Consider the following 115343-nt stretch of genomic DNA (forward strand, 5'->3'; position numbering starts at 1 on the left):
TGAAGTGCATTTGGATTTCCAATTATTTCTTCAGCGGTATAACCTGTTACAATTTCACATTCTCGATTCCATAAAACAAAATCTCCATTATAATCAAGCGCATCGACCATAACAGGCATATTTTGTAAAATTGTATGTAGTTCCTCCTCTTTCTGAGAAAGCAACGTTGTATTTTTACTTTGAATTACTTTTATTGCACCATCTAAAATTAAACTCGAGAGCATTTCAAAGTATTTTTGACAACTGAAAATTTCGCTTTTTTTGGACCATACGACAAAAGATCCTAAATGTTGATTGGATAAGAAGATGGGGATTTCAATCTTTGGAAGTTTACTTCTTTTTATTTCTTTCATTCCAAATGAAAAAATACACTCTTTGTCAGCATCAAGGAGTTGATGTGATATGTTAGTTAATTTATAAAAGTGTTCTGCCATGGTTTCTATTGTACTCACATCAATAAGTTCCATTAGCCGCGAATTCATTCCTTTTTCACCTCAATATGTAAAATTCATACTTCTTCATTATACGAAGAAAGCTAGTATAGGTATATAGCTGCAGAATAATTATTTGAATAAATTTTATTTTTCAATTAAATACAAAAAAGAATGAGTATATTAAATGTCCCTTTAATTAATAGGGGTGTTCATCACTTATTGATTGTTTAGGTAACTGAAATTCCTCTTTATATCCACCGAATTTTGTCTTGAAAATTAAATACGCTACTAATAAACGTATAAAAATACAAAGTTCATAAAAAATTCACAATTTTTATGAAAAATATAAACATTTATTCCAATAAATTCTATATAATAAATTGTAATAAGGCTTCTATGAATCTCATAGAATACCTTACCCCTAATAAAAAGAAAAAAAGAATCCAATTGTTTTATTAAAAGGACAGATGATTAGTAAGTCCTATAATAAACAAGGGATTCAATAAAATGTTACACATTTTATTAAGGAAAGTACATCACTATTGAATAGTGGTGTATTTTTCTTTTAAAAGACCTCTACATGACCTCATTTACTACTACAACATTTGAGTTTTATCATAAATAATTTTATTGTAAAGTGACGAAAAAGTTGCTTGATTTACAATAAAGTCGTTTAAAAAATAATAAAGTTGCTAAAAAAATGAGAGTCATTTTAAGCTATATGTGATAAAATATACAAATCAAATTTAGGAGGAGTTATTTATGAAGTGCAATAAATATAATTGGGTACATTTAAAGAGGGAAAGCGTATCAATGACCCTATAAACTACGTCTACCCTCATTATTTATTGGAGGGTTAAATGTGAATACATCTCATTCACAGTCAAATTCACGTCATAATCAAGTTTTATTATGGCTTTGTGTTCTTTCTTTTTTCAGCGTTTTAAATGAAATGGTTTTAAATGTTTCATTACCTGATATTGCTAGCGATTTTAATAAGGAACCAGCAAGTGTAAACTGGGTAAACACAGCGTTCATATTAACTTTTTCCATAGGAACAGCTATATATGGAAAGCTATCGGATCAGCTAGGCATCAAAAAGCTACTCCTATTTGGAATTATAGTGAACTGCATCGGATCAGTTATCGGATTTGTTGGGCATTCGTTCTTTTCTGTAATTATTTTGGCTCGGCTTATCCAGGGCGCGGGTGCAGCTGCATTTCCAGCACTTGTGATGGTTGTTGTGGCGCGCTATATCCCAAAAGAAGATAGGGGTAAAGCATTTGGACTTATTGGGTCCATTGTAGCAATGGGAGAAGGTGTAGGACCATTTATTGGTGGAGTGATTGCTGAATATATCCATTGGTCTTATTTACTGCTTTTACCACTTGTGACGATTATCACTGTTCCATTCCTTGCAAAATTAATGAAACAGGAAGACGTAATAAAAGGCTCTTTTGATACTGTAGGGATAATATTCATGTCCGTAGGTATTGTATTTTTTATGATGTTTACGACATCTTATAGAATTTCCTTTCTAATCGTTAGCATTATATGTTTCCTGATATTTGTTAAACATATTAGGAAAGTATCTAATCCTTTTGTTGATCCTGCGCTAGGAAGAAATGTCCCATTTATGATTGGAATCATTTGTGGAGGACTTATATTTGGAACTGTAGCAGGATTTCTTTCTATGGTTCCTTATATGATGAAAGATGTGTATCAATTAAGTACTGCTGCAATTGGAAGTGGGATTATTTTCCCTGGTGCAATGAGTGTTATTGTTTTTGGTTATATTGGTGGAGTTCTTGTTGATAAGAAAGGCTCTTTATTTGTGTTAACAACTGGAGTTGCATTTCTTTCTATCAGCTTTTTAGTAGCTGCCCTTTTTATAGAAACAACACCATGGCTCATGACAAGTATATTAATTTTTGTTTTTGGAGGGCTTTCTTTTACGAAAACAGTTATCTCCACCATTGTTTCAAGTAGTTTGGAACAAAAGGAAGCTGGTGCTGGAATGAGTTTGCTTAATTTTACAAGCTTTTTATCAGAAGGAATGGGTATTGCAATTGTAGGTGGATTATTATCGATAGGTTTGCTAGATCGAAAATTGTTACCTATAAATGCTGATCCATCCACTCATTTGTACAGTAATATGCTATTTCTTTTTGCGGGGATCATCGTCATTAGCTGGTTGGTTACTATGAATATGTATAAGCGTTCAAGAAGAAATAGCTGAACTTGACTGGGCCGCTATTGTTGAATAAAACTTAGATTTTCAAATGACTTTATCGTTATTTTTTTTAGTGTAGTGAAATATCTTACATCAAAAATTAAACAACTTTAAGTATAACCCCGTCCTAAATTTAGAACGGGGTTATATTTATTTGAGCTTTTAAAATTTAATAACTTTATTGTTATTTTACATTTATACAATGAAAAAAATTCCGAGAAGTTATTCTTCATTAAATAACTAATTATTTAAACATTTCAAAATGACCTGTAACCCACTTTTGATGATTACGAGCAAGGTATTGTTCCGTCTGAATAAGTTTATCTACAAGTTCTTCTTTAGATAATTTCATATATTTACTTCTTACTTTTAAAATATTGCGACTAGGTGAAATGTTTCTTATAGTCGATTCATCAAATGTGGTTTGTGGTGCAGTCTTTTTCTTGTTTTGTTTTATTTTAAAAGTCTTACTATATTGTTTGTAATAAGAATACAGTTCCTCATTTCTTTTTATTGTATTAGAATGGATACCTTTTCCTGTTACATCAAGTTCTTTTGATTTCTCATGAATGTTTTTGTATGTTACAGGAATTCCATTTGAAATGAGAGTATCAATTGTCAACATACCTAATTGAATAGAACGATTTTTTCTTTGTTCGTGAACAGACCTCAACCAAGAACGACTACCAGAAGGTGTTAGATTTGATAACTGGTTCATATCTCTGTTCCTCTCTATATTTTTTGATTAAATCAATTTCTTTTAATTCAATTTTAGCTTGTTTCCGCATTTCTTTTGCTTTTCTTACTTCAATTTCGAGCCCAATTTTTTTGAAACGTTTTTCCATGTCCTCTGCAACCTTAATAGCTTCTAATAGTTCATGTTCTTGTTCTGGTTGTGGGATTTTTGCTTTGCACCCTAAACATGCCATCTTCGTCGGACATACATAATCTGTCACACAAGTGCCGCCTAAAACGTTATTAAAAACTCCAACTTTTTCACTATACTCTGTAAGTTCTTTTTGAAGTTCTACTGGACTTCGTAGTAAAGCATCATCTATGTCAATATAGCTAGAAATTACATCTTGAAGTTCACCGACCGATTCAGCAATTTGACTTGGAGTTGGAGCCGAATAGTATTCAGTTACCACTAAGTCTCGTTGATGCAGAATTTTCGCCAAAATATCAATAGGCATCTTTTGACGTTGTACAGCTTCTGTTGCAAATGCATGCCGTAACAAATGTGTTTTTACAATTACAGGAGAGCCCTCTTGTGTTTCAAATCTTAACCCGTGTAGTAGAAATCGAATACAGGCATACACTGCATGAATCTTAAAAGCTTTATGATTATATTGAAAATAATAAGGCTTTTCTCCTGGAAACAAGTGCTTTCTATCATGACGATATTCAACACTGGGAATTTTTCCTCCATAATGATCCTTTAGCATTCGTGAAACAGTTTGGATAATTTGCATTGTTTGTTTACTCACATAAAATTCTTCTACAATATCTCTTCCTTTTGGAATCGCATAAAATGAATAATGAAGTTTTTCTTTTACCAATTTAGTTTGTATACATTCTTTCGTGTTGCTAATTTGTAATAGTTCATTTATTCTTGCTCCTGTTGTTGTAAGAATATCTATCGCCAATAAACCAAATGTACATCCAGCATAAAAAGGTTCTACATCAAAAAAAACACCTTTTACATTATTCCTATAACGACCTAAAAAAGCAGAAAAACTAATTATATCTTTATGACCACTAGCAAACGGAGGGGATTTACTTTCAGAATTCTTATCCATATACCCCCACAATTTTAGAAAGTCTTGTTTTTGTTTTATTTCTTCTTTGTTGGCCCTTTGAAATAAATTTCCTAGAACATCATTTTCAATTAAATCAGTAAACCATAATCCATCTACTTCGTCATCTTCATCTAAAGGTTCAGATTTTACAAATTCTAAAAAGTGGTGATTATTATTTTTCGAATAGGTTGATTTACGTTCTTGTGCTTGTTTAACTACTGTTTTGGGGAAGTATTCTTCGTGGTGTAATACAAATGACTGCTTATCCCATAAACGAAAATAAAAACGTTCTCCAATTCGTGTCGGTTCTTCGTAATGAAATTCCAGTGGAAGAGATAAGTTTTGTTCCTCAACACGTTCTATTGTTTTTTGAAAACTTTCCCTTATACGTTTTATTTGATTCCAGCGGAAATGGGCTTCCGATCGGATTTTGGGTAGAAAAGGAACTATAGCATCTGTTTCATCTTTCCGACTATTTTGTGCCTGTTCCGTCGCTAATTTTTCAAATAGAAAATCATTTGAGTTAAATAAAGGTATAGGAAAAAGAAATTGCTCAAAATATTCTTGTTGTTCGATTGATAATTTATGAGTTAACCACTTTTTCATTTGAGAGGAAAGTGCTCTATAATTTTTAAAAAAACTCATTCTCATAGAATTGGAATGTTCGGGATAAATTGTTCCTTTAAAATATTTATACAAATGTTCCATAACATCAAATTCTGACATCGTATTCAAGTTAAATGCTAAAAAAATATCTTGGAATCTTGGATTAGCATTTATTAATGTATTTCTAATTGTATGCGAATCTAGATTTTTATCCGCACTAGTAAGTATCCCTAATAAGAGATGATTTGCCCAAGGTTTATTAACACAAGCACTCAAGAAATACTTTAAGTTTCTTTCATCTAATTTATCTAAAAGAAAAATACCTCTTGAGTCTTTTAAGTGAAGAATTTTTCCGTCCACTTTTTCCTTTAACTTATCATACCATTCATTATTTGGTACATCTCTAATTATTGTTGACATACTTACTCCAACCCTTCTAACAGTTCTTGTAAATCATGATCTATTTCTTTTTGGACTTCAATTGTTGTATGTTGGAATTCGATGTTTTTCTTCATTTTTTTACTTTGTTCATATTCGATTTCATTTTTTTGCATATTTTCAAACATTTGGTCATGTGATTCTCGATGTTTTTCCTCATCGAAATAATGCTCATACACTCTAATGGTATCTGGATTTTTCCATTTCATATACTTAATAAGTTCATTCTTTCGTTGGTGGATTTCGGAATCATATTTAGAAATGTTATGAATCTCTCTAAGTCTAGTTGTGACAAACCAATGCCTTGCTTTATGTGGATTCAACTTAATATCGCCATTTGTCATTGCTTTGTTCCAATGATAGTACCAAGCATGATACGTTAAAGGTGTACCAAACTCTGAAAGGAATATAGGAGCTTCATCAGATAGTTGTTCATAATTAAAATGGTTTATATCATATTTCATTCTTTCGGTATTAATATATTGAAAAAGGCGTTTTACAGTGTCTTTGCTAAATCGAAGAAACTTTACCTTTCTTCCATAGCTACCTTTACTGAATGTAATGACTTCTTGATGACTTTTTCTTGAACGATAATCTCCAATTGTTAATTCAATGATTTCAGAAGCCCTAGCTCCAGTTTCAAAAAGCATTCGTGATATAACCGTTTCTCTTTGAGACCAATTTATATTTTTCCCCGCTTGATAGACTTGAAAGGGTAAGTGGGGATCGTCAATAATCTTAGGTTGCCATTCATCATTGATAATTTTGAAATAAGAATCCGTTAATCTACGATGTTCTAAAGGTTCTTCTGTTCCGCTAATAGCGGGCATGCGTGGTTTGTCCTTTCTAACACCTTCAACATGACTACGATAGTCATTGAGAATTGCTTCGGAATCTATTAATGGATTAGGATGATTATACTCGTCTAAACGAATAAGCGATTTATAGAATGATTTAATCGCAGATAAAAAAAGATTTACGGTATTGGGGCTTTTGTTTGTTAGATTAACAAAGCAAAAACTATCCTTTTCACGAACTCTACATTCCATTTCGCTTTTTAAATAATCTTCAATGGCTATTCGTATAATTTCTGGTGAATCATCCCATTTCACATGTCTTTCTTGATAGTTGCTATGCTGTTCTAACCAATAAAAAAAAGGTAACAGACATTGTAAATAAGATAAAGCTGAACTTTTCGATATTCTTCCTATACTATCTTGGTAAAAGTCCGTTAAAGGCAAAAATGGTTCATTATTACTATTAAAAACTAGCAATTCATATCGACTCTCAACATCCTTCGGACAATATGCATAATAATATCCTTGGCCCATTGTGCAAATCACCTTCCAGCAACTTTAAATAAAATTAATCTTCTAACCAGTTGTAGAGTGCAATCTTTGATTGGTATGTGTTTTCTGCTTTGTTTTGCATCGCATCGTAGTCTTGCTGTGTAAGATCAGATAAGTGTTTGTTTTGTTTTTTAGGTATTTTAACGAGAAGAGTAGTTGGACTCCAATTTTCACGAATCGCTTTTTTAATAAATCCATCAGGGTTTTTCACTTTTGTAGTAGACTGCTGCATAATAAGTAGTATTTCTAAAGTACGTTTAATTCCAACAATAGATAAGACTGAATGAATTTCTTTCGTAGGTGAGGTAAGTGTAACAGCTTCGTATGCTAATTTTATTAGCGTAGCTTCTTCATTTTCAAATGACTTTATGTGGGATTCTTGATGGGGTTCTTCTTTTGTGGGAACGATCTCTGTAATATGAAGCAAATCACTTTCAAGTATCCGCCATCCTTCTTTATCACTATTGCGATATGAATTAGGCAGCTTACCAGAACGTATCCACCTTTTAATCGTTTCTTCATGCTTCCCTATGAGGGAGGACACTTCTTTGACTGTGTATATTTTCATAAACACACCTCATTAAAAGTTTTTGTTTCCAGAATATTCTATTTTAATTATACAAAAATTGAATGCTGTAGTAAATCTATTTTTTTGTTGTGGTAGCAAATGAGGTCATAAAGAGGTCTTCTAAAAGAAAAATACACCACTAGAAATTAGTGATGTATTTCCGTTAATAAAATGTGCAACATTTTATTAACATAAAGGCTTATAAAAGCTTTGTGTGTTAGAACCTACTTTAATATTACATAGTAGATTCTTTTTTTCTTTTTATGTTACATTACATATTTATATAAAGCATGTGCAACACCATGTTCTTCATTAGATAATGTTTCATATTTACACATCACTTTTATTTCTTCAACAGCATTTCCCATTGCAATTGAAATGTTCGCTTTTTCCATCATAGAAACATCGTTTAGCCCATCACCTATCGCAACAGTATTTTCAACTGGAATATTAAGATATTCAGCTAAAGTGTATAATCCATTCCCTTTTTGAGCATCTCGATGATTAATCTCTAAATTGTGCCAATATGAAGATGTAATTGCTAAATCTGAATTATGAAGAAATGTTTCTTTTAGTTTTTTTAATTTCTCTATATCATAAGAAAATGGCAACAATTTATGCACGTGTATTTCTGTTTCTACAATTGACTTGCAACTTTCCGTACTATGAAATGCTGTATGCTCAAGGTATAATGCTGCAATTGTTTCTAATTCTTGTATATCCACATTTGTTTTTGAATTTTTCAAATCCTCAATTTCCCTGCGTACACTTTCCACTCCATATTCTGGAACATATACGCCTTTATCTGTATAAAGTTGATAATATAAACCATTCTCTTCAAGATATTCTACTATTTTAAGTGCCTGCATATTTTGAATTGGATATCTTTTCATCATTTTTTTATCTTTATATATAAGTGCACCATTTTCTGCAATGATCGGACACTCTAAATCAGCTTCTAACAATAATCGTTCAATATCGACAATAGAACGTCCTGTACAAATCGCTACAACATGGCCCGCTTCTTGACATGCTCGAATTGCTTTTGCATTCTCTGTACTAATCATTTTATTCCCTGAAAGAAGGGTTCCATCTAAATCAATTGCTATTAATTTCATTATTTCTTCACCACTTTCTAAAATACACGAGTTCTACCTATATTCAAGGTATCGTTTTCACACTGGTCTCGTGAGGTTCTCTTTAGTTATAATTTATGAAAAGCGTTTCAGGTCAAGAAATAATTAAAAATAAAATCAGAAGCTTTTCTTTTTAAAGAAAAGCTTCTGATTTTAAACTATGAACTATAACGAATATATTTCGTCTCACACATGTACACATTCTTATCTTCAGTTGGGACATATATTTTAAACTTTTCTAAACGTTTTCCGTAAACATGAATAGTGACAACGCTTTCATTTTCTGCTATTTCAAGAATATGACAATCAGCTGGTGGAATGACTTTATCTGTTTCTCCTTCTCCCAAATAAAGATTTCCTGTATGAGTTAAATAAACAAGTGAATTTTCAAACTGCTTCGTTTGTATAAAGTTCTGCACCATTATTCTTCCTGTAAATACGCCTTCTACTCCCCATGTGCCATCATGATCATGCAAAGGAGTCGATTGTCCATCTTTCCATACAAGAGCTAATACTTCAAAACGATTTAAAGGATCTTCATAAAGCAAGTGTCGTGCATATTGAGCCGAATTCGCCTTCTGTTTTTCTAACGGAAGCCATGTTTTCTTTTCTAAAAGTTCTTCTAATAATTTTTCAATGCCACAAACAATTTGATCTTCTAACAAATTACTATTTATTAAATCCGTTACAGCTTTAATAAATGTTTGGAACGTCTTACTTCCATTACACGTTAACATAAGCATCCTCCTCTACTCTTATTCACACACTTCCATACTAAATAACCAACTAAAATTTTACAATTAAGAAATAAAAAAACAAGGTACAGTAAATTTGTACCTTGCTGAACAGTTTATTGAGTTTTAAGCGAATAGGTAAGAATTTTGAATTAAATCATAATATGCTTTATCCTTCTCTTCGACGTTTTGAGAATATGGGGGCTATAACGAAAAAGGTACATACACAAGTCGGAAAACCAAACCGAAATATGTATGAAATTACTGAAACAGGAGAAGAAATTCTTCTGAAATGTTGCGCGAGTTTCCCGAAAAACTCGCGACAAACAATATAGAATTTCTTGTTCGTATCGCGCTATTTGAAAAACTTGATTATGAAGCTAGAAAAGAAATTTTAACAATACGCCAAGACATACTACATAAACAACTTACTGCTATTCAATCTCTAGATGCTAACTCATCTTTTATTACAGAAGTCATTGAATTTAGTAAATCACGTATCGAACATGAATTGCTCTGGATTACATCACTTATGAAGAAAATATGAAAAAATAAAAGAAAAGTTAAAAACAATGAATGAAAATGAGATTTATTATCAATACTATAATTAATAAAAGGGCAACCACGATTTGGCTACCCTTCAAAAATTTATACTTCCGGATCGAAAGTTTTGCAATCTGTTTCTTCTGTAGTCGATGCTTGTTTTCCTTTATGACTTACTACATAAATTGCGTCTGCGCTACATTTATTACCGTTAGCCCAAAATTTACAGTTGTTTACTTCACATAAAACGTCTTGTGCCATAGTATCACACCTCCTTGTTCTATTATCATTAACAAAATTCGGAGGTATGATACTTTTTGTTATGCATTTTTTATTACCTTTTTAGCTTTCTTAATGGCTCTATATCTCCTTGTACAATAGCACCTATATTTTCAGTTATTTTTTCAATATCAAAATGCCACCATTGAATTTGCAATAACTCCTCTATTATTGTATTTGTAAATCGTTCCTTTATTTTATTTGCAGGGTTTCCACCAACAATTGTATATGGTGCAACGTCTCTAGTCACAACCGATTTAGCTGCTATTATTGCACCATCCCCTATTTTTATTCCAGGCATAATTGTTGTATCCATACCGATCCAAACGTCATTTCCTATAACTGTATCACCTTTGTAAGGTAAATCAGACAAATTAGGTGTATACTTCTCCCACCCATTTCCAAATATATTAAATGGATATGCCGAAAATCCATCCATCCGATGATTCGCTCCATTCATAATAAAGGTAACTCCATTTGCAATACAACAAAACTTTCCAATGATAAGGCGATCTCCAAGAAATTCATAATGATGTAATACTCGATCTTCAAATGTTTCTCCATCTTTCGCATCATAATATGAATAGTCTCCGGCGAGTATATTAGCTTTCGTTATTGTATTTTTTATAAAGTGAACATTTTTATTTCCTTCAATAGGGTATTTAACATTTGGATTAGGATTCATGTTGCACAGCACTTCCTTTCCTATTCATTTCACTCTCTACTGCTATAACTGGCTTTAAATTGTATATAGGTAAAATAAATAATAATCCAATTATAAATAGTAAAGCTGTGCCTTCGTACATCGTACTTAATGAGAACATTTCTTTTAATGAACCAGCAATACTCATTGTTACTACCATTGAACCGGTGAATAGCGGACTTAAAATGCCATTTACACGACCAATAAAATCAGTATCACTATTTTGAATAATGAGCGTATTAATACCTATTTGAATACAAGGAAGAGCTAAACCGCTAAAAAGTTGTGCTATGAGTGTTACCCATAAATTGGTGGAATAACCTATAATACCGATGCCAATTGCCTGACCAAGCATACCGATAATTAACATCTTTTGCGGCGCAACATTTTTTGCAAACACCATCGCTAAAGCACCGCCAACAATCATTCCTGCACCATTTACTGTTAGTAACCATTGTAAACTCTCTTTTGATAATCCTAACTGCTCAGTCACAATAAAAATACCTAACGGCTGAATTAAACCAATTCCTAGTCCTGCTGCCATAAAACAAAGCCCTAGCAAAGTTAATGCTTTTTTCTTTTTCACATATTTAATACCATCAAGCATTTCCTGTAATATAGTGATTTCTTTCTTCTCATTATCATTCTCAAGATCTTTCGGAAGAAATAACAACACAACTGCTGCAAGTAAAAAAGCGATACCTGTAATAATGATTGAAATATAAATTCCAAAACTATGAAAAATAAATGTTCCAAGAATCGGTCCTAACACCATAAATATCGCAAATATTGTTTGATAAATAGACATTGCTAATTGAATTTGTTCTGCCGATAAATGCTGTTTAAACAATTTCATGCCAGATGGCTGAGAAAATTGCGAAAGGATTGCAGAAATAAGTGTGACAAAAAACACGATTTTCCACGTTCCAAACATTAGAGTAATTAATACTGCAAATACTGATAAAGAACTTAAAGTCTCACACCATATCATAGTCCTCTTCGGCTTCCACCTATCAGCAAACGTTCCACCAATAAAGGAAAAGATGAAAATTGGAGCAAACTCCGCCACTGAAATCATCGAAATAGCAAAAGCATCACCCTTTGTCATTTCCATTACATATAGTAATACCGCAAAGTTCCGAACCCATATTCCAATTTGTAAAAATAATGCTGATGCTAGAATCCCCTGTACAAACCGGTTTTTTAATACTTGTGATACCCCATTATTTTGTTTCGTTTCTACATTTGTCGACATAAAAAAGCCCCCAATTTCATGTTCTGAACAGGAGGCAGCACAAATCATATGAAAAGACTATATTTTCGCAGAGCGAAATACATCCCTTTTCTATAAATGTACAGACTAATCCTATTCAGAAGAATATTTCGTTTTTTAACGAAGATCTCTTACAAATAGAATTAGTTGATCATTGGGATGTTTTCACCCTTCCGTTTCGAATTTAAATTACACATACATACTCTATGTAAATCATTTTCTATGTATGCATGTCTTACAATAAATATTCTAGAATGTTAATGGTAATTCCTCTAAAGAACGCATTAAATAATTACCTTGCCATTTAATGTCTTCACGATTCCCTTTTATTTGTAGTTTTGGCATTCTCTCAAACAAAGTAGTAATAGCAATTTTTGCTTCCAACCTAGCAAGTGGAGCACCTAGGCAGAAATGGCTACCATGACCAAAGGCAATATGACGATTGTTCTCGCGAGTAATATCGAATACTTCTGGATTCTCAAATACTGTTTCATCACGGTTTGCAGAAGCTAAGGCAATGACAACCATATCTCCTTTTTCAATTGTTTGATCGTGAATTTGAAAAGGTTCATCTGCCCATCTTGAAGTTGTAACCTCAACCGGAGAATAATATCGTAATCCTTCCTCAATTGCTGCATCAATTAACTTTGGATTTTCTTTTAATAACTGTAATTGATCCGGATTTTCAAGAAGTGCTAATACCGTATTTGTTATTAAATTTACCGTTGTCTCATGCCCTGCAACAATTAGTAACATTATCATTGAATATAGTTCCCGAGCGTTAAGTTTATGTCCTTCACTTTCTGCAAGTATTAAAGCACTAACCAAGTCCTCTTTCGGTTCTTTTCGTTTCATATCAACTAAATATTGAAGGTATGTAATAAACTCAGATAGTTGCTTTTCAGTTTCTTTTATTTCTTCTGGTGTTTCTGGATAAGCAATGACAGCATGCGACCAAATTCTAAATTTCGCTTGATCTTCTTTTGGAATGCCGAGCATTTCACTTATTACAATGATTGGTAAAGGAAATGAATAATCATCCACAAGGTTTAATGAACCTTTCCGCTCAACTTCGTTCAATAAATCATCTGCAATATCCTGAATTCTTCCTTCCAGTTGTGCAATCATCTTCGGTGTGAAAACTTTTTGCACAAGTGATCGCAGACGATTGTGGTTAGGTGGATCTGAATTTAACATGTGCGTCGTTAAATGATCACTATTGTCAACAGTAAGAAACACATTTAATGTATCTTGAGAAAATACATTGGCCGGATCTTTTTTTAAGCGACTGTCTTTTAAAAGCGGCAAAGCATCTTCATATCTTGTAATAAGCCACTCTGCACCTAATTCAGTTTTATTCACAAATAAGATAGGTTGCATTTTACGAGATTCTTTATAAATTTCATATGCATCTTCTTTAAACTGAGCTGAAGCTAAATTGATGCCATCCTCTATTCTTAGCCCAACTTTATTTTTCATTGACATTGTATTCCCTCACTCTCATTTGTTTTAAAAAAACAACCAACATATGCATTATACGCTAATAAAAACGTGAAAATTGTAACTTTTTAATCAAAACCTTACTTCGTATATTGAAAAATAAAAAAGTGAGGGAGTAAAATCTTTCTACTCTCTCACTTTTCTTTATGCGAAGCACATGAAATTACTAATTTGTTGATAGCGATAACTTATTTTACGACGACGACCACCTTGCCACGTGTAACCTGATACTCCATTTCTTCTCACTTCGGTCGGGAAGAACCATAAATCCCTTCCGAAAGGACCAGGACGATGTAAGCGTAAATAGCCCCATCTTCCTAGACAGTTACACATCCAAGATTTCATATTACCTGGTTGTGCAGGAGAAGCAAATGTAGACGGTAACGCCGGCGCTTGTGACGGAGGTGGTGACGTTGGAGCATCTTCCGCATCATCTGGTCTGTAATCTTCTTGTTCAATATCTCTCACTTCATTTGTAGGTTCATACCCGTAGTTTTGTGGATTATAATACATCGCTTGATCATATGGATAATTTTGTTGGTTATACATATTAATAAATCACCTTCTTTTCATTACCTTTACCATTCATATGTGATATGCCCTCTCTGGGAAGCTTATGTATAGCCTAAATTCAACAAAAAATAAAGCTCGTATTTTAAAAATATGAGCTTCTTCATAAACGGAATAGATGTATTATTTTCTTAATTTCACACTATAGAAACGCATTTCATCTAATGAACCTTCAAATTCAAATACTTCTTGTTTAATTAATTCCTTTAAGCGATATTCTAAAAACGTATCGCCAACTGATTGCTCTACAAGACCAAGTGCTTCACCAATTACTCTAGGAGCTTTTAGGAATTCTTGATCAGCACCTATACTTTTCGCACATTCAATAATAAATTGATCAAAATAATTTTCTTGTACAGAACGCACTTCATTGTCTGTCCAAACTCTTAAAAATCCCGTACTTTTCGAGAGACTATCCCACTCATGTTCAAACTGCAGACGATTCTCTACAGTTAAATACGGCAATTTTACAAAACTTTTTTGAATTAGAGCTAAACTTTCAGGTGGTAACTCTCCTGTTCCACGAATCACATACTCTAGTTTTAATATTTCTTTACTTGCTTCAGATGTATTCATAACGCGAATATTTTTCTTATCTTTTAATTGCGCTATTACAAAACATAGACCTACATGTTCATGTGCGTTATCGGCTTTCCAAATTGTAATAGGCGTTTCACTAGGAATAGCGTATAGTTCTTCCATAGTTTCTAAAAACCTTGGTAAATACTCTTCTTCAAAATAATTTTCATAAGCATTTAAGTTGTTTACTAACCATTCCTGTCTTGCTAGTTGCCCTTCATTCATATGTAACTTATTTATCGGCCCAATTGAAAAGAATTCAGAAAAAGCAACAACCATCTCTTCCAATCGTTCTTCTTGACCAAGCATATGCTTTAAACATCCAGCTTTTGAATCATCAAATGCAATATGTACGTGTGAGACTTCTTTTACATTTCTTTTATAAGATGTATTACTCGTTAGTTGCTTAGGAATATCCATCAAATTTTTAATAGTATCTTCACTATAGTTTTCTTTTAATAAATTTAATTGGATTAGAATACTTTGAAGTAAATGTTTTGCTTCATCTTCGTGCATATCCTCTACAGCATTTTTAATTTTATCTATCATGTAAACCCCTCTATTCATTTCAAAAATAACGTAGATTATAGTGTATCATTTAAGTGTTACTCTTTAAAAGTTTTTTAGTCAAATCATGTATTAGAAAGATTGCTAAATAACCTTTTGTAAATCCTTTTATTTAAATGTATAATTATATAGAAAATAAAAAATGTAGGAGCTATGTTTATGGAGAAAGTATTTCCTAATTATAAACATTATCTAAAAAATTGGAGATTTATATTTATTTGTATATTACCTACTATCGCCTTTTTATTTGCTTTTGATGTCATCTTTGAATTAATATTTCATCAAGATTTCTATTTATCTAACTTAATTTTTGCTATTATTTTATTTTTAATATTTATGAGCATCAAAGATATGTTTAAAATTAAAAGTTAAAGATCCGGATAAAGTGGGATAAAAAAAAGAGCACCCTGCAATCAGATGCTCTCATGTGATAGAGGTTTTTCTGAGTATTAAGTAGGACACGAAGGTCTTGTCCCACTATCTAATATATGCTTGTACTTATTTTTTGTGCATGTACGAAGTATCACTATAAATTCTCCTCATAAATCCCTTGTACAATTAACATATTTATACATAAAAAAAAACATCCCCCGTGGATGTTTTTTTATGTACCGATTTTTAAGCTTCCATAAACTTAGCCGGTACACCAATTTTTTCAACTACAGAAGATATATTAGTAGGATTAATCATTACATTTTCAATACTAACTAATTTATTTTCTAATAGTCCATTCTCTGTTGTAATAAGTTCTTCAAACCGTTCTAAAGTCATCGAGAATTTATGTTCACTTCCGCCATTCATACTGACTTTTACATACTTCATCGTGCACCCGCCTTTCATAATAATCTATAATTCGATAAAAAGGCGCTTACATCCTTCTTATTAATACTAGATTTTACACTTGCCAATTTACGTTTATATTTAATATGAAAAAAGCTGATACTATTTTTTATTCACATTATAATTGCGAGTAAAAATGATAAAAATAGAAATGCACAAAGTGGTATAAATAAAACAGTATCCATTCTAGCAAAACGCGTATCTTTTTTTCGTTTGAAGATACCAAAATAATGAAATTCACCTATTACTCTTATAAAAAAAACAACCATACAAACCCAGGATCCCATTTGAACAATAATATTAGGAAATGCGAAATGAACAATATTTGTTTGTTGTAATAAAATTATTGCGGCCATACTTAGTAATAACGCAATGAACAAAGTCATCCCTGTACCTGGTGTAAATGCCTTTTCTCCAGCTTTTGTTGGAATGACACTATTTGTCGCCCACTTACCTCCAAAAGCCCAATAAACATTTGACACTCCCACGGCTAAAGCCGCAAGCTGACTAACGTCAGTGGGATTCTTGCTACCAAAGGCGAAGTCTATTTCTAGTATCGCTGACGTGCAAGATTGCGGTGTGCCATCACCACTCCATATCCAGTGCATCTAGCAGATACGGCACTCGTTCTATTACCAAACGAGTCAGATTGTGAGTTCTCAAATGTGTTTTAGCGTCTTGTACTTGACGACTCAATACATTTTACGGAGCAGAAGAATTTGTTACTCCAACCTCATATGTATTCTGTTTTCAGAGAACAAGATTGTTTTAGAGACTTTCACTTGTCTGTTATGAAAATTATACCATTTCAAATACTCGATGTACAGAACATACTTTCGGTATTTTATCTATACATCGCATTTGACCTCACTATCATCCCACCCCTAAAGGGGGCACTATCGCACCGTAGTGGGCTTTCCTATTCGGAAAATCTGTAATAATAAACATTTTGTCCTCCTATTATTTTATTTAAGCCCTCAACTTTAGAGTATGCTATAAATTTCACCTTAGCAATCTATTTTTAATAACATAAAACCCCTTAATGATTTTTCTTAAAATTGATTAATCATTAAGGGGTTTTTAACTTCATTATGCATTATACCGATTTCTACGACGTTCCATTCTCGTTTGTCCTTGAGCAGTCTCTTCTTTATATTGAGGTATTTGCTCTGCCATTTCATATGTTGCAACTGCAGTTGGTTCTTCGTAATTATGCTCACGTATTTCTTCAGGCGTTTTTTGTTTCGGTACTTTTCCACCAAACTTAAATAATTTTAACTTAAATTTCGGCAATCTTGGGATCGGAATCTTAAATGATTGCTTTTTACGTTTCTTTTTTTGTTGAAATAAAGTTATATTTTCTTTATAATCCTCTTCTTTACGGTGTAATAACATAGCAATTAATCCACCTAATATAAGTCCACCAACTAAAAGCATAAGATATTTGAAATTACTTGTCATTAAACTCGACATACGTTCAAGTATGACTAACGATTGCACTTCTTTCATATCCCATAGTAAAGCGGCCCATAATGCGAATAAACCGAAAGTAAGCCCATATGTACGAAAACGGAATAAACATGGGATTAAAGCGATACAAGCAGCGATTTTCGCATTCGCTATGATTGAACTTGTTGAAATATCTTGATGCCAAATAACTAACAATAGTGTAATAAATGGCGCATATGCTATCCAGCTACATATACGTGAATATATTTTTTTCGCAAAATAACTACCGAAACTAGTAAAAAATAAAAGGCCTCCAATATATAAAGATTGTTCTAGTGGGATTTGCTTTAAAATTCCTGCAACTGGAAAGAGGCCGCTCAATAGCATGAATAGCACATCTAATTTCTTCACAATTCCTCATTCCTTTCCAATTTCTTTTGAATTCATTCATATTGCTTTTCCACATGGTGTAGTTTTTCATTTCTAAAAAACATCTTAATCCTGTATGGAAATAAAGTAAATATATAAAAGAGAAGATACATGACAAAAGATATCCTTATTTACATGAAAAAATGACAAATCCTGATCGATATAATGAGCAGGATTTGTCTATTATTATTTAAATCCGAATAACCGATTCTTTCTTTTCTATCTTTATAATATCTACATCCAATTCATCATCAAACTCTTTAAACTCTCTTGCATCTATATCCGTCATATAACTTTTTATTACTTTCGCCATATGCATAGAATATGGCATGTGTATATTCTTTTCCAAAAGCATACTTGAATTACAGCACATGTAATGTACCATTTTGGCAATATAGTTCCTTTCAACAGCTTTTACACCTAGAGGTAATATTTCAAGTATATATCGATGCAATGTTTCACTATCATTACACAGATACTCACCAGTGCTATAATACATTCCCTTTTGATCTATATATAGACTCGTACTATCTAATACGTCATCACATTCTATCACACCGTATTTGGGTACATCAAAAGATGTATTTATTCTTACAGCATTTAAGTTTGGAACCTTTAGCACATCTGGAACAATGTCAGGGAAAGTATCTATATCAATTTTTTCATTTTGTAACTCTTTTATCCAATTTTTTCTTACATTCGCATCTATAATGAAGTATACTTGCTCATTTTGCTCTTTTGCAGGTTGTAAAATTTCCGCTAATGTTTCAGAGACAAATTGTTTAAATTGAATGCCCATATCATTTCTTTTTGAAGGCTGCGGCAAAAAGATGTTATGTTTATCTACATTTAATAATAAACGATCAATCGTTTGCCACTCTATATTCCCATATAATTTATATGAAATTTCTTTTCCTTTTATTTTTGAAAAAATGGGTAAGAAATCAAATTTCGAGATTCGTTCAATTGATAAATTAACATATGTACAAGGTAAATTTATCTTATTCCAACTACGTTTTAAAAATCCTTTTTGTTCTAATAAACTCAAAATACCATTTATAATCGTTTTACGAGACACACTTTGGCCTATAAATAAATTAATAAATGCTGAAATACGGTTTGTTCGTGCAAATCCTTCTCTAACAATTTGCTTTGGATCAATTTTTTCACGTCCATCACAATTTTTCATTGCAATTAACGCCAATGTCGCATCATTACGCTTACCTGCAGTAGCATAAACCGCTTTCATAACATCCTCTACTAAATTCGTTTTATACTTCTGGCAATATTGCATCTTATATGGATTTTGCAATACTTTTTCAATATTACATCTTACTATTTTTAACAACACTGGAGAATCTGCATTTAATATATATGATGACTCACTGATTTGAGCTAACACCATTTCACTTTCAAATAATGCTTGTTCTACTTCCAGCGATATTTTTTCAGACCATATTTCTAGCGTTATAGTCTCTAATCCTTTTGGTGCAATTAAAGGGAATACTTCTTTCCTATTGCCTGTTTCAATCTTTTTACATTCTGGTAGTAATGTGAAATAAGAAAATTTTTGCTGAAACCCTTTAAATAGATACTCTCTTTCTTTTGCTTTTATACCAGATCTTATTTTAGTACCTTGAACTTTATATATTCTCTCATTGTATGGAAGAAGTACCCTAAGATTTGCTCCTAGCATATAATCTTTCGGATATTGAAGAATATGATCTAATTCAACTTCTCCACCTATACGAAAATCATCTTTTAAATTTCTAAATATCTTAATCCATTTGATGCCGTTTGTAGCCTGCTGAACTTTTAGTTTTACAAATCGTAATTTCTTATTATTCAATGCAAGTTCTGGAGTAGAAATTAATATCATGCCCCGTTTTCGTCTTAATAGCAAAGGAATGTCTGGATGGTTATATTCTTGATAAAATCTCCGAATTCCTATTGAAACATTTAATAATGGAATGTTCTCTCCTCCGCGCGTTATATATTCGAACCGAAATACATAGGCGAAATAGTCTTGTGTTTTTTCATCTTTAATAGGCTCTGACATCGCCTCACAAATATTTTGTGATCTAAGAGGAGAAAAATATATATCTTCTTCATTTATATTTTCTAATTGTACAGGACGTTCACAAAAAATATGTGAAATTAAAGCGGGCACCCACTTAGAATATACTTCTTTATCATGTAGTACTGTTAAATTAGCAATCAAATCGTAATGCCATTCATATTTTGGCGATTCTATTAATTTATTAGGTTTCCAATCATGAATAATCTCATACCAACTTTGAAAAATATAATCGAGTTGTTCTTTTCTAATAGGCTCTTTACATACAATCCATGGTGTATTTTCGTTTAATACATATGGATTATGCTGAATAAATAATATATCAGAAAACATATCATACAATCTTTCATTTAATCGTTTCAACTTACTCGTTAATAAAAATGTCTTATAATGTATCTCTACAATATCAAGCCATTCAATAGGAAAATATATAAATGATACGCTTTCGTTTAAAAGGGGTTCTATTATATTTTCAAATGTTAACAACTTTAATTTTTCCATAAAATGATTACTTCCTTTCTTCATTTTTCTTGATCACAAAAAACTAGAAAAATAATTACTTAATCTAATCAATTTAAACCAATTTCTTTTCCAAAATATTATTCATTTATTATAATAATTAGATTTAAATAGTCCACTAATGAAAGTAACATTTACTTATCTTCTGGCTTTTATTAAACAAAGCATATGCATCACATCCCTCACACTATTAATACTTTACATTCGAATTATACGATATAAATATATGTATTGTATTTACGATTTACGAAAATTTTACAAAAAAATATCTGATTCATTAAAATCAACATAACTAATGGTTCTCATGACTGGTTTTCCATCTTCATCTTTTACAGGTCCAAGCGGTCCCATAACTTCTATATCTTTCTGACTAAAGGTTACGTAATTTGCAACATCAGCAAAAGTAATCTTGATATACTCATTCAACACATCCATCGGTTCAATAAAGATATTTTCAATCATTCCACCTTTAATTTCTCGAATGTATGATACTACACGTTCTCTTCCAAGTAACTGGCAACTCGTAACATGCGCGCTACTCTTGGCGCAACCGGCTTTCAATGCAGCTGCGTACCGTTAAAATACTTCACATAATACAAACAAAAGTGCCGTTCTTGTTCCGTTAGTTCTTCATCATCTAGCATCTTTTTTAACTTGGCTTTTGTCTTGGGATTTTTAACATTAGTAACGTTACCTTTCAATTGTTCATCCCATTTGTCTTGTGATTTCCACTTTCTGATTTGAGATGGCTTTAAGTTCAATTCCTTCGCAATCTCAACAAGCGGCTTCATACCATTGCTTGCTTTATATATTTCAAATGCTTTATCTCTGTCTGGGCTACGTTGTCTCGCCATCTACATTTCACCTGCCACCTCTCGTTCGAGTTTTTTCTGCAAATGAAAAAGCACCTATTTTTAGGTGCTCTTTCTACTTACATTCCTTTTTCTTATCGATGCATAAATCTATTAACTTGCTAAAGAAAATTATTTTACCATGTTTCTTTTTCCCTTTTCGCATCACACGTTTTATGAATGAAATGACTACAAATCCCCAAAGGAGTATAAAGCATAATGCGCTTGTAATCATAGAAGTTACCGATCCGTCAACCATCTTTTGATTAAAGTAATATCCAGTTCCAAGTACAGATACTAATATAGAGGTAGCTGGTAAAAATATTGCATCCATCTTTACTGGATCATTATATTCTACTAAGCTTTCCAATCTTATTTTCACATACTCTAATTCTTCTTTCTCTAACAACATTAAATTTTCTAAATTTCTCACAACATTTACGCTATTAGTGATTTCATGAGTATGTTCATAACTTTGCACGACAAAATTAATAAATTCTTCATCGTTAGCATTAATTAATTTTGTCTTTAATGTATCTAGACCCAATTCTCTTATTGCTGGCACTTTGTACCATCCCCCAGTTCTACATATAAAATTAATACTCTTTATATTTATATTTTAAAATAATCACCAACATAAGAAAAGAACATTCATTTCAATAAAGATAACATATGAACTAATAACTCAAATTTAACTTCCTTCTCTCCTTATGCTAAAAGCTTGTACAAAAATAAAAAGCACCCAAATAGGTGCCGATGGCTATTTCTTTATTAAATATTTTTCTAAATCGTAAGTATGCTCTAGCATAAATTCAATGATTGCAATACCTTTTTTCAAAACTGCGCGTGACGGAGATGTAGCCTCATGTACAACTTCATTCCCTAAATCCTTTAAACTATGTATCACTTCAGCTTGTTTCAGAAGAATTATTTTCCTAGCAACTAATTCTTCAATTTTCCAATGCAACGTTTTACTAGTAATCGGTTTTCCATTTTCTTTTAATTTAGGGTTACCATCTTCATCTCGTACATTAACCTCTTTTATGCCAAGATCCAGACATATCCCTTCTATCATAGTACGTAATCCTATTCCCGCTAGAATATACGATTGACTATTATACGCATTGATTATTTGACTATATAAATCAAGTAAACCATCTGGTACCTTGTAAAATTCCTTCTTCTCAACTTGTAAGTGGTTCGAGCGATTTTTTTCAATCTCTGGAGGAAATACTTTAACATCCTCATCAGGATACATTTCACCATCTGAATCATAACTGAACATTTCCGAATCAGTGTACACTTGTATAAATCCAATTTCATCGCATCCTGCACATTGAACAATGTAACTTTTTTCACTCCAATCAAAAAACGCATTACCATATTCATCAACTTCTTCACCCACATTCGGATGGCAGTAAACTATGTAATGATTAGTATTTCTATCACATGATTTACAATATGTTTTATCCTGGAACTTTTCCAATACAATCACTCCTGTCTCCTAAAATACAATAATATATTTGCTATTATTTTAAAACAAAACCTGCATACTGTATATCATAGTTACTTCTCCTTTTAGTCACTTAACTTTGTTTTATACGATTACACAATGAGCTTTATTTAATAACTGAGAAGATAGTAAACCAAAATAAAAAGAACAATCATGCACTAGTTACACTTTCGTAAATTTCTTATGCTATTAATATAATTACGGTAAATGAAGTTTTATTCTTCTTCCAACCACCTTATGTTGTTTACATTTATCTACGCCAACATTATTAAGTAACTGGAAGAAGAGCAAATGCTCTCCTTAATAACGGTAACATTCAATCAGTACCATCTGCTAGTTTTGGATTTTATGTGCCGTCATTACAAACCGTTTAGAAATGTAGAAACAACATAGTGAGTTGTGTTTTCCGCCACTTCTCACAATAAAAATATATCACGTTGATTCCAAAACAACCGGCACATTTACTGCCAAAAAGCGGTCACGACTCTGCCACTTATTTTCACATCATTTATTCTTCAATTACCCCTAGTAACTTTCTAAACTCTTTTTCCAGATTACGTTGTAATTTTGGAATTTCACTTAAAATAATCTCGGGTATCACCTTTACCTTTTCTTCCCAACCGTCTGTTTCTTGAACCCATTTATGTTCATAACCTGAAAGAATAAGTAATATAGGATACATTTTCCCTAATATTTTCTCAAGCAGTTCACAAATATCTTCTGAGAAGTAAATCTGATTATCATAAAAATACTCTTTTAATTCACTAGCATCTTGATACGTTTTAGCCACAACATTTTGCATTTCCAAAGGATTCATCGACTTACCAATTGAACGATCAAGTATTCCATCATATCCTAGTAACTCCATAGAACTATCTTGTAACTTGACTAATTTGGTATATAAATGTCGTATTGTTTCAGCTCTATCTACATGCAGTTTACTAAATGTAATATTATGTTTATTATTCATTCTTTGTAATTCTGCTTTATACTGCTCTGTTTGTTCATTCAATAATGTTTTATGTTCGTCTAACTGTTTACTTAATACATGTGAAAATACAGTTTTAAAAAGATAACCTACGATTCCTGTCACCGTTACCGTCCCTAGGGTAAATACCCCTAAGCTCCCTATCCATTTAATACCCGTTTCTGCCCAAGACCAATCCATTTTTCACACCCCATAATCATTACTTGTAATTTAAATATTAAACTATGAGCATTTATTATTCTACCACTAGTTATCCATATCTTATATTTGGTGTAACTAAGCCACATGCTCTATCATGTTCTGAACTACGTTGTCTCGCAATCTACATTTCACTTGTTATCTCATGTTTGACTTTATTTTGTGTTAAAGAAAAAGCATCTATTACAGATGCTTAGCAAATATTTTTTTATACTTTACTTTGTCAATTTCTTTAGCTACATCTATGAAGATTCTTTTGGTCTCCTCTTCATTTAATTGCTTACCTATTTCCGTTTCATTTTTTATTCTTTTCCATTCTGATTTTAATATCACTTGCTGAATATATATCACTTCATTTTTACATATACTATATTTCTCCAGTATTGGAGAGTCTAATAAGATGATATCAATCATTTCATCTAAGTAAGTAACAAGTGTATCAGAAAATATTTCTCGAGGGTTTAACAAAAGTACAATTCTATTTTTGACCTCTTCTATATTTTTAAGATCCTTTAATAAATCACTCTCAGACTCCCTTTTTGTCGTAGATACATCAGGATAATACATTATCGCATTTACCAATGTATTAAATTGTACAAATTCATTCCTAATAGTATTAATCCATTCAATCCTTTGTGCACTAATAGTATTAATAAATCGTTGTTCTCTTGCAACCTCATTATTTTTTATTCGATCGCACACTCATTGACGCTGCAATAATAGTTGCACTTGCAGTTGCAATGTAGAATAAAAATTTGTAATCCATACAAAAAACTCCTTATACCCTTAGTTAAATTCTTCCTACTGTTTCAATGCATATACTACATCAAATGCAAAATTAATTATTGGCTTTGTCCAAGCAGAAATTGTAATCAATACAATTAATCCAGCAAAAAATGCACCTACTGTCATAATTTCAAACACCCCCTATTTATATAGATTACAACAGAAATGATTAAAAATCTTATAATCTCATTATATTAATATTAATTTTTCATTTCTTTACAATTAATAATCCCTAATCTCATTTCAAATCAATGCCAATTGCTTGTGCAATTTAAAAAGCACCCATTCAGGTGCTTCATTAACATAATTAACATTAAATTCATTCAGCAAAATCAATATCATCAATCTCTTCCTCATTAAAAACACAAGAATGACCATCGATTTTAAAACTATACCCTATAGATTTCGGATTATGTTCTACAACCCCTTCATAAATTCCGTAGATTTCTTCCTCATTACCATCTACATCAGTTATTTCAATGCAATATTTTTTACCTATTTCTAAATAATCAAATCTCATAGTACCACTCCTAATTCTTTAGTAATGTTTTTTTAATTATATTACAAAAAAGTAATACTAAACAATTAGTTTGAACTAATGGCTATGACACCTCGCGTTCGAGTTTGTTTTGTGCAAAGGGAAGAGCACAACAATTATCAATTGCTGTGCTCTTTTTTATATTTATAATATTTACTTTCAAGCTCATTTTTACTTTCTAATAATAACCCAAATATTGATTGGATTTTTTCAATACACGCATCTTTTTCTTCTTCGTTTATTTCAGTTTTTCTAATAAGTGGACTTAATGTTTTTTGATAAAAAGTAATAAGGTGCACTTTATCATACTCTAAATTTTTGTAGATCATTTCTTTGTTAGCCTTTAATTCCTTATCAAACGACGCAGCCTCTCTTTTTATATGTATACATTTAAGTTCTAAATCTAATGGTTCATTCTGATAGTAAAAAATATCATTAAAAGATCCTTTTAGGCACTCGATTAGTCGCTCCACAGCTAGTAATTTTTCTGTAGCACTAAGTAAGAACACTTCTCTATCTCGATGCTTAAGTGTCGCCTTCACACCAGCTAACGTAATTATCCCTCCTAATATCGAACCTAAAAAAGTAATTATCCCTACAATAAGTTCTTTTTGTAAAACTTTTAATGCGTCCATAACTGCATAAAAAATAATTAAATCTAGTATAACAACTGAAATAAGTACAAAATAAGGTAAATATTTATTTATATTCTTCATAACACCCTCCTCATTCTAATTATAGAAGAAAGTAGTAAATTAATTAAAGATAAAATTTATATATTAAGTTAAATTATCAACAAAAGAATCTCACGCTCCTTATGCTAATCGCTTGTACAAAATAAAAAAGCACCTAGTTAGGTGCTTCTACTTTATCTTCTTTAATAAATTTTCTATATGCTTTTTCATCTAGCTTTTTAGCAATTTCATTGTAAATTTCATGCATTTTTTCTTCACTAAGCTCGGCGCCGTTTTTATTCTCTTCTTTTATTCTTTTCCATTCCGATCTGATTATAACATGGTATAAATAGCCTATATCTTCGACTTTCACTTTCACTTGCTCAAAATTAAATTTAAGAATATTATTATTTCTTAAATCATCAGCTACCTCATTTTGTAACACGACTAAATAGTAACTAAAAATATCATTTGGATTTAATAATAAATTTATCTGGTTACATACACCATCAATCTCAGAAGAACGCTCTATCTGCGCATCTTGATTTATCCCACTAATATCTACTTTATTCTCAATAGCATCTTTAAACTTAAGCAAGTCAGTCGCTTGTAAATTAGCCACTTTAAGAAACTCACTAGATTTCTCTCTAAACTCATTTATCCACTTTACCCTCTCAGCATCTATATACCTTCTTTGCTCTAAAGCATTAAGGTTTTTCTCGCCTAAATCTTTTGCAATTTTATTAGTCTTATTCACATTCCAAACCGTTATAAAAGCAGTTAATATAACGCCGCTAAATGAAATAATACCGACCACTACTCTAACATCAGTTTTACTAACAATCTCTAGACTTTTACTAACAACCTCTAAACTAGATTGCAAGTCCATATTATCTCCCACCCTCATTCGTTTTTGATACACATAATCATAATACATTATGGAATCATTATATGATATTAAATAATTATGAAAGGAGAGTATTTATAATTATTATTGAACCACCTATAAATATACCAAGCTCAATAAGAAACACAAAAGCCACGATACAAACGCACCGTGGCTGAATATATAAAATTAATTGGTCTTTTCATTCTCCGTCCATTCCGACCGAGTAACGTTTTGATAAAGGGGCTACGCTATCCCCACACTATTCTTCTTTCAAAGAACTGTATAGGTATAGCGTAATATGGATTCTGCTTTGAAAAATCCCCGGAAATGTCCCCTTTTTTGTCGCTCATAAAACACAAATTACATTTTAATAGCTTATTACAAACTAACGCATGCTTTAAACTATTACCTTTATTCAGCAGGAGATGGAAATCTAGCTGCACCAAATTGCACTCGATTATTTTGTGGGAAATTCCCCTCTACTGTAGCTATAGCCCTAACTTCAACTTTATCTCCTGCTTTTAATTGAAATATATTATTTGATTCTACAGCAACTTCTCTAATCGCATTTACTCCAGTAAATTCAGATTCGAATCCTTCCTCTGTATCATTAACTGAAAAGAAAACTACTACAGTAAAATTCACATTAGGTATTGCAGGATTAAATATTATAGTAGTGGTGAATGAATATACACCATCAGTCTGCGGTACAAAGTTAAATGTATCTGTATTATACTCATTAGCTAAATCAAATTTTTCGAGAGGAAAAATCATTTTAATTTCTGTGAACGCCGGAACCTGAGGGGTAATTAAACTCGGATCCCCGACAGCTTTAAAAGCCGATTGTCTAACAGAAGGGTCTGCCTTCGCTTGGCCACAACATTCAACATTTATGTTCACCGTTTGGGCTTTATGGTGATAACCTTCTTTACAATCATTAGATTTCTCACTTTGTTTACAACAATCATGATATTTCTTTTTGTAATCCTTACAATAATCACAGTAGTAATAAGACATACTAACTTCCCCTTTCAAATTTATTACTACATACTATGTAAGATAGATTAAAAAGTTTGGACGAGCTGTTACTATTTTTAATAGAATTAAAAAAGCCCTACCACTTGGCAGGACACGGTGACAATATTACACGTAAAGTAGAACAACTACATCATATCTCTTCAATATCAATAGCACAAAATGCTAGAATTCCCTTTTCAACACCACAAAATAAAATTTATATAATCCCCAAAGCTGTAGCTATCAACTAAATAGCGCTTTTTTTCTTCTGATAAAACGGATCGCGCTTTATCATTAATTCGTTGTACACATACGAATCTTTCACCTTTCGATTCCCCAAGTACTTCATCTCAATTATCCTACGTTCATCTTCATCAAGAGCATGTTTTAACGTCCGTTCAATTTGTTTAAAACGTATCTCATGATTCTTATCGTCACCTTTCATTTTAGGAAAAAGAATAAATACACCCCGCTTGAGCCTGTTCTTCTTGATTCTTCATCCGGACGCACAATGCTTTGTAGTTTTTCAGCTCCTTCACCACAAGTCTTCGCATCTCCTTTTCATCGATGTCCTCAAAAATGACAATTGATTCATACGATACGGTTCCCCTCCGTTCATCTAACCATCATTTCTATATTCTCTTTATACCAATTTGAAAAATCTTCGTGGGGTTCCAGCGAAAAGAAATCTACATATGCTTTTAATGCTCCTATCCCAAAACTTCTTGTTGTTAATAAAATTGAATAGTAGTCTTCATTACTTCTCAAATCTCTTAGCCCTACTAATCCATCACCAATTTCATCGATTTGTCGAAATGCATTCATTGAGTGCACTTGACTTGAATATGACCTATATAAAATGTGGTATATCGGTTCCATCCCACACTCTACAGAAAGATCCTTTATAGTTTTAGGACCCTTAAATAAACTATGCTATTTAGGATACTCCTTTTTTCTATCTAAACGGTCCCATTCGTTTTTTATATTCCGAAAACACGTTTTATTCATAGTCTGTCGTAATTGTTTTTTTTGCTGTTCAATTCTTCCCATCGGAAGATCTTTATTTAAATAACTTCTGATGCCTTTCCCTTTTTGGCTATTTGAGGAAATAAGAATTGCAAACGATAGTTTATCCTTTAAATAAGAATAATGATATGAAAGAGCTCTTCTTCTAAAATGCTTTTCATTTAAAATAAATTTTAAATATAATACATTTTCAAACAAATATCGAACGATAGATTCAGCTGACTTTACAGACCCATTGTCTACTAATATAAATATTGCATCCAATTTTTCTATTACTTTTCTAAATAAAAGCATGGCCACTGCATGTTCGTTTGGTAATACTGAAAATTCTTGTGCAAATCTTTCATTAGATAAGTCGAAAGCTTCTTCTCCCTTTTGAATAACAGATCCTAGTTCATTTAATTTTCTTTCCAAACTCACGATGTATCCCCCTCATCAAAATATCTAGTTATTTCTACTTTAACTTAATTGTAATTATATCACTCAATTACCATTTGATGATGTAATCTGGTATTTTCGGATTAGGAGCATTATTTGTTTTGACTATGAGTCTACAAAATGAAATTTTTGTATAAAACTACACCTATCTAAGAAACACACATACAATATGATGTGAACCTTTTTTCAAAAAAAGACTTGGTTATAAAGCACCTTCCTCCCAAAGCGCTCTTTTTATTTGTAAATAAACATTTTGCTCAAATATACTCAAGACATATGTATTTACTAGGATAAGCATTATACTAGAGCAAGGATTATTTTATCCATGTTTATAAGGAGGGGTTTTTATTAAGACAACTTTAATTTCCCATTTTTACAATGAAGAGTATCTACTCCCATGGTGGCTAATGCACCACACAAAACTATTTGATCACGGTATTCTTATTAATCGAGAATCTACTGATCGTTCAGTAGAAATATGTAAATTATTTGCGCCTCATTGGGAAATCCGAGATTCAAAAGTATTAGAGTTTGATGCTATATTAGTTGATAAAGAGATAATGGAAATAGAAAAAGAAATTAAGGGGTGGAAAATGGTTTTAAATACCACTGAATTTCTTTGCTGTTTTGATAAGGAAACCTTTTTCTCATCTCTTGTTACTTTAAGGAAAAACATGTATGCTATTAGGACTATTCTGATGGTAGATGACCCTACTCATGGTTATTCCAATCCGAGATACGGAATTCCCCTTGTCAAACAGCGTTATCACGGGAGAATACTCCATCCTACTCCACCTTCCCCTTACCACGGAGGTAGACTAATCCACAATTATTCGCATGGTAACTATATAGCCGGAAGGCATTGGTCAAATCATTCATTTATCGTTTACATGTACCCTGCTTTCGTTTTAAAATTCTTTTACAGTCCATGGAACACAGCTATGAAAAATCGAAAATTACAAATTGGTCCAACCCTTTCTAAAAATAGCATACAGAAGGGATTAGGTACGCATCACCTAGTTACACTAGCTGAATTAGAAACAAAATATAAATTCTTTGCAAGTACAACTATTGACCTTCGATTAATCCCAGAATATCAAGTGTTATTCCCAGATTTATGTTTCCCTAACCATTAATACATCTAAAAAGAACATTTTGGAACTCCCTATGCAATCCTTGCTTTTGAGTGAGAACCAACTCTTATTAAAATAGAGTTTTTGTTAAAATTGACTCACCGCTCTCAGAATCTCTACACATTTGGAACTTTATAGAAATATACTCTTTACTTTCAATTTAATTATATTAATATATTAAATGAAGGGTGTGATCAATTAATGGAACAACTTAACTTTAGTGCTTTAGAACAACCACTATTTCTATTAGCACTTCAATTAATTGCATTTGTTTTAATCATTTGTATCGTATATGGAATCTTATACAACACCATATTAAAATTAAATATACCTAAATGGACCGCCCATGCGGTAGCTACGATATTTTCCCTCAGCAGCGCCTATCAAACTTTTATGAATTTCATTTAAAAACATTTTTTTATTTCTCTCTTTTGTTGAGAAATCTATCATTTACCATCCAAGAACGTAGCAGGCAACTTAATTGGTTGCCTGACGTTTTTACGGTTATTTACTTTCAAATAGCGTTTTTATTGAAAAATCAATTTGATTCATTTTCTCTATGGTATAATCTGTATTATTTACTTTTCGAGAAGGGATAACGTAATGAGAGAATACTTTGGTTTCATTTCAATATTTTTAACTGCATTCTTATTTTTCAATCTGTATTTTGCCGGTCCTCCTTTAATTTTGATACCTATCTCAATTGTTTTGGCTATTTTGGCTCCGAAAGGTACAGCCAAAACATTTGCTTTTATTAGTTTAATAATTCTAGGAATTGTCTTCGCTTGCATATACATTCTCCTTTCTATGATTGGTTCGGGATTAGCTGAAACTCATCTCAGATAATCCCTTTCTCTCAAATAACGATTTTGTACTAATTTTGCTTAATATTTCCTGATTTAGTTTCAATAAAAGTATCTTCATCAACCTCAATGCTTACCATATCCATTTCACTATCAAAACCTAAAACTCTTTCAGAAGCCCCTGTTAACGCTCCTTTAATAATTGTTGCTTGAATATTAACTGTTACTGTATTCATTTCTTCCTCTCGCTTTCTTTAAAATAAAGATTTTGTTACAAACTTACATGTACATGTATTTCGTAATATAATTAAGTTATCAATATATTAGGAGTGTAAATTATATCAGGAACAATAATGATTTTTATATATGTTTGTTTCGGAATGAGTGCAGTTTTTAGCTTGGTAAAGGAACTTCGAAAGCCACAGAAAAATCAGTTCTTAATCTTAGTGGATTCTCTAATTCTGCTAGGAGCTTTATTCCTAGTAGGTAGTATCTTCATCTAAATTACATAACAAGACTACATTAGGGAGCAAAGCAGTCTAGCGAAAGCTAACTGCTTTTTATTAATTTAACTATTTTATTAAACTTTTAAGTATCCGCCATCCCTTTCACATCAACTATTTCTACCATTCGCTCTACCCTTTTTATTTCTCTCATATCAGTTGGACCTTTCCAAATCCCCACTCGTTTCCAATGTTTTTTCTTTTTTCCGACATATGAGGGGCTAGGATCATACATAATACCAATATCCTTATCTGGTATTCCTTGTATATTTAAATTCCTGACAACCTCAGGTGTTAAACTACTTGATTTTTCTACTCTCGGTCCACTATTCTTTTTAGGCTGTGTATCCAAATATGTGCCCAACCGACGTAATTCATCACCAGTCGGGCATACTTTACATTCATTAATACTAAAACTCTCGTTGGATGAGCGATTATAATGACAACGTCTACATTTCTGTTCGATAATTTCGCCAATCTGGTATGTAGCTCTTTTCGTACTCCTTTTGTCAGTTTATTCATACCATTCAACACAAAACTGCCTTGAGCGCTATAACGAGCGCTTGTGATCGACTTTGTAACTTCAAGCCGGTGTGCACGTTTTTTCGCGGTTGTTCTTCTGCAACACGTACATTGACATGCATAAAGGTCATTCTTTAATTCATGATTCTTTTCCATAATTGCTTTAAATTCATTAAATAATGTATTGTAATCCTCATCACGATATTGAAACTGAGCTTGCATGAGTTTGAGTGCACTTCCGCCTCCAAGCATAACTTTGTTTCTGCCATACTTCTCTCAATTCTTTTTGAAGTGAATCTTTTTCATCAACAACGCCAAAACCTTTATAAAAATTAAAAGTAATTACAATATAAAGGAGTGTTTTATTTGTGATTTTTACAATGATTTTATAAAAACCTAAAAAGAGGTATTGTCCATACATACGTATAGCAATACCTCTTCTCTTTATCCCATTACGTTTTTCTCTTCTGTACTTATCGGCCACTTTTCTAATGTATAAGCCATTTCCCAAAATGAATATTCATATTGACTGCTAATAATAAAATGTTGTTTCATTCGATTTCGGTCTGCCTCTGTTACTTTTTCAGCTATTGCATCTAATCGTGTAATTTGCTCTTCAACTAGTGTTCGGAACCAATCTGATCCATAAGCAGAAATCCATTCGTTATAAATTGGCTCTTCTGGCTTACACTCTTTTAAACGCTCACCTATTTCATAATACAGCCAATAGCAAGGTAAAATTGCTGCAATAATATCGCCTAAATGTCCTTCATACGCAGCACGGTACATATGTGAAGTATATGCATATGCAGTTGGAGCAGGGATAAAATTATCTTTTTCTTCTTGTGTTATCCCTAATTTCTTCGCAAAATTCTCATGTAAAGATAATTCCGCTTCATATGTATTTTGAGCATGGTGTGCCATACGAGCTGTCGTTTCTAATTCTAGTGCTTTTGCAGCTCCTAAAGTTTGTACTCTAGCAAAGTGACTTAAATAATACGAATCTTGAAGCACATAATAGCGAAAACTAGCTAAATCTAACGTTCCTTCACCAAGTTTTTTTACAAAAGGATGATGAAAACTAGCTTCCCAAATTGAGTCTACTTCTTTACGTAATGATTGTGAAAAAGTCATGTAAATCCCTCCAATTATGTATGAAATTTAAGTATTTACCCACCATTATTAAATCTGTAAAACAAAAAACTTTCTTTACAGACGTAAAGAAAGTGAAATTGACAGTATTTATACATGAAACAGCAATGTCTTTCCCACTTCCCTACGCTGGCATTAACCAGATCAGGTACTAAGAGTCTCAAATTCCAATTTGATCTCAGCCTATAATAGGCCCCCCTAGTGGATAAAATATTTAATTTTCGTATTGTATTCATCATAACATACTTCATGTAACTGTCAAAAGTTATTCATGATACCACTACTTAAAATCCTTCGTCTTTTCTTACTCTTAATGAAGTTTCAATAATCATATCTAATAGTTTACTATATTCAATTCCCGCTGCAGCTGCACTTTTTGGCAGTAAACTCGCTTGCGTCATCCCTGGTAATGTATTAATCTCCATTACATATGGAATACCATCCTTCACCATCATATCCACCCTTGCATAAACGCTGCATTTTAATGCTTTATAGCAAGCCAGTGACGCTTTGTTTACACGCTCCTTAAGTTCAGCTGGAAGTTCGATAACTTCTTCAATAGTACCTGCATCATCATATTTCGCATTGTAATCAAAGAACTCAGCTGCATGTCGAATTGAAATGATAGGTAACTGTTTTCCATCAAAAATGGAACATGTAATCTCATCACCTTTAATATACTTTTCTATTACTACTTCAGAATCCCATTCGAACACAGTTTCCAGGATTGAAATTAATTCGTCTTTATCATAGACAATCTTTACCCCAACACTTGAACCACCAGAGTTTGGTTTTACCACTAATGGAAATCCTAACTTATCTAATTCATCAACATTTAGATCCTCCATTTTTGTAAGTTCAATCCAATCAGGTGTTTCTATTCCTTCATAACGTAAAATCTTTTTTGACATGTTTTTGTCCATACATATACCACTAGATAACATATTACTTCCGCTATAAGGAATACCTAAACTTTCAAGCGTTCCTTGAACAGTTCCATCTTCTCCGTATTTTCCGTGTAATGCGAGCAATGCAAAATCAATGTCTTTCGCTTTTTCGATTAAATCCATTTTTTCATTTAATGTAATTGGGACAATTTCATATTTATTTTTATCTAAATTTGCAATCATTTCATTTCCAGTCATAATGGATACTTGTTTTTCAGAGGATACTCCTCCCATAATAACGCCGATTCTCATTTCCTCAACTCCAAATTTCGTTTTTTATCCCGCATTAACGGGCAGTAAGACCCCCACCTCAAAATTCAGCGGAAGCAATGCAGTTAGGTGGGGGATCAACTGCCCGTAAAAGCCCGATTGGTGAGGGCTAATAATCAGTGGGGGATGAACCCCCCCACTGATTAAAGTTTCACTTTATTGTATCACCGATTATTTTAATTCCCCGAACTATTTCTTCTTCTTTCAAACGTGAAAATCCTAATCGAAACGTGTTCGCTCCTCCTCCATCAGAATAAAACACATCTCCAGGAGAAAAAGTAACCCCTTGCTCATAACACTTTTGCAAAAGTGTGCGGGCATGAATTTTTTCTTCTAACTCTATAAATAAATGAAGTCCACCATCACCGGTCATTCTTTGAAACGGAATGTACTCGTTACACGCCCCAACAGCTAACTCATATTTTTTCTTATAAACAGATCTTGCCTTTTTTAAATATTTTTCAAAATATCCTTCATGTAAATATTGAAAAAGAACAGCTTGATCTAAAGTAGATGTGTGAATAGTTCTTGCTCTTTTCACACTTTCTAAATAATGAATTAGTTCTTTATCTGCAATGATCCAGCCTACACGTAAGCCAGGGAAAAGTACCTTTGAAAAGCTACTAATATAAATCACATTATTACCAGCACCAGCAAAAGTTAATAATGGTGCTAAATGTGAACCTGAATAACGTAACTCTTCATTAAATCCATCTTCTATAATAGGAATCTTATATTTTGAAAATAATCTCATCAGTTCCGTTCTTTTCTCTGAACTCGTCACAATGCCGGTTGGATTATGATAGGAAGGAATTAAATACGCAAAATCAAACTCTTTTTCACGCAAGCTTTTTTCAACTTGATTCGTATCAATACCATCTTCATTCATATCAATACCATGAACTTCAAGGCCATGTAAGCGGAATAGCTTCAGCGCAGCATGGTGAGTTGGATTCTCACAAATAACTCGACCTGATTTCTTTGACAACGAGGATATTACAATGTCTAATCCTTCTGTAAATCCATTTGTAATTAAAATATCTTTGTTCGAAATATCTACACCTTTCATTTCCATATAATGAAGTAGATATTTCATTAACGGTCTATAGCCTTTTGCGTATCCGTAATTTAATACGACATCACCTTCAATGGACATACGAGTAAGAAAAGCTCTTTTGAAATTTTCCACATCAAATAGCTTTTCGTCCGGAGCAATACTGTTAAAAACAATCATTCCTTTTTCCCAACGAACACCATGTTTCATTAAATCTAATTCATCCGCTAATAAAGTAACTGTATTAAGTTTATTTTTCCAATCTATTTCAACAGACGAAGTGTTCGATATATCAACCTTCGCAACAAAATTTCCTTTTCCTTTAACTGCATAAATGAGCCCTTCTTGCTCTAAATCTGCATAAGCAGCGAGTACAGTGTTTCTGCTTACACTAAGTAATTCACTTAGTTCCCTTGTTGAAGGAATTTTTTGATCCCCGAGCAAATGCCCTTTCATAATCATCTTCTTTAAATAATCTTTTAATTGAATATAAACGGGACGATCTTTCACAACTTTAAAATCTTTAAACAAATTCTTACCCCCTGCAATTATTTTTGCATATTTATTTCATTCTCAAAAGGTCCACTACATATGTATTTTTTATAAAGGGCGGTACGGTTTTATAAAATACAACTTTAATCAATTAGTAACTTTACTCCCCGTTAATACGTGACAAATCTTTACGATATAAATTAATTATATCTTTTAAAGCTGCTGCTGCGGCTCCGCGTGGATTTGATGCACCACCAATTGTAGTAACTTGGCCCATCGTATCTGTAAAGAACGTAATCCCTTTTTCTGTCCCATTTACATTTGCTAGCGGATGATCTTTATCTATTTCGCACGGTTCAACATTTAAATTCACATTGCCATCCTCATCTTTATATGCTGATGCAATTAATTTAATAAATTTATTTTGTTCCTTAGCATTTCGAATTTGTTGTTTTGTAACATGTTCAATTCCTTTTATATGTATATCTGTAAGCATATGCTCTGTTCCCATTAAACTGTTTGTCAAAAGTAACAATTTACACGCACTATCAGAACCACTTACATCTAGTATTGGGTTCGTTTCAGCAATTCCTTTACGTTGCGCTTCTTTCAGTGCTTCTTCAAACGTAATATTTTCCTCATTCATTTTCGTAAGAATATAATTTGTTGTCCCGTTTAGTATTCCTTCTATTTTTTCAACATGGCAACCAGCTAAACTAAATTGACCAATATCAAGTGTCGGTAATGCGGCCGCAGTTGCACCACTATATCGAATTCGTACATTTGCGATTTTTGCAGCTTCATTTATTTCTCTCCAGTTTGTAACTAGCGCACCTTTTGAAATTGCTACTATATCCATCTGCTTCTCAATCGCTTGTTTCATATATTGTTTCCCTGGATTTCCATCTTTAAGATTTGTAACCGTTGATTCTACCAATACAGTACCACTTATGCTAGTTGTTGCACGTTCTTTCGGATGATACTCTAAATATTTTTCAATTGCAGCAGTACCGCCACCATACATCAATAAATGATGAAGAGATAATCCGTCTTCATTATGTATTGCAATATTTCTCCCTAATACGCCACTTACAACTAATTGAATCCCATATGTTTCATATATATATGAATATTTTTCATTTAATAATTTTATAAACTCTCTTCCTACTGTTCCGTATCCTGATAATACAACTTTAATTTTCATAATATCCCCCCATATTTTTCTACCAAATCCCTCTTTCAATATAATATAAAGCGCCCCCGAATTCCATCGAGAGCGCTTTATTATTACCTATTTCGGTAAACGTGATAGCTTTTCAGCAATTGTTCTATAAAACTCTTGAATGTTAGAAAAACCTAACGTGTCTGAAATACTTAATCCCACCATGTCGAGATGGTCCCAATTTGCTTTCATTTCGATATGATTCCATTTTCCAATCTGTAATGACTCATTATTATTTACAGTTGCATTAGATGATGGTGCAATCATAGAATTTGTATTTACTACACCATCATTTTGCCACCAAGAAGTATTAATTAATGGGCGGTTTTCTTCATATCTCGCATAAGAGCCTAAGAAAAATGCATTCCCCATTAACACTTTATTCATCGTTATATGAGGCAAATGTAAACCTGTTATAGGTGCCGCTTGTGATGCATGTCCACTATAGGATAAGTAATACACATTCGGTTGCGTCTTTACCCAAGTATTTAACTCCTTTGCACCATCAGTACTTAAATCCCATTGACTTATATCTTTTGTATTTTTCCAAATTGAACTATTTAAAATACGATCAGTATATTGTAAAGATGACTCTCCAGCATTCTTCTTTAACCCCCATTGATCCAATTTGAAATCATATAATGATAAATTACTGTTTCCTCCTAAACTTGCAGCTGTAATGAGTAAATCTTTAACGAACGGTAGTAGAAGACTACCATCCGCAAGTGTTGTACCGTTGTGAGGGGTTGCTAATGTTGTAACACTATGAACATATGATTTCTCACCCTCAAATAGTGGTGATATTTTGTTGTTTGGGTGATTTTTCACATAATTTTTTTCTTCAAAACTGCCTTCTTTTAATAGCTGTACCAATGTTCTAATTGTTTGTCCACCCATGCTATGTCCGACTAAATGTACTTTATTTATTTCACTCCAACTCGGCATGAAACCACTATAAGTTCTTCCAAAACGATTATGTCCATGTTTCTCAGCATGTGCGGCACCGTAGTCTACTGTTCCACCGTTAATTTGGGCATATAATTCACATGCACGATCCCAGTTACTAGAAACTGGTCCAACGGCTGCGGTATGAACTGTATAACCATTGCGTTTCAAATCTTCCTGTATATCATGAACACCACCCCAATATTTAACCCCTAGCATTTCCTCTCTACCCCATCCGGCAAACCCGTTTACTAAAATGATCGGATAATTATTTTGTTGACTCTCTTCAGCGTATATTACTTTCGTGGCGAATGAACATACAGTCATCAATGCAAAAAAACATATTTTTAAAAATAACTTCCCCATACTTCCTCCCCCTAATAAAACGTTTACATTTTTAAATTTACAGCATGCTTTAATAACTTAAACATAATGTAAAGTATTTTATATACGTTGTATATATAGAAAACATATACAAATGTTGATAAATATTTGCTTTTTACAATACAACTTGTAAATCTATTTATTTGAATTTATAATTAGATATAGTTTCCTCATGTTAAAAAGATTTAAAAACCATAAGAAAACTAATCTCATTGCTTCAAAAGGAGGAAAAATCATGCAAATCGGATCAAATATTCATACATTGTCTCAACCTACTAAAATAACTCCATCTAATCTTGAGCATAATACTATCTCTTCTACTAAACTTGAAAGTAAGAAAGTAAATGATCCCATCAAGTTCGATATTCGTTCATCCGAAAAAGAAATGAAACAGCCAGAGCATAAATTTAATGAATTAGATTTATGGAAGATGCTAAAAGATAAAGGTGTTCCTTTATGGATCATCCTTGAAATGCTACAAAAAGTTCGTAAAGAAAAAGAAGCTCAAAATAATTCGACTCAAAATACTAATGCGATTGAGGAAACAAACGAGACTCGATTAAATGAAGTAATGTAATCTTTTTTATATAAATAGTCTATAAACTAAAAAGAGTTCAAGCTTGATAAAGTTTCTATCAAGCTCGAACTCTTTTTTAAGATTTTTCTCCAATCGTTACAAACTGAAAAGATACTTCTCCTTCCAAACCTTTAATTAGCTTTTTTACTTTGACATTTTCATTAATCATTGTATTATCTGTCGACATTTTAGGTTTTTCGTCACCTATAGATTTTTTAAATTGAAGAAGATGCATTTTTGTTTCATTTGCTTTTATTTCCTTATATACGCTATTTTTTGCTACAATCACATACCATTGTGTTGGATAAATACGCTTGTTACCTATCCAAGCGTCACTATTGTATATGACAGGAATCTCTTTCCCTTCTAGTTTAATACTTTTCAAAGTCTTTTCGTCGTCTTGCGCAAACAGTAGCGAACCCTCTTTTGGGAATTTCGGTAACGTATTTACAGGTATATAATTAGAGCCATTGTCTCGTTCACGAAAAACTTTAGCTTTAATCAATGCTTGTGCTGTAGACTCATTTAAAATTAATACCTGTCCGTTTCCAACTTTACCTTTTTTTACAGAAAACACTTCATTTTCTTTCGTAATTTCCTGATAACGATTAATAATTGGTGAAATTTTATTTTCATCTCCAATGATTAATATACCGTTTGCAGGAAATAGATTCTCCTTTTTAGAACATGCACTAAAACTTATTAATAGTAGTATCGTTAACATAAAAATAGTTAGAGTTCTTTTCATCGCGTTTCCTTTCATTATACAGTTGATTTTTCACATACTTTCATATAGTCTTACAAGCTAATAAACTCTATTGTTCCATAACCTTATAAAGCTTTTGTAGGTAACGCCAACGGGTTATAAAGAAATATAAAACTTGTATACAAATAAATGAAATTAAAATTACGATAGAACTATTCATAATAGAAAAATCGAGTAATTGTTGTAATGCCATATAAGCGACTACGGTATGTATCACTGCAATGATAATCGGTAAGAAGAACATTAATAATAACTGTCTCGTTACAACTTTCTTTAGCTCGCGTTTACCTAATCCCATTTTCGAAATCATTTTATATTGCTGTTGATCACGATCCAAATCCGTATATAATCGGAAATAGATAAAACTAGCAGCGAATGTAAAGAAGACGATTCCGACTAAAACACTTGCCATAAGTAATAGTCCATTCGTTTGCTTCGCACTTAACAAATCTAGAGTTAAAGCTCGAAATTGAAAACTACCTTCTTCTTTCGCGAATGTACTAATTAATTCGTTTGAAATTCTCTTCGTTTTTATCCAATCGTCTACAACAAATCCGTAAGTACGATATGGAATATGAATATTATTTGGATCACTAGTAATAGGTATTTCATCATATACTTGATCCTGAACAGCGATATATATTTTTCTAGTATCATGTGGTAAAACTAAATTTTCTACAGCTTTTTCCACTTGAAATGTCTTTGTCCATTCACCTTGAATGACTTCTATACTTTTTTTATAGTCGCCATTTTTAAATTCGTGTTTTTGTGATACGACTCCAGGAATTAATAAAATTTTACCTTCATTTTCAATTGTTTCTTGTTGATATCCAAGTGCTTTAGCAAGATCGTTATATTCGCTTAACTTCATTACAATTACATTACTTTCTGTGTATATATATGAAGCTGAAGCCATTCGATATGGAATATTAGCATCAGCAAGATGTTTTTTTATAATAGAAAGATTTTTATTTAATGCTTTATTGTTTTCAAAATCCTCATATAAAAATGTATACGGATTTGTCATCCTTACTCAATCTTTACTTCCAATTGCAGCTGTTGTACCAATCGCTGTAAATGCAACTGCTGAAACAATAGAAACTATAAAAAACATTGTTGCATTATCTTTCATACGGTAAATTAATTCAGAAATCGTTAATATATTTGTTCTCTTTAAAAAGAAAGATTCTCTCCTTTTAGCAAGATGTAATATATACACGCTACACTGTGTATATAAAAAGTACGTTCCTATAATTACTAGTAGGACACCCATTCCGAGCGTAGTAAAACTGGAACTTGAAATGAAACGAAATACTAAGAAATATCCATATCCTATACTAATTAAAGAAAGTAGTGATAATAAAATTGAAGATTTCGGTTCAGGTTTTGGTTTTTCCTCTGCTCGAATAAGTTCCACAAGTTCCGTTATTTTTACCATTTTAAATGTAAATAGTGAAACAATGAAAAATAAGAAAAGAAAAGTGATAATCGTTAATAATACAGCCTTCACTGGTGTATAAAAAGGCAAACCATTATTAATCATTAATACACTTGCGCTTATCAATAAGACTAGTTTAGAAAATATGAGTCCAATGAAAATCCCTATACAAATTGAACCAAATCCAATCAACATATTTTCAATTAATAATAATTTCTTAAATTGTCTCATTGACATACCTTGCATCATTAATATGCCAAATTCTTTCTTACGAGTTTTTAAAAACGAACTAACTGAATATAAAATAAAGAAAAATGAAAATACAAATATCAACCCTTGTGAAACTTTAAATCCTAATGTACCAAATGCACTGATTGTTGTACTTGTCGATTTCAACTCCCCTTGTAGATCAGGATGAAATAATAAAAGTGCATACGTAAAGAAAATCATAATTGAAAATGCACTACTTAAAAAATGACCTGCATATGTACGCTTATTACGAAAAATATTATTAAATGCGAACTGACGAAAAGTCATGCCTTTTCCCTCCTAACAAAGAAAGGACATCCATAATCTTTTGATAAAACGCTTGCCTGCTTTCACCGCAATAAATTTCGTTATATAGTTGACCATCTTTAATAAAGATTACTCGGCTGCAAAAACTCGCTGCATACGGATCATGAGTAACTAACATCATCGTAGCTTTTTCTTGTTTATTTAGAGTATCAAGCATCTCCATTACATCATTTGAAGATTTAGAGTCTAAATTCCCTGTAGGTTCATCTGCGAGTAATAATTGCGGCTTATGAACGATTGCGCGAGCGATTGCTGTTCTTTGAGCTTGTCCTCCTGATATTTCAAACGTTCTTTTACTTAATATTTCTGTAATGTTTAATTTCTCTGCAATTTCTTCCACTCGTTTGTTCATTTCTTTCACAGAAACACCATCTAAAGTCATTGGCAATACGATGTTTTCTTTTACAGTAAGTGTGCTAAGAAGATTAAATGATTGAAAAACAAATCCTAATTGTTTTCTGCGGAATAACGCTAAATCTTCTGATGATAATTGGAAAGGATTTGTGCCATTTATTAAAATTTCTCCCGATGATGGAGAATCAATAGTAGATACCATATTTAATAACGTTGTTTTCCCACTACCAGATGGCCCCATGATCCCTATAAATTCACCTTCTTGAATTGATAAATCAATATCTACTAATGCCTTATAAGGTACTTTCCCTTTATATACTTTACTAATACTTTTTGCATGTAAAATTTCCATGTATATTCTCCCTTCATTTGCACGTCTCATAACAGAGTGTAAATGAATTGTCTTACAGTTCATATTGATTCGTCTTTCATTTATCTTACACGCTTGTAAGATTTCTAAAAAAACTGATAATAAAACTAGTTTCATACTATAATCGATGTATAACTATTTTATAATATTTGCATAGTGGTTTGAAATACAATACTATTTTCTAATCTTTATAATAATAATAAAAGACCGATTGCTTTATCGGCCTTTTTACTTTCAAATATTATATTTTTAACTATTGTATTTAGTTGAAGCATATTTTAGGTACAAATAAAATACTATTTCACTTGATAATAGCCATTGCAAAAAACAGCGTTCTTCGGTTTAATTGCAATTAATATTGAATTGTAAATATCTGAAGCCGAAATGAATGTGTTTAACCAACATATCACTGTTTTGGCGAAAAGCAATTCCATCGATAAGTCATCTCAATTGTAGCTTTCATATGTTAACAGCTATAAAATGAATGTAAAAAAGCTTAGAGTTAAAACTCTAAGCTTTTTTATAATTTCGTTTCAATTCCTTTTACAGAGCACTATTTTTTATCCATTCGGATTTACTCAATACATAATGGTTATAAATTTGATTTTCTATCGTCTGTTGACCCAAATAAGTAAATCTACATTTTTCAATAACTTTATTTGATGCTACATTGTTAATTAAAGCAATTGCGTTAAGGAGATCTACATTCGTTTTTTCAAACAAATAGTTAATCAGTCCTTTCGTTGCTTTCGTTGCATAACCATTATTATGATATTCACTTGAAACTGCATACATAATTTCTCTGTTTGGTGAAGGGAGTTCTTCTTTAATACTCGTACAGCACCATCCAATAAGCTCATTTGTACCTTGCATAAATATCCCTAAATGTAAGGAGCGGACATCTATGTTAGATGTATTTTTCACGGCATCCAGAAATGCTTTATTTGCTGGTATTTCATCATTGATAATCCAATGAATTCTCTGTTCTTTCGTTGATTTCCAGTCTGGCAAAAACTTTTCTATTTCCGGTTGATTGGATATGTTATAAATACTCTCTGCATCTGTAATCGTAAACTCTTGCAGATATATATCTCCACAATCTATTCTAAATAACTTAGGCAAACTCTCTTTTCCCATGTTAATCCCCCTTACTTACATTAAAGCTCCTTAATCTGCTTCGTAAGTTCCATAAACCGTTCATCCAGTGCTTTATATTCTTTGTCTTTAGAAGTTAAAAAGCTTAATTTACCTAATACTTCTTGCCTCTCTGTTTCTAGTGTTAAACGTAGCTCTTCGATTTCGTCTCTTGTTTTCGTAGGTTCTTCGAGCTGCTTTTGTATTGTATTGTTTACAAACACAAGCTTTGTATTAGTTGTTTTCTCCAGAAAATATCGATCGTGAGAAACGATAACGAGCGTTCCGTTATACTCAGCTAATGTATTTTCAAGCTGTTCACGTGAAGGAAGATCAAGGTGATTCGTAGGTTCATCTAAAATAAGTACATCTTTTTCATCTAAAATATAAGCCATTAGCTTACATTTTACTCGTTCACCCATACTCATATATCGAATCGGCTCTTTCCATTGGGAAGATTCAAACCCTAAATGTTTCATTAAATTTTGGACTTTTCCTCTTTCTTCAAACGTCTCTTTGAAAAATAAATCTTCTGGTGTTTTTTCCAGCGGTAAATCAAATACTTCTTGTGTTAAATAACCGATGTTTGCTGAAGGTGAAATCCATACTTCTCCTTCAGCAGTTTCGTTTCCCATAATCATCTTCAGTAAAGTTGTTTTCCCGCTACCGTTTGGTCCAACAATCGCAATCTTCTCACCGTGTTGAATTGTAAAATTAACGTTTTCAAATAATATTCGATTATTAAATTCTTTCCGCAATTGTTTTACTTCTAAGAAACGTTTCCCTACTTTTTTACTCGCTTGAATAGAAAATTCAACCGAATAATCTTCTTTCACACGTTCAACTTTCGTTTTCTCAAGCTCTTTTTCAAGACGTTTTCGTTTCGATTTTACTTGCGCATCCATTCGCTTCGCCTTTACACGATAAAACTCTTTCACACCTTCTTGTTTTGTGGACTGCGCATGTGCCTTTTGTGACCATGAGCTTAATTCTTTTATATGAGTTTCTACTTGTTCTATCTTTTTTTGTTGTTTTTCATATTCACGCTGCTGCGCCATTCTTTTATGTTCACGCGCTTTCATATAACTCGTATAATTCCCGCTATGATCAATTAATTTCTTATCCTCAATTGACCATATTCTAGTCGCGACAACATCTAAAAAATATCGATCATGCGATACGACGATAACTGTACCTTTCATATTTTTTATTTGTTTAATAAGAAATTCCGTACTCATCTCATCTAGATGATTTGTCGGTTCGTCTAATATTAAGACATTAGGATTTTCAGCAAATCCTTTTGCTAATCGAACTTTTAGCTTTTCACCACCACTTAAAGTAAGAAAATCATTCGTTGGCACGCCCCATTTCGCAAGAAGTTCTGCTTCTTTTGCAATTATATCCTTACTAACAAAAGATTCTTTTTCTTGTTCAACATATGCTGTTGTCATGTTCATTTGCATCCATTCAACAGTACCTTTTGAAGGCTCAATCTTCCCATTTATTAATTGAAGTAACGTTGATTTACCGGCACCATTTTTACCAATTAATCCGATAACATCCCCTTGTTTTACTGTCACATTCATTTTCTCTAACAACATATTTTCTTTTATTTCAACATAAACATCATTTAATTTTAATAGTTCTTTCATAAATACCGATCCCTTTCATTAAGGGAGAATAAAAAAAATCCTCCCAAATAAATTTGGCAGGATTAGTCGTAAAAATATTTATACCCAAATAAGCTATCGCGCAATATAAATAGCAATACCGTTGTATGGAAATTGGGCAGACTAATCCTATTTTTTAGAAATTGAAATGTATTGAATTTCAACATTTAAAAATAAGATTAGTTAATCATCGTCCACCCATCATTCCTTTCCGTCGTTAATAACCATATTGTACCATACTAGTACTGTATGAGTAAATGTAATTATATGTGCTGTTAAAAAGATTGCTTTCTTTTAGATTTATTTATCATTTCTTAACCTCATATTGAATAAGCACAAATTACATTGATTGTAATACGTCCTTTAGATTTCCCCTGTAAAAAACTTCTAAACACTATATTATATAAAAAAATTTTTATTCGTTATCCAATAATAACTTATTGTTTTTCAATAAATTATTATTGATTACTCCCCTTTAATAAGCTATTATATAGTTGCAGAAAATATTAATGTAAGGATTGAATTTATGGACAGGACATTAAAAATTACAAAGTTCAATATGTTTTTAAGGATTTTCCTCATCCCGATTATAGTAGGGATTATTGTTGGTATACTAACTAAATTAGGTCAAGGTATACTTCCAGGAAATTGGCATTCATTAGCTAACTTAGGAAGCGTTTGGTTAGTTCCATCCTTTTTCGTGGCTAGCCTTAGTTATTCTAAGCGTACAGCTATGCTTTCTGGTACCCTTGCACTACTCGGTATGGTATTAGGCTACTATGGTTATGCAATAGTTATTAAAAATGTAGCTCACTCTATTTATTTTATATCTGTATGGATTGTATGTGCATGTATAGGAGGAACGATCTTTGGAATTGCAGGTTTTCTATGGAAAGATACTACAAACCCACTTCATAAATTCGGAAGCGCACTTTTAAGTGGAGTTTTTGTAACGGACGGACTTCACATTCTATTAAACTTTGAAGATTACAGTCACATGTTACCTGTTGGATATACGGAAGTAATAGTCGGAATTATCTTGATTCTTGTATTAGAACGCTCTAATGCTTGTCGTGTGTCTTCTTTCTTAATGATGATTCCTATCACTATTTTGGGATTAATTGGGTATAAATTATTAAGTTTGTTTACTTAATTACAATACTGTATCATGAAAAAACAAAAGACTAATTGTATTATAGTCCACAAAACATATCACGTATTCGAACATTATATTTATACATAGGATAGGATCCATGAAGCTATCTCTTTCAAAGGGGTGGCTTTTTTCTTCCAAAAATATTTATCAGCTTTTTATTAAATCCTTCAAATTTAACAATCGTATTTATTAGTGTGTCATTATACATACTAATATAACGTTTTACCATTTCATATAACCGCTATAAAAAAAGGCTAAAAAACTTATTTCCAAAGCTCTTTAGCCTAGATCACTTATTTATACATTATAAAATTTAATTCGTACAACCGTACCTTTACCAACTTCTGAATGAATTTCTACACTATGTCCTAATTGCTTCGTAATTTCATATACGAGATATAGCCCCATTCCAGTTGATTCTTTAAAATCTCTACCATTTTCTCCTGTAAAGAAAGGTTTAAACACTCTTGGCAAATCTTGCTTCGGTATGCCTACACCGTTATCAGCAATTTCAAGTATAACATTATTACCTTCCTTACAAGCTTTCACTTTAATCTTCTCTCGACTACCAGATGAATATTTAATCGCATTTGATAGTATTTGTCCAATTAAAAATTGTAACCATTTCGCATCACTTTCTACTGTAATGTCCTTATCAATTTTAAGCTCTGGATATACAAAATTCCGGATAAAGAAGCGTTTATGTTCATGCACAGAATCATTCACTATTTTATGTAATTGTACTCTTTCCACATAAAAATCTTGTGTAAATGCTTCTAAACGTGCGACATACAGTGCCATCTCTAGCCCCTTTTTCAACCTATCTGTTTCCTCATTTATACTTTCAAAACGTGGATCCACTTCATCCTGTGTAATTAATTCTATTACGGATAAAGGTGTTTTCATTTGATGAATCCACTGATTCATAAAAGTTAAATGATCATTATTTTTTCTCTCTTGTATGTGGAGTTGATTTTGATAATGGCGATATTGTACCTCAAGCAAGTCTTGAAGCGCAGCAGATATAGCTGCAAAATCAGATTTTTGAACAGATTCATCTAAAGATTGCATCGGGTTTGCTAATCGTTCATAGAAAGTACGATGAGTAAAGTAACGAAGTACTAAATAGCCTACCATAAAAAAGGCACCTAAAAACATTGCATACAATGCCGTCGCGATATGCTTATGCCCATCAAACCAATATACGAGAAATATGGATAATAGTTGGATGACTGTAAAACAAATAAGAGGTATATGATCACGTATAAACAGCCTTATCATTTTTCCATACCAGTATCCCAAGTAATATGTAGTCTATATCCAACACTACGAATCGTTTCAATCGCATCCTCAATCTGTAACGTTTTCAACTTTTTTCGCACACGTGTTGTATTTACACTCAATGTATTATCATCAACATAGGATTCGCTATCCCATAATTTATTTAATAGTACTTCTCTACTCACAACACGCGGATAATTTTTCATTAACATTTCTAATAAAATAGCTTCATTTCTCGTTACATCAATTTCTTGATTCTTAAGCTTCAATACAAGCCTTTCAGGATATAAACAAAGACCATGTTGCTCAACCATCCGTTCTTCTATTTTCGGTGCATAATCTCCGTAAGCACGCCTTAAATGACTTCGAATTTTAGCCATTACAACTTCGTAATGGAATGGCTTTGAAATGAAATCATCGCCACCGTTTTCTAGCGCCATAACTTGATCCATCGTACCTTCACGAGCTGAAATAAATAATATCGGACATGTAGAAACTCCGCGAATTTGACGACACCAATAGTAACCATCAAAACTCGGTAAATTAATATCTAATAAAACTAACTCTGGTTGTTCTTCTAAAAAAATATTTAATACATTATGAAAATCCGATACAATAATCCCTTCATACCCATATTTCGCAACATGTGTTGATAATAGTTCTGCAATTTTCATATCGTCTTCTACAATCATAATTTTAACCATGTGTTTACTCCTTTTTCGATCCACAATCTTATATTCAATTATATAAAATAAATACTACCTTTTTTTATATAATCCGTAAATCAAAAAAGATACTTTTATACAAAATCATCCTTCTTCTATCATTTCTTATTTAATATGGAATTCACTCATAGTAAACCCCAATTTCTCCACATAATTCATCCCTAATTCCATTCGAGCAGTCTTCAGCGGGTCAACCACTTGACAAACTTTTAAATTGCCGGCAGCTGATAATAAAAGCGTGGCATCAGCTTTAGACATTTGTAATTCTTCATGTAAAAATGTCACCATATTACGTACAGCACGATTCGCTGCATCATCTAGCAATTTTTCTGAAGCTATCGTCATTACTTTTTCTTTTTGAATAGCCATTGGTAGAGGCCATTTTTTCCCTTTTATAATTTGGACTGTTACGGTTACCTCACCAGCAACCTCTACTCCACTAACCCCAATTTCACCATCGCCCATCGCTGCGTGTAAATCACCTAATGCTAATAGAGCACCAGGAACATTTACAGGTAATAATAATGTTGTCCCTTCTTTTATCTCTTTACAGTCCATATTCCCGCCGTGATCATGCGGTGTGCCACATGAAATACTCTCTTCTTTCGGCGCTGTTCCAATTACACCGATCATTGGATTAATTGGGATTTGTAGTTCATTTGAAAACAAAACATGTTCATTATGTACTGAGACAATTTTCACTGTATTTTCATGTAGCTCTTCACCCATTACACCAAGATTTGCACCTGTAGTTAAAACGCCTTTCTCTGCAATTTTTATCTTTTCAATCGTAACAACTAATATATCACCAGGTTCTGCACCATTAATATATACTGGACCAGTCGCTGGATTAATCCGGTTCCAATCTAACTCTTGGAACACAACATCTTCAGAATTAATTTGATTTTCAAAGCAATCATATGTTTCAAATATAAGGCGACTCCCAATTTCTACTTCCATACATGGTTGATTTTCTGGTGACATTGCGTAAATGATATGGTCTTTCTGAATTCGATGCATATTATCTCTCCTCTTTATATTAGTCTACAATTACTAATTAGCTTTTTTCATAAAAGCTCCTTTTAATAATTAATGAATTTACATATAGAAAAGCACTTAGCTTATTTTCATACATACACTCTTTACTATAACAGGTAAAGAAAGTTGGTATCACTATGCCCCTTATTCCATATAACGAAAGCGATGTTGATTTACTAGCTCGTTTAATGCGTGCTGAAGCTGAAGGCGAAGGTCGACAAGGTGAACAACTTGTTGGATGCGTTGTAGTAAATCGTGTATTTTGTGATTGCTTAGACTTTAAACAACTCCGTACCGTACGTGATGCAGTATATCAAAGCCCAGGTGGATTTGAAGCTGTACAATACGGATATTTTTATCAACGGGCTCGTGAATCAGAAAAAGAAATCGCACGAAAAGTTTTACAAGGTGAGTGGCGCTGGCCTGCACGATGGGCTCTTTGGTATTTTCGGCCAACTGGATCTTGTCCACCTGAATGGTATAACCAGCCGTTTGCAGGGCAATTTAAAAGTCATTGTTTTTATGAACCACGTGGTGATGAATGTCCGAAAATGTATTCACGGTAGTAAAAATAACACAAGTATTTATGAAAACTAGTACTTGTGTTATTTGTTATTATCATAAAATCACATCACATATTTACATAGTACTAGCATTCCTATTGTCAATTATGCATCTATTATAAAATGGAACACTTTCATTAAAAAATATAGTTTTTTAGGGGGGTAGTAAAATGACCAGCTCTAACAATCGTAATGGAAATGATGAATTTTTATCTGCTGCTGCATTTGACCCTAATTTGGTAGGACCCACCCTTCCACCAATTCCTTCATTTACTTTTCCTACTGGGACGATTGGGCCGACTGGACCTCAAGGGCCTCAAGGTATTCAAGGCGTTCCCGGCCAGCCTGGTCCAACTGGGCCTCAAGGCGTTCAAGGTATTCAAGGCGTTCCTGGAGATATTGGACCGACTGGGCCTCAAGGTATTCAAGGGATACAAGGCGAACAAGGGCCTCATGGAGCAACTGGACCTCAAGGCGTTCAAGGCATTCAAGGCGAACAAGGCGACATCGGGCCGACTGGGCCTCAAGGCATTCAAGGTATTCAAGGCGTTCCTGGGCCCCTTGGTCCAACCGGTCCTCAAGGCATTCAAGGTATTCAAGGCGTTCCTGGGCCCCTTGGTCCAACCGGAACTCAAGGCATTCAAGGGGAACGAGGCGCAACTGGGTCTCAAGGAGATATCGGACCGACCGGACCATCAGGTGGACCACCAGGACCAACTGGACCGACTGGACCATCAGGCGGATTACCAGGACCGACTGGACCGACTGGACCACCGGGTGGACCAACCGGACCAACCGGGCCTACCGGAGCGACTGGATTTCAAGGCGAACAAGGTGAGCAAGGGATACAAGGAGTTCCTGGCCCACTGGGATCTACTGGACCTCAAGGCATTCAAGGCATTCAAGGCGAACAAGGCGACATCGGGCCGACTGGACCCCAAGGCATCCAGGGGATACAAGGCGAACAAGGCGACATCGGGCCGACTGGACCCCAAGGCATCCAGGGGATACAAGGAGAACAGGGTGACATTGGGCCGACTGGGCCTCAAGGCTCTCAAGGCATTCAAGGTATCCCTGGACCTATTGGGCCGACTGGTTTTCAAGGTCCTCAAGGGATACAAGGAGAACAAGGAAACATCGGGCCGACTGGGCCTCAAGGGCCTCAAGGAATACAAGGGGTAGCTGGTTCCCCGGGTTCTCAAGGTAACATTGGACCTACTGGACCTCAAGGCAACACCGGTGCAACCGGTACCCAAGGTATTCAAGGACCTATTGGGCCTCAGGGTAACATTGGACCTACTGGACCTCAAGGCAACACCGGTGCAACTGGTACCCAAGGTATTCAAGGACCTATTGGACCTCAGGGTAACATTGGACCTACTGGACCTCAAGGCAACACCGGTGCAACCGGTACCCAAGGTATTCAAGGACCTATTGGGCCTCAGGGTAACATTGGACCTACTGGACCTCAAGGTAACACCGGTGCAACCGGTACCCAAGGTATTCAAGGACCTATTGGGCCTCAGGGTAACATTGGACCGACCGGTCCGACTTTTTCAAGCTCATATAGAAATTCCTGGGCTTTCTCTAGTAGTCAACAAGTAGTCAACAAAGGTAGCACTGTACCTCTAAATTCCGATGGCCCAAGTACATCCGATATCACCCGTTCAGGTAATACAATAACGGTAAATACAAGTGGGGTGTATTTTGCTTGGTTTGCTGTAAATATGGCCCCTGGTAGTTCAGGTGGATTCGCATTGGCTATAAACGGTACCGCTGTAGGGGGAAGTAGTGCTGTAGTGGATAATACAAACATCCAAGCTCAACAAGTTAGTGGAGCAAGACTTTTAAATTTAAATGCTGGTAATCGAATTACCGTTATTAATATAAATAGTAGTACTGCTAGTATTACATTACCAGGATCATCAAGTAACGTTACAAGTCCTGATGTAGTTCAATTAATCATTTTTAGAATAGCTTAGCATTATACTTAACTACTCTAAATGTTCACTTCAAATTGTGTATAGAAAAACATTGTTAGTACGATAAAATATTACGTTAAACTAAAACAACGCAAACACTAAGTTTTATTAGTGACTGCGTTGTTTTCTATTTAATGGTGGCAGTCTAACAATTGGATTGCTTTCTCATTTCCAATTACCTGTATAAGCAAGGGGATTCGAGGTCCAGATTCTTCATTCAAAATAAGTTTGTATATTGTATGAAATAATTGTTTTTGATTTTCTTTCATTATTTTTTTATTTTCATGATGACAAAGCGCGTACAGTTGTTCCATTAAGTTAGAGTAATCTTTGTTAGAACGAAGTATGTTGCAGACTTCTACTAGCCGTTCTTTCTGTCTTTCATTTAATGTGTTGTAAAACTCTGTATTTCTCTCTTGATTTACCGCAATTAATTTTTCAGATTGAAAGTTTCTTATCCAATACTCTGCACGATTACATATCGCAATCATAGCATCTAATGCATAACTTCTATCTATTTCATCTAATGTATCTTGTAAAATAGATGAATCAAAATTTAATAGCGGCAATATTCCTGCTACTTGATTAAATTTCGGATATTCTTTAAATCTGCTATCTACTCTAGAAAGCTTAATTGCATCAAATAAATCTTCATTTTTGAGCGTTTTATTCTCATAACTATCTTTCAATCGTTCATATTCTGTATAATTGCGAATTACATCTTCATCAAGACCGATATGAAACGCTGCGTCTGGCCTATATTTTGCAAACATAAATAGAATCAATTCGGGCAAATACACTTTTAGCAACTCGCTAGGTGTAATACTATTCCCTGAGGAACTAGACATTTTTTCATGATGCCCTTTAATTCCAATAAAATCGTAAGCAATGTAATGAGGCGCTTCACGATTGAATATTTTTCTCGCAATTTCTTTTGATACATTATAACTACCCGTTTCTGATGAATGATCTCTTCCGCCCGGCTCAAAAACAACATCCTCTATCATCCATCTCATCGGCCAATCGATTTTCCAATTCAGTTTCATTTCATTTGTATTTAATACCGATAATTCAGTTTGATTTCCGCATTCACATTCATACCGAACTGTTTTTAATACTTCATCAAAATGTGTAATCATTGTCGCATCTTTCCCGCATTTCTCACAATATAATGTAACCGGATAAAAGTCCTCTCGCTCTTCTTCACTATACTCTCCCGTTTTAAAACTCATTAAAATATCATATATTTCTTTTCTTTTATATAAAGCCTCCAATATGTTTTTGTTATATCTTCCACTTCTATATTCAGCATGTTGATATATGAATTCCACTTCAATCCCAAATACTTGAAGCGATTCCTCAAACTCTTTTTCAAAATGCTCGGCATATGAATTATGACATCCATACGGATCTGGTATATCACAGTATGGCATTCCGATATACTTTACAAAAGATGAATCAACATTTTTAGGGACTTTTCTAAATCTGTCGTAATTATCCCATGAAAATATAAAACGAGTCTTTTTCCCTAAATCTTGAAGCGCCCTTACAACAAAATAAGTCGTTACGATTTCACGAAAGTTCCCAATATGAACAGAACCAGATGGACTAATTCCAGATGTGCAAACAAAAGTTTCTTTGTTTGGATGTTTTCTAATTAATTCGTGTGCTACTTCATACGCCCAATGCATATGTTACTCACCTCAATTGTTTTTTGTTTTCAGATTTTCAGTTTTATACAATAAAAAAACTCCCACCCCCAAGATTATTCATCTTGAGGACGAGAGTTATTAGCTTCGCGGTACCACCTCAGTTTGTCAATATGTCGCCATATTAACCTCTTCAGGTACGGCAAAATATGCTTATACCCTATCTCTATAACGGGAGATCCCGTCGCACCATCCCTAAATAAATTAGTTCCTTGCGCAGCTCCAAGTCTTTTTTCATTAAGATTTATACTGCTCTTTCTCAGCTACCAGAGCTCTCTGTACGTATTCTTTCTTAACTACTCTTCTCTTCCATGCCATTTTACATATTAGTTTTTTCATATGATAATTTAAAATAGTTTCATTGTCAAACTTTTCCGAAATAAAACAGTATAATTATCTAAAAAAATTCTTTATCGCTTCTAATTGAATTTTGTGGCTACACTCATCACAACAATATACCCCTTTTGGTTTCTCTTTAAATCGCTTATATTTTTCACTGCCTTCATAAACACGAAATATATTTTTACAAGAAAAACAAACAATTTCATAAAACATCATATGCATTTTCCTCTCAATATTTATACATTTTTTTAATCACTCGAGAAAATCAGTTTTTCCATGGTACAAATCTTAATATTTTCTGATTAAAAGGTTTGCTCCTATTCTTATCGAATTATATAAATATCTTATAAAGCGAGGTGAACATCTTGGACAGTAATATAGAATTAGTTTTAGATGCGAAAGCAAGTTTAGCTGAAGGACCATCTTGGAATGAAAAAAAGCAACTTTTATACTGGGTTGATATTGTGGAGAAACAATTATGCATATTTAGTCCTACCGCTAATACAAACCGAGTAATTGCTCTCAATCAACAAATTGGCTGTGTTGTTCCATATTTAGATGACATACTACTCCTAGCTATGGAAAATGGCTTTTATTCTATTAATGTAGAAACAGAAAAACTGACACATATTTTTGACCCTGAACCACATTTATTTAAAAATCGTTTTAATGATGGAAAATGCGATCCGGCAGGACGTTTTTGGGCAGGTACTACAGATACATACGGTATTAATGCTGCTGGCTCCTTGTATTGTTTAAATAATAATTTAAAGGTAGAGAAAAAAGTTTCACATGTAAATACATCAAATGGCATAGCTTGGTCACCTGACCATACATACCTTTACTATATCGATACACCTACTAAAAAAGTAGTTCGTTTTCATTATGATATATGCTCTGGAGTAATTCGTAATCCAAGTGATGTAATTATTTTCCCCGAAAATGACGGTCTACCTGATGGTATGACAATTGACGAGGAAGGTTGCTTATGGATTGCTCATTGGGGAGGTTCAAAGATTACTAGATGGAACCCTTCAACTGGTGAACAAATATTAAGTATCCCGATTCCAGCGCCATATGTAACATCTTGTACATTTGGAGGGCCTAATTTAACCGACCTATATGTTACAACAGCCAGAACAAGAATGACGGATGACGAATTAAAGCAATATCCACATGCTGGTGGTATTTTTCGAATTCAAACAAATGTAAAAGGTTGTCCTACCCATTCATTTTACAATAATAATATTGGAGCTGAAACACTATAAATCGCATTAATTTTATAAGACAAGAAGAAAAGAAATATCACGACCTTTGTTATGAACAATACAAACTATTTGAAACTGGTTCTTGGCTGTACAAACCGGTTAAAACGGTTATGGATTTGATGGATTATTTTGAAGGAAAAAACAACTTGCAAGTACTTGATCTCGGCTCTGGCGTTGGAAGAAATAGTATTCCCATTGCCCAAAAGATTCAAAATGCGAGTGGTACTGTTACATGTGTGGATTTACTTGATTCTGCTTTAACAAAATTACAAACTTATAGTAAAGAATATGGTGTAATTAATAATATTAAAACAGAACAAGCAGCAATTGAAAACTACTACATCCAACGTAATACTTATGATTATATCGTTGCAGTATCCAGTTTAGAGCATGTTCAATCAGAAGAAGATTTAAAAAACGTGCTCCATTCTATGAAAGAAGGTACAAAAAGCGGCGGTATGAATTGTTTAATTATTAATTCGAACATACAAGAAATTGACTTACATACAAATGAAGAGTTAGATGCTTTAATTGAAATTAACCTTCCTACTGAAGATATGATATATCTATTAAAAAGTATTTATAAGGAATGGAAAGAAATTAAAGTTGAAATAAAAGAATTAGTCTATGATATTGTTCGCGATGAAAGGCATATTCAATTAAAAACAAATGCTATTACGTTTGTTGTTCAGAAATAAAACTATAAAAGGTAGGGTTTTTCCCTCATATATTCAGAGAAACACCCTTACCTTTCAATTATAAATTCTTCAAAAAATTGCTTCGTTATTACCATCTAAAACATTATTTTTATTAGAAATACTATTCAGCTAGTAATTGAATTCATTCATTTATTAATAATTGCTTGTCGAGCTTTTTCTTTATCATCAAAATGAATAGTTGAATCTTTTAAAATTTGATACGTTTCATGCCCTTTTCCTGCAATCAAAACAATATCATTAGAAGATGCCATGTTTATTGCGTGAGTTATTGCAAGTTCACGATCTACTTCTACTTTATAATTCAAATTATTATTCTGCAAAAATCCTTTTTCAATATCTTTCATTATTGCCTGCGGATCTTCCGAACGTGGATTATCTGAAGTAATAAAAACAAAATCGCTATAACTTCCAGCAATTCCGCCCATTATAGATCGTTTTTTTGTGTCTCTATCTCCACCACAACCGAAAACAGTAATAACTTTACCTTTTGAAAACTCGCTAATTGTAGAGAGAACATTTTGTAATGCATCCGGTGTATGAGCATAGTCCACTATTACAAGAAAATCTTGATTTTCATCTATAATTTCCATTCTACCTTCAATACTCTTTAAGTTAGATAAGCTATCACAAATGTTTGTAAGCGGAATACCTTCAACCATTGCAACTGTTATTGCTGCTAATGCATTATAAACATTAAAACGACCTACAAGATTAAGGCTAACCTCTATTTCTCCATTAAAGGACGAAACTAAAAAATGAATTCCTTTTGGGCTTAAAGTTATGTTCTTCGCTTGAACATCTGCTCTATTATGTATTCCATATGTGATAACCTCAGCTGAAGTAATTTTTTTAAAGTATTCTACCGATGGATCGTCTGCATTCAAAACAGCTATTTTTTTATCCGTAGTAGATAAATCATTTCCTAATCTTGAAAAAAGAAGACCTTTTACATGCTTATATTCATGAAATGTTCCATGATAATCCAAATGATCTTGCGTTAAATTTGTAAAAACAGCTATTTTAAAGTTACATCCTTTCACTCTTTCCATATGTAAACCTTGTGACGTAACTTCCATAACACAATAATCTGCATTTTGATTTTTCATCATTTGCAAATTCCGTTGAAGTGTTGGAGGTTCTTGCGTATTAATATCAGTAGGATACCATTTTGAATCAACTTTCACTCCGTTATTCCCCATGAGCCCCGTGTGATATCCATAATCACTTAAAATTTTTTCAAGTAAATAGGAAGTAGTTGTTTTTCCATTTGTACCTGTAATTCCAATTAGCTTCATTTTATTAGATGGATAACCATAGAAGTGTGACGCAATAACTGCCATAGCATATCTAGCATCTTTAACAATTATTTTAGGTATCTCAATATTTACATCTCTTTCTACAATTAACGCTACAGCACCATTCTTCACTGCATCTTCAACAAATTGATGTCGATCTTCAAGAAAACCATCGATACCTGATACACATATAAATAGATCTCCATCAGTTATCTTTCTAGAATCCATTTCTAACCCCGTAATTTCTACATCCATATCGCCAATAGTTTCTTTAACCAATAACAAATTCGCCAGCTCTTTTAGTTTCAAATCTCCCGCCCCCTTAAACATTTCCCCTATTTATTTTACCACTTTATATAAAATAATGGCTTAAAATACCATATTGATTTAACGAAATTTATTCATCTTAAATAAACAAAAAATAAAAGAGCACTTGTTTCCGCAAGTGCTCTTTTGGGGATTTTGAGATACCCTATTAACGAAAGTTAAGGTTACTTAAAGTTAAAAGGTATTTCTATTATATGCTTGTCCTCTTTATTTGTGCATAATTAATATATAAATATATTCAATCATTCTTAATAACTTTTAGTTATAGTTCTTTCTTACATTTTATCGTTAAAAAGTTGATTGAAGGTTTATTTGCCATGTTCTTATTTGGTTCATCAATTTCCGAAACTTGTACTAGTCCATATTTTTTAAAATCCTGTTTTATAGATTCAGAATCATAGAAGAACATTTTTACACCTTCCATTATCTCATAATAATCTTTATCCAACTGTTTTCCTTTGCCATACATTGGAGCCTTTTTAGAAACAGTTGTAAAAACCATATATCCACCAGGTTTTAACTGATTATAACAATCTTTAATAAATTTCTCTCTTTCCTGTTCATTCAACAAATGAAGAAGTGCATGACTAAATATACCATCATACAGTTTATTATCAAAAGGCATTTCATTTACTGAACCGTGATAGATACTAACATCTTCTAGTCCGTTTTCTCTTGCTAAATCGATCGCTGTTTTCGAAATTTCAATACCTGTTACATTTATACTATTTTCGATAAATACCTTTGCGTTTCTTCCATAGCCAATACCCGGAACTAATATGTCTTTAACATTGTTTTCCACAAAAAAATCTTTTGTCAAAATTGCAGATTCTGTAGGTTCAAACCCCCACATCGTTTGTTTCTCAATAAAACTTGATTCCCAAAATTCCATTATATTTCTATCTCCTTATTTTTATCTCATGTTTAATATCACATGAAAGACCTATTCATTTTAACGCTGCTTTTTTCACCACAGTCACTATAGGTCCATTGAATATAGCATATTAATAAGCCTATATCTAATTTAAAGATTGGCTGAATATCTATTCTAAATATTAGCTTTTACAATTAGAAAAAATAAAAAATGCCAATACTTCAATTGTATATTGGCATTTCACATAAGAAATTATCTTTTTATATTGTACTGATCTATTACTTTTTCTAACACTTCTAAAGTGATTGGCTGAGCTTTCTCTATTAATTGGTAACCAATCCGCCCATTTGGTTCAGCTGTAACTTGCTGTAAACTTTTTAAATCATGAATCCCTTTTTCTCTTAATTGCATATATAGTTGTTGTTCCGACATTTTCGCCTTCATCAAATTCTCTTTTACAATCTCTCCATTTTCTACTATTATAATGCTACTGCCATTTAGGAATTGTTCCATCTTCTTTGATTTCAATTCAAAGAAATGAATGATAAGAAGTACGCACGCAAATATTGCAGCTGCAAATATAGATGGGACTACTTTCCTACTTAATACCGGTTCTACAATAATACGTGCAATTGATACTACTATAATGATTTCAGCTCTTGTCATTTGGCTAACAGATTTACTACCTGTCATTTTTAATGCAATAATCCCAGTCAGAATTAAAATAATGCTTTCAAAAATCATATTCATAATAGCCCAATCCTTTAATGGTGAATGTTACTAGCATTCCCATTTCATATAGCATTCTAAATGTATTTTAATTAAACTTTTTTGTAAAAATTAAACTTACATATACTGAAAAAGAATCTATTTTAACCAACCTTTTTTCAATAAGGATTTGATAATCCATCTTCCATTATCAAAAAAATAAAAAGCACCCGAATGGATGCATATAGATTAAACTTATTCATTATTACTTTCTTCACTTTCATCATCAACTGATTTGGAGTCTAACATGCTGCCTATATCAGGCGGTAAAGTTAACTCTATTCCAGCTATTGGTTGATTATCTTCATTAAACCATTGTTTCTTAAATTTAATCAATTCTTCATTTTTCTTATTTTCATTCATATTATCCCCCCTTTTATGTTTGATATTAAACTCTTTACTTAATATGTACACTGAGAAAGATAATATACTATTTGTACATAATGAAAGAGCAAAAACCATTCTCTGTTTTCACAACCCGTTGTACCTATTAAAGAATCCCCGTACATGTTACTCCGCGCTCTGCTATCATATTAGTGTCTAAACATATGTGGGCTATGTGACAAGTACCTGGTCATTTTGTTCATTATTCATATGAGACAAATACTTTTAAAGGGGTAATTATTCCTTGACTTAATTCCTCAAAACATTGAATGAGTCCTGTATGTTGTATTTCATGTTGAAAAATCTCTTCTATCCATGGTGTTTTTTCTATTTGACTAAAAAACCAATCTGCATGTTGTTGATAATTATATCCGTCACTTGAACCAATGATCCGCAGTTCTTTCTCATAAAAATCAGCGGTTAATGTTAGTTCTTCAATATTACCATCAGAAAGTATACATATTTGTCCATTAGTTTTAAGAGCTTTTTGCAATGTATGGAATCCGCAATTTGTAGCAGAACATTCAAAACCATAATTATATGTTTCTACTATCTGTTCTTCTGCATCAAATGTGTTTTTTACACTAAATTTCTGTGCAAATTCCCTTCTAGTTCTATCAGGTTCAACAATATCCACATGCTCAACACCTACATAGTATTTTAAGAAATAACAAGCAAGTAAACCGATAACTCCCATTCCAGTTATAAGTACCTTTTCATCCTGTCGCGGGTTTAGTTTCCATATACCTTTAGCAGCATCACACGAAAGAATAGATAATAACGCCACTTTAGGTTTTATATAACTAGGAACTCGAATTACTTTATCCCCCTTAACTATTCCTATCGTTTCATGTCCATAAAAAGAAACTACTTTATCGCCTATGTTTAAATTCGTTACTTTATTACCAACTTGAATCACTTCACCATAACTTTCATATCCAGTTTTTCTTGGATAAAAAGGATGTGTATCTGTAACATCGGATCCATTATACTGTGGTAACTCTGCACCAATACTTATTGCACCTGCAATTGTTTTAACGATAATTTCATCATCCTGTATAGAATTAATTTCGCGCGTTTCCCACTTAAGACGTTTTGGTCCTTCTAAAACTAATTTATTTTGTTCCATTTATAACCCTCACATTTTATAAAAATATATTTTCACTACATTTCAAAAAATGTATAATAAATTCATCTAAAATTTAAGCTATAACGTTGACTAGCATCCAACAGTGATAAAATGATAATTGAATTTGATGGATATGGTATAAATGAGTATGTTTTTGGCCGTAACTGTTCTCTTAACGAGTTAATAATAATGTAGTTAAATGTAAAAAATGAAGAGATATCTAATGAAGAACTTCTAAACTTATTTTGTGTACGGTATCATTATGAAAAAATCCAAAAGTTATTACAAGAAGACGTCTTAAGCGATATTGTCATTGATTTAGATACAGACTATATTTATATCGTAAACTAGATTGAGTGAATAGAAATTACGATTCAGCTAAGTGTTTAATAAAATAAGTCATTGCCCAAATTAATGTCGCAAACTGAGTGACAAAATACATTGTCCATTCAAAACCAGTCAATTTTCTCACTCGTTTAACCTTCTTTAAGTATCTGTAAAATATAAATGTACTTAAAAACATAAGTAACAACGATAATTGTTGTAAATCATCGACTATACGTACCGCCATGGGCTTCATCACCCTCCTATTCAAAATAAATATACTTTAAGGTTAACATTTATTGGTAGTTGATTTCCATTTAAATTACTTATGTTCAAAATAAAAAGAGCACTCCGCCATTGGGTGCTCTAAAAATATCAATTTATTCTTTTTTAAATTGAAAATTTAGACGTTCCACTTGTTTGATTTCCTCCATTATTTTACGAATTCCTTCTTCAATCCTATCTTCCTTTACATTCGATACGTTCAACTTTAATAGTCTTTGTTTCGGAAAACTTTTCACATAATTTTTATCAATCGTATCGATACTGATTTGCATTTCACTTAGTCTTTGTATCAACATGTCCGAAATACTTGTTTTATGTACTTCTAAACAAGTATGGATTCCAATTGTATTTTGCTTTTTATATGTGAATAAAAGCGGGTTTTCACTATGCATCCTTTCTAATGCTTCTGCTAGTTTTTTAGATCTATTATTATAGGAAAATTTAATTTTATTTTTATGGCGTTCGAACATGCCACTCTTTATATAAATTTCTAAAGCAGCTTGGGATATCATTGGGCTATCGATATCTAAAATCTTTTTATATGTATGGAAAGCACTCGAAATAATCGGTGGAATAACTGCTACACCAACTCGTAAACCTGGAAAAATAATTTTTGAATAACTCTTTAAATATATGACATGATTACCATGATCCAGGCTATATAATGGATCGGCTTTTGAATCTGTTTCTAAATCTGCTAAATAATCATCTTCCACTATAAATACATTATATTTCTTAGCCAATAACACGATCTTTTCTTTCTCGTCTTTAGAATAAGAAGTTCCAAGCGGATGATGATATCTTGGTATTGTATAAAAGAATTTTATTTTACCTGTTCGAAAAATACGTTCCAATTCATTTAAGTCAATACCTTCATTCGTACGTTTAATACCGATTACTGGAACTTTATTTATTTCTAGATATTCTATATATAAATGATACGTTGGCTGTTCAACTAATATTGTTTCATTTTCATTTGGAAATGAGATAGAAGTTAATATTGCAAGTGCCTGTTGCACGCCTGACGTTATAAAAATATTCTCTTCTTTCGTGAACACTTGATAATTTGCCAACTGTTTTTGAATGACTGGAATTAAAGATGGTAATCCTTTCGGCGTTCCGTATACGAACAAATCATTTTTATAAGTATCAATAGCCTTATTAATGCAATGCTGAAAATCTAAATACGGGAAAACATCTGGATCTGGTGCTGAAGAAGCGAAATCAATTATCTCTTTATTTTCTATAGTACTCCCAGATTTCTTAACAACGTAGTATCCACTTTGAGGGACAGAATATATAATGTGACGCTTTTCTAATTCATGAAGCGCACGTATAACTGTTGCCTTATTACATTCATATTGCGCAACGAGTGACCGTATTGACGGTAATTTCTGTCCTTCTTTTATCTCTCCATGTTGAATCATTTTTTCTATATCATTTAAAATATGTAAATACTTATACATTCTTTCACTCCCTTATAGAAGTATTTAAAAGGTCCCTCATTCTCACAGTCATTATAAAGTAAAAAGAAATACATCCTTTCTATCATTTTTAATTTTAACATTATTTCACATTTCCTCCTCTTAACAAGGAAATTACAATTAATAAATAGAATATCTCTATGAATAAATAAAAAGTGAGGGATATGTAATGCAACGTGTAAATACAATTGATATTAGTAATGTACTACAATTAGAAAAAACTCTTTCGTCTTTATTAAATAAAATGATTTCTTCAAAATTAGACCTAGAAAACTGGTTAAAAGAGCAGTCAAAAGTGATTTGGGAAATCGAAGAACAATTAAGAGCACATTATATCGCCTTTCAATGTAATACGGATGATGAAAAAATAAAGGATACTTTTGAACATGATCAACAATTTGTAAAGCCACTTTTAAAACGGTACCAAAATTTATTGGATAATAAATATTTAGAGTCACCTTTTCGAATGGAATTAGATTCTAACGTATATGGTTTGTTGGATGCAAAAATAAAAAATGCTCAAAAGTTATTTTGTGAGGAAAATATTGAATTAGAAGTAAAGGAAGACAAATTAGTCACAGAGTACTTTGAAATCACTGGAGGATTAATTGGAATTTGGGACGGAGAAGAAAAAACGATAACAGAATTACAATCCTATTTACAAGATTCGAATCGTGACATCCGTAAAAAGGCCAAAAACATTATTTCTGAACAATTTTTATCTGTTGAAAAAGAACTCCAAAACATATTAAATCAATTAATTGAAATTCGCCATCAAAAAGCAAAAAATATTCAACTAGAGAATTATCGCGATTATATGTTCAAAAAATACGAGCGTTTTGATTATTCAGCGAAAGATTGCTATGAACTAGCTGAATCCATACGTAAGTATGTTGTGCCTCTTAAAGATAAAATATTACTAGAGAAAAAAGAGAAACTGCAAGTGGATACGCTTCGCCCGTGGGATGTATCAGCTGTAACTCCAGATCAAAAAGTACTTAAACCAATTGCAAATGAAAATGATTTAATTGAAAAGAGCACTCATATCTTTAACAAACTAGATCTTGAATTTTCAACACTATTAAACCGAATGTATAAACACGATTGTCTTGATTTAACAAGCCGCAAAGGAAAAGCATCTGGAGGCTTTTGTGAGTACTTACCAGCTTCACAATTATCATTTATTTTTATGAACTTAAATTATACACAAGATGATATTATCACTTTTATACATGAAATGGGTCATAGTATTCATAACGAACTTATAAAACCATTAAAATTACGACAGTATATAGAAATTCCAGCTGAAACAGCTGAACTAGCTAGTATGACAATGGAGTTATTCTCGCTTAATTATTGGGATACCTTCTATACAGACAAAAAAGATTTAAAACAAGCAAAAATTAACTTCTTTAAAGATGTTATTTCATATTTACCTATTATGCTTATTGTCGATCAATTTCAACACTGGCTGTATGAAAATCCAAGTCATACTTCTGAAGAAAGAAATGAAAAATACTTACAACTTCAAAAACATTATCAGTCTAGCGTCATACATATTGATGGCTACGAAAACTGGATAGCAACGAGTTGGTTACCTGTACTCCATATCTTTGAAGTACCATTTTATTATATTGAATATGCGATCGCCCAACTTGGTGCATTACAAATGTATAAACAATATAAAGAGGATCCAAAGCAAGCACTTGAAAATTATAAAAAGGCCTTATCATTAGGTAGCTCTAAATCTTTAACAGAAGTATATGAAGCTGCTGGAATTCGTTTTGATTTTTCTAGCGAAACAATTAAGGAACTAATGGCATTTGTAGAAAAAGAATTAGAATTACTTGAGCAATTATAAGAAGAAAGCTGCACCTATATTTTTGGTGTAGCTTTCTTCTTTATTTTATTAATCAGCTCTATATACTGAGAATCACCATATCCGATTGTTGGAAATAGTTGAAACAACTTTGTTAATAATTCTTGAGTTGATAAATCTTTATTTTTAGAGATAAATTTCATTACAGCATTATCTTCTTTTAGCATTTTTAAATATAGATCTATAGCCTGATACATTACAGGTGGTACCTTATAGAAAGTCTTTTTATGATTTACTAATACTTCATTGTATACCGAAGAATAATTTCCTAATTCAAGTTCAATTTGATTTATTTTAAATTCATCTTCTCTGAAGCTATTTAAGTATACTTTCCCCTCATAACGAGACTGTTCAAGGTATGAAAGTATTGTAAGTAAGTTCATTTGACAAAACATATCTTCACCAAACCATAAAACAATACATTTATACTCTTTCGTAAAAAGTTTCTTTAATGGATCTATAACCTTTTTTGTGTAACTTTCTACTGAACTGTTATGTCCTGCTGCCCTTGTCTTAATAAATTCTTTATCAAAAACTAGTGTAGTAACTTGGTTTACACACATCGCTTCATTAAATGGTGCGTAATCAGAATCACCCATTAGCTTTTCATTTTTAAATTCTTCATACATCATTTGACCATTCAATATGTTTAATACATCTTTATCAAACAGCTCGCTCTTCGCATTTCGTAATTGTTCAACCTCTATTTTTCTAGAAATATTCATATTAAACTCTCCTTCCTTATTTATATTGAGTTTAACAAATGATTGAATAGGCAATTGGTTAAGTTGAAATTCTCTTGGATTCATTCCAAAAACATTCTTGAAAGCTCTACTATAGGCCTCTTGCGAAGAATAATTATAATCCAATGCGATATCTATTATCTTCCTACCATTCTTTAAATCTTCTATAGATAAGTATAACCTTCTAAGAAGAATATAGCGTCTAATACTGAAACCCGTTACTTGGTGAAATTTAAAAGAACAATAATAAGGAGAATACCCCATATAACGGGACAATTCATCTAATGAAAATTCCTTTTTTAAATTGACCTCAATCCAGTCAATCATCTGCTGTATATGTTCATTCATTTCCTTCACTCCTTATATAAAAGTATAAGAGAAGTGCGTTTCATTCTTTTGATATTTCTTGTGTTTTAAAACATGAGCCATTCTATAAAATCTATATATGAGTATTAGTTTTATATTTTTTACCTATCTTATTTTGACATACCTTCTATTCATTTTTCAATTTAGTGTTAATTCGTATGCTTGCAAGACCTAACTAATTATTAAAGGTCAATTTACATCATATTTCATTTTAAAGGATTTCAAAAATGAAACTAGAATTTTGTAAAATAAGATTCTTTTAATTCTCTAATAAAAAAATAAAAGTTTAGAAAGGGCGTTACAATGAACAAACTAGAAAAAGAAATACTTCAATTCATAAATGAACTATATCCGTTGAATTTTATTAACATTACACCAATAACAAATGAGATGTATGAATGTCTCACAGATCAAGGAACATACTTCATTAGAATTACAAACTACAAAACATATGAAGAACAATTAGAAGAAGTTACATATACGAATTTTCTATACGAAAACGGTTTATCTGTTCCACCAATCATCCCTTCATTGCAAGGGGATTTTGTAGAAAAGTTAACATTAGATAAAGAGATTTTTGCCGTATTATATAAAGCTGCGCCTGGTATACATTTACCAAAGTACGAATGGGATTCTAAAATATTTAAAAAGCTTGGTAAACAAATTGGAAAATTACATCGTATTTCTAAAAGCTTTGAAAAGACTAAACCAGTTAAACATATAAACGATTGGTATGAAAATGAAGAATATAATTTTCTTAAGTATATCCCTCAAGAAGAAACTACTATAAGAGAAATTGCATCTGATGTTTTAACTTCTATAAAAGAGTTACAAAAATCCACTTCAAATTACGGCTTAATTCACGGAGATTTATGGTTAGAAAATATTTTAGTTGAAAATAATTCAAACTTAACAATGATTGATTTTCAAGACTGTGAAAAACATTTTTATATATTCGATTTAGCAGTTCCTATTTATAGTGCTTTAGAATATTCATTTGCTGGAAATGCAAATATCGTTGAGTATGAGCATTCCATTACAAAAGCACTATTTGAAGGGTATCAAGAAGAAAATGAACTACCTAAAGAAATGATAGACAAGTTTCCATTATTTATTAAATTAAAGGAGATTTTTGAATATAGCTTAATGCATATGTATTGGGATAAAGAAGAATTAACTGAGGAACAAGTACGGATAATGAACCTTTATAGGATGAAAATTGAAAATAAGTATACCTATATCAATGTTTAAAAATGCTGTTGTTTAACTAAGTTTCCTTGTAGTTAAACAGCAGCAATTATTAATTATCTACTAGACAACCTTTTTTACAACTTATAAATACTGATTCAAAAGTTTGCTCAAATACACTTCATTTTGCGGCGATACTTTCTCGGTAAATCTAGCTACGCTAATAATAGGAGCCCATTGAAAGATTTCATCTCTTGTAAGATCGGTATTACTGCAATATATTTGCAAATACATTTCCGCTAATTCTACCGAATATTGTGAGTACAACAAATATGTATGAAACACATCTGCACGAAGATCACCCGCACTAGCATCAACCCAATCTATAATATTCGCTTTCTTATTATTCAAAATTAGATTAAATGGATGGAAATCACCATGGCATAATCTAGGTTCAAATTTAATTGAATATAACTTATCTAATATCTTTCCCTTTTGTTTTTCATCTACTTTATGAACAGATTTAATTTGTCGCTCTAACCTTACTCTCATTGATTCTATTTCATCTGTGTTCATACAGATAGCATGAATCTTTTTTTGTTCATTAACACAAATATTTATGTAACGCTCTGCTTCATTTAAATTATTAAGCAGGAGATCGCCAATACTGTCCCCTTTTACGTATTCCATAATAATTGCCTGTCTATTTTGTATCTTTGTCACTTCAAATACGTTTGGAACTGGTAGCCCACATGAATAAGCGTATTTTTGTTTTTTTGCTTCATTCATAGACTCTGTATCCGGAAGATATTCATTGAATAATTTGATAACCTTCTTTTCATAAAGATATATGTTGGCAGTATTTCCTTTTGCTATCTGATTTTCTAGATTCAATTCATTTCTCTCCTTACAGTAAATTAAGCTAACAACTTATACTCCTCTATAAATTCATTGTAATTTGGCAGAAACCCTTCTCCATGAAAATATAAAAAACTTACCGCTTTCCATCATTAAATAGAAAGCGGTAAGTTTAATTGTTTAGGAATATCCGAATGAAATTCTGATGTATGCACAATTGAAAATGTATATCCTTGCTGAATAAATAATACTTCATTATGTTTACACTCAAATGGAATACTATGTTTCTTAAATTTATTTTGAATTTGTTGTAAAAATGCTTGATCTGGTGTTCCGAAAGAAACATGTACTTTCGGTGGTAAAGCTTTCATCGCGATTGGAATCCACGGTCGCTGCCACCAAGTTGCAACAATGTATGCAGTGCCGCCTATAACAAAGTTAAAAATATCCCCATCTTCCATCGTTTTCATATTTAGATTTGATTTTAACCATTCCGTAAAAACAGGTACACTTTTAACGGGAAGACCGATTTCCCTTATATATAAAATGTTTAAAGGTGACTGCGGTACTAATACATCTTCTTTAACATAACTATGTGCGATCATTTCGAGTAGATTTCCATCACCATCTCTAAAATATAAGTTGAATCGGCCGCTCTCTTCATCAATTGTATGACCATCTTTCCATTTCACAATGAGTAATCCAGACTTTTCAAGCCATCTTGCAGTTTCATGAAATTTTGAATATGGAATCTCAAAAGCAAAGTGCGCAGATGCAATTGGTTCATATACTTCTTGAAAACTAATTGTAGTGTACGGTGTTACTTCAAATTGAATAAATGATGTCGTTTCTTTTTTTATGGGGAAACATAATATGTCCTTATAAACTTGTTTTACCCCTTCTATGGAAATCGTTTGTAGTTTTATATCTGTAATATGTGTAATCACATTACATTCCCCCTTGTTTCTTATTATCTATTTGTATTGTATTACAATTATAAATAGATAAAATCAAACGGAAGGATGGATTTTTCATATAAAAACTACAACTTTAGTATGCATATGTTAGCTTCAAAAGTCTTTTTGTTTGATACACACCATCAATAAAGATACATTTTTAAGTTTTTTTCTAATTTAGAAACTGCTGAAGTAATACAGGATCCTCTTTTAAAAGTTCTGATAAAAACATAAGTTGTGGAAAAGGTTGTAAAATTAACTCTTTATCCATTTTTTCTTTCAATATAGCAACTCCGCCTTGATTTATATAATTATTTAATGTTATTTTCCCAGTGCAAATTAATTCAATATCATTCAATGAAAGTAATAGTAGTCCATTCGTTTCAGAAGATGGTTTAGGTAGCATCTTTGAATAGACAATATACATGATAGATAAACTTTCATCCGGGCTATCAATAATTAATATTGGATTGACTTCATTTTCTACTTTTAATTTCTTAGATTGTGCATTCCAATACTCTTTATAATATGTAGTTGGTGAATTCAATATAGTAATATCCATAGAAGCTTCTTCTTCCACTTCTCTTTTAGCGGTTTCTACTGCTGTTTCATCCGCTTCTTTATGTCCTCCAAGTCTTACTACACCTAATGTATCCCCTTTACTCGTTGGTCCCACTTGAAAAACAAATGAATTCTTATACATTACATATGCACCAGATGTTCGAACATTCTTATCTGTATGTATCAATATTTTCCCTCCTAAATTAACTATCTCACAAACTAGTTTACTATAATTTTGTTATGTTCTTAAATAACCTTCAATCAAAAAACTACCTTCATTTTATTTCCTCCTTAAAATTTAAAAATACATCTAAAAAGTAGGATTCACAAAAGAATCATAGAATTCTATACATAACAAATATTGGACGGGTTATTTTCAAATTCCTCTATAATAAAGGTGGTATAAACAGTGTGAAACCTATACAAGAACGTAGCCTTACCGTAAAGACAACTTTTACTAAAGAATACAAGATTTTTATTTTGGGTTTACTCATTTCACGAATTGGGGATTCACTATATACTTTTGCGTTACCTTGGATTGCCTATCAATTAACCGGTTCAGCTGTAATTATGAGTTCTTTATTTGCTATTAACGTATTGCCAATCGTTTTATTTGGCCCTTTAGTTGGTGTAATAATTGATCGTTATGATCGAAAAAAGTTACTTTTGGTAGCGGATATTACTAATATTATTTTAGTAAGTCTTGTTCCAATACTACATTCATTACATCTATTACAAATCTGGCATTTATACATAATTACTTTTATGTTAGCAGTTATGTCCATGCTTTTTGATGTAACAACTGTTACAGTCATCCCGCAAATTGCCGGAGCATCCTTAACGAAAGCCAATTCTTTCTATCAAATGGTCAATCAATTAGCCAGTTTATTTGGTCCAATGATAGCTGGAGTTTTCGTTTCTTTTATTGGTAGCTTTCAGTTGCTTTGGATTAATGTTCTTTCATTTATTGCAACATTAATTGCTGTGATATTATTACCGTCTATGAAAACCGTAAACAAGAAATGCCAAGATAAAAATACACTTCAAAATGTACTAGCTGATTTGGTTAATGGATGTAAATGGCTCAAAAATGACCGTTTAAATTTAGCTTTATCTTTTCAAGCTATGATTGGAAACTTTGGAGCAAGTGCGGTTTTAGGTGTGTTCATGTATTATTTACTATCCACATTGCAACTTACGCCGGAACAAAGTGGCTTTAATTATTCACTAATTGGAATAGGCGGGCTCTTAGGAAGCTTGATTGCAGTTCCTTTAGAAAAGAGATTGCAACGACGCGGTCTTCTAATTCCTTTACTCCTATTTGTTGGAGCAATTGGCTTAACTTTTGCGCTTTGGAGTACATATTGGCTTGCTCCCGGAATTGCTTTCGGTATTGCAATGACTTGCAATATTGCATGGAATACAATTGTAGCCACCGTTCGCCAGGAAACAGTTCCATCAAATATGCAAGGGAGAGTTTTAGGATTTTCACGTGTACTTACACGATTAGCTATGCCACTCGGGGCATTAGTAGGAGGTATTATTTCAGCTTATAATCCAGTGTTTGTATTTGCTTTAGCTGCTTTTACTAAATTAATTGAAGTCTTTATTGCTTTATATAGTCCGATACGAAAACTATAATAGAAGGAAAGATAACTATGATTGGTTAATTGCAATTACGGATAAGTTTATAAAGAAAAAAGGCATATTATAATGCCTTTTTTCTTTACAATCATTTAACTGGATAACAAACTTCTGTAACCCATTTATTAGAATCCGATTCCATCGCTGGGCTCACATGATAAATATTAAACATTGGACCTGCTAATTCGTAATCTTCTGTCTCAATCCATTTTGCCGCTGCTTCATTTACGTTTGTCATTTGTTCATAACTTCCGCTTACTGTTACAGAAGCTACTTTGATTGGCTCTATTTTAGGATAAATTTAACAGAAGTATATACTTCTGTTAAATGCAAAAAAACAGACAATAAAACAAAAAGATTAACAAACAACAATACCACTCATCAACCATTTTTAATCTTAACAATCATTTTTATAATATAATAATTACATAATTAATATAACTTTTAACGTTATTACCCTCTTACTTCAAGAACCTTATCTTTATATATTTCAAACCATTGTTGCCATTTATCTTTAGAAAATTCTTTTTCTTTCCCTTCTAGTACGGAGGAAAAAAGATTTAAGCAAATATGCCAACCAGCTATATCTTTTGGAGTATGATCCGTTAATTCATGAATGTACTCTTTAAGAAGGAAAAGAGCACCATTTTTTTCTTTATGTATTTCAAATCGGACACGATCTTTATCCCAGGTAAATTCAAGTACTGAGTTTACTTGACACTCTAAAATATCAATATTTATAAATGAACCGTCCATCATGTCAAACTTGATTATTCCACCTGTTTTAAGGCTTTCAATCTGTAAATTAGACATCCATTTTTTAAGCTTACTGTTTTCTGTTAAAACAGACCAAACTTCCTCTATTGTATATGGAAATTGGCATTCGAATTTTACAATATACCCATCAGTTACTTTTTCAATTTCAGCTATCATATTGATTACCCCCCTATATAGAATGTATGTTCTCACTTTATTTTACACGAATATAAATATAAAATAAATCTTTATATAAACGAAGTAGTAATTTAAAGTTAAACGTGATGAGAAAAACTTTAATCTTTTCTAAATCAATTTAAATAATCTTGAAAAATAAATATCATTTATGCACGTTTCTTCCCAAAATATAGACTTACGCTCAAATAAAAAGAGCCGCATTTGCGACTCATAAATTTATAGAATTACTCCTGTTTTTGTTGAATGATTTACCGCTTAATCACATCAACAATTAACGATGGAAAACCAAGTTTATCACCTTTATTTCTAGAATCATACCTTTTCGAACGGAAAATAACACCGTCGTTTGCATTCCATTCATTGTAATAAAACTGACCATTTTCATCACAATATTCAAGCAAAACTACCTCAAATCCAGCAGTTTCAAACATTTTCGTTAAAGTTTTATAATTATGAACAATTTTATGACTTGCTGCTGGGTGATCTTTTGGGCCAGGTCCGCCTATTTGAACTATATTTTGGTATGCCTCATCTCGGAAAAATGCATCAGGAACGCCGCACCAAATATGACCAGATGGTTTTAAAAATTCATAACAAATCCTAGCTGCTCTTACACCTTCTTCAAACGAATAAGCTGTACTATCTACTTTTATATTTTTCTAAATTTGCGAACTAAAGTGAACACTATACCTGCAAAAACCATCCATAAGCCCATTGTTGTACTATTAGTTGTACTGCCCCCCGTGTTTGGAAGCTCTTTATATGTAGATTCTTTTTTATCGGAATTACTGTTGTTTTGGATATTACCGTTATTACTGTTATTAGTACTACCTTTAGCTTTGATAGCGTCTGTATCCTTCACTAATACTTTTTGTATGGCATGTACATTATTACCTACAGAATCTGTGACACTATATATTATTTCAAAAGTACCAGCTTTAGTGGCATCTCCAATATCTTTATATACTACTTTAGAAGTAAGATCACCGTCTTCTTTATCCGTAGCTGATACACCTACCATTGGATTGAATTCATCTCCCTTAGTAATTGTAGTTGTAGAAGGTACTTTTAGTATTGGTATGTCATTCTTAACTTCTTCTCTACCTGTGATTGTTACAGTTTGTTTCGCAATTTCTTCATGGCCTTTAGAATTTGTAACTGTATACGTTACTATGTAAGTACCGACTTTAGAGGTATCTACTTCCCCCTCAACTTTTACTTTAGAAGTAAGATCGCCGTCTTCTTTATCAATAGCTTTTACTTTTGCCATCGGATCGAATGATTCTCCTACAGTAATTGTCGTTGCAATAGGAACTGTTAATGTAGGTTTTAGATCTGATGTTTCTCCATCTCCCTCTACAATTACAGTCTGTGTTACCGTTGCTTTCCCACCTTGAGAATCAACGACAGAGTAATCCACAATGTATTTGCCTGGTTTAGAAGTGTCTACATCACCTTTATGTTCTACTCGATTTGTTAAATCACCATCTTCTTTATCAATAGCTTTTATATTGCTCATTGGGTCAAACTTATCACCGACACGTAGTGTAATTGTTGGCGGTACTGTTAGCTCTGGGACTTGGTTTGCCTCAGTTTTTTCGTTTTCTTTCACTGTTCCTTTAATTTTTGCTGCATCAAAAGCTTTTTGGACCGTTTCAACCTCAATGGAATTTGCCCCATATTTATTTGTTGCAACTTTAAGACACGCTAATCTTAATTCAGAGAAATTAGAAGTCATGTTCAATTCATCAGTATTTGCATAATAGAAAATATCAAACATTTTATCTTCACCAATACCATTTACAGTTACATCGTTTTGAGTGCCACCTTGCGCAATTAAATACGCGACTTTATTAATAATACTTGAGTTGAAATGAACGCCCTCATTATCTTCTCCGTTTAAATCACTAAATTTACTATAATCATCTGGATATGGTACTCCATCAAAAAATTTGACTGAAGATGGATTTTTCATATTACGGAGAACGGATCCACTTTGTTCTCCTATTGTCCAATTAAATTCCCCATTATTTATATATTTTTCAATAGCCGTTCCCATAATATCAGATAATGCTTCATTAATTGCTCCCGATTCCCCAAAGAATTCAAGATTAGATTCGCTAGATGTAACCGCATGTGTAAATTCATGGCCCGCTATGTCAAACGCTCTAACCATTGGATCACCATATATAAGCATACTAACATTGTTAATATTAGCGCTAAATGCATTCCCCCAATTTTTAGGATCATTTGTTTCTCCAGAATCCCATGCATGTACAACTGAAACTACTTTTTTCCCTTTATTATCAAAACTATTACGCTTATATTTGTCTTTATAAAAATCATATACGTTTGTCGCTAAGAAATGAGCACTTACCGCTTTTGGGTCATTAAATGTTGTTGATGTGCTAGTTGTTAATATACCAGGATAATATTTTTCTTCGAAAGTAATATCTCTATAATTTACATCATACGTCTCAATTCCTTGCCCTCTTGTATAATCAGCAAGCGCATATTTCCCGTTACTTTGTTCAGAAATACCGAATGTACGAGTTATTCCTAAATCATCTTTTCCAGTCCCGGTTAATGATTTAAAATTACTTTTTTTACTCTCCTGAATAGCTTCAATACGCTCTTCATTTACTTTTAAATCTGACTCTTGCACCATATTTTTCAACATATCACCACTATGAGCATCCACTAAATAAGTTCCAGATACATAGTTTGGTGCGGCAGCTGCAAATGTAACTTGATATGCATTTGCAGCCTGCCCACGATTTTCATCAACAAAAATAACTTCCTTAACTTCTGGCTCAGAAATAAATTTAATATCCTTTCCATACTTCGTATAAATATATTGTTTTGCTTCTTCGTTTGATAAATTAATAGGATTCTTTAAATCTTCTTTTGCTAAATTTTGTGCGCTGTCTCCTGAAACACTTTTAATAACACCTTTTTTATCTACATGAGCAGTCAATTGGTGTCCATATACTTCTTTTCCTTCATATATTTGTTGCATACGCAAAAGTGTCGTCCCATCATATGAACCACGTTTTTGAAGAACCTTGTAATCTACCCCTTTTTCTCCACTAACTTGTTTTGGAGACAAAGCATGATCCGTCTTTTCCTTAAGTGCATCTTTCACTACATTCTCTGGCGTCTTTTGTGATGGTTGTGTAAGTTCACCGGTACGGAACGAATCCTCTTGAACATCAACTTGCATTTGAACCGTTTCCTCTGCATGACCTACCCCATATGGTGTTACACTTGCTAAAGCTAATCCTGTTGTTAATGCAACTATAGCTATTTCTTTTTTATTTTTCATGTTATTTTCCTCATATAATTTTCTAAAATATGAAACTGCTAAAATCCATACAATTTATTCCTATCATAAAAAGATGACTTCTGTAATCAACAAAAGTCATCCCTTCAATATGTAATATCCCTAATATATTTTTAATGCATAATTTCTATATAAACAGAAAAAAGTATTCATTAACGAGCATTTTGCATTACTTTTATTAGGTCATTTATATTTTTAACTTTCTGCTGAAACTGATCAAACCTGCTATGTAACAATGAAGGATTTTTATCTTCAGTTGAAATAACTTTTTTTAATTCCTGTTCTAATATATCATATGTATCAAAGAAATTATCAAATTCTACACTTACAAGCTCTTTATTTTCACGATAAAATCTTTTTGTTTCTATATAAGTCATGTATGATTTATTTAAAAAACCTAATGAAATTAAATATTTAGAAGTGTTTTCTTGATAAATAGCAATATCACATGCTATTTTCATATCAGAATAAGTTCTTTGAACGAAAGAATGCAATTCAAAAATCTTAAACTTTATTCCATTATTCATTTCATCCCCTCCATCCTATCTATTCTACATAAAAAAAGAATATTATACAAAGTAAAATATCAATATAGTACAAAAATAAAAAGCGAAAGAATAAATTCTCCCACTTATTATATCAATAAATACATTTCATATTGTGCTAAAGAATTCTTTTCAAATCCAGTTTTCTTTAAAAACCCTTCTAGTAAATTGTTATTTGGAAATCCAATTGATAGACTTTCTAAATTCAACTCATCTCTTGCTACTTGTAATAATTTTGATCCAATACTACGATTTCTATAATCTTTTTCTACGAAAATAAAACTAATTTTACCTTGTTCATTTATACATATAGCACCTTTTAAATCATTATTGACATATGCGCCGTAAAATGAATTATTTGTTTTTTCGATATAGTCCATATCATTTTGCCAATTTATATGGAAGTGTAACCATTTTTGAATTTCAACTTTAAAAGCTGCAAATTCTAATTGTTTTACTTCAATTCCTTTACATTCTTTATGTATTATTTTAGTCATATCTTTTAAATTATAATAAGATAGATCGTACACTTTTTCATAGCCTAATTTATTATAAAAACGAATCGCCCGGTCATTACCTACAATGACTTCAAGAAAAAGTTGCTTACACTCATTTTGAAGCGCCTCTTCTTTATGCAGTTCAAATAACATTTGACTCACACCAACACCACGATAATTCGGATGAACCGCTAATGTACCGCAGCGCATTGTTTTTATATTTTCATAATCCTTTATCCCACCAAGTATTACACCAACTGGCTTGTCACCATCTAAAGCAAGAAACGAGTGTTCTAACGAATTCCCTTCAGCTCCAAAAAATCTTTTTATAAAATCTTCTTTTGAAACTTCCATCTTAATAATATAATCTGAAAACCCATCCCTAAAAGCTTCATACACTAAATCTATATTTATTTCACTGCATCTTTTGTATTGAATCATATAAAATTATCCCCCACTTACTCGTGTTAACTTAACATACAAATACATAAAATGTACGAATTCCATTTTCCCCATCATTCTTTAACTTTTAATTCTATCCCTTAATTTGAAATGAACGGACACTTCCCTACATATCTATCACTATTAATTTGTTTTATAACAAACGGTGCAATATCGCCATTTTGTATTTTAATTCCTGGCATATCAACTAAACTCTCTTTTATACTTCCAATACCATTTCCCTCTATAACAAATGGTAATCTAACAATTGTCCAATCTACCTCACTATTTTGGATAATTTGTAATTCTTTATATTTATCTTGCATCATTTTTGGTAAAAACAATTTAAACAAAGTAGCTCCTATTTTATTTACAATTCCCTTCTGATCTCCCGTAACATTTAAAGAACCTCCGGAAATTAGAATATATCTTTTTATTTTAGACTCCTTCATCGCTTCTAAAATATGCTTCGTTACTGTACTAAAAATGTAAGATTCATTTTTCGGTTGACCTACTGCATTAACTACAACTTGGCACCCTTTAAGTAATTCGCGTATTGAGGAAAAATCACGTGCATCCCCAATAATAGGCTCTATACTTTCATTAGTTATCGTCATATTATTAGAATTTCTCGTTAATATTTTTACTTCATATCCCTTTTTTAAAGCTTCTTTTACAAGGTATTTCCCAGCTTTTCCGTTCGCACCCAAAATAGCTATTTTATTTGTGCTTTCCAATATTAAGCCCCTCTTACTATCTATGATTTACTACATTGATCTCATACACACGTAAAAAAGCAATTAAATGCTCACAAGCTCGTTCACATGCTAACATTTTAAAGATTTTTTGTTCCTCTTTCGTTTTATCATTTGCTTGATCTGAAGCAGCTTTTAAACATAAAAAAGGTTTTTTATTGATTTGACATACATAAGCAAAAGCTGCCACTTCTTGATCAACTGCCAATGCCCCATATACAGTATGGAGTAAATATCTCATTTCCGAACTACGGATACGTTGATCTCCAGATAAAAATGTCCCGAAATGAATCGGATCATACGATCGTATTTTTTTTATTCTTCTTACAAGTGATTTTGTTGTTTCAATAGGTGCTGTTCTACCATTATATAAGTTAAAAACATCTTCGCCCGAACCAGCAGCAGTGACATCGTGTTGTATGGCGTTTAGTGCCACTACAATATGACCATTTTTCACCTTATTTGATAAACTCCCACATATCCCTGTCATAAACAACTCATCTGGCTGAAACTCACTAATTAATAATTGTGCACAACTAGCACAACTTACCTTCCCAACACCAGTTATAACTGAAATAATTTCCAGATCGTTTATAGTATGAAAATGAAATTCCCAAGCGGCTCTTTTTTCAATGCGTTCACTTGGATAATATTGATGTAAATATGTAAGTTCAGGTTCCCAAGCGGCTACGATTGCAATACGTTTCATTACAAACTTCACTTCCCTCACTGTCATTTAAATAATTTATCTATGCTTTCTCTTTTATAATCTGGAATCCACTCTTTATATTTCTCATATAAATTTCGTATTGTTTCTTTATTCTTCGAAATTACTTCACTTCCTCTATCATCATGCATAAACATGATAATATCTTTTGTTGCATTTATGAGAAATACATCTGGATAAGAAATTTCTTTTTTTGCGTCCTAAACGAGGATAAAGACCTGGTAAATCTTCATGATTCGCCGCTTTAATAAATCGTTTATACTTTATATCACCAGCGAAATATTTTAATGAAAATCGATATGTACAATACAAGTCAGTTTCTTCATCTTCAAATAAAAAAGTATTGTTTCTTGTCTTGTATGATATTTTAAATCTCTTTTTGAATAAATAGACTATATATTTATTTTCTGTGGATTTTTTACATTTCCCTTTTTAAGTCAATAAACATTTGCTATTAAAAACACTTTATCTTCTTTTGAAAATATATCTTCAAATAAGTGTTTATTATATGTATGGTACTAATGTAACCCCAGTAAATATTTCATTCATATATTCTTTTAACTGTATTTTATATTCTTTCTACTCTACAATTTCTTTTAACTGCCAATATGCATCTTCTAGCCAAGGGTGCAAAACTTTCAACGTGTCTTTTCTATCCCACAAATATGAAATATATGCAAAAGCCGCATGTTCTAAAGATTTTTCTAACTCCTTTTTTACTTCTACTAAGTATGGTGGTGTCCCATTTTGATCCCATTCTATTTTATCAGCAACAAATAACACTAAATCCATCTTCGTTGCATGTTTACGCAGTGTGGTATGGCAACAAATTGCATCTAAAGTCTCTTCATCATGCACTTTAAATATCTCTTTTGCGATTACTCTCGAAAGTTTTTGATGAATAATCATTGGGAATTTTCGTTCTTCTTCTAATATCTCTATTCCAAATTCTTCAGCAACTACAATCCGTACTTCATTTGGAAAAATTGCACTAATATCATGTAAATATCCCGCAATCGCTGCTTTTTCTTCATCTTCATAAAACATTTTTGCAATTTTCCTCGCCTCATTTGCTACACGAATTGAATGTTTATATGTAGGCTTCTGATTATATTTTAATAAAAAATCTTTAATATCATTTTCTATTTTTCCAGTTGGAGAAAATGAATATATCTCCTTATATAACATAGTAAATCCTCCTTAAAACTAACTTTCAATATAATATATAATCTTAATATCCTTGTGTTTTGTATTCGTTATAAATGTTTTAATCCCTTTTTTAATACGTTACATGAAATTTTATACAGAATCATCGCTACAAGTACATAAATGTTTGATATTATAGTAATGTTAATGATTTGTAAGGAAAGGAACTACATAATGAATAAAAATATATTAATTATTGATGACGATAAAGAAATTGTTGAATTACTTGCTGTTTATTTGCGAAATGAAGGCTATAACATTTATAAAGCATATGATGGCGATGAAGCATTACAAATGATTTCTACATATGAAGTTGACCTTATGATTTTGGATATTATGATGCCAAAACGAAATGGATTGGAAGTTTGCCAAGAAGTTCGTGAAAATAATACTGTACCTATTCTTATGCTGAGTGCAAAAGCAGAAGATATGGATAAAATATTAGGACTTATGACAGGCGCTGATGATTATATGATTAAACCATTTAATCCATTAGAATTAGTAGCTAGAGTGAAAGCTTTGCTACGACGATCATCTTTCCAAAATGCCACTTCCCAAAAGAATGAAGATGGTATGATTCGCATTCGTTCTGCTGAAATACACAAACATAATCATACCGTTAAAGTAAATGGCGAATATATTAAGCTTACATCTATTGAATTTGATATTTTATATTTACTTGCGAGTAATACAGGAAGAGTATTTAGTTCTGAAGAAATATTTGAACGTGTTTGGAATGAAGATGGTTATGGTTCAAATAAAACTGTAATGGTCCACATTAGTAATTTACGAGATAAGCTTGAAACAGGAATGAATGGAGAAAAATTTATTCATACTGTTTGGGGAGTAGGCTATAAAATTGAGAAATGAAGCATTTGATATATTAAAAGATATCCCGAAATGGAAACTTATTTTTTGGCTCTTATTAGCTATCACACTCACTCCTATTACTGAATTAATTATATATCGCCTCGTTACGAGTGTAATTGAGAGTTCGCTTACGTTAAGCGAACTTGGCAAAGAATTCATTAGAATTTTTGGTTATGAAAAATATAAAGGAATAAAAGAATCTCTATGGATGATGATTGTCTCTTATTTATTTTTATTTTCTATTTTCTCATCCTACCTATACATTTTTTATCGTCATGAAAGAAAGCTTTACTATGAAACTTGTATTAAAAAAATGATAGAAGAGATTCGCTATATTGCAAATGGAAACTTCAATCATAAAGTTTCTATCGTAAACCATAATTATCTAGAAGAGTTAGCAAGCGGGGTTAATCAAATTGTTGAACAATTGAAAGTCTCGATTGATGAAGAAAGACAGGCAGAACAAGCAAAAAGCGAACTGATTACAAATGTATCGCATGATTTACGTACTCCTCTTACCTCTATAGTTGGATACGTGAACTTAATCCACCATGATAATTATAGAGATGAAGTGGAATTACGTCATTATATACAAGTCATTTATGATAAAGTAACCCGTCTTAATGCATTAATGAATGATCTGTTTGAATATACACGTGTTCAAAATAAAGAATTAAGTTTATATTCTGTCCCTATTGATATTGTAGAACTTCTTGGACAATTAACAGTTCAATTTCGAATACAGCTTCAAGAGGCTAATATTGATTGTCGCCCCTTTTTCCCATCAAAGAAGCTAATGGTATTAGCTGATGGGGACAAATTAGTACGCGTATTTGAAAATCTAATTATTAATGCTATCGCTTACGGTAACGATGGTGATTATATTGATATTACTGCTTATGAAAGTAATAATATGATCGCAATCGATATAACCAATTATGGCCAACCTATTCCAAGTACCGATTTACCTCATATTTTTGAACGTTTTTATCGCGTTGAGAAATCGCGCTCTACAAACACTGGTGGATCTGGACTCGGATTGGCAATTGCAAAAAGTATTGTAGAGTTGCATAAAGGAACAATTGAAGTGTATAGTGATGACAAAAAAACAACATTCACTGTAAAACTACAACCTTATAAATGTTAATACAGCTTAATTTTTGGTCCAATTTCTTACGATATAAGAAATTGGACCTTTTATTTTCCAGTAACATCCAAAGTTTAATAATCCTTTATAATTCTTTAGAAATTCTTTACCTTTTCTTTCTTCCTAATTAAGCATTCCTTTTTACAATATTATTATCGACGTCATAATAGGAGGATCGCTTATGCAATTCTTAAAAAAATTCGCTATTTTATTATTATCTTTTTTTATTACCGCACTTATCGTTTTATATTTTTACCTTTATGTAAATGGCCCAATTATTCAAGCTAAATCAGCTATTTTAATAAATGCTCATTCTGGTGAAGTTGTTTATAAAAAAAATGAAGAAACTCCTATACAATCAGCTACTTTATCTAAATTAATGACTGAATATATCACACTGGAACAACTAAATGAAGGAACTATACAGTTAGATGAAGTAGTAAAAATAAGTAACGAAGTTTTCCGAGCAGAAACGAGTCCTATACAAGTAACTTCGAAAGATAAAACGACGGTTCGTGATTTACTTCATACACTGTTATTGACAGGAAATAATCGTTCCGCACTTGCTCTTGCAGAACATATCGCTGGAAACGAAGATAAATTCACACAGTTAATGAATGAAAAAGCAAAACACCTAAAGTTATCACAATCATCTCCGTTTCTAAACGCTACTGGAATGAATAACGATACAAATAAACTTTCAACTACAACAGCAATTGAAGTTGCTAAACTAGCAACACAATTAGTAACAGACTTTCCAGATGTACTGAACGTTACAAAACTAACCTCTTACCAGTTCACCTTCAAAGATACGAAAGTTTTCAACACCAATAAAATGATATATTCCCTTAATAAAAACATTAAACACCAAGGTGTTGATGGCTTACAAACTAGTTTTTCAACTAATGGTAATTATAGTTTTGTCAGTACAGCAAAACGAGGAGATACTAGACTTATTTCAGTAATATTAGACGCCGAAAATGAAAACAGCACTTTTATTGAAACAAAAAAGTTACTTCAGTACGGCTTTGATCCTTCTTCATACTCTGCACTCCAAGCTTTTAAAGATGCTGTTACATCTTGGGCAGTTTTGCTTCAGTTTAAAAATTTGATCATACAAACATTGTTAATTTTCTTCATTATAACAATTTTAATGTTCTTACATATACGTCAGAAAAAATCCGAGGATTTCAACTAGGAAATCTTCTTATATATAAAGAGCGGCTTGCATTTACAATGCAAGCCGTTTTCTAAATTTATAGTCCTCTCCCAATTAAATTTGCTGAAACAGGCTGCAACTTCTTTCCTTGAAATACTTTTGAATACATTTTAAAATCATCAACTTGTACATATTCCTCTATACATTTAACCATGAACGATCACTTTTCTCCGATAAAGTTCTTCTTCAATTTGGTTAAGTATTTCATCTACAGATAAAGCTCCATCCAAAACAATATCTGAATTTGGCTTTACAGTATGAAGCGCCTCCAAATAGGCTTTTCTAGCATATGTTATATAATGCTTTAAATCATTATGTATTTCACTCATTGCATCTTCTTTAAAATCTCGCAAAATTCTTCTAGCCATCGCAATATCTAAAGGTGTATCGATAAATATGGTTACATCAATGAATTGTCGCATTTCACTATTTAAGTATGCAAAAGGATAATCTACAATAATATATTCTACATTACTATCTCGTATAAGATGCTGAATATCCTTAATTAATGGTGTGAGTACCCATTCATTATAATTTGCTCCATCATCAATCCATTTACAAATATCTGCAGGACAGTTATCGAAGTGATAACTATCAAAATATAGCGCTTTTGAATTTATTAACTTATGAGTTAATCTTTCTGTAACAGTAGTTTTACCTCCTCCTGAAACAGCTGCAATTGAAATTACTTTCGTTTTTTTATTCATAAATTCCCACCATACCCCTTTTAATCGACATAACATAATTATAAACAACTATTGTTTTTTATCGCCCCATTCATATTCTAACATACTCATTTCCCATAAATTCCAATATGTCTCCCCTACTTTTTTCGACTCTCTTAATAAGCCTTCTTTTACAAATCCTATTTTTTCGTAACATGAAATAGCCGATGTATTAAAATCATAAACACCAAGAGTTACTCTATGTAGTTTTAATTCTTCAAATGCAACTTGTAGTACTGCCTTCATCATATGTTTCCCTATAGAACGTCCTCTCATTTTTGTATCACCAACTAGTACTTTTCCAATTCTTGCAGATCTATTTATATTATCAATTTGTCCAAGTGAAATATGACCAATTACTTCTTTGCTATCTTCATCTATTACTTTGAATGCAAGTGTATTTTCACTTTCTATATATTTTTCTAATTGTTCTTCATTTAAGGGATATGTAAATGCATTTCCTGACCACTGTATTAAAAATTCCTCGGAATCAATCCAGTTTATTAATTGTTTGAAATTGAATCGTTTAAAAGGTTCTAATGTAATCAACTTCATTCTCCTTTCATACACCATTCTATATATCCTCAAACTTATTTCTATATATAGAATATATTCTCCTTGTATACGAAATGAAAATAAAGCCATTCATAAGAATGGCTTTACAAAAAACATAGCCCAATTATGCCATGTTTCTTATGTTAACAATGGTTCAATCGCTTCAATTTTACAAACTGAAATAATTACTGTAACTACGCCAGCACTATTAGCAAGCTTTACAACATCACAAGTAACTGAAGAAACAGTTCCTGCATAATTATTACTTCCTGTTGTAATACGCACTGATCTGTTTACTAACTTTCTCAGCTCATCTCTAATTCCTTGTACACAGCAACAGTCACATGCCTTATTTTGCTCTTCATGTTCTTTTTTACACTCTTCAAAAACATCCCAACAATCATCCTGTTTGCCTGAACACTGTTTACATGAACACTTTTTTCTAGAATTACTATAACGAGATCCCAAAATCTCACCCCCTAGTCATTTCTATTAATATAGTATGTCCACTAGCTTCAAAGTGTATGAGGCAAAAACATAGAAAAGAAAAAACAAACTTTTGTACTAAATCTTTTTATTTTAATTAAAAACTAATCCATTACCGTTTCTACCTTTAATTTAAACCCTTCCTTTATGTACAATTCCCAAAAAAATCTCTTTAGTAATTGTATTTAAAAATTTTAAACTGGCCTCCAATAATTTGACGCCAGTATGTATCTATAGAAAATATGAGTTAAAGCTATTTTTTTAGAAAGATCTATCAAATTACTATTTAAATCTACTTCAAAACTTTCTTTCTATTACCAAAAAATATTCTATCTATTTGTTGTAATTTTTCCGCATTTACCGTTTCAAAAGTTATCCTATTTACATTTACTATTATTAATAAGTAGCATAGGAGGTGTAAATAGAATGTCTTGTATTGTTACAGGTTTAACACAGCCTCTTTGTTTAACGCTTGTTTATAATGTTTCATCGGGTATACTAATATCTTCTACTGTTGATTGTGGAAGTTGTACTCTAGAAACGGAATTCGATTATACTAGTAAGAATCTAGTTATTAGAGTGCCATTTACTGGTGAAGGTACTCTTATATTCAATGACAAATTCCAGGCAAGTTGCGTTACAACGAATTTAACTCAACCTTAGTCCAAGTAATTTTTCAGAGGAAATAGAAGTATAACTTCTACTTCCTCTCTCACCCTCCTAAATTAATAAACAAAACCTAAACTTTTTTTCCATATTAAATTTACAATTTAAAACATGTTGTACAATATTTTTTATTTCTACACTTTAACCTAATTTATTAACTCTTCCCCAAAATCGCCCCCCCTACATTTCATTTCCTATTAATAGAAAAGGAGGTTAAAATACAATGCCTTGTGTTTTACCAGGATTAACTCAGCCAGTTTGCTTAACCATTGTTTACAATATTTTATCTGGCACACTAATATCTTCTTCGATCAATTGCGGCGAATGTGAACAGGAAATTGGATTTGATTATATGAGTAAGAACCTAACAATTAAAATGCCATTCACCGTTGAAGGCTCAATTACATTTAATGATAAGTTTTTAGCTAGTTGCATTACAACGAACATAACTCAACCTTAATTAGATTTATAAATTTTTAAGAGAAGTGGAATTCCCTTTATATTAGTCATTTTAGACATACAAAATACTTAAAAAGTTAGATATATAAACTGTCTCATTGTTTAACTTCCATCTTCCGTTTCCTCACTTTTCTACCTTAATATTTCCACTCTTCTTTTTATCTTCTACTCTTCACTTATATTAGTAAATACAAAAATGAGCTCTAATTAAATAGAGCTCATTCCGAGTTTTATAATTTACTAGACTGCAACCCCTGAATAAACGGAACTACCTCAGGATTCACAAGTGATGATAAATCACCTAATTCTTTCCCTAAATAAGCGGCTTTAATAACACGTCGCATTACTTTAGAATTACGCGTTTTCGGTAAATCTTCTACAACGTGAATATCTTTTGGACATAATGCTTTTCCAATATGAGAGTTTACTAAACTCATTAATTCTTTCTTTAATTCTCCTGTAAATGTTACATTATCTCTTAATACTACAAAACAATGACAAACTTCACCTTTTACATCATCTGGTACACCAATCGCGGCAGCTTCTATGACATCATTATGCTTCACAAGAATAGATTCATATTCAGCAGGTCCAATGCGTTTTCCAGCAATGTTTAGCGTATCATCTGAGCGTCCTGTAATAATATATTGTTCACCATCATAAACAACCCAGTCACCATGAACCCACTTATTTTCAAAACGTGACCAATATGTGTTCACATAACGCTCATCATCTTCCCAGAAACTTTTCGTCATACCAACCCAAGGTTTCTCTAAACATAATTCTCCAACTTCATCACGAATTGGATTACCTTGATCATCGAGCACAACCGCCGCCATCCCTGGTAAAGAAGCATTAAAGCTAATCGGTGCAATTGGTTTAATAAGGACGTTCCCGAAAATCCCACCTGAAATTTCAGTTCCGCCTGAATAGTTACAAATTGGCACATTACTTTTTCCAACCGTTTCAAATAGCCACATCCAAGGATCTGGATTCCAAGGCTCGCCTGTTGAGGCAAATACTTCTAAACTCTTAAGCGAATGTTTATTTACATACTCATCACCTTTTGCCATTAACGCACGAATTAATGTTGGTGATATACCGAGATGTGTAATTTCATATTTATCAACTGTCTCCCATAAACGATCTGCTTCTGGGAAGTCCGGAACACCTTCATACATAACCATCGTTGCTCCATTAATGAGAGAGCCAAATAGTAAAAATGGTCCCATCATCCAGCCCATATCAGTTACCCATAATACACGGTCGCCTTGTTTTATATTCATCCCAAACCCTGCATCAAATGCTGCTTTCAAAGGGAAACCAGCATGAGTGTGTACGGTCCCTTTCGGTTTTCCAGTTGTACCTGATGTATAAATGAGCATTAACGGATCGTCACTATGCATTTCTTCAGCATGTACAAATGGCTTTTCTTTTTCTAACGTACTCCATGAGAAATCATAATTATGTGGTGTAAAATCATTTCCTGCATGGCGAACAATAACAACTTTTTCAACAGTTGGGCAATTTTCACAAGCTTTATCTACTTCATCTTTTAATGAAACAACTTTACCTCGGCGTGAAAAACCATCTGCAGTAATAATCATTTTAGATCCTGCCGCTTGCACACGTGTCATGACTGCATCAGACGCAAATCCTGAGAATATTGGTGAAATAATTGCTCCGATCTTCATAACCGCTAGCATCGCAACAACTGTTTCTGGAATCATCGGCATATAAATTGTGACACGGTCACCTTTTTCAATACCTGCATGTTTCAAACCGTTTGCAACGCGACTTACCCAGCTATCAAGCTCTTCATATGTAAATGATTTTGAAGTTCCATTTTCCCCTTCATACTGAAGTGCTGGTTGTGTTCTTGTTTCATCGCCTGCAAGCCAGCGTGATAAAACCGATTCTACAACGTTACATGTTCCGCCATTATACCACTGTGCAAACGGCGTACCATTTTGCAGGTCTAACACTTCTGTATAAGGTTTCATCCATTGATAGCCAACTGCTTTCTCAGCTTCTCCCCAAAACCAAGCTGTTTCTTCGATTGACTTTTTATAAAACGTTTCATAATCTTCATAGCCCAATGATTTCATCCAACCATATAAACGCGTTTTTTCTTTATACTCTTCTGTTGGAAACCAAACTGCTTGTTTCAATGTTTTCCCCTCCTTGACTTTTTGAGCAAGAAAGCCCTAAATAGGGCTTTTAAACTGGATAAACCGGATGTTTACGATCCGTAAATACTTGATATTTACTCATATACATTTCGAATCGTCCTTTTAACTCTTCTCTTAAATTGTTTGGATGAACAATACCATCAATGACCATCTCTGATGCTAAATGGTAAATATCAATATCCTTCTTATACTCTTCGCGTTTTTCAGCAATGAAGCTATCACGCTCTTCTTCTGGTAAAGCTGCAATCTTATTTGCATATACAGCATTGACCGCGGCTTCTGGACCCATTACCGCAATAGAAGCTGTCGGTAATGCTAGGCAGCAATCTGGCTCAAAGGCTGGACCTGCCATCGCATATAAACCAGCACCATATGCTTTACGAACAACGATAGAAATTTTCGGTACAGTTGCTTCACTCATTGCGGAAATCATTTTTGCACCGTGACGAATAATACCAGCACGTTCTACTTTTGTACCAATCATAAATCCAGGTACATCTGCAAGGAACAATAACGGAATATGATATGCATCGCATAAATTAATAAACTTCGCTGCTTTATCAGCTGAATCGTGGAATAATACGCCGCCTTTCATTCGCGGTTGATTTGCAATAATACCTACTGGCTTACCATCAATACGTGCTAAACCTGTAATGAGTTCTTGAGCAAATAATTTTTTCACTTCATAGAAAGAACCTTCATCAATAACTCTATTAATAAGATCTTTCATATTGAAAGGAGCATTTTGATTTTCTGGAATGATTTGTTCTAACGTTTTATCGAATTGTTTCGGTTCTTGAGGTGTAAGCAATGGAGTCTTTTCTAAGTAGTTGTTTGGAAAATATGAAATGTATTGTCTTGCTTGTGTAATCGCATCTTCTTCTGTCTTACATAAAACATCTCCGCATCCTGATACAGAGCAATGCATACGAGCTCCGCCCATCTCTTCTAAAGTTACCTTCTCACCGATAACCATCTCAGCCATACGAGGAGATCCTAAATACATAGATGCATTTCCCTCTACCATCATTACAACGTCACAAAAGGCTGGAATATAAGCACCACCAGCTGCAGAAGGTCCAAATAATAAGCATACTTGCGGGACTTTACCTGATAATTTTACTTGATTATAGAAGATTCTTCCTGCCCCGCGGCGCCCTGGGAACATTTCAACTTGATCCGTAATACGCGCCCCAGCAGAGTCAACTAAATAAAATAACGGAACACGTAATTTTTCTGCCGTTTCTTGAATACGTAAAATCTTTTCAACTGTACGTGCGCCCCATGAACCAGCCTTTACCGTAGAATCATTTGCCATTACGCATGCAGTACGACCATGTATTTTACCCGTTGCAGTTATAACACCATCAGCAGGTAATCCTGTTTGTTCACAATTTGCAAATAATGCATCTTCTACATATTCACCATTATCAAATAAAAGAGCTAAGCGATCTCGAACGAATAGTTTACCTTTCGCTTTGTTTTGTTCATGATATTTTGGTGCGCCGCCTTGTTTAATCGTTTCAACTCGTTCTTCAAATGTATTCGATTGTTGTTTTTGGTCTAACATATTTACTCCCCCTTATACATTGGTGTGCGTTTTTCCTTGAATGCCTGTAATCCTTCTAATCTATCTTTCGTATGGATTACACCTTCATACGCTTGTTTTTCCATTTGTAATCCGGTATGTAAATCAACTTGAATACCGTTGGAAATTGCTTCTTTCGCTAATCGAACAGCAATCGGACCATTACTAGCAATTTTCTCTGCTATTTCAATCGCTTTCTCTTCAAGTAAATGAGGTGGTACAACAAATTCTACTAGACCATATTCTTTCGCTTCTTGTGCTGAAATACGTCTACCTGTATAAATTAATTCTTTCGCTCTACCAACGCCAATTAATCTTGGCAAACGCTGCGTACCACCTGCTCCTGGTATAATTGCAAGTGTAGTTTCAGTAAGACCAAGACTTGCAGATTCAGCCGCAATTCTAAAATCACAAGCTAAACTTAATTCCGTACCACCACCAAGTGCGATTCCATTTATAGCAGCAATAACTGGCTGTGGTAATTGTTCAACCATTTCCATAGTAGTGCGAATCATACTAACAGCATGACGAACTTGTTCTTCATTCATGCCAGCACGTTCTTTTAAATCAGCACCAGCACAAAACGCTTTTTCACCAGCACCTGTTAGAATAACTACACGAGTATTTGACTCTTCATTTATTTGAGTTAAAATGTTTTGTAACTCTTCTAATAAAGCTAAAGATAATGAGTTGGCTTGTCTTTCACGATCTAAGGAAATCTTTACAACGTGCGGTGTTACATAATCAACTGAAATGTTTTGTAATTGTAGCATCTTCTCACCTACTTATCGTTTTATGTTGAAGCGCTCTATACACATGACTCGGTAATTGGATATTTAATTTACTCTGAATAAATTGACTCGCTCTCAATAACTTCTCTTCATCAATATTCGTTTGGACCCCTAACTTATGGAGCATATGAACTAAGTCATCAGTTGCAACATTGCCTGATGCTCCTGGTGCATATGGACAGCCGCCAAGACCACCACAAGAACTATCGAATGTTGTAATACCATATTCTAAAGACTTTACTACATTCGCAAGAGCCATTCCGTACGTATTATGGAAGTGCATTGCAAACTGCGAAGCATCATATTTCTTTAATAAATGCTCTAATACTCGCTCTACTTGTAGTGGATTTGCTACTCCGATTGTGTCACCAAGAGACACTTCATAAATGCCGTATGAAAATAGTTGATCACATAATTCGTCAACTGCTATGACGCTTATATCCCCTTCATAAGGACATCCAAATACAGTAGAAACATAGCCTCTTACTTTTTTCCCTTCGAATAATGCCTGTTTTGTTATATCTTCAATTACAACTAATGCTTCTTTAATTGATTTATTAATATTACTTTTATTATGAGATTCACTTGCTGATAAAAAAACATTCACCTCATCTACATTTTGCAAAAAAGCTCGTTCCAAACCATTTTGATTTGGAACAAGCGCTGCATATGTAACATTTGGGTCCCTTTTCAGCTCTGAAAACACATCATTTGCATCTGCTAATGCAGGGACCCATTTAGGGTGAACGAATGAGGAAACTTCAACGTACGATAATCCCGCCTCTGTAAGTAGTTGGATCCATTTTACTTTATCTTTTGTGCCAACAATCTTTTTTTCATTTTGTAAGCCATCACGTGGCCCGACTTCTTTAATGACAGCAAAATTAGGTAGTTTCAATTCGCTTCCCCCTATATCTCCCTATTCAATTTCTAGTAATACATCTCCTTCATTTACAAAATCGCCTTCTTGCACATTAATTTTCATAACTGTGCCAGCTTCTTCTGAAACGATTGGAATTTCCATTTTCATAGATTCCAAAATGACGACATCTTGCTCTTCCTCTACTGTATCTCCTACTCCTACAACAATCTTCCATACATTTCCTGCCATCGATGCATATACTTTCGTCATCATTTTTTCCCCCTTAGTATTTTTAAATCTTATTTTTTAACAAGTTGTTTCGTTACAAAACTTGTTGTATAAATGCCCTCTTTAAACACTTCGTCCTCTAATACTTGAAGTAGCATTGGCGTGTTCGTTTTAATACCTTCTACTTTTAGTTCTTCTAATGCATCATGTAATTTAGAAATTGCTTCTTCACGCGTTTCACCATGAGCAATGACTTTCGCAATCATTGGATCATAGAAAGGTGTAATCGTTACTTGATTCTCCAAAAAGTGATCAATACGTACATTTGTCGGAAGCGTTAAATCTGTAATTTTCCCAGGTGATGGGAAGAAAGTTTTCGGATCTTCTGCATAAATACGTGCCTCGATGGCATGACCACTACGTTTTATATCATCTTGTGTAAACAATAATTTTTCACCACATGCAATTAGAAGTTGTTGTTCTACAAGATCTAAACCAGTAATTTCTTCTGTCACTGGATGCTCTACTTGTAATCTCGTATTCATCTCTAAGAAATAGAAGTTCTTCTGATCATCTACTAGAAATTCAACTGTACCAGCATTTGTGTATCCTAGAGCTTTGGCAGCTTGTACAGCAACTTCACCCATCGCTTTTCGTGTACCTTCATCTAAAAATGGTGAAGGTGCTTCTTCAATTACTTTTTGATTTCTGCGCTGTACTGAACATTCACGCTCCCATAAATACACTGTGTTACCATGTGTATCTGCTAAAAGCTGAATTTCAATATGATGCGCGTCTGCAATATAGCGCTCTAAATACATTTCTCCGTTACCGAAGAAGTTTTGTGCTCTCGTTTTGTTGCTTTCAAATGCTTTGGTGAGCGTTTGCTCAGTTTCCATCAACTGCATTCCAATGCCTCCGCCGCCTGCGGATGCCTTCAACATTAATGGGTAACCAATTTGTTTAGCAATTTCAATTGCTTCTTCAGCAGTTTCAATATTTGTAGTAATACCCGGAACTACTGGCACATCTGCAGCTTGCATCGCAATACGTGATTCGATTTTACTTCCCATCTTCGTAATGATTTCTTCTGATGGACCGATAAATACGATTCCTTCTTCTTTACAACGAACCGGAAAAGATGGATTCTCAGATAATAATCCATACCCCGGATGGATTGCTTCAGCATTTGTCTTCTTCGCTATTTCAATTATTTTCTCAAGGTTTAAATAGCTTTCTTGGACACGTGGCCCACCTACTAAGTAAGCTTCATTTGCCATTTTTACATGCAAGGCATTTTCATCTGCCTCAGAATAAATAGCAACAGTGCGAATGCCAAGTTTTTGACAAGTTTTCATAATACGAACTGCAATTTCCCCGCGATTAGCAATTAATATTTTTTGAAACATAGTGATTCCTCCTTTTTATCTACATCCTAAATGTCTAGCAATTACGAGACGTTGAATTTCAGAAGTTCCTTCACCAATTTCTAATAGTTTTGCATCACGAATATGTCGTTCTACTTCATATTCACGCATATAGCCATATCCGCCGTGAATTTGTACTGCTTGATTTGCAATACGGCTTGCTGCTTCAGATGCGAAAAGTTTTGCCATAGCCGCTTCTTTACCGAACGGTTTATCGTTATCTTTTAACCAAGCTGCTTTATGTACTAAATTACGCGCTAGCTCTACTTCAGTCGCCATATCAGCTAATTTAAATTGAATCGCTTGGAAATTAGAAATTGACTTTCCAAATTGTTGACGTTCTTTCGCATATTGCAATGCACGTTCAAATGCAGATTGCGCAATACCAACAGCTAATGCTGCGATTGAAATACGTCCTCCATCAAGTGTATATAAGAATTGTTTAAATCCTTTATTTACATCACCAAGAATATTTTCTTTCGGTACACGTACACCATCAAGTACGATTTCACAAGTATTAGAAGCACGTACGCCCATCTTATCGTAAGGGCTTGAAATCGTTAACCCTTCACTAGTAGTCGGTACGATAAATGCAGAAATACGTTTTCTACCATTCTCTTCAACACCGTTGACAGCGGTTACAATAATTGTATTTGCATACTCTGCATTTGTAATCCAACACTTCTCACCACTAATAACATACTCGTCTCCGTCTAATATAGCTTTCGTTTGTGTGCCACCTGCATCAGATCCAGCATTTGGCTCAGTTAGTCCGAAAGCACCTAACGTTTTGCCTGATGCCATTGGAACTAAATATTTCTGTTTTTGTTCTTCTGTACCGAAATAATAAATTGGAGAAGCACCTAATGAAATTGTTGCAGCGTAACTTAATCCTGTTCCACCACAAGCACGACCAATTTCTTCAACTGCTAACGCGTACGATACTGTATCGCCACCTGAACCTCCATACTCTTCTGGGAATGGGATGCCTAATAATCCTAGTTCGCCCATTTTTTGAAATGTTTCATATGGAAACTCTGCAGTTTTGTCATAATACACAGCTTTCGGTGCGATTTCCTTTTCAGCAAAGTCACGTACCATTTCTTTAATCATTTGTTTTTCGCGAGTTAGAGTAAATTCCATTCCGCTACACACCCCTTATCGAATATTGAGTTTCGACAGCGTGCGAGTTTCTACTACAAACATTACGAATGAAAAGACAAGAACATTAGTTAGATAATTGTTATAATTCTGTCATAATTTAATTTTAAAACAGATTCTGTACTAATGCACAAAAAAATTCCTACATTGTTCTACAACAACATAGGAGTTTCCTTGTCGAATTATGTAATTTTATGTTTAATAATCTCTACCTTTACCTGAATCTGAAATCTCTACTAAAGCTTCAGGATATGGTTCGAAATATGTTTGTCTTAATAAATACTTTTCATCAAATCGAAGAGCCCATGATTTTAAAATTGCAAGTAAGCTACTAAGCGGAATTTTCTTTTCTATATACTTTTGTATTAAATTTAAAAAATGATCTTTTTCTTGTTTTTTCAGCTTTGTTTTAAAGTATCCAAAAATATGCTCACATACATTTACATTTGATGTATAGCGGGGTGTGCGCATAAATAATTCATATAAAGTCTTCTCATAGTTTTCAAATACAACTTCGATCGTTTCATTTTTTTGATTTGCAATAATACGCCCTAATTCCTTTTGTTTCACCTGATTATATGCCATAAATAAATATTTATTATCCGACTGAAACGATACAAGATCTTTCATATTTTTATTATGTTTAATCATCTTGTAATATGCGATTGTAAATAGCCTTGTAAAGAAATGCTCTCTAATAATAAAATTCGACAATCTGCCTTCCTCTTCAATAGGAAGATGCGAAAATTTTTTTATTACTGCTCCGCCAAATAAGCCTGGTCCCTTTCCTTTTGCTGGCGCTTTTTCAAAACTAGAATAAATTTTCACATCACGCGTACCACAACTTGGCGAACGATTTTTTAAAATAAAACCATCCACATCCGATAACGTTTGTAAAAAGTCATTTGAAAACTGCTCCATTTTTTCAGTTACATCTTCTCGTGTCGACGGTTGCACAAGTCTATTCTCACCATTTTCTTCTACAATTCGTATCGTTTCACGAGGAGTCCCTAATCCAATCTCGACTTCTGGACAAACAGGTATAAATGTAACAAATGGCTGCAAATTTCGTATTGTTACATCCGGAATCATCTCTCCATTATAACGACAAGCATCAAACTCTAAACATTTACTTACAACGATTGTAGGTTTTGCAAATTGTCGCATTTCATTACCTCCTTAATGCTAGTCCGTATAATATAAATTGTACTAATATTAACATTTTAAGCAAAGTTTGATGCATTTAATTTTATGATAAATATATAGCCAATAATATATTAGCAATCATTCAACTCTATTTTCTATAAATGTGTCCTTTATAATGACGGTTTAGAAACTGTGAAACGAATAATACACACATGCTCTGGAGAAATTAATATGTAAGAAAGGAGGGAGCGTTATGAAGAAAAAATTATCATCTATTTTAAGTGTTTTAGCACTATCTATTATGTTTTTAGGTACATCTGCCCATGCTGAATACGATGGAACTAATATGAATAGAGTTAATAACACTGACATTTCAACTCGAGTGAATGACAATAACTTAGACAGAGTTAATAATGATGTAAGAACTCGAAATGTAAATACAACAAATGATTTAAATGATAATCGTGATAGAAATAATAATTGGGCTTGGCTCGGTTTATTAGGACTAGCAGGATTATTAGGTCTTAGAAGAAGAGACAAAGAAGTACGTTAATTTAGAATGTTTTTAGTAAACAAGTACTTATTTATCAAAAATATAACAAATATAAATCGCCTTTTTAAAGGCGATTTATTATTTTACTTAAATGTAACATATGTAATTCATACTTCGACGATTAATTTCGTGGCGTTAATCCGTACAATATAAACTGAATCGTATTTTCAATTTCAGTTTCATCATCCCATTTTTCTTCAGGCAATAATAAAAACCGTGTTAATAATAAACCTAATACAGCTGATAAAGTAAGTCGTAAAACAGAAGATGGGGGCATTTCAATAATCTCCCCTTCTACTTGAAACTTTGCAATTAACTTTTTAAAATGACAAAGCAACTCTGTTTCTACTAGTTGTTGTATCTCATTTTTCAGTTCTGGCTGAAATGGCACTTCTTGAATTAATATTTTTATCATTGGAAAATGCTTTTTTGCAAATTCAAATCTATTATGAATAATAACTCTTAGAAGCCCTTCATACGATTCATACTCCGATTTAAATATTTCCTTTGCGAAGGCTTGTACGAAAAATGGTGCAGCAAACTTCGTTAATGTCGGCATGACGACCGCTAACAATAAATCTTTTTTTGTTTTATAGTAGCGGAAGATTGTTCCTTCCGCTACACCAGCCCGCTTTGCAATTTCACTTGTTGAAGTTGAAGCGTATCCTTTTTCGCCAAACATATCAACAGCCGCCTCTAATATACGCATTTGACGCTCATTTCGTTTATCCGTATTAGTTGCAGCAATTAATTCTTCTAGCCAATCCTTCTGCATGTATAAAGCTCCTTTTTATCATTATTATATTTTGCGATGTTTCTTTAAAGCAAATACATTTCCTACTGCAAATAATAGAGAAAAAAGTAGTAATACAGTTAAATCTAATGCAATCTCTGTAAACCCTTGATTTCGAATCATCACTTGCCTCATTGCGTCAGCGCCATATGTGAGTGGAAATAACTTCCCTAACATTTGAAGCCACTTATTCATCGATTCAATTGGAAACAAACCAGAAAAGAAAATTTGTGGCACAATGACAAGCGGTATAAACTGGATCATTTGAAATTCATTATTTGCGTATGCCGATAAAAACGTCCCTAAAGTTAATGCCGTTAAAGAAAGCATACATGTAATAAGTAGCGTTAGCCATATGGAGCCAGCTACATACAAGTCTAAAATGTAAACTGAAAAACTTACGATAATAATGGATTGTATAAATGCAAAGATCCCAAAACCAATAATATATCCTACAACTATTTCCCATCTTTTAATTGGAGTCGATAATAACCTTTCTAAAGTACCACTTAAACGTTCTCTTACGAAAGACACCCCTGATAAAATGAATACAAAGAAAAATGTAAAGAAACCGATTAATACAGGACCAAGCCCATCAAACATTGTAAAGTCTTTAGAGCCATGTAAATAATTCACTTCATGTTTCATAATCGATACATCGTTCTTCTCTGTACTTTTTTGTAATATTTGAAGTACAGCACGATTTTTTGACGAATCGCTACCTTCTAATACAATATTCATTTTTCCATTTTCTAAACGAATGACTGCATCTACCTTTTGATTTTCCAGCTCAGACATTGCCTTTTCTGTATTATATTCATAAATTGACGCTTCTTGATTTTTCATCACTTTTACTAACTGAGCGGGCATATCAACAACAGCAATATGCGGTACATAGTCCTTTTGTGTAAACACTAGCGACAATAACCAAAGTAATAACATGGGTGCTCCAAACATCATCGCTAACGAACGTTTATCCCGAAAAAATTGGCGAATAATACGAATAATTATACCGGTAACTCTCATGATGGAGTCACCTCTTCCAACAAAAAGACATCTTCAATTCTTCCTGATGATACCCGCTTTTTCAATTCTTCAGGTGTTCCAATCGCCACTAGCTTTCCTTCTCTAATCAACCCCAGGCGCTCACAAAACTCAGCTTCGTCCATAATGTGCGTCGTTACAATAATGGTTGTGCCTTTCTTTTTCAAAGCATAAAATTTTTCCCAGATCGTTTTTCTAAGAAGCGGATCTATCCCCACTGTTGGTTCATCTAAAATTAATATTTCAGGTTCATGAAGAAGGGCTATTGCTAATGATAAACGCTTCTTCATCCCGCCTGAAAAATGCTGCACTTGCTTTTTCATATGTTGTGATAATTGTACAAGGTCAAAAACTTCTTCAATTCTTTCTTTTTTATGCTTTCCCTTTAATCCGTACATCGTTGCCATAAAATCTGCATTTTCATATGCTGATAGTTCTTCGTATAATGCATCAGCTTGAGCCATATAACCAATTCTTTTCATTTCATTTAAATTAGGCATGTTCGTGTTGTAAACAAGCACTTCACCTTCCGTTGCTTCGTTAATACCTGCAATCAATTTAATAAGAGTCGTTTTCCCAGAACCTGAAGGCCCAACTAAACCAAATATCTCTGCTTTTTCAACTTGTAATGAAAGATTGTGTAAAACTTCTTTTTTCCCAAAACTTTTTGATACAGTCCGTAAAATAATGGCAGGCTGCTTCACGTATTCTTCCCCCTTCTCTAAAATGAGTGAGTACTCACTTTTATTTTACTCTTGCGTAATTATATGTCAAACTTCATTGATTAGTATGGTTTTCCGTCAATAATATTAAACAATGAAACAGAGTCGACATTAGAATATCCTTTCTTAAAGTCGACTCTGTTTCATTTAAATTATATAATTTGCTTTACGTTTTTAAATTCATATATTTCCTAATTCTAGCAACATCTAAAGAATATTCGATAACTAATTGCTGTAACGGTAATATAACTGTGTCGGGATATAAATGTGCATATTGTAATGTTTCTGCATATTTTTCTAATCTTTTTTCTAAATACTTTATAATTTGATCAGGATGAGTTACTAATAAACATTTACAATAATAATGTATTTGTTCCTCAATCGCCGTATACTCTTCAATTTCGTATTCTTTATGCATGTGTACACCCCTTTAAGTTTTTTACATGAATTACTTATCACACTTTTCACTCGACAAATTTTAAGTTTTTTGATTATTTACACTATAACAAACACTGAGGGTCAAATTTTGTTACTTTATGTAACGTAGAAAATTTTTAACAAAATTGTAATGTTTACTCCTGCAAAATACAGAAAGCCCCTTTACTCATTTTTGTATAAAAAAAATCGTACAGCTTAATTTAGCTGCACGACTACAATTTCTGGCCTATTCAAAATCCTTTGCGGAATGATACTATTACCTAATCCTCTACTCACTACCATTGATGTATTTTGTTCTACATATAAACCCGCTGTATATTTAGGTAAAACACCTTGATTTGGCGCAACTAATCCTCCGATAAATGGCAATCTAACTTGCCCTCCATGAGCATGTCCCGATAAAACCAAATCCAACCTCTCATTCGTATATTCCTTTATAAATTCAGGCCGATGGGATAATAATACATTATATTTATCTGGCTGCATTTCAATTTTCGCTTTTTTAATTTCATCTATTATAATATTTCCTTCATCACGGTTTCCAGTTACAAACTCCGGATCATCAATACCTAGCAAATTTATTTCTTGCTCCCCCTTTCGAATGCCTACATGTTCATTCCTTAAAACATTGACATCATATTTCTTCAACTCTTTTTCTAAACGGTTATACTTTCCAGACCATTGTTCATGGTTTCCTGTCACAAAATATACAGGATACTCCTTTACAATTTCTCGTATTAATTGCATACTAACTTCTGCATCGTATGATTTACTGTCAATTAAATCACCCGTAATCGCAATAATATCTGGGTCTATGCTTTCAATTTTTTGAATTAATACACCTTGCTTATTGCCAAATTGTTTATTGTGTAAGTCTGAAATTTGTAGAATTTTATACCCTTTAAAAGAGGAGGGTATTTTACTAGAGGTTATTTTAACCTCAGTTATACCTATTAAATTGTTCTGTAAATATAAAAAAGTAATAAAAGCTACTAATATGCCAATAAACAATATGATTCTATTAATATTTCTCTTCATATTCTCTCCTTTTATTTTTATAAAACACTTATTTTATGTTAACAGAATTATATGATACATTTTTGATTTTTATTGAATATAGTACAGTACATGAAATTTCACATCGGATACGTCATATATATTTATTTTACCTTTATCCTCTTAATAATAAAAATACAAAAACGATTCTTTTCATACGAAAAAGAATCGTTTTCTAATTTTATACATCCAATAACATATGGTAAAAAACTGAAATAACTAAGAGATTATTATTTAATAGCATCAATTACAACTTCAGCCGCCTCTTTAATTAGTTGATTATCATAGGTAGCCTCTTTCTCATCTTTACTAGATAAAATTGCGATGATAATAGGTGATCTATTTGGTGGCCAAACGATAGCAATATCATTTCTTGTCCCGTAACTTCCAGCTCCTGATTTATCTGCAACTACCCAGTCAGTTGGCACGCCTGCACGAATAAGTTTGTCTCCTGTAGCATTCCCTTTCATCCAATCTGTAAGAATGTTACGCTTTTGATGTGGAAGCGCATTTCCGACCGTAAGCTCTTTAAGATTCGTAGCAATTGCTTTTGCTGTACTAGTATCACGAATGTCTCCTGGAATAGCTTCGTTTAACTCTGTTTCAAAGCGATCAGACATAGTAACCCGATCCCCCACCTTTCTAAGCGCTTTTTCATATCCTTTCGGTCCGCCTATTTTATGAAATAAAATGTTCCCTGCAGTATTATCACTGTAACGAACAGCAGCCTCCGCAATTTCTCCTAGTGTCATTCCAGTATCTACATGTTTCTCTGTAACTGGTGAATAATCCACTAAGTCCTCTTTCGTAAATTTGATAACTTCATTTAATGTATCAATTGAGTTTTGCTGTAGTAATACCCCTGCCGCTAAAGCCTTGTAAGTTGATGCGAAGGCAAACCTTTCGTTAGGTCGATAAGCGATTGTTTGATTTGTACCAGTATCAATCGCATATACACCTAATCGAGCATCAAATTTTTTCTCAAGTTGCGAGAACTCTTTATGCGTCGCCTGATTTTTATGTTTTATTTGCCCATTCTTTTCTTTCGCTTCAACTTGCAGTGATCCTCCTGTAAAAGCTTCTAGGCTTGTAAGACTTAAACCTAATATACCAACGCATATTCCTATTTTTAGCAGCCTCTTGTTTTTCAAAATCATCATTCCTTTCAAATTCTTAACACTTTTTTTACTTACATATAATAGACAATCTAAATAATAAAGTTGTTCCACATTTACAAAAAAAATAATTAACTATAAGATGAAGTAGGCTACAAAAGGGAGGATTTTATGTTACATACAAAAATAAAAAAATGGGGATTTTTTGCGGTTCTTTCTATTGTAGGTTTGATTTTACTAATTCTATTTAAAATCAACTTCATTTCAATTACTATCGCAACTTCTTCAGCCGAAAGAGGAAAAATCTTTGATCAAAATGGTGTAATACTAGCTACAAATAAGAAAATTAAGTCTCTATATTGTACTTCTAATGATGAAAAGCTATCGAAACAAGATACATCAAACACATTAGCCTTTTTCGATCAATTTTCAAGTAAGTTTCAACATGATATTTCTTCAGAGAGCATAAAATCTCAATTACAACAATCTTGTAAAAAACAGACTATGCATGATATACCGTTATACTCTGATATAGCTGAGAATGAACTTGCATTCATAAACAAAAACAAACCGAATAATGTAATAATTAAAGATGAATGGATTCGATATTATCCTAAACATGAAATTGGTTCACAGGTAATTGGGTATGTAGAAAATAACCTTAATTCAAAGCATATGCCGGTTGGAAAAAGTGGGATTGAGCTGCAATATGAAGATGATTTAAAAGGAAAACCGGGTAAAACTCTTATTTTTAAAATGAATAATAAAGAGTTCTTATGGAACATTCAAAAAGTACAAAAAGGTAAGGATATCAGGCTAGCTTTAGATTCTAAATTGCAACAAAAATCAGAGGAAGCATTACGATCGCAAATTAAGAAATTACCTAATGCTAAAGCTGGTTATGCTGTAGTGAGTGATGCAAAAACTGGCGCAATTTTAACTATGGCCAACTCAGCAGTTTTTGATCCAAATATATTACATACTCATGTATCAACTAAAATAGATAACTTAAAATCACTTTCGCAAAATAAAGCAATTCAAAAATTAAAGTATGGTGAATCTTATATAAATATGGCCTCTACTATAAAACCACTTACTATTTTAATTGGATTAAACGAAAAACTTTTTCAACCTGAAGATACTTATCTAGATAAAGGTACTTTTCAGTATGATAATCAGAATAACATTACAAATGCACCTGGAACGCCTACAGGTGAGATTACACCGAGGCAAGCTATCATTAATTCGTCTAACACATTTATGACAGCAAAAGTAGCTCTTCCATTATTTAACCAACATAATGGCAATGTAGAAAAAGTGGCACATATATGGACAGATTATTTAATGCAATTCGGCCTACGTTCTAAAACCGGGATTGATTTACCCTTTGAAGAAGACGGACACTATGAATTCCACCCTTCCAATAAGTTTGAAAATGGAATCTCCGCTTTATTAAATGCTTCGTGGGGCGGAAACGAAGTGCATACTCCGCTTCAACTCGCTCAATATGCAGCAACTTTAGCAAGTAAAGGTGATAAATATAAACCTCAAATCGTAAGTGCTATTATTGGGCCGGATGGTAAGGAAACAAAAAAGTTTAAACCAATTTTAGAAAGTTCAAATCGTTACCCGACGAACTTTTGGAGTGTTGTGCAAGGTGGAATGAGTCAAAATATAGAGGAGATTAAAAAGTTGCCCTTTGACGTCGCTGGTAAAACAGGTATTACAGGTTTTCCGAATGAGCAAGCAAGAATGATAAATCATTCTCTATTCATTGCATATGCTCCTACCGAAGATCCACAGATTGCCGTTTCTGTCGTTATTCCTGGAAGTAATTCAGAAAAAAACATTGCTGCTCTCGTTACATCAGAAATTTTACAGTCCTGGAATACTCTTCAAAAAGAGAATACAAACAAAAAGGAAGGTTCATTAAAGTGAACCTTCCTTTTTTACCAAATAGAATCTATACTTATTATTTTCCATTCACCTTCATTATTCTTTTCAAACATAAAAGAGTATTTAATGTCAGTTAAAACATACTCTTTTTGTACATATCCAGTATTACCGTTAATTGTCGATATTTTTATATATCCATCATTCTGCACTTTTTCTGGAATCCAAGCTTTTACCATTTCATTAGATACTTCATATAAAACTTGTGACTCTCGCTTTGGTTCAGCTAAAATTTTTGTTTTATTTCCAGTAACAGTTGCATATATAAAGTGTGCTTGCTTTTGTTGATTACTTTCTGTCAATCCACTTGGTACTTTGTATACTTGTTTTGTATCATTTACAAATTCTCCCCCCATCGTAAGAGCGACTTGCAACTCATGAAAAATATCTTCATCAAACTTCAGTTCATCCTTCTTATAACTCTTCCCTTTAAATAGAGCTTCATCATTTAACACTTTGTACAGCTCATTTTCATTTTTTGAGCTTGTACTTCGATATAGTTCATTCATAAATTGTTTTAATGATGGATCTTGAGCAGACTCATCTTTTGTTTTAGGCTTAATTTGAGTACTACTTTGTACCGGTGATTTATTATCATCAAGCCAAGGTTGTTGAACAATAAAAAATAAAAATGTACAAGCTAAAACCATTACAATTGGCAATGCTTTTTTACGAAATGGTCTTGTATGTTTCAGAGAATCTCCCTCATTACTTTGGTATATAGATTTCTTTATGTTATAAATATATTCTTCTTCATCTTTACGGTGTTCCATTGGGCCGTTTTTTAATTTACTATACCAGTCAGGATTTTTTTTACTTTTCATCACTACTACCCTCCCCTATTAATTTTGAAACCTTACTTCTTGCTCTACTTAATCTAGATTTTACAGTTCCAATGGATACTCCTAGTGTTTCAGCCATTTCTTCATAAGATAGTTCATATTTTGCGTCCAATATTATTATTTCACGGTGCTTTTTAGGTAGTTTTAATACAACTTTCCACACATCATTCATTTCTTCTTGCTTAAAAAACTCTTGTTCTGCCGACAGAGTTTGTTTATCGTCACTAAAAAATCCTACTAAAGATATTCTTTTAAAATAAGATGATTTCAAATAGTTTATTGCCGTATTTCTTGTGATTTTTAATATCCACGTTTTAATAGATGATTCCTTTCGAAATGAATTCCAATTTTTAAATACCTTTATAAATACATCTTGCGTAATATCATCTGATAAGTGTGGATCTTTCGTAATAATAAATGAATAATTCCATACATCTTGCCAATAGTCTTTTATAACATAGTCCAGCTCATCATGATTACACTTTTCAATAAACGTCTGTTCCATTTCCACACCTCAAACTTATTTGAATAAACATAAAACTACCCTCACTTTTATTATGGTTTCAATATATAGACAAGATACAAGTTTCATTTGTTCCATTTAGTTCGAGTTCTCCAATTGTATCTTTTTTAGATTTTTGATACAAAAAAGAACCCTTATACTAAGGGTTCTGCAACAGAAAATATGAAAAGCCCCCTGCGCAAGGGATTAGTTCATTCAAAAGCTTATTTAGAAGCATCATGTACAGGCAAACTACTAAAGATCAGTTCAGCAACTTTTACATATCCTTTTGAGTTTGGATGAATGAAATCCTTAGACCAAAGCGTATTGTCATTAACTAACTGATGATTCCAAAAGTCAATATGATGAAGCTGATGCTCTCTACTCAATGAAAGTATAACTTCATTTGCCTCTAATAATTGTTCTTTTAACACTTGTTTTTTTTCTGTAGAAAATGGAAGTCTGACTGTAAAATCTGGAAGGTTTGCTATCATAATATCAGCACCTGTTTCACTTAATGTATCTATCATACATTTCATATCTTCCTTATATGCATAATGATTCCAACGTCCTTTTAATACGTCGTTTGCACCTGCAATGAGGCTAACCAAATCTGGATTAAAAGTTAACGCCTTTTCCAATTGTTGCGAGCGAATTTCTTTCGTTACTAACCCACGCTTTGCAAAATTGGCATATTCTATATCGTTTACACACAGTTGAACAAAATGATCTACCCAGCTTTTTAATACTATACCCTCAACTTCATCCCCTATCCCCTCTGTAAAACTATCACCAATCGCTACAAATCGCTTCCACATATATATTCCCCCTTTATTATGAACCATATCTCTACTATACAATAGCTCGCAACGTAATTGTTATTTCTAAATGGTTTTCGATTTATCTGATAAATCAATAAATGTTAATATGATTATAGAAGATATTATCATCCTTTAGATTTCACAGCTAGTTTTTTACAAAAACAATTTCTAAATTCCTTATTAATTAGGAGGTCTAAAAGATGAAATTTTTAAGGCAATCAACAATTATTGGCGCATTGACTGTTGGAGGATTTTTATTTTCAAATACAATTGGTACGCTCCCACCTACCTCTGCTGAATCGCAACCTACACAAAAAGAATCACGATTTTTAGATACTTGGCGGTGGCAAAACTATTTTTTATTACATCATAATGCAGATTTTATAGAAGAGTTAGCAGTTGGTGACTTAAAGCATGGAGATACATTCGATGTTACTATATATAATGGTATTGTAATAATGTCATTTGCAGCATGGAGTGCAATTTTTACGACTTTAATCGGAGCGATATCCGGAGCAATCTTTGGTACAATCTCTTTTAGAAATAAAAGCAAAAATGAAATACTTACATAAAAACGAATTTCTAATAAAACTCTAGACAAAAAAATAGCCTATAAAATTTTATAGGCTATTTTTCATTTCATCATTATTACTTAGCTAATTCTTTCGTACCCTTCATTACATCAACGAAGAATCCCCAGTTATTCACAACAGAAGAAATACTAATATGTTCATCTGGAGTATGGACGTTGAATATATCTGGACCGAATGAAATTGCATCTAATTCAGGCATCTTTTGAACGAATACACTACATTCAATCCCAGCGTGTACAGCGAAGATTTCAACATCTTTATTGTATTTTTCTTGATGTACTTTTTCAAATAAATTACGAATTTGTGAATTCGGATTGTATGGCCATTCTGGATACTCTGACTCTATTTCAAATGTTGCGCCAACTAATTCCGCAATACATTTAATCTCATCTGTAATATGTTGTTTTAAACTACTTACAGAACTTCTCACTTCGTTACGTAATTTAATTTCATCTTGCAACGTTTCAATAACACCTAAATTTGTTGAGCTTTCTACTAGACCTTTAATATCCATGCTCATACTTTGAATGCCGTTCGGAATTAAGAATAATGATGAAATAAGTTGCTTTTGTGTTTCTTTAGCAAATACTTTTTCTACTTTCTCATCTAATTTTGTAAGTGTAACATGAACATCTGGATCAACAGCACGCATTTCTTCTTGTAATACTCGTGTCCATGATTCTAGTTTTTCTTCTACTTTCTCTACATCTTCTGTACGTAATACGATTGTAGCTACACTTTCACGCGGAATTGCATTCGTTTTTAATCCACCGTGAACTTCACTTATATCAAATTGAATATTTACTGATAAATCATGTAATACTCTTGCTAATACTTTGTTCGCATTACCGCGTTGTTTATCAATTTCCATACCAGAATGTCCGCCTTTTAAACCACCGACATATAGACGGTATGCATCCATATTCGCTGGTGCTTCATCCCAAATTACTGGAATCGTTTCAACAGCTTTTGCACCACCTGCGCTACTTACAAGCAATTTATGATCTTCTTCAGAATCAATATTAATAAAAATCTTTCCTTCAAAATGATTTGAATCAACAGCGAAAGCTCCGCCCATTGTCGTTTCTTCTTCAGTAGTAATAACTACTTCAAGTGCTGGATGCGGAATGTCTTTTGAATCTAATAAAGCTAATGCATATGCAACTGCAATACCATTATCAGCACCTAAAGTCGTTTGATTTGCATATAACATGTCCCCAATAATTCGCAATTCAATTGGATCTTTATCAAAATCATGTACGGTTGCTTGGTTTTTTTCACAAACCATATCCATATGCCCTTGAATAATAATAGCTGGTACATTTTCATAACCAGCAGTCGCTTCTTTTTTAATAATGACATTTAATGCCTCATCTTGAATCACTTGTAAATTACGCTCTTTCGCAAAGCCAACTAAAAAATCACTAATTTCCTTTTCATTACCTGATCCTCTAGGAATCTTTGAAATTTCTGCAAAATGATAAAACACAGGGTGCTTTGTTAATTGTTCTAAAGTAGAATACATTTTTAAGCTCCTCTCAAAATAACAAAATAATATGTAAGTCTTTTATCATTATACCATGATTCATTATTTTCACTTTCTATTTCATACTTTAATATCTGCTTGTTAAACATTTAAATTGCATATAAAAAGAGAAAGAAAATGCACTATGCATTTTCTTTCTCTTTTTTTGCTCTCATATATTTTGAAGTACCATTATTCATTAATTTCTCTAACCGATTTATATTTTCCGTCAATGCACCTTTCACAAGAGAGAAATCTGTATTTGGTTCTTCTTTTTTCTCTTTAAAAAATGAAGACTTTTTTACACTAATTTCAGCCATCTCTTCTCCCCCTTTTCAAAAAAGATACAACCTTTTATTTATATTATATAGCAAATGTAGACAGCGTGTACACGTATCATTTTCTTTTTAATTCATCTTCTAAATCTTCTACTTGCTGTAATGTATCTCCTTTTATTAACGAGAAATCTGTTGTATCTTCATTATCTTCTTTAAAAAAATCATTGTCATTATTTTTTATCACTACAATCACCTCTACGTGCTAGTGTAGGAATGATTGTCCGATTTTATACAAGTTTGTCTAAATTCGCTTTACCTTTATGTATAAGTGAAAAGGACAGAAAAAATTTCTGTCCTTATTTACTAAAATAACTATGATGTATTGTTAAATTATATACATTTTCAAAATCTCGATCTTGCAGGTTATTTTTCTTCCCGTCAATAACAATGAAAACATCACTCACTATTTTTGCTGGTATAATTCCGACATTTTCTACTTGTACTGCTCTCTGCTCATTCAATTGCTCAATGTACTCTAACGGAATCATAGTACTAAATTGAGAACGGATACCACGAAAGTTTGTATTTAATTCCTTTGCCGCTTCAAATACAACAATTTTTGCTCCAATCTTTTCCCCATACGAATCTAAAAATGCGTTTAAGCTTTTTGTGTATTCTTCCTCCGTATGCCATTCCATCGTACCGAACACTGCTGGATTGACATTTTGAATGATTGTTGTGTATATTTCTCCCCTTGCTTTAGAAGCAATTAATGACCGTTTTATCGATTGAACCGTCTTGCCGATATCGCTAAATTTCGCTCCCCATACTTCTGAAATATTAGGTGTTAAAATAAATGCAATATCAACGAAAATAACCATTGCAGTGAACATTAAAAGATTTTTCCAGAGGGTTAAATCAATTCCTTTTATCATGAAATACACGGTGACTGATATTATAAACAACCCATACCAAGTCTTTCTAATACGTTGCTTCTTCTCCTCGTACAACTCTTCGTTTTTCCAATAAAAGAAAACAAGTACTAGAAAAACGATTGCTAAAATAAATAAGCCGATTCGAATGTTAGAGATCACCAATGACATCACCCTCCATTCAAAAACTACTCACGATATCATTACATGCACAAGCAACTCTCTTTATGACAAAAGACGTGGACAAGCTTCTAAATTTAGTTACATCGCATATACATTAGAAGGTACCACGTCTTTTATCTTGAATCTACATTGTATATGTAGACAAGCATGTGTTTCAAATTTTCATGTTAAAAAGAAATATGTTTCGGAATTTCCCCTTCAGGTACTTCTCCATCCATACTTAAGTAATAATGGCGAATTGGACGTAAATCATCGTCTAATTCATACACGAGTGGTATGCTCGTTGGAATGTTTAATGAAACGACACCATCGCTTGAAAGATTATCTAAATATTTTACTAGCGAGCGAATTGTGTTACCATGTGATGAAATGATTACTTTGTTACCATTCTTTAATTTCGGCGCAATTTCTGAATGCCAATAAGCAAGTACTCTTTTCTCCGTATCCACTAAACATTCTGTCAATGGAAACTCACCTTTTTTCAGTGCTTTATATCTTGGATCATTCATTTCATACCTGGGATCATCCTCAGTAAGAGCAGGTGGTCTTACATCAATACTTCTTCTCCAAATATGAACTTGCTCCTCACCATATTTTTGCGCGGTTTCATCTTTATTCAAACCTTGCAATGCACCATAATGTCTTTCATTTAGCTTCCAAGATTTATGTACTGGCACCCAGGTAAGATCCATCTCATGAAGTACAATCCATAACGTCCGAATTGCTCGTTTTAATACAGATGTATAAGCTACATCAAAAGTATATCCGTTTTTCTTTAATATCGCTCCTGCTTCTCTCGCTTCACTTAATCCTTTCTCTGATAAATCTACATCTGTCCATCCAGTAAAGCGATTTTCAAGATTCCATAAACTCTGTCCGTGACGAATAAGTACAAGTTTTATCATAATAATTCCCCTTTCGGAAATGTGAATTTTATTGTTCCATTGCGTACACGTATAAAGTATCTAGTAATGTATCTTTTTATCCATTCACTCTATGACCAAATCATAGTTGCCAAATGTATGGATAAAATTTGTTCTTTTTCAAACTATAAAAACAGATATATTTCTTTTTATTTTTGATCGATTGCAACTTCCCTTTTCGATATCCAAGCATCAAAACCTGATCGGCTATGTGCCATTTCATTCATAACTTGATGCCAATTTTCTTCACACGATTCACCAAATTTTGAAAAAATGGCACCCATTTGTTGTCTTTGTACATCGCTCAGTTTTTTCTCTAAATCGGCACCTTTTTCTGTTAAAGATAACTGTTTCACACGGCGATCATGTGTAGCTTCATTACTCTCAATTAAGCTTTTTTCCACAAGTTGTCGTAATGGTCCGTGAAGAGCTTGTTTACTTATTTCTAGTAGTGATAATAACTCATTTACACTTACTCCCGGAAAGCGTGCGATAAAAAATAAAATTCGGTGATGTACTCTTTGAATACCATACTCTTTTATAATTTCATCTGGCTTTTCAGTAAATGTTTTATATGCAAAGTAAAATAAGGCTAACGCTTCATTCATCTGTTCTTCTTTATGTTGTGTCATCTACTTTCCCCCTGTATGTAAATTATACCACATTCTCGTAATGAATTTTTAAATCCATACTCTACGTTTATTACAAGACAGCAAAACAATGAGGAGATGATTCACTTGAAAACGCAATATACTGTTAGTACTTATTTATTAGACCGACTAAGCGAATTAGGAATTGAACATATTTTTGGTGTCCCTGGTGATTATAATTTGGCTTTTTTAGATGATGTAATAGCACATGAAAATGTAGAGTGGATTGGCAATTGTAATGAATTAAATGCGGCATATGCAGCAGATGGGTACGCTCGCATAAAAGGAATCGGAGCTCTTATTACCACCTTTGGCGTTGGAGAATTAAGCGCCATAAACGGCATTGCCGGCTCATATGCCGAAAACGTACCAGTTATAAAAATCACGGGCACACCAACAACAAAAGTAATGGAAAATGGAGCACTCGTTCATCATACGTTAGGTGATGGAAAGTTCGATCATTTTTCCAAAATGTATCGAGAAATCACTGTTGCACAAACAAATTTGACCCCTGAACATGCTGCTGAGGAAATTGACCGTGTGTTACGTGCATGTTGGAATGAAAAACGTCCTGTTCATATTAATTTACCGATTGATGTGTATAATAAACCAATTAATAAACCTGCAGAACCAATTTTACATAAACCGATTTTAAGTAATAAAGAAACACTGGATAAAATGCTTCTACATGCCATTTCAAAAATAAATAGCGCAAAGAAACCTATTATTTTAGCTGATTTTGAAGTGGATCGTTTTCATGCTAAAGAATATTTATATCAATTTGTAGAAAAAACAGGGTTTCCTATTGCAACGTTAAGTATGGGAAAAGGAATATTTCCAGAAAAACACCCTCAATTTATAGGGATTTATACTGGTGATGTAAGTTCTCCATACTTGCGTAAACGAATTGATGAATCTGATTGTATTATTAGTATTGGTGTGAAGTTAACTGATACTATTACAGGTGGCTTCACACAAGGTTTTACGAAAGAACAAGTTATTGAAATTCATCCCTACACTGTGAAAATTACAGATAAAAAATATGGGCCAGTTGTAATGAAAGATGTTTTACAACAGTTAAGTGATGTAATTGAACATCGAAATGAAGAAACGCTTGATATTAAGCCATTTATTTCAGAATCAATATTAATTACTGAAAAGTTTAATCCAAAGCTACAAATGGTTACACAAAAACGCTTTTGGCAGCAAATGTACCATTTCTTACAAGAAAACGACGTCTTACTTGCAGAGCAAGGAACACCTTTCTTTGGTAGTGCCGCTATCCCTTTACCAAACGACACTACATATGTAGCGCAACCATTATGGGGATCGATCGGCTATACGTTACCTGCTCTACTTGGTACACAGCTCGCTAATTTATCGCGGCGCAACATTTTAATTATTGGTGATGGTTCTTTTCAATTAACTGTCCAAGAATTATCAACTATACTACGTCAAAATTTAAACCCAATTATATTTTTAATTAACAACAATGGTTATACTGTTGAACGTGCAATTCATGGTCAAAATGAACCGTATAATGACATACAAATGTGGGATTACACAAAACTAGCGAACGTATTCGGAACAGAAGAAAAAAGCCTAACATGTAAAGTGGAAAATGAAATAGAGTTACAAGAAGTCTTAACTAAAATAAGTAATGATAAGGATCAACTTACCTTTGTTGAAGTTGTAATGAGCCAAGGGGATCAGCCTGAACTGCTAGCTAAACTTGGGAAAAGATTCGGCCAACAAAATTCTTAATATAAAAAGCATAACCTAATTATATACAAGGAAAAGGATGGAAAGTTCCACCCTTTTCCTTGTATATATACTATTTTAAGAACCTTCTTCGACTAACGTCTCGTGTGACAAGTCAAAATTCTTAATCAACCTTTAACTTTATAGCTTTTGTAGCAATAAATGTTTTAATATGCTTATCTAATATCCTTGTTCCACCAAAATCATCCTCATAAAAACCTGTTATAATAAAACCCGCTTCAATTTGGCCTTGGATTTGATCTTCCAGTGTATGCGCATATTCTATTGTTTGATTTGAATCGATGTAATCTTGAACTTCATCCTCTGGTAAATAATCCAATGTCGATGAAGGGATTGAATGTTTTACATCAAGAATACCTTTTTGTTCTTGATTATCATCAAAAATCCATAGTAACGGATTTGTAAATCCAGAAATGAGAATACCTTTATTCTTTAAAACCCTTGAAACTTCATTCCATACAAGATGTACATCTTTTACAAATAAATTAGAAACAGGATTTACAACAATATCAAAATATTCATCCTCAAAATCACTAAGGTCTGACATATCTCCTTGAACTGTTTTTAAAGTTAAACCATCTCGTTTTGCTACCTTTTCATCTTGTTCCAATTGCTTCTTGGATATATCAGTAACTGTTACATCCGCCCCAGCAGCAGCTAGAACAGGTGCTTGTTGCCCTCCACCTGACGCTAAGCAAAGTATCTTTAATCCATCTAATGATTTTGGAAACCAATCTCTAGGAACTGATTTTTCTGTGGTAACTGTGATTTCCCATTCACCTGATTTACTTCTTTCAATAACCTCGCTACTTACAGGTTGCGTATATCTAGAACCTTCTTCAACCTTTTTATCCCATGCATTACTGTTTTGTTGAGTTGTATCCATTATAACTATTCCCCCTAGCTATCTTGTTACATTTTAAGTGTAAGATCATTTACTATTTATGCTTTTTTCTATTAACCTAACCAATAATTAATACACATTTTTCTATATTTATATTAACAGATGAAAAGTAGTTAGAAAAATAAAATATTCCAAATAGAAAAAATATAAATTTATTTAAACAAATAAAAAGGCATTCCAAACTTGTTGACGGTTGGAACACCTTTTTATTTGTTATTTAAATTTTCAACCTCTTAACTACACCCATTAAACAAATCAATTACAATTTATTCCGCAAGCGTTAACTGCCAAGACACACCATACTTATCATTTAACCAACCAAATCTTTTGCTAAACGGATAGGCACCTAAAGGCATAAGTACTGCTCCATCCTCCGCTAGTTTATTAAAAGCTGTTTCAATTTCTTCTTCCGTATCACAAGTTACATAAAGAGACATAGCTGGCGTAAATGTAAAATTATGATTTACATAACTATCTATGCACATGAACTCTTGCCCGTGTAATGTAAACGTTGCATGAATGACAGTACCCTCTTTACCAGGTCCGTTTTCATCGTAACGAGAGATACTTACAATTTCTGATTGATCAAATAGCGACGTGTAAAAATTCATCGCTTCCTCAGCTTTTCCTTCAAACATTAAAAACGTAGTAATTTTTTGATTTGTGTTACTCATTTAGAGACAACCCCTTGTTATGTATTTATGCAAAATATACATCGGTTAACAAAAACGAACATACATTCTCATTATTATATTGTCTATAAAAACGATGAGTTTGTCAATTATCTACATTCTTATTTCTTCTTAAATAATGCTGTCCAAAGAAATGATTCTCCAAACATAGTATTTGGTTGTTCAATCTGTTCCATCTTTCTAATTTCAATCACTTCAAATCCTTTAAATATCTCTCTTAGTTTTTCTTCCGAATAAGCAAGACCTCCTTGTAAACTCCATCCTCTATATACGTCCCAATCTGTTATTTCTGATCCATTTCGCTCATCTAAATCACCTGCCGCGAAACACGTTAATCCGAAATAACCACCTGATTTCAATGCGTTTTTAATTAAATCCACATAATTGACTCTTCTATGTGGTGGAATATGATGCAAACAGCCCGAATCGTATACAAAATCAAATTCATTTTGAACCTCTAAATTGAAAATTGAATCACAAATAAATTCAATTTCTACTCCTTTTGCTAACGCCCTCTCTTTTGCCCAGTTAATGCCTTCTATAGATAAATCTACTGCTGTTACATCAAACCCTTCATTTGCTAGATAAATTGCGTTTCTACCCGGACCACATCCAAGTTCCAGTACTTTTCCTTTTGAAACCCGCTTTTTTTGTATATACGAAACTAGATTCTCATCTGGAACATTTTCAAAAAACGGAACATCTTTTTCTCTATTCGCATAAAATTCATTCCAAAATGGTTCTGCTGGTCTTAATAATGAATCCAGCATTTTAATAATATCTTCTTGCGTGTGCAACGTTTCATTTTTCATTTGCACCCCTCCAATTTTAATATTCAGAAAATTATTATATATCTTTTAGAACTTTAAGACAAAGAAAAACTCCTACATTCAATAGGAGTTTTTCTCTTTAAAATCCAAGTACAGCTAACCAGTTTAACAACTTCTCTTCTCGCGCTTTTAAATCATCGTTCCTAAGCTTACCTAACTGTATTTCACTAACAATTTCTCCGTCCGCCATAAAAAGAATTCTTTCTGTTTTTGCTGCTACTTTCACATCATGAGTGACTAACATAATGGTCGTTCCACCACGATTAATATTTAATAATATTTGCATTACTTCTTCTGTTGATTTTAAATTTAAAGCACCAGTCGGCTCATCTGCAAAAATAATATTTGGATTATTAATGAGCGCTCTACAAATAGAGACTCTTTGTAATTGCCCCCCAGATGCTTCGGTTATATAATGAGACGCTATATCACTTATCCCCATATTCTCCATTAGCTCTAGAGCACGTTTATTTACTATTTTCTTACTCTCACATTTCGCTAAATATGCTGACAAGATGA

At 32.7% G+C, this 115343-nt stretch carries 116 protein-coding genes, 9 pseudogenes, 1 riboswitch and 1 other annotated feature (2 of these 127 only partly in view); of the genes and pseudogenes, 24 read left to right on the plus strand and 101 right to left on the minus strand.

Going from position 1 to position 115343, the window contains the following annotated elements:
• Positions 1-482: the beginning of a PAS domain-containing sensor histidine kinase gene (locus ACTFNE_RS07040; RefSeq protein WP_046199164.1), read on the minus strand. The gene continues 1306 nt to the left of window position 1, outside the view; 482 of the gene's 1788 nt are visible here — the first part of the coding sequence; the start codon lies at positions 480-482; its stop codon lies beyond the left edge, outside the window.
• Between the two features lie 714 nt (positions 483-1196).
• Here ACTFNE_RS07040 and ACTFNE_RS07045 point away from each other — a divergent pair.
• Entirely contained in the window at positions 1197-1259 is a 63-nt protein-coding gene (locus ACTFNE_RS07045; RefSeq protein WP_106081929.1) for a tetracycline resistance efflux system leader peptide, read from the plus strand.
• Between the two features lie 37 nt (positions 1260-1296).
• Entirely contained in the window at positions 1297-2673 is a 1377-nt protein-coding gene (gene tet, locus ACTFNE_RS07050) for a Tet(L)/Tet(K)/Tet(45) family tetracycline efflux MFS transporter (protein ID WP_001097891.1), read from the plus strand.
• Positions 2674-2911: 238 nt separating this feature from the next.
• Here the strand turns inward: tet and ACTFNE_RS07055 are convergent, their stop codons facing one another.
• The 6 genes from ACTFNE_RS07055 to ACTFNE_RS07080 all read right to left on the minus strand — a co-directional run bounded on the left by ACTFNE_RS07055 (position 2912) and on the right by ACTFNE_RS07080 (position 9300).
• Complete coding sequence (locus ACTFNE_RS07055) at positions 2912-3385, minus strand: hypothetical protein (RefSeq protein ID WP_001072817.1); 474 nt, start codon at positions 3383-3385, stop codon at positions 2912-2914.
• Positions 3351-5492, minus strand: coding sequence for a site-specific integrase (locus ACTFNE_RS07060; RefSeq protein WP_000104012.1), 2142 nt, complete (start codon positions 5490-5492; stop codon positions 3351-3353). The genes ACTFNE_RS07055 and ACTFNE_RS07060 overlap by 35 nt, the downstream gene beginning before the upstream one ends.
• Before the next feature lie 2 nt (positions 5493-5494).
• Positions 5495-6841, minus strand: coding sequence for a tyrosine-type recombinase/integrase (locus tag ACTFNE_RS07065; RefSeq protein WP_000529730.1), 1347 nt, complete (start codon positions 6839-6841; stop codon positions 5495-5497).
• A gap of 34 nt (positions 6842-6875) precedes the next feature.
• Positions 6876-7427, minus strand: a complete 552-nt coding sequence (locus tag ACTFNE_RS07070; protein ID WP_000708737.1) for a helix-turn-helix domain-containing protein — start codon at positions 7425-7427, stop codon at positions 6876-6878.
• 266 nt (positions 7428-7693) lie between these two features.
• The gene (locus ACTFNE_RS07075; RefSeq protein WP_270704803.1) at positions 7694-8545 is read right to left on the minus strand and encodes a Cof-type HAD-IIB family hydrolase; all 852 of its coding nucleotides are present in this window, start codon (positions 8543-8545) and stop codon (positions 7694-7696) included.
• Positions 8546-8721: 176 nt separating this feature from the next.
• Positions 8722-9300, minus strand: coding sequence for a cysteine dioxygenase family protein (locus tag ACTFNE_RS07080; RefSeq protein ID WP_270704802.1), 579 nt, complete (start codon positions 9298-9300; stop codon positions 8722-8724).
• Between the two features lie 92 nt (positions 9301-9392).
• On the opposite strand from ACTFNE_RS07080, the pseudogene ACTFNE_RS07085 reads away from it, so the two are divergent.
• Positions 9393-9844 (plus strand): annotated as a pseudogene (locus ACTFNE_RS07085) (PadR family transcriptional regulator).
• Between the two features lie 101 nt (positions 9845-9945).
• Here the strand turns inward: ACTFNE_RS07085 and ACTFNE_RS07090 are convergent.
• The 6 genes from ACTFNE_RS07090 to ACTFNE_RS07115 form a co-directional block, all read right to left on the minus strand.
• Complete coding sequence (locus ACTFNE_RS07090) at positions 9946-10101, minus strand: DUF1540 domain-containing protein (protein WP_000046091.1); 156 nt, start codon at positions 10099-10101, stop codon at positions 9946-9948.
• Between the two features lie 73 nt (positions 10102-10174).
• Entirely contained in the window at positions 10175-10804 is a 630-nt protein-coding gene (locus ACTFNE_RS07095) for a Vat family streptogramin A O-acetyltransferase (protein ID WP_001069219.1), read from the minus strand.
• Complete coding sequence (locus ACTFNE_RS07100) at positions 10794-12077, minus strand: MFS transporter (protein WP_270704801.1); 1284 nt, start codon at positions 12075-12077, stop codon at positions 10794-10796. Before ACTFNE_RS07100 ends, ACTFNE_RS07095 begins: the two co-directional genes overlap by 11 nt.
• A 267-nt stretch (positions 12078-12344) precedes the next feature.
• On the minus strand, positions 12345-13580 hold the full coding sequence (gene cypA / locus ACTFNE_RS07105; RefSeq protein WP_098946895.1) for a cytochrome P450: 1236 nt from the start codon (positions 13578-13580) through the stop codon (positions 12345-12347).
• 159 nt (positions 13581-13739) lie between these two features.
• The gene (locus ACTFNE_RS07110; RefSeq protein ID WP_270704798.1) at positions 13740-14144 is read right to left on the minus strand and encodes a hypothetical protein; all 405 of its coding nucleotides are present in this window, start codon (positions 14142-14144) and stop codon (positions 13740-13742) included.
• A 144-nt stretch (positions 14145-14288) separates the two neighbouring features.
• Complete coding sequence (locus ACTFNE_RS07115; RefSeq protein ID WP_270704796.1) at positions 14289-15293, minus strand: DUF1835 domain-containing protein; 1005 nt, start codon at positions 15291-15293, stop codon at positions 14289-14291.
• A gap of 177 nt (positions 15294-15470) precedes the next feature.
• On the opposite strand from ACTFNE_RS07115, the gene ACTFNE_RS07120 reads away from it, so the two are divergent.
• Positions 15471-15683 carry a hypothetical protein gene (locus ACTFNE_RS07120; RefSeq protein ID WP_000416564.1) on the plus strand — a complete coding sequence of 71 codons (213 nt, stop codon included), beginning with the start codon at positions 15471-15473 and terminating at the stop codon, positions 15681-15683.
• Positions 15684-15929: 246 nt separating this feature from the next.
• Here ACTFNE_RS07120 and ACTFNE_RS07125 read toward each other — a convergent pair whose 3' ends face one another.
• From ACTFNE_RS07125 to ACTFNE_RS07200, 16 genes and pseudogenes are all read right to left on the minus strand, one after another.
• Positions 15930-16133: a hypothetical protein gene (locus tag ACTFNE_RS07125; protein WP_000878375.1), complete on the minus strand. Its 204-nt coding sequence runs from the start codon at positions 16131-16133 to the stop codon at positions 15930-15932.
• Positions 16134-16264: 131 nt separating this feature from the next.
• A complete protein-coding gene (locus ACTFNE_RS07130) occupies positions 16265-16759 on the minus strand; it encodes a DUF3995 domain-containing protein (protein WP_270704795.1) in 495 nt (164 codons plus the stop codon).
• Between the two features lie 481 nt (positions 16760-17240).
• A complete protein-coding gene (locus tag ACTFNE_RS07135) occupies positions 17241-18011 on the minus strand; it encodes a DUF3959 family protein (protein WP_270706346.1) in 771 nt (256 codons plus the stop codon).
• Positions 18012-18219: 208 nt separating this feature from the next.
• Positions 18220-20607: an RNaseH domain-containing protein gene (locus ACTFNE_RS07140; protein ID WP_270706345.1), complete on the minus strand. Its 2388-nt coding sequence runs from the start codon at positions 20605-20607 to the stop codon at positions 18220-18222.
• A gap of 282 nt (positions 20608-20889) precedes the next feature.
• A pseudogene (locus tag ACTFNE_RS07145) lies at positions 20890-21479 on the minus strand (terminase small subunit); the annotation flags it as partial.
• A gap of 73 nt (positions 21480-21552) precedes the next feature.
• Positions 21553-22041, minus strand: a complete 489-nt coding sequence (locus ACTFNE_RS07150) for a hypothetical protein (RefSeq protein ID WP_270706344.1) — start codon at positions 22039-22041, stop codon at positions 21553-21555.
• Between the two features lie 195 nt (positions 22042-22236).
• On the minus strand, positions 22237-22962 hold the full coding sequence (locus ACTFNE_RS07155; RefSeq protein ID WP_270706343.1) for a DUF4145 domain-containing protein: 726 nt from the start codon (positions 22960-22962) through the stop codon (positions 22237-22239).
• A 535-nt stretch (positions 22963-23497) separates the two neighbouring features.
• Positions 23498-24157 (minus strand): hypothetical protein, encoded by a 660-nt coding sequence (locus ACTFNE_RS07160; RefSeq protein ID WP_270706342.1) that lies wholly within the window; start codon positions 24155-24157, stop codon positions 23498-23500.
• A 201-nt stretch (positions 24158-24358) separates the two neighbouring features.
• Positions 24359-24877 carry a hypothetical protein gene (locus ACTFNE_RS07165; protein ID WP_270706340.1) on the minus strand — a complete coding sequence of 173 codons (519 nt, stop codon included), beginning with the start codon at positions 24875-24877 and terminating at the stop codon, positions 24359-24361.
• 403 nt (positions 24878-25280) lie between these two features.
• Positions 25281-25481, minus strand: coding sequence for a hypothetical protein (locus ACTFNE_RS07170; protein WP_270706338.1), 201 nt, complete (start codon positions 25479-25481; stop codon positions 25281-25283).
• A gap of 137 nt (positions 25482-25618) precedes the next feature.
• On the minus strand, positions 25619-26215 hold the full coding sequence (locus ACTFNE_RS07175; RefSeq protein WP_270706336.1) for a hypothetical protein: 597 nt from the start codon (positions 26213-26215) through the stop codon (positions 25619-25621).
• A gap of 133 nt (positions 26216-26348) precedes the next feature.
• The gene (locus tag ACTFNE_RS07180) at positions 26349-27062 is read right to left on the minus strand and encodes a hypothetical protein (protein ID WP_270706334.1); all 714 of its coding nucleotides are present in this window, start codon (positions 27060-27062) and stop codon (positions 26349-26351) included.
• Between the two features lie 411 nt (positions 27063-27473).
• A complete protein-coding gene (locus ACTFNE_RS07185) occupies positions 27474-28079 on the minus strand; it encodes a hypothetical protein (protein WP_270706332.1) in 606 nt (201 codons plus the stop codon).
• 247 nt (positions 28080-28326) lie between these two features.
• A complete protein-coding gene (locus ACTFNE_RS07190) occupies positions 28327-28524 on the minus strand; it encodes an ArpU family transcriptional regulator (protein ID WP_270706329.1) in 198 nt (65 codons plus the stop codon).
• A 170-nt stretch (positions 28525-28694) separates the two neighbouring features.
• Positions 28695-28904 carry a hypothetical protein gene (locus ACTFNE_RS07195; protein ID WP_270706327.1) on the minus strand — a complete coding sequence of 70 codons (210 nt, stop codon included), beginning with the start codon at positions 28902-28904 and terminating at the stop codon, positions 28695-28697.
• 108 nt (positions 28905-29012) lie between these two features.
• The gene (locus tag ACTFNE_RS07200; RefSeq protein ID WP_270706325.1) at positions 29013-29525 is read right to left on the minus strand and encodes a DUF5677 domain-containing protein; all 513 of its coding nucleotides are present in this window, start codon (positions 29523-29525) and stop codon (positions 29013-29015) included.
• A 425-nt stretch (positions 29526-29950) separates the two neighbouring features.
• On the opposite strand from ACTFNE_RS07200, the gene ACTFNE_RS07205 reads away from it, so the two are divergent.
• Positions 29951-30679, plus strand: a complete 729-nt coding sequence (locus ACTFNE_RS07205; RefSeq protein ID WP_333563711.1) for a glycosyltransferase family 2 protein — start codon at positions 29951-29953, stop codon at positions 30677-30679.
• 198 nt (positions 30680-30877) lie between these two features.
• Positions 30878-31084: a hypothetical protein gene (locus tag ACTFNE_RS07210; protein ID WP_270706323.1), complete on the plus strand. Its 207-nt coding sequence runs from the start codon at positions 30878-30880 to the stop codon at positions 31082-31084.
• A 170-nt stretch (positions 31085-31254) separates the two neighbouring features.
• Here the strand turns inward: ACTFNE_RS07210 and ACTFNE_RS07215 are convergent, their stop codons facing one another.
• The 9 genes from ACTFNE_RS07215 to ACTFNE_RS07255 form a co-directional block, all read right to left on the minus strand.
• Entirely contained in the window at positions 31255-31467 is a 213-nt protein-coding gene (locus tag ACTFNE_RS07215) for a hypothetical protein (protein WP_001148159.1), read from the minus strand.
• Between the two features lie 83 nt (positions 31468-31550).
• A complete protein-coding gene (locus tag ACTFNE_RS07220; RefSeq protein ID WP_001099233.1) occupies positions 31551-31715 on the minus strand; it encodes a hypothetical protein in 165 nt (54 codons plus the stop codon).
• Between the two features lie 352 nt (positions 31716-32067).
• Positions 32068-32334 (minus strand): hypothetical protein, encoded by a 267-nt coding sequence (locus ACTFNE_RS07225; RefSeq protein WP_439997970.1) that lies wholly within the window; start codon positions 32332-32334, stop codon positions 32068-32070.
• The gene (locus ACTFNE_RS07230; RefSeq protein WP_333563709.1) at positions 32295-32756 is read right to left on the minus strand and encodes a hypothetical protein; all 462 of its coding nucleotides are present in this window, start codon (positions 32754-32756) and stop codon (positions 32295-32297) included. Before ACTFNE_RS07230 ends, ACTFNE_RS07225 begins: the two co-directional genes overlap by 40 nt.
• Before the next feature lie 192 nt (positions 32757-32948).
• Positions 32949-33638: a thiaminase II gene (gene tenA / locus ACTFNE_RS07235; RefSeq protein ID WP_270706320.1), complete on the minus strand. Its 690-nt coding sequence runs from the start codon at positions 33636-33638 to the stop codon at positions 32949-32951.
• Positions 33639-33760: 122 nt separating this feature from the next.
• Positions 33761-33866, minus strand: a riboswitch (TPP riboswitch).
• 74 nt (positions 33867-33940) lie between these two features.
• Entirely contained in the window at positions 33941-34855 is a 915-nt protein-coding gene (ddlB, locus tag ACTFNE_RS07240) for a D-alanine--D-alanine ligase (RefSeq protein ID WP_270706318.1), read from the minus strand.
• A gap of 169 nt (positions 34856-35024) precedes the next feature.
• Positions 35025-36458, minus strand: a complete 1434-nt coding sequence (gene pdxR / locus ACTFNE_RS07245; protein ID WP_000471618.1) for a MocR-like pyridoxine biosynthesis transcription factor PdxR — start codon at positions 36456-36458, stop codon at positions 35025-35027.
• 121 nt (positions 36459-36579) lie between these two features.
• Positions 36580-37623, minus strand: a complete 1044-nt coding sequence (locus tag ACTFNE_RS07250) for a homoserine dehydrogenase (protein WP_270706316.1) — start codon at positions 37621-37623, stop codon at positions 36580-36582.
• A gap of 87 nt (positions 37624-37710) precedes the next feature.
• Positions 37711-38952 carry an esterase/lipase family protein gene (locus ACTFNE_RS07255; RefSeq protein WP_270706314.1) on the minus strand — a complete coding sequence of 414 codons (1242 nt, stop codon included), beginning with the start codon at positions 38950-38952 and terminating at the stop codon, positions 37711-37713.
• A gap of 253 nt (positions 38953-39205) precedes the next feature.
• On the opposite strand from ACTFNE_RS07255, the gene ACTFNE_RS07260 reads away from it, so the two are divergent.
• Entirely contained in the window at positions 39206-39547 is a 342-nt protein-coding gene (locus tag ACTFNE_RS07260) for a DUF3914 domain-containing protein (RefSeq protein WP_001165503.1), read from the plus strand.
• A 76-nt stretch (positions 39548-39623) separates the two neighbouring features.
• On the opposite strand, the gene ACTFNE_RS07265 is transcribed toward ACTFNE_RS07260, so the two are convergent.
• From ACTFNE_RS07265 to abc-f, 6 genes and pseudogenes are all read right to left on the minus strand, one after another.
• Positions 39624-40295, minus strand: coding sequence for a lipoprotein BA_5634 family protein (locus ACTFNE_RS07265; RefSeq protein ID WP_002163634.1), 672 nt, complete (start codon positions 40293-40295; stop codon positions 39624-39626).
• Between the two features lie 67 nt (positions 40296-40362).
• Positions 40363-42288 (minus strand): annotated as a pseudogene (locus ACTFNE_RS07270) (ABC transporter permease).
• Positions 42263-43033 carry an ABC transporter ATP-binding protein gene (locus tag ACTFNE_RS07275; RefSeq protein ID WP_270706312.1) on the minus strand — a complete coding sequence of 257 codons (771 nt, stop codon included), beginning with the start codon at positions 43031-43033 and terminating at the stop codon, positions 42263-42265. The pseudogene ACTFNE_RS07270 and the gene ACTFNE_RS07275 overlap by 26 nt, the downstream one beginning before the upstream one ends.
• A 314-nt stretch (positions 43034-43347) precedes the next feature.
• Positions 43348-43458, minus strand: a pseudogene (locus ACTFNE_RS07280) (DUF3267 domain-containing protein); the annotation flags it as partial.
• Positions 43459-43594: 136 nt separating this feature from the next.
• Entirely contained in the window at positions 43595-44188 is a 594-nt protein-coding gene (locus ACTFNE_RS07285) for a GNAT family N-acetyltransferase (RefSeq protein WP_046197357.1), read from the minus strand.
• A 20-nt stretch (positions 44189-44208) separates the two neighbouring features.
• Positions 44209-45837, minus strand: a complete 1629-nt coding sequence (abc-f, locus tag ACTFNE_RS07290; protein ID WP_002170234.1) for a ribosomal protection-like ABC-F family protein — start codon at positions 45835-45837, stop codon at positions 44209-44211.
• A gap of 544 nt (positions 45838-46381) precedes the next feature.
• Between abc-f and ACTFNE_RS07295 the strand changes: the two genes are divergently transcribed.
• Positions 46382-47008, plus strand: a complete 627-nt coding sequence (locus ACTFNE_RS07295) for a DUF6518 family protein (RefSeq protein WP_046197358.1) — start codon at positions 46382-46384, stop codon at positions 47006-47008.
• Positions 47009-47308: 300 nt separating this feature from the next.
• Here the strand turns inward: ACTFNE_RS07295 and ACTFNE_RS07300 are convergent, their stop codons facing one another.
• The 3 genes from ACTFNE_RS07300 to ACTFNE_RS07310 form a co-directional block, all read right to left on the minus strand.
• Positions 47309-48292, minus strand: coding sequence for a sensor histidine kinase (locus ACTFNE_RS07300; RefSeq protein WP_001992193.1), 984 nt, complete (start codon positions 48290-48292; stop codon positions 47309-47311).
• On the minus strand, positions 48289-48996 hold the full coding sequence (locus tag ACTFNE_RS07305; RefSeq protein WP_048557857.1) for a response regulator transcription factor: 708 nt from the start codon (positions 48994-48996) through the stop codon (positions 48289-48291). Before ACTFNE_RS07305 ends, ACTFNE_RS07300 begins: the two co-directional genes overlap by 4 nt.
• A gap of 126 nt (positions 48997-49122) precedes the next feature.
• Entirely contained in the window at positions 49123-50037 is a 915-nt protein-coding gene (locus ACTFNE_RS07310) for an acetamidase/formamidase family protein (RefSeq protein WP_046197359.1), read from the minus strand.
• Between the two features lie 155 nt (positions 50038-50192).
• Between ACTFNE_RS07310 and ACTFNE_RS07315 the strand changes: the two genes are divergently transcribed.
• Together ACTFNE_RS07315 and ACTFNE_RS07320 are read left to right on the plus strand one after the other, a co-directional pair.
• The gene (locus ACTFNE_RS07315) at positions 50193-50621 is read left to right on the plus strand and encodes a cell wall hydrolase (RefSeq protein ID WP_270706306.1); all 429 of its coding nucleotides are present in this window, start codon (positions 50193-50195) and stop codon (positions 50619-50621) included.
• A 167-nt stretch (positions 50622-50788) separates the two neighbouring features.
• Positions 50789-52600 (plus strand): exosporium leader peptide-containing protein, encoded by a 1812-nt coding sequence (locus tag ACTFNE_RS07320; protein WP_439997971.1) that lies wholly within the window; start codon positions 50789-50791, stop codon positions 52598-52600.
• 131 nt (positions 52601-52731) lie between these two features.
• Here ACTFNE_RS07320 and lysS read toward each other — a convergent pair whose 3' ends face one another.
• Together lysS and ACTFNE_RS07330 are read right to left on the minus strand one after the other, a co-directional pair.
• Positions 52732-54291, minus strand: coding sequence for a lysine--tRNA ligase (gene lysS / locus ACTFNE_RS07325; protein ID WP_270706532.1), 1560 nt, complete (start codon positions 54289-54291; stop codon positions 52732-52734).
• A gap of 82 nt (positions 54292-54373) precedes the next feature.
• Positions 54374-54630 (minus strand) — a binding site (T-box leader).
• Positions 54631-54702: 72 nt separating this feature from the next.
• Positions 54703-54873 (minus strand): DUF2197 domain-containing protein, encoded by a 171-nt coding sequence (locus ACTFNE_RS07330; protein WP_000551046.1) that lies wholly within the window; start codon positions 54871-54873, stop codon positions 54703-54705.
• Positions 54874-55016: 143 nt separating this feature from the next.
• On the opposite strand from ACTFNE_RS07330, the gene ACTFNE_RS07335 reads away from it, so the two are divergent.
• Both ACTFNE_RS07335 and ACTFNE_RS07340 read left to right on the plus strand, forming a co-directional pair.
• Entirely contained in the window at positions 55017-55919 is a 903-nt protein-coding gene (locus ACTFNE_RS07335) for an SMP-30/gluconolactonase/LRE family protein (RefSeq protein ID WP_046197363.1), read from the plus strand.
• Positions 55916-56617 (plus strand): class I SAM-dependent methyltransferase, encoded by a 702-nt coding sequence (locus ACTFNE_RS07340; protein WP_101219197.1) that lies wholly within the window; start codon positions 55916-55918, stop codon positions 56615-56617. Before ACTFNE_RS07335 ends, ACTFNE_RS07340 begins: the two co-directional genes overlap by 4 nt.
• Before the next feature lie 146 nt (positions 56618-56763).
• Here the strand turns inward: ACTFNE_RS07340 and ACTFNE_RS07345 are convergent, their stop codons facing one another.
• The 5 genes from ACTFNE_RS07345 to ACTFNE_RS07365 all read right to left on the minus strand — a co-directional run bounded on the left by ACTFNE_RS07345 (position 56764) and on the right by ACTFNE_RS07365 (position 61415).
• Positions 56764-58242: a UDP-N-acetylmuramoyl-L-alanyl-D-glutamate--2,6-diaminopimelate ligase gene (locus ACTFNE_RS07345; RefSeq protein WP_270706531.1), complete on the minus strand. Its 1479-nt coding sequence runs from the start codon at positions 58240-58242 to the stop codon at positions 56764-56766.
• A 280-nt stretch (positions 58243-58522) separates the two neighbouring features.
• A complete protein-coding gene (locus ACTFNE_RS07350) occupies positions 58523-59152 on the minus strand; it encodes a class I SAM-dependent methyltransferase (RefSeq protein ID WP_000397616.1) in 630 nt (209 codons plus the stop codon).
• A gap of 234 nt (positions 59153-59386) precedes the next feature.
• Positions 59387-59884 carry a DUF421 domain-containing protein gene (locus ACTFNE_RS07355; RefSeq protein WP_001055961.1) on the minus strand — a complete coding sequence of 166 codons (498 nt, stop codon included), beginning with the start codon at positions 59882-59884 and terminating at the stop codon, positions 59387-59389.
• Positions 59885-60097: 213 nt separating this feature from the next.
• Positions 60098-60265 (minus strand): hypothetical protein, encoded by a 168-nt coding sequence (locus ACTFNE_RS07360; RefSeq protein ID WP_046197366.1) that lies wholly within the window; start codon positions 60263-60265, stop codon positions 60098-60100.
• Positions 60266-60488: 223 nt separating this feature from the next.
• Complete coding sequence (locus tag ACTFNE_RS07365; protein WP_270706092.1) at positions 60489-61415, minus strand: alcohol dehydrogenase catalytic domain-containing protein; 927 nt, start codon at positions 61413-61415, stop codon at positions 60489-60491.
• Positions 61416-61526: 111 nt separating this feature from the next.
• On the opposite strand from ACTFNE_RS07365, the pseudogene ACTFNE_RS07370 reads away from it, so the two are divergent.
• A pseudogene (locus ACTFNE_RS07370) lies at positions 61527-61766 on the plus strand (hypothetical protein).
• Positions 61767-61782: 16 nt separating this feature from the next.
• On the opposite strand, the gene ACTFNE_RS07375 reads toward ACTFNE_RS07370, so the two are convergent.
• Together ACTFNE_RS07375 and ACTFNE_RS07380 are read right to left on the minus strand one after the other, a co-directional pair.
• Entirely contained in the window at positions 61783-61986 is a 204-nt protein-coding gene (locus ACTFNE_RS07375; protein WP_270706091.1) for a hypothetical protein, read from the minus strand.
• Positions 61987-62119: 133 nt separating this feature from the next.
• A complete protein-coding gene (locus ACTFNE_RS07380; RefSeq protein WP_270706090.1) occupies positions 62120-63490 on the minus strand; it encodes an aminotransferase-like domain-containing protein in 1371 nt (456 codons plus the stop codon).
• Between the two features lie 187 nt (positions 63491-63677).
• On the opposite strand from ACTFNE_RS07380, the gene ACTFNE_RS07385 reads away from it, so the two are divergent.
• Positions 63678-65369 carry a M3 family oligoendopeptidase gene (locus ACTFNE_RS07385; protein WP_270706089.1) on the plus strand — a complete coding sequence of 564 codons (1692 nt, stop codon included), beginning with the start codon at positions 63678-63680 and terminating at the stop codon, positions 65367-65369.
• 14 nt (positions 65370-65383) lie between these two features.
• Here the strand turns inward: ACTFNE_RS07385 and ACTFNE_RS07390 are convergent, their stop codons facing one another.
• Positions 65384-66478 (minus strand): helix-turn-helix domain-containing protein, encoded by a 1095-nt coding sequence (locus ACTFNE_RS07390; protein ID WP_270706088.1) that lies wholly within the window; start codon positions 66476-66478, stop codon positions 65384-65386.
• A gap of 321 nt (positions 66479-66799) precedes the next feature.
• Between ACTFNE_RS07390 and ACTFNE_RS07395 the strand changes: the two genes are divergently transcribed.
• Positions 66800-67747: a phosphotransferase enzyme family protein gene (locus tag ACTFNE_RS07395; protein ID WP_046197370.1), complete on the plus strand. Its 948-nt coding sequence runs from the start codon at positions 66800-66802 to the stop codon at positions 67745-67747.
• Positions 67748-67828: 81 nt separating this feature from the next.
• Here the strand turns inward: ACTFNE_RS07395 and ACTFNE_RS07400 are convergent, their stop codons facing one another.
• From ACTFNE_RS07400 to ACTFNE_RS07410, 3 genes are all read right to left on the minus strand, one after another.
• Positions 67829-68578 (minus strand): aminoglycoside phosphotransferase family protein, encoded by a 750-nt coding sequence (locus ACTFNE_RS07400; protein WP_046197371.1) that lies wholly within the window; start codon positions 68576-68578, stop codon positions 67829-67831.
• Positions 68579-68694: 116 nt separating this feature from the next.
• Positions 68695-69489: a VOC family protein gene (locus ACTFNE_RS07405; RefSeq protein ID WP_046197372.1), complete on the minus strand. Its 795-nt coding sequence runs from the start codon at positions 69487-69489 to the stop codon at positions 68695-68697.
• Between the two features lie 181 nt (positions 69490-69670).
• The gene (locus tag ACTFNE_RS07410; protein ID WP_270706087.1) at positions 69671-70246 is read right to left on the minus strand and encodes an NUDIX domain-containing protein; all 576 of its coding nucleotides are present in this window, start codon (positions 70244-70246) and stop codon (positions 69671-69673) included.
• A gap of 224 nt (positions 70247-70470) precedes the next feature.
• Between ACTFNE_RS07410 and ACTFNE_RS07415 the strand changes: the two genes are divergently transcribed.
• Positions 70471-71700 (plus strand): MFS transporter, encoded by a 1230-nt coding sequence (locus ACTFNE_RS07415; RefSeq protein WP_046197374.1) that lies wholly within the window; start codon positions 70471-70473, stop codon positions 71698-71700.
• Positions 71701-71791: 91 nt separating this feature from the next.
• On the opposite strand, the pseudogene ACTFNE_RS07420 reads toward ACTFNE_RS07415, so the two are convergent.
• The 10 genes and pseudogenes from ACTFNE_RS07420 to yqeK all read right to left on the minus strand — a co-directional run.
• Positions 71792-72001 (minus strand): annotated as a pseudogene (locus ACTFNE_RS07420) (MerR family transcriptional regulator); the annotation flags it as partial.
• Positions 72002-72156: 155 nt separating this feature from the next.
• Positions 72157-72636 carry an SRPBCC family protein gene (locus tag ACTFNE_RS07425; RefSeq protein ID WP_046197375.1) on the minus strand — a complete coding sequence of 160 codons (480 nt, stop codon included), beginning with the start codon at positions 72634-72636 and terminating at the stop codon, positions 72157-72159.
• Between the two features lie 269 nt (positions 72637-72905).
• Positions 72906-73286: pseudogene (locus ACTFNE_RS07430) on the minus strand (class I SAM-dependent methyltransferase); the annotation flags it as partial.
• 20 nt (positions 73287-73306) lie between these two features.
• Entirely contained in the window at positions 73307-75982 is a 2676-nt protein-coding gene (locus ACTFNE_RS07435) for a M4 family metallopeptidase (protein ID WP_270706086.1), read from the minus strand.
• A gap of 170 nt (positions 75983-76152) precedes the next feature.
• Positions 76153-76527 carry a hypothetical protein gene (locus ACTFNE_RS07440; RefSeq protein WP_270706085.1) on the minus strand — a complete coding sequence of 125 codons (375 nt, stop codon included), beginning with the start codon at positions 76525-76527 and terminating at the stop codon, positions 76153-76155.
• A gap of 107 nt (positions 76528-76634) precedes the next feature.
• The gene (locus ACTFNE_RS07445) at positions 76635-77483 is read right to left on the minus strand and encodes a GNAT family N-acetyltransferase (protein WP_046197378.1); all 849 of its coding nucleotides are present in this window, start codon (positions 77481-77483) and stop codon (positions 76635-76637) included.
• A 101-nt stretch (positions 77484-77584) separates the two neighbouring features.
• Entirely contained in the window at positions 77585-78220 is a 636-nt protein-coding gene (locus tag ACTFNE_RS07450; RefSeq protein WP_046197379.1) for an SDR family oxidoreductase, read from the minus strand.
• Positions 78221-78236: 16 nt separating this feature from the next.
• Positions 78237-78974 (minus strand): 5'-methylthioadenosine/S-adenosylhomocysteine nucleosidase, encoded by a 738-nt coding sequence (mtnN, locus tag ACTFNE_RS07455; protein ID WP_046197380.1) that lies wholly within the window; start codon positions 78972-78974, stop codon positions 78237-78239.
• Positions 78971-79532 (minus strand): annotated as a pseudogene (locus ACTFNE_RS07460) (DUF3885 domain-containing protein). The gene mtnN and the pseudogene ACTFNE_RS07460 overlap by 4 nt, the downstream one beginning before the upstream one ends.
• Positions 79533-79544: 12 nt before the next feature.
• The gene (gene yqeK, locus ACTFNE_RS07465) at positions 79545-80153 is read right to left on the minus strand and encodes a bis(5'-nucleosyl)-tetraphosphatase (symmetrical) YqeK (protein WP_270706084.1); all 609 of its coding nucleotides are present in this window, start codon (positions 80151-80153) and stop codon (positions 79545-79547) included.
• 192 nt (positions 80154-80345) lie between these two features.
• Here yqeK and ACTFNE_RS07470 point away from each other — a divergent pair, with 192 nt between their 5' ends.
• The 3 genes from ACTFNE_RS07470 (at position 80346) to ACTFNE_RS07480 (ending at position 83386) form a co-directional block, all read left to right on the plus strand.
• Complete coding sequence (locus ACTFNE_RS07470; protein WP_001038815.1) at positions 80346-81041, plus strand: response regulator transcription factor; 696 nt, start codon at positions 80346-80348, stop codon at positions 81039-81041.
• On the plus strand, positions 81031-82188 hold the full coding sequence (locus tag ACTFNE_RS07475; RefSeq protein ID WP_001243301.1) for a sensor histidine kinase: 1158 nt from the start codon (positions 81031-81033) through the stop codon (positions 82186-82188). Before ACTFNE_RS07470 ends, ACTFNE_RS07475 begins: the two co-directional genes overlap by 11 nt.
• 181 nt (positions 82189-82369) lie before the next feature.
• Complete coding sequence (locus tag ACTFNE_RS07480; protein ID WP_270706083.1) at positions 82370-83386, plus strand: D-alanyl-D-alanine carboxypeptidase family protein; 1017 nt, start codon at positions 82370-82372, stop codon at positions 83384-83386.
• An 88-nt stretch (positions 83387-83474) separates the two neighbouring features.
• Here the strand turns inward: ACTFNE_RS07480 and ACTFNE_RS07485 are convergent.
• The 4 genes and pseudogenes from ACTFNE_RS07485 to exsK form a co-directional block, all read right to left on the minus strand.
• A pseudogene (locus ACTFNE_RS07485) lies at positions 83475-83561 on the minus strand (alpha/beta hydrolase); the annotation flags it as partial.
• Positions 83554-84114: a hypothetical protein gene (locus ACTFNE_RS07490; RefSeq protein WP_046197384.1), complete on the minus strand. Its 561-nt coding sequence runs from the start codon at positions 84112-84114 to the stop codon at positions 83554-83556. The gene ACTFNE_RS07490 and the pseudogene ACTFNE_RS07485, both read right to left, overlap by 8 nt.
• Positions 84115-84162: 48 nt before the next feature.
• Positions 84163-84705, minus strand: coding sequence for a GNAT family N-acetyltransferase (locus tag ACTFNE_RS07495; protein ID WP_046197385.1), 543 nt, complete (start codon positions 84703-84705; stop codon positions 84163-84165).
• A 120-nt stretch (positions 84706-84825) separates the two neighbouring features.
• On the minus strand, positions 84826-85155 hold the full coding sequence (gene exsK / locus ACTFNE_RS07500; RefSeq protein ID WP_000535710.1) for an exosporium protein ExsK: 330 nt from the start codon (positions 85153-85155) through the stop codon (positions 84826-84828).
• A gap of 907 nt (positions 85156-86062) precedes the next feature.
• Here exsK and ACTFNE_RS07505 point away from each other — a divergent pair.
• Positions 86063-86299: a hypothetical protein gene (locus ACTFNE_RS07505; protein ID WP_001112247.1), complete on the plus strand. Its 237-nt coding sequence runs from the start codon at positions 86063-86065 to the stop codon at positions 86297-86299.
• A 229-nt stretch (positions 86300-86528) separates the two neighbouring features.
• On the opposite strand, the gene ACTFNE_RS07510 is transcribed toward ACTFNE_RS07505, so the two are convergent.
• The 8 genes from ACTFNE_RS07510 to ACTFNE_RS07545 all read right to left on the minus strand — a co-directional run bounded on the left by ACTFNE_RS07510 (position 86529) and on the right by ACTFNE_RS07545 (position 95714).
• On the minus strand, positions 86529-88469 hold the full coding sequence (locus ACTFNE_RS07510) for an AMP-binding protein (RefSeq protein WP_046197386.1): 1941 nt from the start codon (positions 88467-88469) through the stop codon (positions 86529-86531).
• 49 nt (positions 88470-88518) lie between these two features.
• Positions 88519-90060, minus strand: coding sequence for an acyl-CoA carboxylase subunit beta (locus ACTFNE_RS07515; protein ID WP_046197387.1), 1542 nt, complete (start codon positions 90058-90060; stop codon positions 88519-88521).
• A gap of 2 nt (positions 90061-90062) precedes the next feature.
• Positions 90063-90851 carry an enoyl-CoA hydratase gene (locus tag ACTFNE_RS07520; protein WP_000939789.1) on the minus strand — a complete coding sequence of 263 codons (789 nt, stop codon included), beginning with the start codon at positions 90849-90851 and terminating at the stop codon, positions 90063-90065.
• Between the two features lie 4 nt (positions 90852-90855).
• A complete protein-coding gene (mvaB, locus tag ACTFNE_RS07525) occupies positions 90856-91767 on the minus strand; it encodes a hydroxymethylglutaryl-CoA lyase (protein ID WP_000775434.1) in 912 nt (303 codons plus the stop codon).
• A 21-nt stretch (positions 91768-91788) separates the two neighbouring features.
• Positions 91789-92004, minus strand: coding sequence for an acetyl-CoA carboxylase biotin carboxyl carrier protein subunit (locus tag ACTFNE_RS07530; protein ID WP_001985297.1), 216 nt, complete (start codon positions 92002-92004; stop codon positions 91789-91791).
• A gap of 26 nt (positions 92005-92030) precedes the next feature.
• Positions 92031-93368: an acetyl-CoA carboxylase biotin carboxylase subunit gene (locus ACTFNE_RS07535; protein ID WP_046197388.1), complete on the minus strand. Its 1338-nt coding sequence runs from the start codon at positions 93366-93368 to the stop codon at positions 92031-92033.
• 15 nt (positions 93369-93383) lie between these two features.
• Positions 93384-94529 carry an acyl-CoA dehydrogenase gene (locus ACTFNE_RS07540; RefSeq protein ID WP_000397274.1) on the minus strand — a complete coding sequence of 382 codons (1146 nt, stop codon included), beginning with the start codon at positions 94527-94529 and terminating at the stop codon, positions 93384-93386.
• Positions 94530-94745: 216 nt separating this feature from the next.
• Positions 94746-95714, minus strand: a complete 969-nt coding sequence (locus tag ACTFNE_RS07545; protein ID WP_046197389.1) for a YbgA family protein — start codon at positions 95712-95714, stop codon at positions 94746-94748.
• A gap of 232 nt (positions 95715-95946) precedes the next feature.
• On the opposite strand from ACTFNE_RS07545, the gene ACTFNE_RS07550 reads away from it, so the two are divergent.
• The gene (locus tag ACTFNE_RS07550) at positions 95947-96246 is read left to right on the plus strand and encodes a WGxxGxxG family protein (protein WP_000728146.1); all 300 of its coding nucleotides are present in this window, start codon (positions 95947-95949) and stop codon (positions 96244-96246) included.
• 121 nt (positions 96247-96367) lie between these two features.
• Here the strand turns inward: ACTFNE_RS07550 and ACTFNE_RS07555 are convergent, their stop codons facing one another.
• From ACTFNE_RS07555 to bla, 6 genes are all read right to left on the minus strand, one after another.
• The gene (locus ACTFNE_RS07555) at positions 96368-97021 is read right to left on the minus strand and encodes a TetR/AcrR family transcriptional regulator (RefSeq protein WP_046197390.1); all 654 of its coding nucleotides are present in this window, start codon (positions 97019-97021) and stop codon (positions 96368-96370) included.
• A gap of 24 nt (positions 97022-97045) precedes the next feature.
• Positions 97046-98065, minus strand: coding sequence for an ABC transporter permease (locus ACTFNE_RS07560; RefSeq protein ID WP_046197391.1), 1020 nt, complete (start codon positions 98063-98065; stop codon positions 97046-97048).
• Positions 98062-98787: an ABC transporter ATP-binding protein gene (locus ACTFNE_RS07565; RefSeq protein WP_046197392.1), complete on the minus strand. Its 726-nt coding sequence runs from the start codon at positions 98785-98787 to the stop codon at positions 98062-98064. Before ACTFNE_RS07565 ends, ACTFNE_RS07560 begins: the two co-directional genes overlap by 4 nt.
• A gap of 184 nt (positions 98788-98971) precedes the next feature.
• Positions 98972-99223, minus strand: a complete 252-nt coding sequence (locus ACTFNE_RS07570) for a hypothetical protein (protein ID WP_000548624.1) — start codon at positions 99221-99223, stop codon at positions 98972-98974.
• Between the two features lie 215 nt (positions 99224-99438).
• Positions 99439-100281, minus strand: coding sequence for a metallophosphoesterase (locus tag ACTFNE_RS07575; protein ID WP_046197393.1), 843 nt, complete (start codon positions 100279-100281; stop codon positions 99439-99441).
• A gap of 248 nt (positions 100282-100529) precedes the next feature.
• Positions 100530-101456, minus strand: coding sequence for a class A beta-lactamase Bla1 (bla, locus tag ACTFNE_RS07580; protein ID WP_052737305.1), 927 nt, complete (start codon positions 101454-101456; stop codon positions 100530-100532).
• 129 nt (positions 101457-101585) lie between these two features.
• On the opposite strand from bla, the gene ACTFNE_RS07585 reads away from it, so the two are divergent.
• The gene (locus tag ACTFNE_RS07585) at positions 101586-103352 is read left to right on the plus strand and encodes a peptidoglycan D,D-transpeptidase FtsI family protein (protein WP_046197395.1); all 1767 of its coding nucleotides are present in this window, start codon (positions 101586-101588) and stop codon (positions 103350-103352) included.
• Positions 103353-103363: 11 nt separating this feature from the next.
• Here the strand turns inward: ACTFNE_RS07585 and ACTFNE_RS07590 are convergent, their stop codons facing one another.
• The 3 genes from ACTFNE_RS07590 to ACTFNE_RS07600 all read right to left on the minus strand — a co-directional run bounded on the left by ACTFNE_RS07590 (position 103364) and on the right by ACTFNE_RS07600 (position 105529).
• Positions 103364-104191 (minus strand): SH3 domain-containing protein, encoded by an 828-nt coding sequence (locus ACTFNE_RS07590; protein WP_046197396.1) that lies wholly within the window; start codon positions 104189-104191, stop codon positions 103364-103366.
• Positions 104181-104714, minus strand: a complete 534-nt coding sequence (locus ACTFNE_RS07595; RefSeq protein WP_046197397.1) for an RNA polymerase sigma factor — start codon at positions 104712-104714, stop codon at positions 104181-104183. The genes ACTFNE_RS07590 and ACTFNE_RS07595 overlap by 11 nt, the downstream gene beginning before the upstream one ends.
• Before the next feature lie 221 nt (positions 104715-104935).
• Entirely contained in the window at positions 104936-105529 is a 594-nt protein-coding gene (locus ACTFNE_RS07600; protein ID WP_270706082.1) for an SGNH/GDSL hydrolase family protein, read from the minus strand.
• A gap of 203 nt (positions 105530-105732) precedes the next feature.
• Here ACTFNE_RS07600 and ACTFNE_RS07605 point away from each other — a divergent pair, with 203 nt between their 5' ends.
• Positions 105733-106104, plus strand: coding sequence for a DUF5065 family protein (locus tag ACTFNE_RS07605; protein ID WP_270706081.1), 372 nt, complete (start codon positions 105733-105735; stop codon positions 106102-106104).
• A 76-nt stretch (positions 106105-106180) separates the two neighbouring features.
• Here ACTFNE_RS07605 and pepD read toward each other — a convergent pair whose 3' ends face one another.
• From pepD to ACTFNE_RS07635, 6 genes are all read right to left on the minus strand, one after another.
• The gene (pepD, locus tag ACTFNE_RS07610; RefSeq protein WP_270706080.1) at positions 106181-107650 is read right to left on the minus strand and encodes a beta-Ala-His dipeptidase; all 1470 of its coding nucleotides are present in this window, start codon (positions 107648-107650) and stop codon (positions 106181-106183) included.
• Positions 107651-107793: 143 nt separating this feature from the next.
• Positions 107794-107970, minus strand: coding sequence for a stage II sporulation protein SB (spoIISB, locus tag ACTFNE_RS07615; RefSeq protein WP_000808045.1), 177 nt, complete (start codon positions 107968-107970; stop codon positions 107794-107796).
• A gap of 76 nt (positions 107971-108046) precedes the next feature.
• The gene (locus ACTFNE_RS07620) at positions 108047-108172 is read right to left on the minus strand and encodes a hypothetical protein (protein ID WP_000594606.1); all 126 of its coding nucleotides are present in this window, start codon (positions 108170-108172) and stop codon (positions 108047-108049) included.
• A gap of 112 nt (positions 108173-108284) precedes the next feature.
• The gene (locus ACTFNE_RS07625) at positions 108285-109022 is read right to left on the minus strand and encodes a type II toxin-antitoxin system SpoIISA family toxin (RefSeq protein WP_270706094.1); all 738 of its coding nucleotides are present in this window, start codon (positions 109020-109022) and stop codon (positions 108285-108287) included.
• A 188-nt stretch (positions 109023-109210) separates the two neighbouring features.
• The gene (gene gpmA / locus ACTFNE_RS07630; RefSeq protein ID WP_000594125.1) at positions 109211-109948 is read right to left on the minus strand and encodes a 2,3-diphosphoglycerate-dependent phosphoglycerate mutase; all 738 of its coding nucleotides are present in this window, start codon (positions 109946-109948) and stop codon (positions 109211-109213) included.
• Positions 109949-110115: 167 nt separating this feature from the next.
• On the minus strand, positions 110116-110598 hold the full coding sequence (locus tag ACTFNE_RS07635; protein ID WP_000191911.1) for a MarR family winged helix-turn-helix transcriptional regulator: 483 nt from the start codon (positions 110596-110598) through the stop codon (positions 110116-110118).
• Positions 110599-110694: 96 nt separating this feature from the next.
• On the opposite strand from ACTFNE_RS07635, the gene ACTFNE_RS07640 reads away from it, so the two are divergent.
• A complete protein-coding gene (locus tag ACTFNE_RS07640) occupies positions 110695-112380 on the plus strand; it encodes an alpha-keto acid decarboxylase family protein (protein ID WP_270706079.1) in 1686 nt (561 codons plus the stop codon).
• 121 nt (positions 112381-112501) lie between these two features.
• Here the strand turns inward: ACTFNE_RS07640 and ACTFNE_RS07645 are convergent, their stop codons facing one another.
• From ACTFNE_RS07645 to ACTFNE_RS07660, 4 genes are all read right to left on the minus strand, one after another.
• Positions 112502-113284, minus strand: a complete 783-nt coding sequence (locus ACTFNE_RS07645) for a class I SAM-dependent methyltransferase (protein ID WP_000381793.1) — start codon at positions 113282-113284, stop codon at positions 112502-112504.
• Positions 113285-113568: 284 nt separating this feature from the next.
• Complete coding sequence (locus ACTFNE_RS07650) at positions 113569-113976, minus strand: VOC family protein (protein ID WP_000072485.1); 408 nt, start codon at positions 113974-113976, stop codon at positions 113569-113571.
• A 119-nt stretch (positions 113977-114095) separates the two neighbouring features.
• Positions 114096-114806 carry a class I SAM-dependent methyltransferase gene (locus ACTFNE_RS07655; protein WP_000787475.1) on the minus strand — a complete coding sequence of 237 codons (711 nt, stop codon included), beginning with the start codon at positions 114804-114806 and terminating at the stop codon, positions 114096-114098.
• A 97-nt stretch (positions 114807-114903) separates the two neighbouring features.
• Positions 114904-115343 carry the 3' portion of an ABC transporter ATP-binding protein gene (locus tag ACTFNE_RS07660; RefSeq protein WP_000721687.1) on the minus strand. The gene runs 322 nt beyond the window's last position, so the window shows 440 of its 762 coding nt (coding positions 323-762); the start codon falls outside the window, past its right edge; it ends in the stop codon at positions 114904-114906.

Source organism: Bacillus cereus group sp. MYBKT111-2 (genome assembly GCF_051915205.1).
GTDB classification, from domain to species: Bacteria; Bacillota; Bacilli; order Bacillales; family Bacillaceae_G; genus Bacillus_A; species Bacillus_A paranthracis.

Bases quoted from the DNA above. Each gene is read 5' to 3' on its own strand.
- ACTFNE_RS07055 (WP_001072817.1), bottom strand. From the start codon at position 3,385: ATGAACCAGTTATCAAATCTAACACCTTCTGGTAGTCGTTCTTGGTTG.
- ACTFNE_RS07060 (WP_000104012.1), bottom strand. From the start codon at position 5,492: ATGTCAACAATAATTAGAGATGTACCAAATAATGAATGGTATGATAAG.
- ACTFNE_RS07065 (WP_000529730.1), bottom strand. From the start codon at position 6,841: ATGGGCCAAGGATATTATTATGCATATTGTCCGAAGGATGTTGAGAGT.
- ACTFNE_RS07070 (WP_000708737.1), bottom strand. From the start codon at position 7,427: ATGAAAATATACACAGTCAAAGAAGTGTCCTCCCTCATAGGGAAGCAT.
- ACTFNE_RS07075 (WP_270704803.1), bottom strand. From the start codon at position 8,545: ATGAAATTAATAGCAATTGATTTAGATGGAACCCTTCTTTCAGGGAAT.
- ACTFNE_RS07080 (WP_270704802.1), bottom strand. From the start codon at position 9,300: ATGTTAACGTGTAATGGAAGTAAGACGTTCCAAACATTTATTAAAGCT.
- ACTFNE_RS07090 (WP_000046091.1), bottom strand. From the start codon at position 10,101: ATGGCACAAGACGTTTTATGTGAAGTAAACAACTGTAAATTTTGGGCT.
- ACTFNE_RS07095 (WP_001069219.1), bottom strand. From the start codon at position 10,804: ATGAATCCTAATCCAAATGTTAAATACCCTATTGAAGGAAATAAAAAT.
- ACTFNE_RS07100 (WP_270704801.1), bottom strand. From the start codon at position 12,077: ATGTCGACAAATGTAGAAACGAAACAAAATAATGGGGTATCACAAGTA.
- cypA (WP_098946895.1), bottom strand. From the start codon at position 13,580: ATGTCAATGAAAAATAAAGTTGGGCTAAGAATAGAGGATGGCATCAAT.
- ACTFNE_RS07110 (WP_270704798.1), bottom strand. From the start codon at position 14,144: ATGTATAACCAACAAAATTATCCATATGATCAAGCGATGTATTATAAT.
- ACTFNE_RS07115 (WP_270704796.1), bottom strand. From the start codon at position 15,293: ATGATAGATAAAATTAAAAATGCTGTAGAGGATATGCACGAAGATGAA.
- ACTFNE_RS07120 (WP_000416564.1), top strand. From the start codon at position 15,471: ATGGAGAAAGTATTTCCTAATTATAAACATTATCTAAAAAATTGGAGA.
- ACTFNE_RS07125 (WP_000878375.1), bottom strand. From the start codon at position 16,133: ATGAAGTATGTAAAAGTCAGTATGAATGGCGGAAGTGAACATAAATTC.
- ACTFNE_RS07130 (WP_270704795.1), bottom strand. From the start codon at position 16,759: ATGCACTGGATATGGAGTGGTGATGGCACACCGCAATCTTGCACGTCA.
- ACTFNE_RS07140 (WP_270706345.1), bottom strand. From the start codon at position 20,607: ATGGAAAAATTAAAGTTGTTAACATTTGAAAATATAATAGAACCCCTT.
- ACTFNE_RS07160 (WP_270706342.1), bottom strand. From the start codon at position 24,157: ATGGATTGGTCTTGGGCAGAAACGGGTATTAAATGGATAGGGAGCTTA.
- ACTFNE_RS07170 (WP_270706338.1), bottom strand. From the start codon at position 25,481: ATGAGATTTGATTATTTAGAAATAGGTAAAAAATATTGCATTGAAATA.
- ACTFNE_RS07175 (WP_270706336.1), bottom strand. From the start codon at position 26,215: ATGAAGAATATAAATAAATATTTACCTTATTTTGTACTTATTTCAGTT.
- ACTFNE_RS07180 (WP_270706334.1), bottom strand. From the start codon at position 27,062: ATGGACTTGCAATCTAGTTTAGAGGTTGTTAGTAAAAGTCTAGAGATT.
- ACTFNE_RS07185 (WP_270706332.1), bottom strand. From the start codon at position 28,079: ATGTCTTATTACTACTGTGATTATTGTAAGGATTACAAAAAGAAATAT.
- ACTFNE_RS07190 (WP_270706329.1), bottom strand. From the start codon at position 28,524: ATGAAAGGTGACGATAAGAATCATGAGATACGTTTTAAACAAATTGAA.
- ACTFNE_RS07195 (WP_270706327.1), bottom strand. From the start codon at position 28,904: ATGAATGCATTTCGACAAATCGATGAAATTGGTGATGGATTAGTAGGG.
- ACTFNE_RS07205 (WP_333563711.1), top strand. From the start codon at position 29,951: ATGCACCACACAAAACTATTTGATCACGGTATTCTTATTAATCGAGAA.
- ACTFNE_RS07210 (WP_270706323.1), top strand. From the start codon at position 30,878: ATGGAACAACTTAACTTTAGTGCTTTAGAACAACCACTATTTCTATTA.
- ACTFNE_RS07215 (WP_001148159.1), bottom strand. From the start codon at position 31,467: ATGCAAGCGAAGACAATTCCTAGAATTATTAAACTAATAAAAGCAAAT.
- ACTFNE_RS07220 (WP_001099233.1), bottom strand. From the start codon at position 31,715: ATGAATACAGTAACAGTTAATATTCAAGCAACAATTATTAAAGGAGCG.
- ACTFNE_RS07230 (WP_333563709.1), bottom strand. From the start codon at position 32,756: ATGCTTGGAGGCGGAAGTGCACTCAAACTCATGCAAGCTCAGTTTCAA.
- tenA (WP_270706320.1), bottom strand. From the start codon at position 33,638: ATGACTTTTTCACAATCATTACGTAAAGAAGTAGACTCAATTTGGGAA.
- ddlB (WP_270706318.1), bottom strand. From the start codon at position 34,855: ATGAGAATCGGCGTTATTATGGGAGGAGTATCCTCTGAAAAACAAGTA.
- ACTFNE_RS07250 (WP_270706316.1), bottom strand. From the start codon at position 37,623: ATGAAAATTAAAGTTGTATTATCAGGATACGGAACAGTAGGAAGAGAG.
- ACTFNE_RS07255 (WP_270706314.1), bottom strand. From the start codon at position 38,952: ATGGGGAAGTTATTTTTAAAAATATGTTTTTTTGCATTGATGACTGTA.
- ACTFNE_RS07260 (WP_001165503.1), top strand. From the start codon at position 39,206: ATGCAAATCGGATCAAATATTCATACATTGTCTCAACCTACTAAAATA.
- ACTFNE_RS07265 (WP_002163634.1), bottom strand. From the start codon at position 40,295: ATGAAAAGAACTCTAACTATTTTTATGTTAACGATACTACTATTAATA.
- ACTFNE_RS07275 (WP_270706312.1), bottom strand. From the start codon at position 43,033: ATGGAAATTTTACATGCAAAAAGTATTAGTAAAGTATATAAAGGGAAA.
- ACTFNE_RS07285 (WP_046197357.1), bottom strand. From the start codon at position 44,188: ATGGGAAAAGAGAGTTTGCCTAAGTTATTTAGAATAGATTGTGGAGAT.
- abc-f (WP_002170234.1), bottom strand. From the start codon at position 45,837: ATGAAAGAACTATTAAAATTAAATGATGTTTATGTTGAAATAAAAGAA.
- ACTFNE_RS07295 (WP_046197358.1), top strand. From the start codon at position 46,382: ATGGACAGGACATTAAAAATTACAAAGTTCAATATGTTTTTAAGGATT.
- ACTFNE_RS07300 (WP_001992193.1), bottom strand. From the start codon at position 48,292: ATGATAAGGCTGTTTATACGTGATCATATACCTCTTATTTGTTTTACA.
- ACTFNE_RS07305 (WP_048557857.1), bottom strand. From the start codon at position 48,996: ATGGTTAAAATTATGATTGTAGAAGACGATATGAAAATTGCAGAACTA.
- ACTFNE_RS07310 (WP_046197359.1), bottom strand. From the start codon at position 50,037: ATGCATCGAATTCAGAAAGACCATATCATTTACGCAATGTCACCAGAA.
- ACTFNE_RS07315 (WP_270706306.1), top strand. From the start codon at position 50,193: ATGCCCCTTATTCCATATAACGAAAGCGATGTTGATTTACTAGCTCGT.
- ACTFNE_RS07320 (WP_439997971.1), top strand. From the start codon at position 50,789: ATGACCAGCTCTAACAATCGTAATGGAAATGATGAATTTTTATCTGCT.
- lysS (WP_270706532.1), bottom strand. From the start codon at position 54,291: ATGCATTGGGCGTATGAAGTAGCACACGAATTAATTAGAAAACATCCA.
- ACTFNE_RS07330 (WP_000551046.1), bottom strand. From the start codon at position 54,873: ATGCATATGATGTTTTATGAAATTGTTTGTTTTTCTTGTAAAAATATA.
- ACTFNE_RS07350 (WP_000397616.1), bottom strand. From the start codon at position 59,152: ATGGAATTTTGGGAATCAAGTTTTATTGAGAAACAAACGATGTGGGGG.
- ACTFNE_RS07355 (WP_001055961.1), bottom strand. From the start codon at position 59,884: ATGAATATGATTTTTGAAAGCATTATTTTAATTCTGACTGGGATTATT.
- ACTFNE_RS07360 (WP_046197366.1), bottom strand. From the start codon at position 60,265: ATGAATGAAAATAAGAAAAATGAAGAATTGATTAAATTTAAGAAACAA.
- ACTFNE_RS07365 (WP_270706092.1), bottom strand. From the start codon at position 61,415: ATGGAACAAAATAAATTAGTTTTAGAAGGACCAAAACGTCTTAAGTGG.
- ACTFNE_RS07375 (WP_270706091.1), bottom strand. From the start codon at position 61,986: ATGGCGGTACGTATAGTCGATGATTTACAACAATTATCGTTGTTACTT.
- ACTFNE_RS07380 (WP_270706090.1), bottom strand. From the start codon at position 63,490: ATGTATAAGTATTTACATATTTTAAATGATATAGAAAAAATGATTCAA.
- ACTFNE_RS07385 (WP_270706089.1), top strand. From the start codon at position 63,678: ATGCAACGTGTAAATACAATTGATATTAGTAATGTACTACAATTAGAA.
- ACTFNE_RS07390 (WP_270706088.1), bottom strand. From the start codon at position 66,478: ATGAATGAACATATACAGCAGATGATTGACTGGATTGAGGTCAATTTA.
- ACTFNE_RS07395 (WP_046197370.1), top strand. From the start codon at position 66,800: ATGAACAAACTAGAAAAAGAAATACTTCAATTCATAAATGAACTATAT.
- ACTFNE_RS07425 (WP_046197375.1), bottom strand. From the start codon at position 72,636: ATGATAGCTGAAATTGAAAAAGTAACTGATGGGTATATTGTAAAATTC.
- ACTFNE_RS07435 (WP_270706086.1), bottom strand. From the start codon at position 75,982: ATGAAAAATAAAAAAGAAATAGCTATAGTTGCATTAACAACAGGATTA.
- ACTFNE_RS07440 (WP_270706085.1), bottom strand. From the start codon at position 76,527: ATGAATAATGGAATAAAGTTTAAGATTTTTGAATTGCATTCTTTCGTT.
- ACTFNE_RS07445 (WP_046197378.1), bottom strand. From the start codon at position 77,483: ATGATTCAATACAAAAGATGCAGTGAAATAAATATAGATTTAGTGTAT.
- mtnN (WP_046197380.1), bottom strand. From the start codon at position 78,974: ATGACAGTGAGGGAAGTGAAGTTTGTAATGAAACGTATTGCAATCGTA.
- yqeK (WP_270706084.1), bottom strand. From the start codon at position 80,153: ATGTTATATAAGGAGATATATTCATTTTCTCCAACTGGAAAAATAGAA.
- ACTFNE_RS07470 (WP_001038815.1), top strand. From the start codon at position 80,346: ATGAATAAAAATATATTAATTATTGATGACGATAAAGAAATTGTTGAA.
- ACTFNE_RS07480 (WP_270706083.1), top strand. From the start codon at position 82,370: ATGCAATTCTTAAAAAAATTCGCTATTTTATTATTATCTTTTTTTATT.
- ACTFNE_RS07490 (WP_046197384.1), bottom strand. From the start codon at position 84,114: ATGAATAAAAAAACGAAAGTAATTTCAATTGCAGCTGTTTCAGGAGGA.
- ACTFNE_RS07495 (WP_046197385.1), bottom strand. From the start codon at position 84,705: ATGGTGTATGAAAGGAGAATGAAGTTGATTACATTAGAACCTTTTAAA.
- ACTFNE_RS07505 (WP_001112247.1), top strand. From the start codon at position 86,063: ATGCCTTGTGTTTTACCAGGATTAACTCAGCCAGTTTGCTTAACCATT.
- ACTFNE_RS07515 (WP_046197387.1), bottom strand. From the start codon at position 90,060: ATGTTAGACCAAAAACAACAATCGAATACATTTGAAGAACGAGTTGAA.
- ACTFNE_RS07520 (WP_000939789.1), bottom strand. From the start codon at position 90,851: ATGCTACAATTACAAAACATTTCAGTTGATTATGTAACACCGCACGTT.
- ACTFNE_RS07530 (WP_001985297.1), bottom strand. From the start codon at position 92,004: ATGATGACGAAAGTATATGCATCGATGGCAGGAAATGTATGGAAGATT.
- ACTFNE_RS07535 (WP_046197388.1), bottom strand. From the start codon at position 93,368: ATGTTTCAAAAAATATTAATTGCTAATCGCGGGGAAATTGCAGTTCGT.
- ACTFNE_RS07540 (WP_000397274.1), bottom strand. From the start codon at position 94,529: ATGGAATTTACTCTAACTCGCGAAAAACAAATGATTAAAGAAATGGTA.
- ACTFNE_RS07545 (WP_046197389.1), bottom strand. From the start codon at position 95,714: ATGCGACAATTTGCAAAACCTACAATCGTTGTAAGTAAATGTTTAGAG.
- ACTFNE_RS07550 (WP_000728146.1), top strand. From the start codon at position 95,947: ATGAAGAAAAAATTATCATCTATTTTAAGTGTTTTAGCACTATCTATT.
- ACTFNE_RS07555 (WP_046197390.1), bottom strand. From the start codon at position 97,021: ATGCAGAAGGATTGGCTAGAAGAATTAATTGCTGCAACTAATACGGAT.
- ACTFNE_RS07560 (WP_046197391.1), bottom strand. From the start codon at position 98,065: ATGAGAGTTACCGGTATAATTATTCGTATTATTCGCCAATTTTTTCGG.
- ACTFNE_RS07570 (WP_000548624.1), bottom strand. From the start codon at position 99,223: ATGCATAAAGAATACGAAATTGAAGAGTATACGGCGATTGAGGAACAA.
- ACTFNE_RS07575 (WP_046197393.1), bottom strand. From the start codon at position 100,281: ATGAAGAGAAATATTAATAGAATCATATTGTTTATTGGCATATTAGTA.
- bla (WP_052737305.1), bottom strand. From the start codon at position 101,456: ATGATTTTGAAAAACAAGAGGCTGCTAAAAATAGGAATATGCGTTGGT.
- ACTFNE_RS07585 (WP_046197395.1), top strand. From the start codon at position 101,586: ATGTTACATACAAAAATAAAAAAATGGGGATTTTTTGCGGTTCTTTCT.
- ACTFNE_RS07590 (WP_046197396.1), bottom strand. From the start codon at position 104,191: ATGAAAAGTAAAAAAAATCCTGACTGGTATAGTAAATTAAAAAACGGC.
- ACTFNE_RS07595 (WP_046197397.1), bottom strand. From the start codon at position 104,714: ATGGAACAGACGTTTATTGAAAAGTGTAATCATGATGAGCTGGACTAT.
- ACTFNE_RS07600 (WP_270706082.1), bottom strand. From the start codon at position 105,529: ATGTGGAAGCGATTTGTAGCGATTGGTGATAGTTTTACAGAGGGGATA.
- ACTFNE_RS07605 (WP_270706081.1), top strand. From the start codon at position 105,733: ATGAAATTTTTAAGGCAATCAACAATTATTGGCGCATTGACTGTTGGA.
- pepD (WP_270706080.1), bottom strand. From the start codon at position 107,650: ATGTATTCTACTTTAGAACAATTAACAAAGCACCCTGTGTTTTATCAT.
- spoIISB (WP_000808045.1), bottom strand. From the start codon at position 107,970: ATGGCTGAAATTAGTGTAAAAAAGTCTTCATTTTTTAAAGAGAAAAAA.
- gpmA (WP_000594125.1), bottom strand. From the start codon at position 109,948: ATGATAAAACTTGTACTTATTCGTCACGGACAGAGTTTATGGAATCTT.
- ACTFNE_RS07635 (WP_000191911.1), bottom strand. From the start codon at position 110,598: ATGACACAACATAAAGAAGAACAGATGAATGAAGCGTTAGCCTTATTT.
- ACTFNE_RS07640 (WP_270706079.1), top strand. From the start codon at position 110,695: ATGATTCACTTGAAAACGCAATATACTGTTAGTACTTATTTATTAGAC.
- ACTFNE_RS07645 (WP_000381793.1), bottom strand. From the start codon at position 113,284: ATGGATACAACTCAACAAAACAGTAATGCATGGGATAAAAAGGTTGAA.
- ACTFNE_RS07650 (WP_000072485.1), bottom strand. From the start codon at position 113,976: ATGAGTAACACAAATCAAAAAATTACTACGTTTTTAATGTTTGAAGGA.
- ACTFNE_RS07655 (WP_000787475.1), bottom strand. From the start codon at position 114,806: ATGAAAAATGAAACGTTGCACACGCAAGAAGATATTATTAAAATGCTG.